At 61.7% G+C, this 113,965-nt stretch carries 98 protein-coding genes, 2 tRNA genes, 3 rRNA genes and 15 pseudogenes (1 of these 118 cut by a window edge); 64 read left to right on the forward strand and 54 right to left on the reverse strand.

Annotated features, from left to right (window positions below):
* Positions 1–207: 207 nt before the first annotated feature.
* The 7 genes and pseudogenes from AC1Z32_RS08130 to AC1Z32_RS08160 form a co-directional block, all read left to right on the forward strand.
* Positions 208–1,739: ribosomal RNA gene (locus AC1Z32_RS08130) — 16S ribosomal RNA — on the forward strand.
* Positions 1,740–1,801: 62 nt separating this feature from the next.
* A tRNA-Ile gene (locus AC1Z32_RS08135) sits at positions 1,802–1,878 on the forward strand.
* Positions 1,879–1,923: 45 nt separating this feature from the next.
* Positions 1,924–1,999 (forward strand) — tRNA-Ala (locus tag AC1Z32_RS08140).
* 283 nt (positions 2,000–2,282) lie between these two features.
* A 23S ribosomal RNA gene (locus AC1Z32_RS08145) occupies positions 2,283–5,169 on the forward strand.
* A gap of 172 nt (positions 5,170–5,341) precedes the next feature.
* Positions 5,342–5,455, forward strand: a 5S ribosomal RNA gene (rrf, locus tag AC1Z32_RS08150).
* The 16S, 23S and 5S rRNA genes sit together here with 2 tRNA genes alongside, the layout of an rRNA operon.
* A 326-nt stretch (positions 5,456–5,781) precedes the next feature.
* Positions 5,782–6,036: pseudogene (locus AC1Z32_RS08155) on the forward strand (IS3 family transposase); the annotation flags it as partial.
* Between the two features lie 257 nt (positions 6,037–6,293).
* Positions 6,294–6,699 (forward strand): annotated as a pseudogene (locus AC1Z32_RS08160) (MFS transporter); the annotation flags it as partial.
* 174 nt (positions 6,700–6,873) lie between these two features.
* Here AC1Z32_RS08160 and AC1Z32_RS08165 read toward each other — a convergent pair.
* From AC1Z32_RS08165 to AC1Z32_RS08185, 5 genes are all read right to left on the reverse strand, one after another.
* Complete coding sequence (locus AC1Z32_RS08165) at positions 6,874–7,599, reverse strand: MFS transporter (protein WP_483478240.1); 726 nt, start codon at positions 7,597–7,599, stop codon at positions 6,874–6,876.
* A gap of 115 nt (positions 7,600–7,714) precedes the next feature.
* Positions 7,715–8,260 carry an enolase C-terminal domain-like protein gene (locus AC1Z32_RS08170; RefSeq protein WP_483478241.1) on the reverse strand — a complete coding sequence of 182 codons (546 nt, stop codon included), beginning with the start codon at positions 8,258–8,260 and terminating at the stop codon, positions 7,715–7,717.
* Positions 8,163–8,375: a hypothetical protein gene (locus AC1Z32_RS08175; protein WP_483478804.1), complete on the reverse strand. Its 213-nt coding sequence runs from the start codon at positions 8,373–8,375 to the stop codon at positions 8,163–8,165. Before AC1Z32_RS08175 ends, AC1Z32_RS08170 begins: the two co-directional genes overlap by 98 nt.
* A gap of 31 nt (positions 8,376–8,406) precedes the next feature.
* Entirely contained in the window at positions 8,407–8,649 is a 243-nt protein-coding gene (locus AC1Z32_RS08180; protein WP_483478242.1) for a hypothetical protein, read from the reverse strand.
* 224 nt (positions 8,650–8,873) lie between these two features.
* Entirely contained in the window at positions 8,874–9,539 is a 666-nt protein-coding gene (locus AC1Z32_RS08185) for a hypothetical protein (protein ID WP_483478243.1), read from the reverse strand.
* A gap of 248 nt (positions 9,540–9,787) precedes the next feature.
* Here AC1Z32_RS08185 and AC1Z32_RS08190 point away from each other — a divergent pair, with 248 nt between their 5' ends.
* The 3 genes and pseudogenes from AC1Z32_RS08190 (at position 9,788) to AC1Z32_RS08200 (ending at position 12,507) form a co-directional block, all read left to right on the forward strand.
* A complete protein-coding gene (locus AC1Z32_RS08190; RefSeq protein WP_483478244.1) occupies positions 9,788–10,807 on the forward strand; it encodes a sensor domain-containing diguanylate cyclase in 1,020 nt (339 codons plus the stop codon).
* 53 nt (positions 10,808–10,860) lie between these two features.
* Positions 10,861–11,067 (forward strand): annotated as a pseudogene (locus AC1Z32_RS08195) (IS110 family transposase); the annotation flags it as partial.
* 408 nt (positions 11,068–11,475) lie between these two features.
* Positions 11,476–12,507 carry a methyl-accepting chemotaxis protein gene (locus tag AC1Z32_RS08200; RefSeq protein WP_483478245.1) on the forward strand — a complete coding sequence of 344 codons (1,032 nt, stop codon included), beginning with the start codon at positions 11,476–11,478 and terminating at the stop codon, positions 12,505–12,507.
* 38 nt (positions 12,508–12,545) lie between these two features.
* Here AC1Z32_RS08200 and AC1Z32_RS08205 read toward each other — a convergent pair whose 3' ends face one another.
* Together AC1Z32_RS08205 and AC1Z32_RS08210 are read right to left on the reverse strand one after the other, a co-directional pair.
* Positions 12,546–12,809, reverse strand: coding sequence for an RES domain-containing protein (locus tag AC1Z32_RS08205; RefSeq protein WP_483478805.1), 264 nt, complete (start codon positions 12,807–12,809; stop codon positions 12,546–12,548).
* Between the two features lie 39 nt (positions 12,810–12,848).
* Entirely contained in the window at positions 12,849–13,196 is a 348-nt protein-coding gene (locus AC1Z32_RS08210; protein ID WP_483478246.1) for a 3-isopropylmalate dehydratase small subunit, read from the reverse strand.
* Between the two features lie 49 nt (positions 13,197–13,245).
* Between AC1Z32_RS08210 and AC1Z32_RS08215 the strand changes: the two genes are divergently transcribed.
* The 3 genes from AC1Z32_RS08215 to AC1Z32_RS08225 all read left to right on the forward strand — a co-directional run bounded on the left by AC1Z32_RS08215 (position 13,246) and on the right by AC1Z32_RS08225 (position 14,148).
* On the forward strand, positions 13,246–13,743 hold the full coding sequence (locus AC1Z32_RS08215) for an ABC transporter permease (RefSeq protein ID WP_483478247.1): 498 nt from the start codon (positions 13,246–13,248) through the stop codon (positions 13,741–13,743).
* Positions 13,740–13,913 (forward strand): hypothetical protein, encoded by a 174-nt coding sequence (locus tag AC1Z32_RS08220; RefSeq protein WP_483478248.1) that lies wholly within the window; start codon positions 13,740–13,742, stop codon positions 13,911–13,913. Before AC1Z32_RS08215 ends, AC1Z32_RS08220 begins: the two co-directional genes overlap by 4 nt.
* Before the next feature lie 112 nt (positions 13,914–14,025).
* Positions 14,026–14,148 carry a hypothetical protein gene (locus AC1Z32_RS08225; RefSeq protein WP_483478249.1) on the forward strand — a complete coding sequence of 41 codons (123 nt, stop codon included), beginning with the start codon at positions 14,026–14,028 and terminating at the stop codon, positions 14,146–14,148.
* A 37-nt stretch (positions 14,149–14,185) separates the two neighbouring features.
* Here the strand turns inward: AC1Z32_RS08225 and AC1Z32_RS08230 are convergent, their stop codons facing one another.
* Positions 14,186–14,590, reverse strand: coding sequence for a hypothetical protein (locus AC1Z32_RS08230; protein WP_483478250.1), 405 nt, complete (start codon positions 14,588–14,590; stop codon positions 14,186–14,188).
* On the opposite strand from AC1Z32_RS08230, the gene AC1Z32_RS08235 reads away from it, so the two are divergent.
* Positions 14,589–14,858 (forward strand): hypothetical protein, encoded by a 270-nt coding sequence (locus AC1Z32_RS08235; RefSeq protein ID WP_483478251.1) that lies wholly within the window; start codon positions 14,589–14,591, stop codon positions 14,856–14,858. The two genes, AC1Z32_RS08230 and AC1Z32_RS08235, sit on opposite strands and share 2 nt — an antisense overlap.
* A gap of 34 nt (positions 14,859–14,892) precedes the next feature.
* Here AC1Z32_RS08235 and AC1Z32_RS08240 read toward each other — a convergent pair whose 3' ends face one another.
* Both AC1Z32_RS08240 and AC1Z32_RS08245 read right to left on the reverse strand, forming a co-directional pair.
* Entirely contained in the window at positions 14,893–15,852 is a 960-nt protein-coding gene (locus tag AC1Z32_RS08240; RefSeq protein ID WP_483478252.1) for a 3-hydroxyacyl-CoA dehydrogenase, read from the reverse strand.
* A gap of 32 nt (positions 15,853–15,884) precedes the next feature.
* Complete coding sequence (locus AC1Z32_RS08245) at positions 15,885–16,646, reverse strand: SDR family NAD(P)-dependent oxidoreductase (RefSeq protein ID WP_483478253.1); 762 nt, start codon at positions 16,644–16,646, stop codon at positions 15,885–15,887.
* A gap of 130 nt (positions 16,647–16,776) precedes the next feature.
* Here AC1Z32_RS08245 and AC1Z32_RS08250 point away from each other — a divergent pair, with 130 nt between their 5' ends.
* The gene (locus AC1Z32_RS08250) at positions 16,777–17,703 is read left to right on the forward strand and encodes a LysR family transcriptional regulator (RefSeq protein WP_483478254.1); all 927 of its coding nucleotides are present in this window, start codon (positions 16,777–16,779) and stop codon (positions 17,701–17,703) included.
* Between the two features lie 7 nt (positions 17,704–17,710).
* Here AC1Z32_RS08250 and AC1Z32_RS08255 read toward each other — a convergent pair whose 3' ends face one another.
* Positions 17,711–19,105: an MFS transporter gene (locus AC1Z32_RS08255; protein WP_483478255.1), complete on the reverse strand. Its 1,395-nt coding sequence runs from the start codon at positions 19,103–19,105 to the stop codon at positions 17,711–17,713.
* A gap of 264 nt (positions 19,106–19,369) precedes the next feature.
* Positions 19,370–20,332 (reverse strand): LysR family transcriptional regulator, encoded by a 963-nt coding sequence (locus AC1Z32_RS08260; RefSeq protein ID WP_483478256.1) that lies wholly within the window; start codon positions 20,330–20,332, stop codon positions 19,370–19,372.
* Positions 20,333–20,505: 173 nt separating this feature from the next.
* Here AC1Z32_RS08260 and AC1Z32_RS08265 point away from each other — a divergent pair, with 173 nt between their 5' ends.
* Genes AC1Z32_RS08265 through AC1Z32_RS08275 form a run of 3 tightly spaced genes read left to right on the forward strand, consistent with a single transcriptional unit; the run spans position 20,506 to position 23,393 of the window.
* Positions 20,506–21,864: an MFS transporter gene (locus tag AC1Z32_RS08265; protein ID WP_483478257.1), complete on the forward strand. Its 1,359-nt coding sequence runs from the start codon at positions 20,506–20,508 to the stop codon at positions 21,862–21,864.
* A complete protein-coding gene (locus AC1Z32_RS08270) occupies positions 21,861–22,739 on the forward strand; it encodes an MBL fold metallo-hydrolase (RefSeq protein WP_483478258.1) in 879 nt (292 codons plus the stop codon). The genes AC1Z32_RS08265 and AC1Z32_RS08270 overlap by 4 nt, the downstream gene beginning before the upstream one ends.
* 60 nt (positions 22,740–22,799) lie before the next feature.
* Positions 22,800–23,393 (forward strand): nitroreductase family protein, encoded by a 594-nt coding sequence (locus AC1Z32_RS08275; protein WP_483478259.1) that lies wholly within the window; start codon positions 22,800–22,802, stop codon positions 23,391–23,393.
* 66 nt (positions 23,394–23,459) lie between these two features.
* On the opposite strand, the gene AC1Z32_RS08280 is transcribed toward AC1Z32_RS08275, so the two are convergent.
* The 4 genes from AC1Z32_RS08280 to AC1Z32_RS08295 form a co-directional block, all read right to left on the reverse strand.
* On the reverse strand, positions 23,460–23,927 hold the full coding sequence (locus AC1Z32_RS08280; protein ID WP_483478260.1) for a 6,7-dimethyl-8-ribityllumazine synthase: 468 nt from the start codon (positions 23,925–23,927) through the stop codon (positions 23,460–23,462).
* Positions 23,924–25,084, reverse strand: coding sequence for an iron-containing alcohol dehydrogenase (locus AC1Z32_RS08285; protein WP_483478261.1), 1,161 nt, complete (start codon positions 25,082–25,084; stop codon positions 23,924–23,926). The genes AC1Z32_RS08280 and AC1Z32_RS08285 overlap by 4 nt, the downstream gene beginning before the upstream one ends.
* Before the next feature lie 9 nt (positions 25,085–25,093).
* Positions 25,094–25,603 (reverse strand): flavin reductase family protein, encoded by a 510-nt coding sequence (locus AC1Z32_RS08290; protein WP_483478262.1) that lies wholly within the window; start codon positions 25,601–25,603, stop codon positions 25,094–25,096.
* Positions 25,604–25,752: 149 nt separating this feature from the next.
* Positions 25,753–26,721, reverse strand: a complete 969-nt coding sequence (locus AC1Z32_RS08295; protein ID WP_483478263.1) for a LysR family transcriptional regulator — start codon at positions 26,719–26,721, stop codon at positions 25,753–25,755.
* 196 nt (positions 26,722–26,917) lie between these two features.
* Between AC1Z32_RS08295 and AC1Z32_RS08300 the strand changes: the two genes are divergently transcribed.
* The 5 genes from AC1Z32_RS08300 (at position 26,918) to AC1Z32_RS08320 (ending at position 32,948) form a co-directional block, all read left to right on the forward strand.
* The gene (locus AC1Z32_RS08300; RefSeq protein ID WP_483478264.1) at positions 26,918–28,279 is read left to right on the forward strand and encodes an acyclic terpene utilization AtuA family protein; all 1,362 of its coding nucleotides are present in this window, start codon (positions 26,918–26,920) and stop codon (positions 28,277–28,279) included.
* Positions 28,280–28,282: 3 nt separating this feature from the next.
* Positions 28,283–28,615, forward strand: coding sequence for a DUF4387 domain-containing protein (locus AC1Z32_RS08305; protein WP_483478265.1), 333 nt, complete (start codon positions 28,283–28,285; stop codon positions 28,613–28,615).
* A 32-nt stretch (positions 28,616–28,647) separates the two neighbouring features.
* Positions 28,648–30,057, forward strand: coding sequence for an LLM class flavin-dependent oxidoreductase (locus AC1Z32_RS08310; protein WP_483478266.1), 1,410 nt, complete (start codon positions 28,648–28,650; stop codon positions 30,055–30,057).
* Between the two features lie 63 nt (positions 30,058–30,120).
* Positions 30,121–31,473 carry an MFS transporter gene (locus AC1Z32_RS08315; protein ID WP_483478267.1) on the forward strand — a complete coding sequence of 451 codons (1,353 nt, stop codon included), beginning with the start codon at positions 30,121–30,123 and terminating at the stop codon, positions 31,471–31,473.
* A gap of 14 nt (positions 31,474–31,487) precedes the next feature.
* Positions 31,488–32,948 (forward strand): NAD-dependent succinate-semialdehyde dehydrogenase, encoded by a 1,461-nt coding sequence (locus tag AC1Z32_RS08320; RefSeq protein WP_483478268.1) that lies wholly within the window; start codon positions 31,488–31,490, stop codon positions 32,946–32,948.
* Positions 32,949–33,023: 75 nt separating this feature from the next.
* Here the strand turns inward: AC1Z32_RS08320 and hisD are convergent, their stop codons facing one another.
* The 3 genes from hisD to AC1Z32_RS08335 form a co-directional block, all read right to left on the reverse strand.
* Complete coding sequence (hisD, locus tag AC1Z32_RS08325) at positions 33,024–34,352, reverse strand: histidinol dehydrogenase (RefSeq protein ID WP_483478269.1); 1,329 nt, start codon at positions 34,350–34,352, stop codon at positions 33,024–33,026.
* A gap of 134 nt (positions 34,353–34,486) precedes the next feature.
* Positions 34,487–35,560: a LacI family DNA-binding transcriptional regulator gene (locus tag AC1Z32_RS08330; RefSeq protein WP_483478270.1), complete on the reverse strand. Its 1,074-nt coding sequence runs from the start codon at positions 35,558–35,560 to the stop codon at positions 34,487–34,489.
* A gap of 63 nt (positions 35,561–35,623) precedes the next feature.
* Complete coding sequence (locus tag AC1Z32_RS08335) at positions 35,624–36,550, reverse strand: LysR family transcriptional regulator (protein ID WP_483478271.1); 927 nt, start codon at positions 36,548–36,550, stop codon at positions 35,624–35,626.
* Between the two features lie 121 nt (positions 36,551–36,671).
* Between AC1Z32_RS08335 and AC1Z32_RS08340 the strand changes: the two genes are divergently transcribed.
* The 12 genes and pseudogenes from AC1Z32_RS08340 (at position 36,672) to AC1Z32_RS08395 (ending at position 47,579) form a co-directional block, all read left to right on the forward strand.
* Complete coding sequence (locus tag AC1Z32_RS08340; RefSeq protein WP_483478272.1) at positions 36,672–38,057, forward strand: acyclic terpene utilization AtuA family protein; 1,386 nt, start codon at positions 36,672–36,674, stop codon at positions 38,055–38,057.
* Positions 38,044–38,373: a DUF4387 domain-containing protein gene (locus AC1Z32_RS08345; protein ID WP_483478273.1), complete on the forward strand. Its 330-nt coding sequence runs from the start codon at positions 38,044–38,046 to the stop codon at positions 38,371–38,373. Before AC1Z32_RS08340 ends, AC1Z32_RS08345 begins: the two co-directional genes overlap by 14 nt.
* Entirely contained in the window at positions 38,370–38,918 is a 549-nt protein-coding gene (locus AC1Z32_RS08350; protein ID WP_483478274.1) for a flavin reductase family protein, read from the forward strand. The genes AC1Z32_RS08345 and AC1Z32_RS08350 overlap by 4 nt, the downstream gene beginning before the upstream one ends.
* A gap of 9 nt (positions 38,919–38,927) precedes the next feature.
* Complete coding sequence (locus AC1Z32_RS08355) at positions 38,928–39,992, forward strand: amidohydrolase family protein (protein ID WP_483478275.1); 1,065 nt, start codon at positions 38,928–38,930, stop codon at positions 39,990–39,992.
* 90 nt (positions 39,993–40,082) lie between these two features.
* On the forward strand, positions 40,083–41,378 hold the full coding sequence (locus tag AC1Z32_RS08360) for an MFS transporter (RefSeq protein ID WP_483478276.1): 1,296 nt from the start codon (positions 40,083–40,085) through the stop codon (positions 41,376–41,378).
* A 24-nt stretch (positions 41,379–41,402) separates the two neighbouring features.
* Positions 41,403–42,794 carry an LLM class flavin-dependent oxidoreductase gene (locus AC1Z32_RS08365; RefSeq protein ID WP_483478277.1) on the forward strand — a complete coding sequence of 464 codons (1,392 nt, stop codon included), beginning with the start codon at positions 41,403–41,405 and terminating at the stop codon, positions 42,792–42,794.
* A gap of 123 nt (positions 42,795–42,917) precedes the next feature.
* Positions 42,918–43,151, forward strand: coding sequence for a hypothetical protein (locus AC1Z32_RS08370; protein WP_483478278.1), 234 nt, complete (start codon positions 42,918–42,920; stop codon positions 43,149–43,151).
* 710 nt (positions 43,152–43,861) lie between these two features.
* On the forward strand, positions 43,862–44,425 hold the full coding sequence (locus AC1Z32_RS08375; protein WP_483478279.1) for a hypothetical protein: 564 nt from the start codon (positions 43,862–43,864) through the stop codon (positions 44,423–44,425).
* 24 nt (positions 44,426–44,449) lie between these two features.
* Entirely contained in the window at positions 44,450–44,869 is a 420-nt protein-coding gene (locus tag AC1Z32_RS08380) for a hypothetical protein (protein ID WP_483478280.1), read from the forward strand.
* Between the two features lie 534 nt (positions 44,870–45,403).
* Positions 45,404–46,049: pseudogene (locus tag AC1Z32_RS08385) on the forward strand (hypothetical protein).
* 497 nt (positions 46,050–46,546) lie between these two features.
* Positions 46,547–46,933 carry a RidA family protein gene (locus AC1Z32_RS08390; RefSeq protein ID WP_483478281.1) on the forward strand — a complete coding sequence of 129 codons (387 nt, stop codon included), beginning with the start codon at positions 46,547–46,549 and terminating at the stop codon, positions 46,931–46,933.
* Between the two features lie 67 nt (positions 46,934–47,000).
* Positions 47,001–47,579, forward strand: a complete 579-nt coding sequence (locus AC1Z32_RS08395) for a pyridoxamine 5'-phosphate oxidase family protein (protein WP_483478282.1) — start codon at positions 47,001–47,003, stop codon at positions 47,577–47,579.
* Here the strand turns inward: AC1Z32_RS08395 and AC1Z32_RS08400 are convergent.
* Positions 47,533–48,000 (reverse strand): annotated as a pseudogene (locus AC1Z32_RS08400) (LysR substrate-binding domain-containing protein); the annotation flags it as partial. The gene AC1Z32_RS08395 and the pseudogene AC1Z32_RS08400 overlap by 47 nt on opposite strands.
* An 11-nt stretch (positions 48,001–48,011) precedes the next feature.
* Here AC1Z32_RS08400 and AC1Z32_RS08405 point away from each other — a divergent pair.
* Positions 48,012–48,186: pseudogene (locus AC1Z32_RS08405) on the forward strand (DUF47 domain-containing protein); the annotation flags it as partial.
* A gap of 375 nt (positions 48,187–48,561) precedes the next feature.
* Here the strand turns inward: AC1Z32_RS08405 and AC1Z32_RS08410 are convergent.
* The gene (locus AC1Z32_RS08410) at positions 48,562–49,392 is read right to left on the reverse strand and encodes a glycoside hydrolase family 18 protein (RefSeq protein WP_483478283.1); all 831 of its coding nucleotides are present in this window, start codon (positions 49,390–49,392) and stop codon (positions 48,562–48,564) included.
* Positions 49,393–49,588: 196 nt separating this feature from the next.
* On the reverse strand, positions 49,589–50,095 hold the full coding sequence (locus AC1Z32_RS08415; protein ID WP_483478284.1) for a hypothetical protein: 507 nt from the start codon (positions 50,093–50,095) through the stop codon (positions 49,589–49,591).
* 239 nt (positions 50,096–50,334) lie between these two features.
* Between AC1Z32_RS08415 and AC1Z32_RS08420 the strand changes: the two genes are divergently transcribed.
* Positions 50,335–50,646: a hypothetical protein gene (locus AC1Z32_RS08420; RefSeq protein WP_483478285.1), complete on the forward strand. Its 312-nt coding sequence runs from the start codon at positions 50,335–50,337 to the stop codon at positions 50,644–50,646.
* Between the two features lie 1,292 nt (positions 50,647–51,938).
* On the opposite strand, the gene AC1Z32_RS08425 is transcribed toward AC1Z32_RS08420, so the two are convergent.
* Positions 51,939–52,637: a GntR family transcriptional regulator gene (locus AC1Z32_RS08425; protein ID WP_483478286.1), complete on the reverse strand. Its 699-nt coding sequence runs from the start codon at positions 52,635–52,637 to the stop codon at positions 51,939–51,941.
* Positions 52,638–52,865: 228 nt separating this feature from the next.
* On the opposite strand from AC1Z32_RS08425, the gene AC1Z32_RS08430 reads away from it, so the two are divergent.
* From AC1Z32_RS08430 to AC1Z32_RS08450, 5 genes are all read left to right on the forward strand, one after another.
* Positions 52,866–54,161 carry an MFS transporter gene (locus AC1Z32_RS08430; RefSeq protein ID WP_483478287.1) on the forward strand — a complete coding sequence of 432 codons (1,296 nt, stop codon included), beginning with the start codon at positions 52,866–52,868 and terminating at the stop codon, positions 54,159–54,161.
* Positions 54,162–54,204: 43 nt separating this feature from the next.
* Positions 54,205–54,933 (forward strand): maleate cis-trans isomerase family protein, encoded by a 729-nt coding sequence (locus AC1Z32_RS08435; protein ID WP_483478288.1) that lies wholly within the window; start codon positions 54,205–54,207, stop codon positions 54,931–54,933.
* Positions 54,934–54,943: 10 nt separating this feature from the next.
* The gene (gene hydA / locus AC1Z32_RS08440) at positions 54,944–56,359 is read left to right on the forward strand and encodes a dihydropyrimidinase (protein WP_483478289.1); all 1,416 of its coding nucleotides are present in this window, start codon (positions 54,944–54,946) and stop codon (positions 56,357–56,359) included.
* Positions 56,360–56,373: 14 nt separating this feature from the next.
* Entirely contained in the window at positions 56,374–57,126 is a 753-nt protein-coding gene (locus AC1Z32_RS08445; protein WP_483478290.1) for an aspartate/glutamate racemase family protein, read from the forward strand.
* A 226-nt stretch (positions 57,127–57,352) separates the two neighbouring features.
* Positions 57,353–57,784: a DUF3830 family protein gene (locus AC1Z32_RS08450; RefSeq protein ID WP_483478291.1), complete on the forward strand. Its 432-nt coding sequence runs from the start codon at positions 57,353–57,355 to the stop codon at positions 57,782–57,784.
* A gap of 638 nt (positions 57,785–58,422) precedes the next feature.
* Here AC1Z32_RS08450 and AC1Z32_RS08455 read toward each other — a convergent pair.
* From AC1Z32_RS08455 to AC1Z32_RS08500, 10 genes and pseudogenes are all read right to left on the reverse strand, one after another.
* Positions 58,423–58,878 (reverse strand): annotated as a pseudogene (locus tag AC1Z32_RS08455) (hypothetical protein); the annotation flags it as partial.
* Positions 58,866–59,444 carry an NADPH-dependent FMN reductase gene (gene ssuE / locus AC1Z32_RS08460; protein WP_483478292.1) on the reverse strand — a complete coding sequence of 193 codons (579 nt, stop codon included), beginning with the start codon at positions 59,442–59,444 and terminating at the stop codon, positions 58,866–58,868. The pseudogene AC1Z32_RS08455 and the gene ssuE, both read right to left, overlap by 13 nt.
* A gap of 15 nt (positions 59,445–59,459) precedes the next feature.
* A complete protein-coding gene (locus AC1Z32_RS08465; RefSeq protein WP_483478293.1) occupies positions 59,460–59,741 on the reverse strand; it encodes a 2Fe-2S iron-sulfur cluster-binding protein in 282 nt (93 codons plus the stop codon).
* A gap of 52 nt (positions 59,742–59,793) precedes the next feature.
* Positions 59,794–60,549, reverse strand: a complete 756-nt coding sequence (locus AC1Z32_RS08470) for an iron-containing redox enzyme family protein (protein ID WP_483478294.1) — start codon at positions 60,547–60,549, stop codon at positions 59,794–59,796.
* 33 nt (positions 60,550–60,582) lie between these two features.
* Complete coding sequence (locus AC1Z32_RS08475) at positions 60,583–61,911, reverse strand: ATP-grasp domain-containing protein (RefSeq protein WP_483478295.1); 1,329 nt, start codon at positions 61,909–61,911, stop codon at positions 60,583–60,585.
* 6 nt (positions 61,912–61,917) lie between these two features.
* Positions 61,918–63,162 (reverse strand): ATP-grasp domain-containing protein, encoded by a 1,245-nt coding sequence (locus tag AC1Z32_RS08480; protein WP_483478296.1) that lies wholly within the window; start codon positions 63,160–63,162, stop codon positions 61,918–61,920.
* Positions 63,159–64,286 carry a histidinol-phosphate transaminase gene (hisC, locus tag AC1Z32_RS08485; protein ID WP_483478297.1) on the reverse strand — a complete coding sequence of 376 codons (1,128 nt, stop codon included), beginning with the start codon at positions 64,284–64,286 and terminating at the stop codon, positions 63,159–63,161. Before hisC ends, AC1Z32_RS08480 begins: the two co-directional genes overlap by 4 nt.
* Positions 64,287–64,294: 8 nt before the next feature.
* A complete protein-coding gene (locus tag AC1Z32_RS08490; RefSeq protein WP_483478298.1) occupies positions 64,295–65,170 on the reverse strand; it encodes a phytanoyl-CoA dioxygenase family protein in 876 nt (291 codons plus the stop codon).
* 19 nt (positions 65,171–65,189) lie between these two features.
* The gene (aroA, locus tag AC1Z32_RS08495; protein ID WP_483478299.1) at positions 65,190–66,578 is read right to left on the reverse strand and encodes a 3-phosphoshikimate 1-carboxyvinyltransferase; all 1,389 of its coding nucleotides are present in this window, start codon (positions 66,576–66,578) and stop codon (positions 65,190–65,192) included.
* The gene (locus AC1Z32_RS08500) at positions 66,575–67,711 is read right to left on the reverse strand and encodes an N-acetyltransferase DgcN family protein (RefSeq protein WP_483478300.1); all 1,137 of its coding nucleotides are present in this window, start codon (positions 67,709–67,711) and stop codon (positions 66,575–66,577) included. The genes aroA and AC1Z32_RS08500 overlap by 4 nt, the downstream gene beginning before the upstream one ends.
* 326 nt (positions 67,712–68,037) lie before the next feature.
* Here AC1Z32_RS08500 and AC1Z32_RS08505 point away from each other — a divergent pair, with 326 nt between their 5' ends.
* Positions 68,038–69,123, forward strand: a complete 1,086-nt coding sequence (locus AC1Z32_RS08505; RefSeq protein ID WP_483478806.1) for an LLM class flavin-dependent oxidoreductase — start codon at positions 68,038–68,040, stop codon at positions 69,121–69,123.
* Positions 69,113–70,399, forward strand: a complete 1,287-nt coding sequence (locus tag AC1Z32_RS08510; RefSeq protein ID WP_483478301.1) for an MFS transporter — start codon at positions 69,113–69,115, stop codon at positions 70,397–70,399. The genes AC1Z32_RS08505 and AC1Z32_RS08510 overlap by 11 nt, the downstream gene beginning before the upstream one ends.
* Before the next feature lie 62 nt (positions 70,400–70,461).
* Here the strand turns inward: AC1Z32_RS08510 and argP are convergent, their stop codons facing one another.
* From argP to AC1Z32_RS08525, 3 genes and pseudogenes are all read right to left on the reverse strand, one after another.
* The gene (gene argP, locus AC1Z32_RS08515) at positions 70,462–71,406 is read right to left on the reverse strand and encodes an HTH-type transcriptional regulator ArgP (protein ID WP_483478302.1); all 945 of its coding nucleotides are present in this window, start codon (positions 71,404–71,406) and stop codon (positions 70,462–70,464) included.
* Between the two features lie 1,069 nt (positions 71,407–72,475).
* Positions 72,476–72,670 (reverse strand): annotated as a pseudogene (locus tag AC1Z32_RS08520) (integrase core domain-containing protein); the annotation flags it as partial.
* Entirely contained in the window at positions 72,618–73,628 is a 1,011-nt protein-coding gene (locus AC1Z32_RS08525) for an NAD(P)-binding domain-containing protein (RefSeq protein WP_483478303.1), read from the reverse strand. The gene AC1Z32_RS08525 and the pseudogene AC1Z32_RS08520, both read right to left, overlap by 53 nt.
* A gap of 1,413 nt (positions 73,629–75,041) precedes the next feature.
* On the opposite strand from AC1Z32_RS08525, the gene AC1Z32_RS08530 reads away from it, so the two are divergent.
* Both AC1Z32_RS08530 and AC1Z32_RS08535 read left to right on the forward strand, forming a co-directional pair.
* Entirely contained in the window at positions 75,042–76,280 is a 1,239-nt protein-coding gene (locus AC1Z32_RS08530; protein ID WP_483478304.1) for an NAD(P)-binding domain-containing protein, read from the forward strand.
* Positions 76,281–76,855: 575 nt separating this feature from the next.
* Positions 76,856–77,077, forward strand: a pseudogene (locus AC1Z32_RS08535) (manganese transporter); the annotation flags it as partial.
* A 106-nt stretch (positions 77,078–77,183) separates the two neighbouring features.
* Here the strand turns inward: AC1Z32_RS08535 and AC1Z32_RS08540 are convergent.
* A pseudogene (locus tag AC1Z32_RS08540) lies at positions 77,184–77,375 on the reverse strand (divalent metal cation transporter); the annotation flags it as partial.
* 1,453 nt (positions 77,376–78,828) lie between these two features.
* Positions 78,829–79,032, reverse strand: a pseudogene (locus AC1Z32_RS08545) (IS91 family transposase); the annotation flags it as partial.
* 266 nt (positions 79,033–79,298) lie between these two features.
* On the opposite strand from AC1Z32_RS08545, the gene AC1Z32_RS08550 reads away from it, so the two are divergent.
* The 3 genes and pseudogenes from AC1Z32_RS08550 to AC1Z32_RS08560 all read left to right on the forward strand — a co-directional run bounded on the left by AC1Z32_RS08550 (position 79,299) and on the right by AC1Z32_RS08560 (position 81,008).
* Positions 79,299–80,003, forward strand: coding sequence for a phosphatase PAP2 family protein (locus AC1Z32_RS08550; protein WP_483478305.1), 705 nt, complete (start codon positions 79,299–79,301; stop codon positions 80,001–80,003).
* Positions 80,004–80,289: 286 nt separating this feature from the next.
* Positions 80,290–80,484: pseudogene (locus AC1Z32_RS08555) on the forward strand (transposase); the annotation flags it as partial.
* 311 nt (positions 80,485–80,795) lie between these two features.
* The gene (locus tag AC1Z32_RS08560) at positions 80,796–81,008 is read left to right on the forward strand and encodes a hypothetical protein (protein ID WP_483478306.1); all 213 of its coding nucleotides are present in this window, start codon (positions 80,796–80,798) and stop codon (positions 81,006–81,008) included.
* Between the two features lie 635 nt (positions 81,009–81,643).
* Here the strand turns inward: AC1Z32_RS08560 and AC1Z32_RS08565 are convergent.
* The 3 genes from AC1Z32_RS08565 to AC1Z32_RS08575 are packed head-to-tail and all read right to left on the reverse strand — an operon-like array spanning position 81,644 to position 83,197.
* The gene (locus AC1Z32_RS08565) at positions 81,644–81,868 is read right to left on the reverse strand and encodes a GDCCVxC domain-containing (seleno)protein (protein ID WP_483478307.1); all 225 of its coding nucleotides are present in this window, start codon (positions 81,866–81,868) and stop codon (positions 81,644–81,646) included.
* Positions 81,869–81,890: 22 nt separating this feature from the next.
* Entirely contained in the window at positions 81,891–82,385 is a 495-nt protein-coding gene (locus AC1Z32_RS08570) for a DoxX family protein (protein WP_483478308.1), read from the reverse strand.
* Positions 82,382–83,197 (reverse strand): HvfC/BufC N-terminal domain-containing protein, encoded by an 816-nt coding sequence (locus AC1Z32_RS08575; protein WP_483478309.1) that lies wholly within the window; start codon positions 83,195–83,197, stop codon positions 82,382–82,384. The genes AC1Z32_RS08570 and AC1Z32_RS08575 overlap by 4 nt, the downstream gene beginning before the upstream one ends.
* A gap of 522 nt (positions 83,198–83,719) precedes the next feature.
* Between AC1Z32_RS08575 and AC1Z32_RS08580 the strand changes: the two are divergent.
* Both AC1Z32_RS08580 and AC1Z32_RS08585 read left to right on the forward strand, forming a co-directional pair.
* A pseudogene (locus AC1Z32_RS08580) lies at positions 83,720–83,833 on the forward strand (IS5-like element ISCARN85 family transposase); the annotation flags it as partial.
* 229 nt (positions 83,834–84,062) lie between these two features.
* Positions 84,063–84,500, forward strand: coding sequence for a J domain-containing protein (locus AC1Z32_RS08585; RefSeq protein WP_483478310.1), 438 nt, complete (start codon positions 84,063–84,065; stop codon positions 84,498–84,500).
* 840 nt (positions 84,501–85,340) lie between these two features.
* Here the strand turns inward: AC1Z32_RS08585 and AC1Z32_RS08590 are convergent.
* Positions 85,341–86,990, reverse strand: coding sequence for a glycoside hydrolase family 32 protein (locus AC1Z32_RS08590; protein ID WP_483478311.1), 1,650 nt, complete (start codon positions 86,988–86,990; stop codon positions 85,341–85,343).
* A 154-nt stretch (positions 86,991–87,144) separates the two neighbouring features.
* Positions 87,145–88,728 (reverse strand): glycoside hydrolase family 68 protein, encoded by a 1,584-nt coding sequence (locus tag AC1Z32_RS08595; protein WP_483478312.1) that lies wholly within the window; start codon positions 88,726–88,728, stop codon positions 87,145–87,147.
* A gap of 170 nt (positions 88,729–88,898) precedes the next feature.
* On the opposite strand from AC1Z32_RS08595, the gene AC1Z32_RS08600 reads away from it, so the two are divergent.
* Positions 88,899–89,927 (forward strand): substrate-binding domain-containing protein, encoded by a 1,029-nt coding sequence (locus AC1Z32_RS08600; RefSeq protein WP_483478313.1) that lies wholly within the window; start codon positions 88,899–88,901, stop codon positions 89,925–89,927.
* A gap of 132 nt (positions 89,928–90,059) precedes the next feature.
* On the opposite strand, the gene AC1Z32_RS08605 is transcribed toward AC1Z32_RS08600, so the two are convergent.
* The 3 genes and pseudogenes from AC1Z32_RS08605 to AC1Z32_RS08615 form a co-directional block, all read right to left on the reverse strand.
* Positions 90,060–91,088 (reverse strand): NADP-dependent oxidoreductase, encoded by a 1,029-nt coding sequence (locus tag AC1Z32_RS08605; RefSeq protein ID WP_483478314.1) that lies wholly within the window; start codon positions 91,086–91,088, stop codon positions 90,060–90,062.
* A gap of 62 nt (positions 91,089–91,150) precedes the next feature.
* The gene (locus AC1Z32_RS08610) at positions 91,151–91,696 is read right to left on the reverse strand and encodes a carboxymuconolactone decarboxylase family protein (RefSeq protein ID WP_483478315.1); all 546 of its coding nucleotides are present in this window, start codon (positions 91,694–91,696) and stop codon (positions 91,151–91,153) included.
* A gap of 182 nt (positions 91,697–91,878) precedes the next feature.
* Positions 91,879–92,031, reverse strand: a pseudogene (locus AC1Z32_RS08615) (nitroreductase family protein); the annotation flags it as partial.
* 398 nt (positions 92,032–92,429) lie between these two features.
* Here AC1Z32_RS08615 and AC1Z32_RS08620 point away from each other — a divergent pair.
* A complete protein-coding gene (locus tag AC1Z32_RS08620) occupies positions 92,430–93,617 on the forward strand; it encodes a porin (protein WP_483478316.1) in 1,188 nt (395 codons plus the stop codon).
* A gap of 105 nt (positions 93,618–93,722) precedes the next feature.
* Here the strand turns inward: AC1Z32_RS08620 and AC1Z32_RS08625 are convergent, their stop codons facing one another.
* Genes AC1Z32_RS08625 through AC1Z32_RS08635 form a run of 3 tightly spaced genes read right to left on the reverse strand, consistent with a single transcriptional unit; the run spans position 93,723 to position 97,372 of the window.
* A complete protein-coding gene (locus tag AC1Z32_RS08625) occupies positions 93,723–94,715 on the reverse strand; it encodes an amidohydrolase family protein (RefSeq protein WP_483478317.1) in 993 nt (330 codons plus the stop codon).
* A gap of 54 nt (positions 94,716–94,769) precedes the next feature.
* Complete coding sequence (locus tag AC1Z32_RS08630; RefSeq protein WP_483478318.1) at positions 94,770–95,957, reverse strand: L-talarate/galactarate dehydratase; 1,188 nt, start codon at positions 95,955–95,957, stop codon at positions 94,770–94,772.
* A 23-nt stretch (positions 95,958–95,980) separates the two neighbouring features.
* Positions 95,981–97,372 carry an MFS transporter gene (locus AC1Z32_RS08635; RefSeq protein WP_483478319.1) on the reverse strand — a complete coding sequence of 464 codons (1,392 nt, stop codon included), beginning with the start codon at positions 97,370–97,372 and terminating at the stop codon, positions 95,981–95,983.
* Between the two features lie 270 nt (positions 97,373–97,642).
* Between AC1Z32_RS08635 and AC1Z32_RS08640 the strand changes: the two genes are divergently transcribed.
* The 4 genes from AC1Z32_RS08640 to AC1Z32_RS08655 all read left to right on the forward strand — a co-directional run bounded on the left by AC1Z32_RS08640 (position 97,643) and on the right by AC1Z32_RS08655 (position 102,467).
* A complete protein-coding gene (locus AC1Z32_RS08640; protein WP_483478320.1) occupies positions 97,643–98,683 on the forward strand; it encodes a LacI family DNA-binding transcriptional regulator in 1,041 nt (346 codons plus the stop codon).
* 105 nt (positions 98,684–98,788) lie between these two features.
* A complete protein-coding gene (locus AC1Z32_RS08645; RefSeq protein WP_483478321.1) occupies positions 98,789–99,943 on the forward strand; it encodes a UxaA family hydrolase in 1,155 nt (384 codons plus the stop codon).
* A 15-nt stretch (positions 99,944–99,958) separates the two neighbouring features.
* Positions 99,959–101,548: a UxaA family hydrolase gene (locus tag AC1Z32_RS08650; protein ID WP_483478322.1), complete on the forward strand. Its 1,590-nt coding sequence runs from the start codon at positions 99,959–99,961 to the stop codon at positions 101,546–101,548.
* Between the two features lie 22 nt (positions 101,549–101,570).
* Positions 101,571–102,467, forward strand: coding sequence for an NAD(P)-dependent oxidoreductase (locus tag AC1Z32_RS08655; protein WP_483478323.1), 897 nt, complete (start codon positions 101,571–101,573; stop codon positions 102,465–102,467).
* Here the strand turns inward: AC1Z32_RS08655 and AC1Z32_RS08660 are convergent.
* Entirely contained in the window at positions 102,462–104,042 is a 1,581-nt protein-coding gene (locus AC1Z32_RS08660) for an IclR family transcriptional regulator domain-containing protein (protein WP_483478324.1), read from the reverse strand. The two genes, AC1Z32_RS08655 and AC1Z32_RS08660, sit on opposite strands and share 6 nt — an antisense overlap.
* 155 nt (positions 104,043–104,197) lie before the next feature.
* Between AC1Z32_RS08660 and AC1Z32_RS08665 the strand changes: the two genes are divergently transcribed.
* The 5 genes from AC1Z32_RS08665 to AC1Z32_RS08685 all read left to right on the forward strand — a co-directional run bounded on the left by AC1Z32_RS08665 (position 104,198) and on the right by AC1Z32_RS08685 (position 108,398).
* Positions 104,198–105,004: an RraA family protein gene (locus AC1Z32_RS08665; protein WP_483478325.1), complete on the forward strand. Its 807-nt coding sequence runs from the start codon at positions 104,198–104,200 to the stop codon at positions 105,002–105,004.
* On the forward strand, positions 105,004–105,456 hold the full coding sequence (locus AC1Z32_RS08670; RefSeq protein WP_483478326.1) for a nuclear transport factor 2 family protein: 453 nt from the start codon (positions 105,004–105,006) through the stop codon (positions 105,454–105,456). Before AC1Z32_RS08665 ends, AC1Z32_RS08670 begins: the two co-directional genes overlap by 1 nt.
* Complete coding sequence (locus tag AC1Z32_RS08675) at positions 105,453–105,767, forward strand: Dabb family protein (RefSeq protein WP_483478327.1); 315 nt, start codon at positions 105,453–105,455, stop codon at positions 105,765–105,767. Before AC1Z32_RS08670 ends, AC1Z32_RS08675 begins: the two co-directional genes overlap by 4 nt.
* 62 nt (positions 105,768–105,829) lie before the next feature.
* Positions 105,830–107,104, forward strand: coding sequence for a lactonase family protein (locus tag AC1Z32_RS08680; protein WP_483478328.1), 1,275 nt, complete (start codon positions 105,830–105,832; stop codon positions 107,102–107,104).
* 112 nt (positions 107,105–107,216) lie between these two features.
* Positions 107,217–108,398 (forward strand): porin, encoded by a 1,182-nt coding sequence (locus AC1Z32_RS08685; protein WP_483478329.1) that lies wholly within the window; start codon positions 107,217–107,219, stop codon positions 108,396–108,398.
* Between the two features lie 109 nt (positions 108,399–108,507).
* Here the strand turns inward: AC1Z32_RS08685 and AC1Z32_RS08690 are convergent.
* The 4 genes and pseudogenes from AC1Z32_RS08690 to AC1Z32_RS08705 form a co-directional block, all read right to left on the reverse strand.
* Positions 108,508–109,089, reverse strand: a pseudogene (locus tag AC1Z32_RS08690) (LLM class flavin-dependent oxidoreductase); the annotation flags it as partial.
* Between the two features lie 393 nt (positions 109,090–109,482).
* On the reverse strand, positions 109,483–109,755 hold the full coding sequence (locus AC1Z32_RS08695; protein ID WP_483478330.1) for a hypothetical protein: 273 nt from the start codon (positions 109,753–109,755) through the stop codon (positions 109,483–109,485).
* A gap of 260 nt (positions 109,756–110,015) precedes the next feature.
* Positions 110,016–110,219, reverse strand: a complete 204-nt coding sequence (locus AC1Z32_RS08700; RefSeq protein ID WP_061169333.1) for a cold-shock protein — start codon at positions 110,217–110,219, stop codon at positions 110,016–110,018.
* Positions 110,220–110,426: 207 nt separating this feature from the next.
* Positions 110,427–111,620, reverse strand: a complete 1,194-nt coding sequence (locus tag AC1Z32_RS08705) for a porin (RefSeq protein ID WP_483478331.1) — start codon at positions 111,618–111,620, stop codon at positions 110,427–110,429.
* Positions 111,621–112,020: 400 nt separating this feature from the next.
* Between AC1Z32_RS08705 and AC1Z32_RS08710 the strand changes: the two genes are divergently transcribed.
* Entirely contained in the window at positions 112,021–112,962 is a 942-nt protein-coding gene (locus AC1Z32_RS08710; RefSeq protein ID WP_483478332.1) for a TauD/TfdA dioxygenase family protein, read from the forward strand.
* 14 nt (positions 112,963–112,976) lie between these two features.
* Positions 112,977–113,965: the 5' portion of an ABC transporter substrate-binding protein gene (locus tag AC1Z32_RS08715; protein ID WP_483478333.1), read on the forward strand. 25 nt of this gene lie beyond the right edge of the window; only the first 989 of its 1,014 coding nucleotides appear in the window; it begins with the start codon at positions 112,977–112,979; its stop codon lies beyond the right edge, outside the window.

Consider the following 113,965-nt stretch of genomic DNA (forward strand, 5'->3'; position numbering starts at 1 on the left):
TGCTCTTTAAAAACTAACAGCCGATAAGTGTGGGCGCTTGATGGCGAGTGCGGCTGAGGTTCTTCGGAATCTCGGCAATAGCAAAAGTAATCAAGAGTCTCACACGAAGTATCAGAGGAAGGTTTTTCTGTCTTTTGACAGATTAATCATCGTCAGTACGTTGAGTGAGCGACCGGGTTCATGGAACCCGAAAACAGTAACAGGTTTGAACTGAAGAGTTTGATCCTGGCTCAGATTGAACGCTGGCGGCATGCCTTACACATGCAAGTCGAACGGCAGCACGGGGGCAACCCTGGTGGCGAGTGGCGAACGGGTGAGTAATACATCGGAACGTGTCCTGTAGTGGGGGATAGCCCGGCGAAAGCCGGATTAATACCGCATACGACCTAAGGGAGAAAGCGGGGGATCTTCGGACCTCGCGCTATAGGGGCGGCCGATGGCAGATTAGCTAGTTGGTGGGGTAAAGGCCTACCAAGGCGACGATCTGTAGCTGGTCTGAGAGGACGACCAGCCACACTGGGACTGAGACACGGCCCAGACTCCTACGGGAGGCAGCAGTGGGGAATTTTGGACAATGGGGGCAACCCTGATCCAGCAATGCCGCGTGTGTGAAGAAGGCCTTCGGGTTGTAAAGCACTTTTGTCCGGAAAGAAAACTTCGCCGCTAATATCGGTGGAGGATGACGGTACCGGAAGAATAAGCACCGGCTAACTACGTGCCAGCAGCCGCGGTAATACGTAGGGTGCGAGCGTTAATCGGAATTACTGGGCGTAAAGCGTGCGCAGGCGGTCTGTTAAGACCGATGTGAAATCCCCGGGCTTAACCTGGGAACTGCATTGGTGACTGGCAGGCTTTGAGTATGGCAGAGGGGGGTAGAATTCCACGTGTAGCAGTGAAATGCGTAGAGATGTGGAGGAATACCGATGGCGAAGGCAGCCCCCTGGGCCAATACTGACGCTCATGCACGAAAGCGTGGGGAGCAAACAGGATTAGATACCCTGGTAGTCCACGCCCTAAACGATGTCAACTAGTTGTTGGGGATTCATTTCCTTAGTAACGTAGCTAACGCGTGAAGTTGACCGCCTGGGGAGTACGGTCGCAAGATTAAAACTCAAAGGAATTGACGGGGACCCGCACAAGCGGTGGATGATGTGGATTAATTCGATGCAACGCGAAAAACCTTACCTACCCTTGACATGGTCGGAAGTCTGCTGAGAGGTGGACGTGCTCGAAAGAGAACCGGCGCACAGGTGCTGCATGGCTGTCGTCAGCTCGTGTCGTGAGATGTTGGGTTAAGTCCCGCAACGAGCGCAACCCTTGTCCTTAGTTGCTACGCAAGAGCACTCTAAGGAGACTGCCGGTGACAAACCGGAGGAAGGTGGGGATGACGTCAAGTCCTCATGGCCCTTATGGGTAGGGCTTCACACGTCATACAATGGTCGGAACAGAGGGTTGCCAAGCCGCGAGGTGGAGCCAATCCCAGAAAACCGATCGTAGTCCGGATCGCAGTCTGCAACTCGACTGCGTGAAGCTGGAATCGCTAGTAATCGCGGATCAGCATGCCGCGGTGAATACGTTCCCGGGTCTTGTACACACCGCCCGTCACACCATGGGAGTGGGTTTCACCAGAAGTAGGTAGCCTAACCGCAAGGAGGGCGCTTACCACGGTGGGATTCATGACTGGGGTGAAGTCGTAACAAGGTAGCCGTATCGGAAGGTGCGGCTGGATCACCTCCTTTCTCGAGCTTCGCACGACACTATCAAGTGCTCACGCTTATCGGCTGTGGTTAAGACAGGCTAAGGGTCTGTAGCTCAGTCGGTTAGAGCACCGTCTTGATAAGGCGGGGGTCGTTGGTTCGAATCCAACCAGACCCACCACCCGGGGCGTGCTGATGAGAGACGGAGTCGAAGTCAGGCATACACGGGGGATTAGCTCAGCTGGGAGAGCACCTGCTTTGCAAGCAGGGGGTCGTCGGTTCGATCCCGTCATCCTCCACCAATCCTCAATGCACAGTGTTTCGTGAAGCACTTTGCATTGGCGATTGAAGCCAGTTGATGCTGTAGGTATAGAAGTGCACCTATCGGCTAAACGTTCTTTAACAATCTGGAAGAAGTAGTAAAGAGAATCGCGAAAGCGCTTAGAGATGGGCGTGATTAACGATTCAGGGTAGTGATTGTATCAAGTATGAAAAGTGATCTTAACGATGACTTGGAATACGGCACAACGCGAATACTCAGCCTATGACGTGGTGAAGACGCGCAAGCAGACACACTCGTTATAGGGTCAAGCGAACAAGTGCATGTGGTGGATGCCTTGGCGATCACAGGCGATGAAGGACGCGGTAGCCTGCGAAAAGTTGTGGGGAGCTGGCAAACGAGCTTTGATCCACAAATGTCCGAATGGGGAAACCCACTCCTAATGGAGTACCCATGACTGAATACATAGGTCATGTGGAGCGAACGCGGTGAACTGAAACATCTAAGTAACCGCAGGAACAGAAATCAACCGAGATTCCCAAAGTAGTGGCGAGCGAAATGGGAGCAGCCTGTACTCTTTATTTGTATTGTTAGCTGAACGCTCTGGAAAGTGCGGCCATAGCAGGTGATAGCCCTGTAAGCGAAAACAGTATGAAAGAACTAGGGGTACGACAAGTAGGGCGGGACACGTGAAATCCTGTCTGAAGATGGGGGGACCATCCTCCAAGGCTAAATACTCGTGATCGACCGATAGTGAACCAGTACCGTGAGGGAAAGGCGAAAAGAACCCCGGGAGGGGAGTGAAATAGATCCTGAAACCGCATGCATACAAACAGTCGGAGCCTCGTAAGGGGTGACGGCGTACCTTTTGTATAATGGGTCAGCGACTTACGTTCAGTAGCGAGCTTAACTGATTAAGGCAGGCGTAGCGAAAGCGAGTCCGAATAGGGCGATCAGTTGCTGGGCGTAGACCCGAAACCAAGTGATCTATCCATGGCCAGGTTGAAGGTGCGGTAACACGTACTGGAGGACCGAACCCACTAACGTTGAAAAGTTAGGGGATGAGCTGTGGATAGGGGTGAAAGGCTAAACAAACTTGGAAATAGCTGGTTCTCTCCGAAAACTATTTAGGTAGTGCCTCGTGTATCACCTTCGGGGGTAGAGCACTGTCATGGTTGTGGGGTCCATTGCGGATTACTACGCCATAGCAAACTCCGAATACCGAAGAGTGCAATCACGGGAGACAGACATCGGGTGCTAACGTCCGGTGTCAAGAGGGAAACAACCCAGACCGCCAGCTAAGGTCCCAAAGATTGGCTAAGTGGGAAACGAAGTGGGAAGGCTAAAACAGTCAGGAGGTTGGCTTAGAAGCAGCCACCCTTTAAAGAAAGCGTAATAGCTCACTGATCGAGTCGTCCTGCGCGGAAGATGTAACGGGGCTCAAGCCAGTCACCGAAGCTGCGGATGCACGTTGAAAGATACGTGTGTGGTAGGAGAGCGTTCCGTAAGCCTGCGAAGGTGTGTCGAAAGGCATGCTGGAGGTATCGGAAGTGCGAATGCTGACATGAGTAGCGATAAAGGGGGTGAAAAGCCCCCTCGCCGTAAGCCCAAGGTTTCCTACGCAACGTTCATCGGCGTAGGGTGAGTCGGCCCCTAAGGCGAGGCAGAAATGCGTAGCTGATGGGAAGCAGGTCAATATTCCTGCACCATTGTTAGATGCGATGGGGGGACGGATCGCGGAAGGTTGTCCGGGTGTTGGAAGTCCCGGTCGCTGCATTGGAGAAGGTGCTTAGGCAAATCCGGGCACGTAATTCAAGGGTGTGGCGCGAGCTTCTTCGGAAGCGAAGCAATTGGAAGTGGTTCCAAGAAAAGCCTCTAAGCTTCAGTCTAATGATGACCGTACCGCAAACCGACACAGGTGGGCGAGATGAGTATTCTAAGGCGCTTGAGAGAACTCGGGAGAAGGAACTCGGCAAATTGGTACCGTAACTTCGGGATAAGGTACGCCCTTGTAGCTTGACTGGCCTGCGCCAGGAGGGTGAAAGGGTTGCAATAAACTGGTGGCTGCGACTGTTTAATAAAAACACAGCACTCTGCAAACACGAAAGTGGACGTATAGGGTGTGACGCCTGCCCGGTGCCGGAAGATTAAATGATGGGGTGCAAGCTCTTGATTGAAGTCCCGGTAAACGGCGGCCGTAACTATAACGGTCCTAAGGTAGCGAAATTCCTTGTCGGGTAAGTTCCGACCTGCACGAATGGCGTAACGATGGCCACACTGTCTCCTCCCGAGACTCAGCGAAGTTGAAGTGTTTGTGATGATGCAATCTCCCCGCGGCTAGACGGAAAGACCCCATGAACCTTTACTGTAGCTTTGCATTGGACTTTGAACCGATCTGTGTAGGATAGGTGGGAGGCTATGAAGCCAGGACGCTAGTCTTGGTGGAGCCGTCCTTGAAATACCACCCTGGTTTGTTTGAGGTTCTAACCTTGGCCCGTGATCCGGGTCGGGGACAGTGCATGGTAGGCAGTTTGACTGGGGCGGTCTCCTCCCAAAGTGTAACGGAGGAGTACGAAGGTACGCTAGGTACGGTCGGAAATCGTGCTGATAGTGCAATGGCATAAGCGTGCTTAACTGCGAGACCGACAAGTCGAGCAGGTGCGAAAGCAGGTCATAGTGATCCGGTGGTTCTGTATGGAAGGGCCATCGCTCAACGGATAAAAGGTACTCTGGGGATAACAGGCTGATACCGCCCAAGAGTTCATATCGACGGCGGTGTTTGGCACCTCGATGTCGGCTCATCTCATCCTGGGGCTGTAGCCGGTCCCAAGGGTATGGCTGTTCGCCATTTAAAGAGGTACGTGAGCTGGGTTTAAAACGTCGTGAGACAGTTTGGTCCCTATCTGCCGTGGGCGTTGGATATTTGAAGGGGGCTGCTCCTAGTACGAGAGGACCGGAGTGGACGAACCTCTGGTGTACCGGTTGTGACGCCAGTCGCATCGCCGGGTAGCTATGTTCGGAAGAGATAACCGCTGAAAGCATCTAAGCGGGAAACTCGCCTTAAGATGAGATATCCCCGGGGCTTCGAGCCCCTTGAAGGGTCGTTCCAGACCAGGACGTTGATAGGTCAGGTGTGTAAGTGCAGTAATGCATTGAGCTAACTGATACTAATTGCCCGTAAGGCTTGATCCTATAACCAGTGTGTTTGCGTCAGTCTCAAGTTAGCGCTTCAGCGTTGACTGGGACAAGTCCCCGTAGGGGAACGCTGGTTGAGTGACGCCTGTGCCCGCAGTCACTGCCCAAACACTTCTACTTCTTCCCAGATTGGCTGTAGCGCGAACCCGCGATACAGCAACAAGTCATGCCTGATGACCATAGCGAGTCGGTACCACCCCTTCCCATCCCGAACAGGACCGTGAAACGACTCCACGCCGATGATAGTGCGGATCACCCGTGTGAAAGTAGGTAATCGTCAGGCTCCTCATGCTGAAACAAAAACCCCACCCCATAAAGGTGGGGTTTTTGCGTTTGGGGGCGCGCCATCGCAACGCGAGAGTCCGTTCTGACACCGCCCCTTCTCCGACTGTGCGGTTTCTGTCGACCATTGAACCCGGCATCGGCGCGCGATCAAGGAGTTGCTGGAGCGTGAGACGGCTCTTCATGCACCTGATCGCCAAGACGCGAATGAAGATCGTGGCTTCGGATATCCGCATGCGCAATCTGCTCTTTCCGACGCGTAGTGTCGACTTGGAGCGGCCCCCTGAATCGCTGGACACAGTCTCCCACTTGAAATAACCGGTAGGCAGCTATGGCTACCGTCGTGTGTGGGGCCTCTTGCGTCGGCAGCGAGAGAATCATGGCGCGGCGCCCGTCATTGCCAAACGGGTGTACCGGGTAATGCGCGTCCACGGTCTGCTGATGGAACGCCGCACGGCACCGCCGCGCCCGCCGCGCCGACACGATGGCAAGGTCGCGGTGGCGAAAAGCAATCAGCGTTGGTGTTCTGATGGCTTCGAGTTTCGTTGCGACAACGGCGAACCGCTGCGTGTCACGTTCGCTCACCGTCCCGAGAGCGTCCTTACCACCGCAGCGGGTGAAATTTTTTGCTCCGACCACGCAACGGGCGTCATGCAACTGGGAAAACCGAAACGCGCGCTGAAAGGTGTTCCCGAGGGCTTTCTTCCCAACGGAATTGCGCTGCTGAAGAATCGCGAGTTCCTGGTCGCCAATCTTGGAGCCGGAGGCGGCGTATGCCGTGTGGACCCCTCTGGGAAATGGGTCTACGTCAATGAAACATTTGACCGGAAGCTGTCGCGATTCCCCTTAGAGGGAAACAGGCTTGGCGGCTCTTGCCAATCCTGATGCTCGGCTTTGTCGCAGCTCAGCTCGACCGGGTCAACGTAGGATTCGCGAAACTGCAGATGCTTTCGGACCTCGGTTTCAGCGATGCAGTGTATGGATTGGGAGCGGGCATCTTCTTCATCGGCTACTTTATTTTTGAAGTGCCCAGCAATATGGTCATGCCCAAGGTCGGCGCCCGCCGATGGATTGCACGCATCATGATTTCGTGGGGCGTGATTTCCGCCTGCACTCTCCTGGTCCAGACGCCGTGGCAGTTCTACCTGGTTCGCTTCCTGCTCGGCGCGGCGGAAGCCGGCTTCGCGCCGGGCATTATCTGGTATCTGGCCAACTGGTTTCCGGCGAAGCAACGCGGTCGTGCAATACCGCTCGCGCAGGACATGGAGCGAGTGGCTGCAGTTCGGCGAGCCATCGGCGACGCACATCGGCTTTGGGTGGATGCTGTGAGTCAGCTGTTGACGTTTGTCTGGCGTTTCTTAGTGACGGGGTCAAAAACCGCGACGCCTCCAAGGACAAGCTTGCTCATGTGTGTTTTCCTCACTTCTGGAAGGGCTTCATCAATCGCGTGCCGAGCAGACTCACGATTGCGGCGAAAATGATGTAGTAGGACGCAGACTCAGCATCCCCGGTGACCTGAGCAAGCCAGGTGATGATGAAAGAGGCGAAGCCGCCGAAAATGGTGACTGCACCGTTGTAGGCCAACGAGAGTCCGGTTGTTCGCACGCGGCTCGGAAACAGCTCGGTGAAAAGCGCCAGAATCGGACCCGTGTAGGCTGCAATCAGAACGCCGAAGGTGACTTGGAACGCCAGCAACGTACCGAGGGTCGGCGACTTGATGAGGTGTGAAAACAGCGGATAACTGGCCACCAGGATGACAAGGGCTGCGACCGTGATGACTCGCCGTTTGCCTACGCGGTCCGAGATGGCGCCAAACACGGGTGCAATCGCCATCAGAACCGCGCCGCTGACAATGCCCGAGATGAAGCCGTCCCGTTGCGCCATGTGCAGGTACTTCACGACGTAGGTCGGGATATAAAACAAAATGACATATGTGCAGACCGTCCAGAGCACGACCATCAGGAGGCTCGCAATAACCCCTCGCGGGTAATCTCGAATGACGTCACGCAACGGGGTGTTCGTGTGTCGCTTCTCCGACGTAAATTCCGGCGTCTCTTCGATTTTCAGGCGGATGTAGTAGCCGACTGGAGCGACGAGCCATAGTGTCCGACAAGAGCTTTGGGGCGACGTCGCAGGATAACGCAACTTAATGCGCTGCCGTTTTCATGGCGGCGACCTTCGGGACCATCGTCTGACAGAGTTCAGTTGAGAGCGTGCCGGCGCCTTCGGCGGCAACCCCGCTGGGCCGGAGAAGCTGCACTTACCGCAACTCGCGCACCGCAACGATTTTGCTGCCGTCTGGCTGAACACCGGGCAATGGGAGCGATACGCCCAGACCCGCCCCATCGCCCGCGCGCCCAGCACCGTCCCGCACATCGCCAGTGCCATCTCGGTAAAGGAACGCGAGGTGGTCATGGAAGCAGTGATATTCGGCCGCCACGACATTCTTTCGCGCCGCGGCGAAGTGCAGCGTTGCGGCTTGCGCAATCGCCGTCGAGAAACACTGGGGCGTCGTAGACACGTCTACGCCGCATGCTAGCTCATCGAGCTCGAGAGCGCCTGTAACACCACCACACAGGGTAAGACAGAACTGCAGATGGGAAACCGCCCTGGCATCCAATAGGCGCCGCAACGCCTCATGACGATGTTCCGCTTCTGCTGCCACGACCGGCAGAAACGTCTGATTGATACGGCGCATCAGCGCCACGTCATCGGATGCGACGGGAGCCTGTATGGCCGCAGGTGCAAACCGCGTCAAAGCGCTGAGCCATAACGGAAAGGAGTCGGATGTCAACGACCCAGGCATAGACCTTTACGTCCCCTGTCAGGCTTGCAGGTCCGTCGACTCGCTGTATGTCCAGCGGGTCAACACGATCACCGAAAAGCAAGACGGCCATTTCCCGGTCGTGTTGGCGCGACACCCAGCACAAACCGTCGAGATCCTGGCACTGTTCATGGATGGCGGTTGCCCAGGTGCGGGTGTACGGATAATGATCTGCTTCCGTGTCGATCAGTTGCGTGCGCTCGACACCCAAGCTTTCGCAGGGGCACGTTGCTAGGATCCGCAAGGATCAAGTCCCGCCATGGCTCAATCACGGAATAGCGCTGCGACTCGAGCTTGCTCCTGTCGTAAGTCTTGAGCCCGGGAGCGCACGGCGCGTCATGGAAGACTGTTTCCAGTGCGGCGCATGCCATGCTGCTCCCACCGTAGAGTGTGGGAATCGACCGGTTGAATCCGCAGACTGAAGGGGGCGTTGCCTTTCACACCAGGATTAAATGCGTCTCCTGCGAACTGCTCGTGATGCATACGATGGATCGGGCGTGAACTGATCCACGGCGCGCGTTTGACAAGAACATTCAATCTATCAGGCGGCGATGGCAGACCTCGCAGTGCCGATGCAACTACAGGGTCAACCGGTTCAGCCATGCATGACGCCCTCGACCTCAGCCTCCGCCGCGTCAATGACCCGCTCTGGCGCTGTACCCAGAAGATCGAGCGGTCGTTTGCCGCCCAAGTAGCTGTTGACGGATGCAAACCAGAACGCCAGCGCCCAACCGTCCTTTGATTTGGCGAAAACCCGGAGGACATCGGCAAGCGCGCGACGTGGCCGGTACTTCCTGTCCGGGTCGAGGCTGTAGGCGGGGAAGTGATCCTTCCCGTTGATATCAATGGCGAAAATCAATCCGTCGTGCTTCCAGCGATTCGGCTGCTGGCTCGGATGGCTGCCGCTCAGTTCCGCCAGTTGAGCGATCTGTGCGGCCGTCAACCAGTCGCTTGCCTCCATCACACCCTTCATCGCGGCTTTGCGCATCGCCGCTTCCTTCAGGGTATGTTCGGGCACAGGTACGATGGGCGTGACGGCCCTCAGCAACAGCCGTCGCTGCTCTTCGTTTTGCTCGTTGAAAAGCGCGTCCGCCAGAGGCCCAAGTCGTTGGATTGCCTCGGCGAGCGGGGCGGCGCGATCGACGGGATCCCGGATGGCCACCGTGACGATCGTCTCGTCATTCATCTTTTTGAGTTCTTTACCAACAGCTGCTGCGGTCCCGGTCAGCGCGAAAAAAACGCATGTTGTTGCCGGCATCATCGAGTCTCATGGCGAACCTTCCGGTCGCTATTCATGATTTGCACTATGTCACAATGCGGATAACTATGATCATGTCAATGCGATCATGAAGGATATCTGGTGTCCAAGGATGTCCAGCCGGTCCGGACGGGGCTGTCGTCTCCGAAGTGGAGACTCCTGAATACGCGTCCTCCGGGCTGGCCGGCGTTTCAGGCATGAACGACTTCCGCGCCGTTACAATCCAGCATCTCAGGTTACGCGAGGTGTCTATGGAATTGATGCTTGAGCGGCTTTCGGAGTCGGTGGCTTCAGCGGAAAGTCTGGAGCAGCTCACGAGACCGCTGCTTGAAATGCTTGAAATCGTCACGGGTCTGGAGTCCGTGTACCTGACGTCCATCGATGAAGCCGCCGGAATCCAGTTCGTTGATTTCGCGCGCAACTCGGGCGAACTCCGCATCGACGAAGGGCTGGAGGTGCCGTGGTCCGACACGCTTTGCAAGCGGTGCATCGAGGAAGGGCGCCGCTTCACCTCAAGCGTCAGCGAAGTGTGGGGCGACTCGCAGGCGGCAAGGGCGCTCGGCATCGAAACCTATGCGAGCGCGCCGATTTGCGCGAGCAACGGCCTGATCATCGGCACGCTCTGCGGCGCGAGCAGAAAAAGCCAGTCGATCGGGCCGCGCGCCCGCAGCGCGCTCAATCTTTTCTCGAAGATCATCGCCCAGCATATCGAGCGGGAACGCTTGCTGGAGGAAGTGCGCCGCTCGAACGAATATCTGACGAAGTTCGCTCTCACGGACACGCTCACCGGGCTGCCCAATCGGCGCGCCTTGCAGGACGAACTGGGCCGGCTGCTGGCGAGGGCTGCGCGAGATGGCTCTTACGTGATCGTCGGCATGATCGATCTCGACGATTTCAAGAAGATCAACGATGAATTCGGACATGCTGCCGGTGACATGCACCTGAAAAACTGCGCGGAACGCATCGCCGGCGTCACGCGGGACACGGATATGCTCGCGCGCATCGGCGGCGACGAATTCGCCTTCGTCGGTCCGGGTTCCGCCGATGCCGCCGAAGCGAACCGGATCGCGGCCGAAATCCGTGCGCGCATGGCGCGAGCGGGAAACGGAATGGTCTTGCCGGGTCATGACCCGGTCCGCGCTTTCGGCTTGAGCATCGGCGCCGTTGCGGTGCGGTTCGTGAGCGCCGATCAGGCGATCGCGCTCGCCGATAACGCGATGTACGAGGACAAGCGCGAAAGAAAGCGCGAGGCTGCGTCGGCGCAAAGGTGATGCTGATTCGCCCGCTGCCTGCGCCTTGTTAATGTCGCGCGTCGGCCTGCTGTGTGGCGGTGAAGACCGAGATGCAGCAGGCAATGCTTGCGCTGCGCCGGATGCGGCAGCAACTGATCAAGTCCCGCACGATGCAGATCAATAACCTGAGCGGGCTGCTCACGGAATACGGCGAAGTGATGAGCAAGAGGCGGAGCAACCGGGACAAGGAAATACCGGCTGTGCTCGAACGGTTCGCTGAGCGTCTGAACGCTTGGCTGGCCACGTATAGGCGTGGGCTCATCGAGTAACGCGCACACGTGACTCGCGAGCGCGGCAAACGTCTGTCCAAAGCGGAAGGATTCAGTGAGTGGTCGCTCCGGCGCGCCGATTCCATAACGTGCGGACAACTCGTGCATTGGCTCTGCGGGAAGGTTCACACGAGAGGTCAGCGACGAGGGCACGCCCGCGTACGCGAGCGGAAGCACGGTGCGCGAACTGACGAGTTGCGCTTCCCAAATGCGTGCGCCTTCGCCCCTCATTGGTGCTTTTCCGACTTTGCTTGCTACCGAACACTGCACAGTCGGCAACTATCAAACGTTTGCGCCGTCCAGTGTTGTAGTTAAGGAATAGGCGCGAAGCTTGCGTTAGATGCCCGCTGAACATTGTCCATCCTACGAGCAAGCCGTATGTCCAATCCGCAAGCCATCGTCGATCTAACGCATGAGGTCAAACGTCTCGCGTCCGGCAAGATCGCCGACATCAACGATATCAACCGCGAGACCACCTTCCTCGCATTAAACGCCTTGATCGAAGCTGCCCGTGCTGGCGACGCAGGCAAGGGCTTCGCAGTCGTGGCCAAACAGGTGAAGCATGTATCGACGCGCATCTCCGATATCACTACCGGGCTAAATAAAGAACTAGCCGTCTCGTTGTCAAAACTTACGGAACTCGGCGACAGCATGATCGAGAGACTGCGTTCGCTGGATGGCCAGCGCTACACAGACCTCGCCTTGAATATGATCGATATCATCGACCGTAACCTGTACGAGCGCTCGTGCGACGTGCGTTGGTGGGCAACGGATTCGGCAGTGGTCGAATGTCTCGTCGCTGGGAGCACAATGGCGCGTGACCATGCGTGCCGTCGCCTTGAAGTCATACTGGGTAGCTATACGGTTTATCGCGACCTCTGGGTCGTTGACGCGGACGGCGTGGTTGTTGCGAACGGCCGTCACTCAACCTACGCGGTACGGGGGCAAAACGTTGCGGGCGCTGAGTGGTACAAGGCGGCAATGAAGACCACCTCAGGCTCGCAGTACGTTGCCTCCGACATCGAGACACTCGCGCCGCTAGGCAACGCACAGGTCGCGACCTATTCGACGGCAATCCGTGAGGGCGGTACGCTTGACGGTCGCATACTCGGCGCACTCGTGATTTTCTTCGACTGGGCGCCGCAAGCCGAGACCGTGGTCAAAAGCGTTCGCCTAACAGAGGAAGAACGGCGACGCTCGCGTTGCATGATCGTAGATTCGTCATTTCGGGTTATTGCTTCTTCGGACGGTAAGGGCATTCTGGACGAGCGCTTTCGCTTGCAGACCGGCGGAAAATCCTCGGGGTTCTACCGGAGCACCCAAGGTGCGATCGTGTCGTTCGCTGCGACGCCAGGATACGAAACCTACCGGGGTCTGGGTTGGTACGGCGTCATCTGTCAGGAGCCCTAGACCCTCAACCCGTTGTCTCGCTTAGGCCTTTAACGACCTCAAACTTTGACCACTCCGATGCGGTACCGAGTTTCGAAGGCGGGCCAGTCGACATCTTGCGCGAGCGGCAAATCGTCGACGACTACGACGTTCGCTCGCGCCCGGTGGAAGAGAGCGATGCATGGCGCCAGGTAATTGTTTCTAGAGGGATAGAGCAGACCGTCGAAAACTGACAAGCCCTTGTTGTCAGTCAATTCGTGGATCTGTTGCGAGATGCGCCGCGTGTGAATGTAACGGCGGCCCGATAGTTGGCGGCCTGTCAGACAAAGCGTGGAAGCCGGGTCCCGGGTTTACACTGTCGCTCAAACGTAGACCCACGGACGTGCCGCGCGATCGGCGCGCCGATAGTCGACGATGCGCATCTCGCGCGCCACGGCCTGATCGACATCATCCTGTCCCTTGAGGAGCGCGATGCGCTGCGACTCCGCCAGACCAAAGCCGATCGCATCGAGACCAGGCACATGCACCGTGCATGTGCGCAGATTGACCATCAATTGCGCACCGCTGGCCGCCACCGGCATGATCGCGGCGATCCGTTCAGTGGCGAGCCGGATCGGCAACACGCCGTTCTGGAAGCAGTTGTTGTAGAAGATGTCCCCGTAGCTTGACGCGATGATGCAGCGAATGCCAAACTCGTCGAGCGCCCACACAGCCGATTCCCGCAACGACGCGCTTCGTGCCCGTCAAGGCAGTGACGCCATGAGGCCCTGGGCGCGACGCCTCACGCAGGCGGCGATCGTCGCGGGCTTCGTGCTCGCGTGGCATGTCGTGGTCGCGAGTCGAATCGTCGATCCGATGCTGCTGCCATCGCCCGGGGATGTTTTCGCTCGCATGATCCATCTGCTCGGTGACGCGCAGTCGCTGCGTCACCTCGGCGTGACGCTCGGCGAAGTGATGCTCGCGGTCGTGCTGATGACGCCGGTGGGCATCGCGCTCGGGCTGTTCCTCGGAGAGAACGCATACTGGGGCGCGGCCTTCCGGCCGATGTTCTATCTCATGTCGAGCGTACCGAAGTCGGTGTTCCTGCCGGACTTCATTCTCGCGCTCGGCATGGGCTTCTCGCAGAAGGTCGTCTTCGGGATGTTCCAGGCGATCTTCGTGCTGGTGGTTGCGGCGATCGCGGCTGCGCAGAGCGTGCCGGTGGACTACGTGCGCACCGCGCGCTCGAAGCCAAGGACTACGGCATCAACGAAGTGATCTTCTCGCATCCGGACAGTAATTCGGTCGGCGCGAATCGTGAGGAAATCCGCGACATTTGCGAGCTCGGCGCGGTGTGCGAGTTCTGCGCGCTGGGTTGCCTGCCGCCGCTCATGCGCATGCGCATGCGGCCCAAGGATTTCGCGGACATCGTCGGCGAGATCGGTTAAGACAAGGTGATCCTCACGACCGACTACTTCTTCAAATGGTCACCGCCCGGCCCGGAGACCATGCGCATGCTGATCGGCACGTTCCTCGCGCTCGGCATGTCGGAGGCGGCGGGTGCGCAAGATGGTGCGCGACAACCCTGCGCGCATGCTCGGCATGGACGCCGATCGCCTCACGAAACTCGACGCGGAACAGGATGCGCAGCGCGCCGCGCAGGCTTCGCGAACCGCCCATTGATCGTTCGGGCGCACGCAGAACCACAACGGAGACGAGCTCAATGATTCAGCAAGTTGCAAGCCGCGACTGCTGGCAAGGCGCGGACCTCGCGCGGACGGGCACCAGGCTCCATCGCCTGTCGGATGAGGCCATCGCCGATTTCGAAACGGCGATGCGCGCGGCGGTCGCATCGGGAAAAGCGATGTTCGACCCGGATGCCTGCGACTTTCCGCTCGGCGAGGCGGGCAGGGCGGCGCTTGCGCGCGTGCACGACGCCACGCAAAGCGGTCCGGGCGTGATGGTGCTGCGCGGCTTCCCCGTGTCCCGTCATGCGGCCGCGCATCTGCGCATCCTGTTCTGGGGGCTCGGCCTGCACATGGGTGTGCCGCGTCCGCAAGGCAAGCAGAGCCAGTTCATGTCGGATGTGATCGATGCGGGCGGCGTTTATCGCAGCACGAGACATGCAGTTCCTCAACAACCACACGCAGTTGCATTCGCGCACGAGCTACGAGGTCTGGCCCGAGCCGGAGCGGCGGCGCCTGCTGTTTCGCATCTGGCTGGCGATTGCCGATGCGCAGCCGCTCGCGCCGGGTCTTTTGCCGACCTATAAGGACGTAGCGAGCCGCGCGGTGCGCGGCGGCTTTCGCGGCGTGAACATCACCGAGGCGGCACGCGCATTCGAAGCGCGCATCGCCGCGCATCACGGCATGGCCGTGCGCATCTACGACTAGGCGTACGGCGGCCGGAGCGCGCCGTCGATTCGCGTTATCTGTCGCCGCTTCTGGCGCGGCCAGCGGCGAACAGCATCAGTTGCTCATCGCGCCAGTCGCGCCGCGCGGCGAGTTCGTCAGCGCGAAGATGCCGTCGCCGGTCCTCTTCGACGCGCGCGATCAGCGCGTCGTCCCACGGACCGTCTTCGGTGCGCGAGCGGGCGATCGAGTAATACAGCGGCCCGAGCCGGTTCGCATAGTCGGCGACGCCCCCGGGCGCGTTCAGATCGATCGTCTCGAACGGCCCCATGAAAGACCAGCGCCAGCCGAGCCCGTCGCGCACGGTCTTGTCGATGTCCTCGCAGCTCGCGATACCGTCGCGCTGCAGCGCCCACGCTTCGCGCAGCAGCGCCGCCTGCAGGCGGTTCAGAACGAAGCCCTCGATCTCCTTGCGCACATGTACGACGCTCTGGCCGATGCCGCGCATGAGCGCGTCGGTGAACGCGATCGTCTCCTGCGATGTCTGCGTCGAGGGCACGAGCTCCACGACCGGCACGAGATAGGGCGGATTGACCGGATGTGCAATCAGCACGCGCGGCGAGATGGCGAGATCGTTGGCGAAGTCGGACGCCTTGATGCCCGAGCTCGAACTGCCGATGATCACGCTTTGATCCGCGACCTTCTCGAGATCCACCATCAGTTGCCGCTTGACTTCGACGCGCTCCAGCACCGACTCCTGCACATAGGCCACGCCGTCGATGGCTTGCGCGAGCGAGTCGGCGAGCGTGAGCCGCGCGGCGATCGTCGCGGGCGCTTCGTCGATAAGTCCTTGGTCGTGAAGCGCCGCCAGCTGATTTGCGGCCCACGGCAGCGCCTGCTCCGCCGTGCGAGGGTTGGCATCGTATACGCGCACCCGCAGACCCGCGCGCGCGAACGCGATCGCCCATCCCGCGCCCACCAGTCCCGCGCCGACCACCGCCACTGGCTTGCTCAGATCCATCTTCGATACGTTCATCGTTCGTCTCGCCTTGAAATGATTGTTGTGCGTCACGCCGCGGTCCAGCCGCCGTCGAGCATGAGCGCGCTGCCGGTCATCAGCGTGGATGCATCGCTCGCAAGAAACACGATCGCACCCGTCACTTCCTCGACGCGCCCCACGCGGCCGAGTGCGATACGTTGCGTGACCCAGTCGCGAAAACCGGGCGCATCGAACATGCTCGCGGTGAACGCGGTCTCGATGAACGTCGGGCAAACGGTATTCACGCGGATGCCATGCGGCCCGAGCTCCCACGCGAGCGCCTTCGTCATGCCTTCGATCGCATGTTTCGACGCGCAATACACCGTGCGCTTCGGGCTGCCCACATGCCCCATCTGCGACGACACGTTGATGATCGAGCCCGCGATGCCGACGCGCAGCATGCCCTTCGCGACCGCGCGCGACACATGGAAGACCGACTTCACATTGAGGTCGATGATCGCGTCGATGTCTTCGTCCGTCACGTCGACGAGCGGCTTGGGACGGTTCGTGCCCGCGCAGTTCACGAGGATGTCGTACGGTCCGCGTTCATCGATCGTCGAGCTGACGGCGCGCGCGTCGGTCACGTCGAGCGCGATGTAATCGCTCGTTCCGCCTTCCTCGCCGATGAGGCCGCAGGCACGCTCCAACTCATCGCCCGAGCGCGCGACGAGCGTGACGCGCGCGCCCGCCTGGGCCAGCGCCGCGGCCGCCGCGAGGCCGATGCCGCGGCCGCCGCCCGTGATCAACGCGGTCTTGCCGTTCAATGAAAAACTGGGCGCCCTTGGCAGCATGCACTCTCCCGACTGTGATCGACTGGAACGAGGCAAGCGTATCCAGACGCGCCGCGTGCCGCTTGCATATCTGTTATGCAAAACGCGAAAGACGCCAGAACCGACAATGACGCGAAGACCGGAGCCGCGATTGGAACTGAAACAGTTGAGATACTTCGAAGTCGTCGCGCGCGAAGGTAGTCTGTCGCGCGCCGCGACGCTGCTCGGCGTGAGCCAGTCGCTCTTGACGCGGCATATCCAGAGCCTGGAGCACGAGTTCGGCCTGCCGCTCTTGTACCGTCACGGTCACGGCATGTCACTGACCGACAACGGCAAGACCTTCCTCGCATCGGCGAGCGACATCCTGATGCGCACCGACAGCACCGTGAGCCAGATGCAGGCGCTGCGCTCGAACCCCGGCGGCACGGTGACGATCGGAATTCCGCCGATGCTGGGTGAGTTCCTGCTCGTGCCGCTCACGAAGCGCTTTCGCGCGGAGTTTCCCGAAGTGCGGCTCAAGCTTCGCGAGGGGGTGAGCGGCTATCTGCTCGAATGGCTGATGACGGGAAAGCTCGACATCGGTGTGCTCTACAACGTGACGTCGATGAACACCATCGGCGTGGAGCCGTTGCTGTCCGATGAGATGTTGCTGATCGGCCCGTCCGATGCCGACGTGCTGAACGCATCGGCGGAATCGATTGCGTTCTCCGAAGCCGCCGGCCTGGAATGGATCCTGCCGCCTCGGCCGCACGGCTTGCGCACACTCGCCGAAGACGCCGCGACCGCGCGTGCCTTGCAGTTGAACATCGTCGTCGAGATCGATGCGATGGCGGGCATCTTCGATCTGGTCGAAGCAGGGCTGGGCTTCAGCATCGCGCCCTTCGCCGCGATCGAAAAGCGCCTCGAGCGCGGCACGCTCAAGGCGCGGCGCATTCGCGAGCCGTCGCTGTCGGGCGTGCTGTCGATCGCGTTCTCGCCGAAGAAGGAAGCCACGCTCGCGATGAAAGCGCTGTATCGCATCGTGCGCCAGGAGACCGAATCGCTGGTGCGAAACGGCGTCTGGCGCGCGATCGATTGATCGCGTATTACGCGGGAGAGTCCGTCAGCGATTCGGCGGGGATATCGGCATCGTGCGTCTTGCCCGCTTCGTTGCCGCGCGCGAAAGTCGCGGCGGGCAACGACAGCACGAGAACGCCGGTGCATATCAAGACGACGCCGAGCGCATAGGTGCCGTTGTTGATGCTGCCGGTCATGTCCTTCACGACGTTGGTGATCCACGAACCCGCGATGCCGGACAAGCTCCCGAATGAATTGATCATCGCGAAGCCCGCGGCGGCGGCCGTTCCCGACAGCAGGCTGCCGGGATAAGTCCAGACTACCGGCGTGAGCCCCAGCACACCCGATGCCGCGATACACAGGCAGATGATCGAAACCGGCACGTTGTGCGCGAAGACGGCGCTCAGGATCAGTCCCGCGCCGCCCATGAACGCCGGAATGGCGGCATGCCAGCGGCGCTCGCCGGTCTTGCTCGAATGCCATGCGTTGAAGAGCATCGTCGCGGCCGCGAAGACGAACGGAATCGCGGTGAGCAGGCCAATATGGAAGGTGTCCTTCACACCCGATTCGCGCACGATCGACGGCAGCCAGAACGACAATCCATACCAGCCCGTCGCGTACGTGAAGATGATCCCCGCGCAGATCCACACGCGATAGTCGCGCAATGCGGCGCCGAAGTGATACTCCTTGTGCGCATTCTCGGTGACGACGTTCTTTTCGAGCAGACGCTTCTGCGCATCGGTGAGCCAGCGCGCATCGCCGATCTTGTCGCTGAGACCGAAGTACACGAGGAACGCGAGCGCCATCGCCGGAACGCCTTCGATCATGAGCATCCATTGCCAGCCGCTATAGCCGAACCAGCCGTGCGAATGCTGCATGAGCCAGCCCGACACCGGTCCGCCGAACACGAGGCTCGTCGGCAACGCGAGCAGCAGGCCGAATGTCACCTTCGTCTGTCGGTCGGAAGGAAACCAGTAGTTAATATAGAGAAGCATGCCGGGATAGAAGCCCGCTTCGCAGCATCCGAGCAGCAGGCGCAGGATGTAGAACATCGTTGCGTTCTGAACGCCGAACAATTGCGCGAGCTCGGCGGTGAACATCGTGCCGGCGGAGATCAGGCCCCACGTCAGCATGATGCGCGCGATCCATCGACGCGCGCCGACCCGATGCAGAATGATGTTGCTCGGAATCTCGAGCGCGATATAGCCGATGAAAAACATGCTCGCGCCGAGCGCGAACGCGGAATCGCCGATCTTCAGGTCGCCGAGCATCTGCAGCTTCGCAAAGCCGATGTTGACGCGATCGAGAAACGAGAAGGTATGGCACAGGAATAGAATCGGCGCGATGCGCCATAAAAGCTTCTTGTACAGCTTTTCTTCGTCGACGGAATGCGCTGCGGCGCGGTCGATCGCATCGATGCTCATGGGGTTGTCTCCTCCCGGTTTCGTCAGTGATTCAAGCGGATGAAATGCGCGGCCCGCTCTGGTTCGTTGGCGGGCTGGTGTTCGAGAAGCGTATTGATTGCGCAGAGCGGACGCACGAATACCTGTTATGCAAGCACCGCATGAGGGAGCGCGGATAAAAAGCGCGATAGCTTTGCGCAGCAAGGATTTCAGCGACTCGTGCGGCACTTCGCCGGCTTCAGGGATGGCGCGTTTACCCCTAAAGCGAAGGCCATCGGCAAATAGTCAGTCCTGTTCCGCATGCAGCATCGCCGCGAAGTTCGCGCGCAGATGGTCCAGAAACAGTGTCGACGCCAGGTTGAGATCGGCTTTCGTGCGGACCAGAACGCCGAAGTTGCGCGAGAGATCGATCTCGGGCACGTTGAGCGTCGCGCGTGATTCGAGCGAGTAGCGCTGCGCCATATAGCGTGGCAGAAATGTCGCGCCGAGTCCCGCATCCACGAGTCCGAGCACCGTGCCGACATTGGTCGAATGCTGGATCGTGCTCAGCGACAAGCCGCGCTTCGCGAGCGCCTTCGATAGCCGTGACTGCAGAAGCGTATAGCGTTCGAGCAGCATCAGCGGCAGGCATGCGAGCTGTTCGAGCGAAATGTGCTTCTGTCCCGCGAGCGGATGCGCCTTCGGCAGCACGACCAGCATCGGCTCGCGCGCGAGCGGCTCGAAGCGGAGCTTGTCCGAATCGTCGTCGAACGCGCTGACGGCGAGATCGGCCTGACCCGATTCGACCGCCGCGAGCACGTCCTCATATTGCAGGTCGCGGACCTGGACCTGCATCGCGGGATACGCCCGACGAAACGACTGGATGAGTTGCGGCAGGACGACGGCGGCGAGCATCGGCGTGGTCGCGATCACGGCGCGCAGTCTCGACGATGCCGCCCGCGACTGAAAATCCAGCAGTAGTTCGCGCAAACCCTGAAGCGCGAGCCTCGCGCGGCTCGCGAGTTCGGCGCCGTCGGGTGTGACTGACACGCGGCGCGTCGTGCGCTCGACGAGCTTCGTCTTCAGCATCGCTTCGAGCCGCTGGACGCGATTGGTCACGGAAGGCTGCGAGACGTGCATCCGCCTGGCGGCCGCGCTAAAGCTGCCGAGCTCCGCCACCGCGAGAAAGGTTTCGAGTTCGACAAGATCGAAACGCAGGCTGAGCGCGTCGATGCCTTCGGCCGCAAAGGAACGGTCATCACGGGACATGCCGCTGCTTCCTCCGCTCCCGTTCATTTATAGCCACATCTTATAAATCGATATTCTAAAGCGAATAGAGTTTCGCCGGCCCGTTCCCGATAATTTCAACATTACATTCCCCGCGTCCGCAGCACCGGGGAGACAGAACATATCAGGCATCAGCAATCAGTTGAGGAGACAAGATGGTCAACGATTCGGATATCCGGCGGGTTTCGTTCGCCAGCGCGATAGGCGCCACCCTTGAGTGGTACGACTTTTTCATCTTCGGATCGGCGGCCGCGCTGGTCTTCAACAAGCTGTTCTTTCCCGCGATCGATCCGGTGGCGGGCACGATCGCGTCGCTCGCCAGCTTCGCGATCGGCTTCATCGCGCGGCCGGTGGGCGGGATCGTGTTCGGTCATTACGGCGACAAGATCGGCCGCAAGGCGATGCTCGTGCTGAGCCTGCTGATGATGGGCGGCGTGACCTTCCTAATCGGCCTTTTGCCGACGTATGAAAGCATCGGCCTCGGCGCGCCGATTCTCCTCACGACGCTGCGCTTCCTGCAAGGCTTCGCGGTCGGCGGAGAATGGGGCGGCGCGACGCTGATGGTGATCGAGCACTCCCCCGCGAAGAAACGCGGTTTCTACGGCGCGTGGCCGCAAATGGGCATCTCCGCCGCGCTGATCCTCTCGACCGGCGTGATGGCGGTGACGACCGCGATTACGACGCCCGAGCAGTTCGCGGCGTGGGGCTGGCGCGTGCCGTTCCTGCTCTCCGGCTTGCTCGTCGTGGTGGGCTTCATCATCCGGCGGCGCGTGTCCGAGTCGCCGAGCTTCCAGAAGCTGCAACGCACCCACACCGCCGAGAAGATGCCGATCGCGACGGTCATCGCCACGCAGAAGAAGCGCACGCTGCAAGTGGTCGCGGCGCAGGCCGCCGAAAACACGAGCTTCTTCGTGATCTCGGTCTATGCGCTCGTCTATCTGACGCAGAACCTGCACATCGAGAAGCCGCTCGCGATTCGCGCGCTGATGATCGGCTCGTTCTTCACGCTGCTGTCCCAGCCGTTCTTCGGCGCGCTGTCGGATCGCATCGGCCGCAAGAAGGTCTATATGGGCGGTATGATTTTTCTCGGCGCGTTCATCTTTCCGTTCTTCAAGATGCTCGATACGGGCAGCTACCCGGTGATCGTCACGGCGATCTCGCTCGCGATGGTCTTCGGTCTCGGCAGCACGCTCTCGGCTCAGCCCGCGCTCATCAGCGAGCAGTATCCGGCTGCGATACGCTATAGCGGTGTGTCGGTGGCATATCAGCTCGCAACCGTGATCTGGAGCGGCCCCACACCGATCCTCGCCGCGCTGTTCGTGATGTGGGCGAGCGGGTACTGGCTGCTGGCCGCGTACATTGTGCTCGCCGCCGTGATCTCCGTGCTCGGCATCATGCCGTTGCGCGAAGCCGCCGGGCTCGAACTGTCCGCGCTGGAGCACGGCACCGAGCGCGCGACGCACGCGGAACGTCAGCCCATCGCAACAGGTTTGTCGGGAGAACAGGCATCGTGATTCGATTCAGGATTGGCAACGTCACGGCGACGCTCGTTCAGGAGACGGTCGACAGGTCCTTCGAGTTTCTCAGGTTCTTTCCGCTGGCGACGCCCGAAGACGTTCAGGACAATCTCTCGTGGATCGCGCCCGGTCATTACGATCCCGCGACGGGCCGCATGCTGCTCAGCATGCACTCGTGGTTGCTGGATACGGGGCGTCACAAGATCCTGATCGATGGCTGCGTCGGCAACGACAAGGATCGGCCCGGCCGTCCCGACTGGTGCAATCTGCAGACGCCGTATCTCGACCGCCTCGCGACGGCCGGCGCGAGGCCCGAAGAGATCGACTATGTACTTTGCACGCATCTGCATGCGGATCATGTGGGCTGGAATACGCGGCTCATTGGCGATCGCTGGGTGCCGACCTTTCCCAACGCGAAGTATGTGTTCTCGAAGACCGAGAACGACTACTGGGAAGCGCGCTATGCGGCGGATTCGAAGGGGCATCACATCCTCGGCTACAAGGACAGCGTGCTGCCTGTGATCGAGGCGGGCCAGGCGATGATCGTCGATGACCACGCCCAGATCGGGGATTGTCTGTTTCTCGAGCCCGCGCCGGGACATACGCCGGGGCATATCGCGATCTGGCTGAAGTCGAACGCTGCCCACGCCGTGATGACCGGCGACATTCTTCATCATCCGATCCAGGTGAAGTATCCGCACTGGAGCTGCTTCGGCTGCATCGACCAGAAACAGTCCGCCGAGACGCGCCTGAAGGTGCTGGAAAAGACCTGCGAGCGGCGCGCGCTGCTCTTGCCGGGACACTTCATGGCGCCGCATGCCGGGTACGTCGACGAGAAGCCGGGCGGTTTCGATTTCCGGCATCCGGACTGATCCGTCATCCGGCCGGGACATGCGTCCCGGCTTTTTGCTATCCATCGCGAACGCAACTTCATGACACATCGTCCCGCCCCGACCGATACAGCAATTCATCCTCTGATCGCAGAGCGCTGGAGCCCGCGCGCGTATGCGGATCATCCCGTCGAACATGAGCAGGTCTTCGCCATGCTTGAAGCGGCGCGTTGGGCGCCGTCGGCGTTCAACGCGCAGCCGTGGCGTTTCGCCGTGTTCGAGAAGGCAGAAGATCCCGCCGCGTTCGAGCGCGCGTTCGGCACGCTCATACCGTTCAATCAGTCGTGGAATGCGAATGCACAGGTGCTGATCGCCGTGCTCGCGGATACGCTCACATCGAAGGGCGCGGCGAATCCGAGCGCGAGCTACGACGCGGGCGCTGCCGCGATGGCACTGCTGCTGCAGGCGCATGCACAAGGTATCGCCGCGCACGCGATGAGCGGCCTCGACGCCGGCGCATTCCGCAAGATCTTCGCGATTCCCGAGCGCTATGACGTGTTGAGCATGATCTCGGTCGCGCATCACGGCGACGCGCAATCGCTTCCCGCCGCGCTCGCCGAGCGCGAACAGGCGCCGCGCGCGCGTCTGCCGCTCGAACAGATCGCCCATTTCGGCGCATGGCCTGAATCGGCCTGAAGTGCGCATCGATAAAAAAGGCATCCGGCGTGAACCGGATGCCTTTTTCGTTTGCGAGGACCGCTTTCAGGCGATGAGCGCGACCCGCTGCAAGGTCTCGATGCACGCGTTCGCTACTTCGCGTCCCTTCACGCTCATGTGGTCATGAAAGAATCTCACGTGTTCTTCGCCTGCATGGAAATGATGCGGCGTGAGCACCGCGGAAAATACGGGCGTGAGCGTGTCGAGCTGCACCTGCATCAATCCGTCGATGATCGCTCGCGCGACGAACTCGTGCCGATAGATCCCGCCGTCGACGATGAGTCCCGCCGCGACGATCGCATCGAATCCGCCGCGCCGCGCGAGCAGCTTCGCATGCAGCGGCAATTCGAATGCGCCGGGCACCTCGAAGCGTTCGACGGCGCTCGCATCGAAGCCCAGATCGACGACGCGCGCGATAAACGCATGACGGCACTGATCCACGATCTCGCGATGCCAGCAAGACTGCACGAACGCGATGCGCAAGGGTTTGACCGGTTGCGATGGAGCGTTCATAGCGCGGCCTTGTAGATATCGAGCGCGGCCGCTTCGGTCATCTCGCGCGGATTGTTGATGAGCAGACGCTGCTGCTTCATCGCGTCGGCGGCGAGCATCGGCAGATGCGATTCGTTGACGCCCACTTCGCGCAGCGTGCGCGGAATGCCGGTTTCGTTCACGAGCGTCTGCATCGCCTGGATGAAGGCTTCCGTCTTCGCTTCGATGCTGTCATCGGCGGCGACGCATCCAAGCGTGTCCGCAAGCTCCGCATAGAGCGCGGCGGCGGCGGCCGCGTTGAAGCGCAGCACGTGCATCAGCACCAGCGCGTTCGAGAGACCGTGCGGCACGTGGAAGTGTCCTCCGAGCGGATACGCGAGCGCGTGAACGGCGGCCACAGGTGCGTTCGAGAACGCCTGACCCGCGAGCGTCGCACCGAGCAGCATGGCTTCGCGGGCGGCGCGGTCGCGGCCTTCGCGGCACGCGGGCAGCAGGTTCGCGTAGAGCAGACGCAGCGCTTCCTTCGCGAGCATGTCGGAGAGCGGATTCTTCAGGCGCGCCGACGTATACGCCTCGATCGCATGCACCATTGCGTCGATGCCCGTCGCGGCGGTTGCCTGCGGCGGCAGGCCGAGCGTGAGTTCGGCGTCGAGCAGCGCGAGATCGGGATAGAGAATCGGCGACACGACGCCGCTCTTCGTGGTCGCGCCCGTCGTCACGATGGAAATGGCCGTGACTTCCGAGCCGGTGCCCGCGGTCGTCGGCATCAGCACGAGCGGCAGGCGCGGGCCTTCGACATTGCCGACGCCGTACATCTTCTCGAGCGGCTGGGCGGATGCGCACAGCACGGCGATGAGCTTCGCGACGTCCATCGACGAGCCGCCGCCGAGACCCAGCACGACTTGCGCGCCGCTCGCTCTCGCGCGCGCGGCGGCATCGAGCACGACGTGATCGGGCGGATCGGCGATCACGTCGTCGATCACGGTCACTTCCCAGCCATGCGCGGCAAGATTGTCGAGCGCGGGCGCGATCAGGCCGCTTTCATTGAGGAAGCGGTCGGTGACGAGCACGAGACGGCGCTCGTCGCGATAGCGCGCGCGCAGCAGCGCGCCGAGACGACGTGCGCTGCCGTAATCGACCACGAGCGAGGGAACAGTGGTGAAGCTGAATGCGTTCATGCGATAGGCTCAGGCGAGAGAGTCTGCGGTTTCGAGTTCGAGATTGCGAAAACCCCGGTTGTAATAGACGAGCGGCGTGGCCTCGCCGAGCTCGACGTCCTGAATCTCGCCGATCAGCACCGTATGGTCGCCCGCTTCGTGCACGTCACGCGCGACACACACGAGCGAGGCCATCGAGCCCGGCAGCATCGGCGGATGCGGGTTGTCTTCGGTGCCGTAGCGAAACGCGTGCGGACCGAACTTGTCGACGCCTTTGCGCGCGAAATGCATCGCGATGTCCTTCTGCTGTTGCGAGAGGATGTTGATCGCGTAGCGCTGTGCCTTGACGAACGCCGTGTGCGAATCCGCCGTGTTGGCGATGCATACGAGCACGAGCGGCGGGTTCATCGACACGGACGAAAACGAGCTCGCGGTAAAGCCCCAGTGACGGCCTTTTTCGTCGGTCGTCGAGACGATGGTGACGCCGCTCGGGAAGGCCGAAAGCGCGTCACGGAAGGTCTGGTTGTTCTTGAGCGTCATGAAAGAGTCTCCGGATGAGATGAGCGCACGGCTTGATGCACTCCATGACTCCAGTCTATGTTCGGGCGCTCCGCAGAACAATTTCGATGTCGCGATCGATTCATCGGCAAAACGGATAGATGCGCGCATTGATAGGCGCATCGTCTGCATCACGGCTGTGGCGGGTCGCTTGTCAGGGTCGCGCCGAAATTCGCCTGCAAATGACGCACGAAACTCAGTGCGGCCGCACTCAGATCCGCGTCGCGCGAGCGCAGGATGCCGAAGCTGCGCATCAGGTTCACGTCGGCCACCTGCAGCGTGGCGCGGGTGTCGCGCGCGTAGCGCTGCGCCATCGAGCGCGGCAGGAAGGTCGCGCCGAGCCCCGCGTCCACCATGCCGAGCAGCGTGCTCAGGTTCGCGGCGTGATGCATCGGCCGAAGCGAAAGGCCGCGCTTCGCGAACTCGTCGGCGAGGGTATCGCGCAGCATCGAATAACGGTCGAGCAGCATCAACGGGATTTGCGCGAGCTGTTCCAGCGTGACTTCGCCGGCTTCCGCGAGCGCATGCGTCTTCGGCACGACGACCAGCATGTCTTCCTCGGAGAGCGCCTCGAAACTGAGCTTGCTCGAATCATTGTCGAACGCGACGACCGCGAGATCCGCTTCGTTGCTCTCGATCTTCGCGACGACATCCTCGTATTGCAGGTCGCGCAGCTGGATCTGCACGTCGGGATAGCGCTGGCAGAACGAATGGATCAGCGAGGGCAGCATGACGGCCGCGATCATCGGCGTCGCGGCGACGACCACGCGAAGGCGCGCGGCCTCGGCGTCGGCCTGGAATTCCTGCAGGAGCTTGCGCAGGTCGCGCAATGCGATCTCGGCGCGCTCGCGCAAACGCTTGCCGGCGGGCGTGGGGTTCACGTGACGCGTCGTGCGCACGAGCAGGCGCGTCTTCAGGGTCGATTCGAGGCGCTGCACGCGTGCCGTGACGGACGGCTGGGAAATGTGCAGGCGTTTGGCGGCGGAACTGAAGCTGCCGAGTTCGACGACCGCGAGAAAGGTCTCCAGCTCGACGAGATCGAAGCGCAGCGTGAGCGGCGCCGTGGCGTGCGCGCCCTCGTCCGGCTTGTCGGGCGCCATGATGGGAAGTCTCCGTTGGTTTTATCAGGAATGTCTATGAGTCTATCTCATAAAGCAAATAGTGTCGCAGCGGCACCGTCGACATAATCGATTGCAGACCGAATGTATCGGCCACGCGCCGCACGCCGCGCCTCTCGCGTCCGTGCCGAAGCATGCGGCGCGTATGCATCGAAAGAAAGACTCGCAAGGAGACTTCATGAAGGATGAAATCAAGATTCTGACGCCGAACGGCATCCTGGGCTACGGCATCCCGGCGGCCGACTTCTGGCGCGGCATCGAACGCGCGCCCGACGCGATGATCGTCGATGGCGGCTCCACCGATCCCGGCCCTTATCTGCTCGGCTTGCCGAAGACACTGGTGACGCGCGAGGCGTATCTGCGCGATCTGTCGCTGATGCTCGAAGCGTGCGCCACGCGCAAGGTTCCCATCTACATCAGTTCAGCGGGCGGGCCGGGGATTCGCGAGCACGTCGATTTCATGGTCGATGTGATCGCGGAGATCGCGAATAGGGAAGGATATCGCTTCAAGGTCGCGAAGATTTATTCGGACGTCGATCCTTCGTACGTTCGCGATGCGTTGAGCGAAGGGCGCATCACGCCCTGTGCGTCGGCGCCCGAGTTGCAGGTGTCGGATGTGGGCGCGTCATCGCACATCGTCGCGCAGATGGGCGCTGAGCCTTTTGCGAAGGCGCTGCGCGAGCATCCGGATCTCGACATCATCGTCGCGGGCCGTGCGTATGATCCTGCGCCGTTCGCGGGCCTGTGCATGCTGCATGGAATCGATCCGGGCATCTACTGGCACATGGGCAAGATCGTCGAGTGCGGCGCGAACTGCGCGGAGCCGAAAGGCAAGGTGATTGTCGCGACGATCCGCCGCGACAGCTTCGACCTCGAACCGATGAGCCCGCGCGAGCGCTGCACGCCTGCGTCGGTGGCGGCGCATACGCTCTATGAAAAGACGCGCCCCGATCTCCTGACCGGCCCCGGCGGCGTGCTCGATCTGCGCGAAGCCACGTATGAACAGATCACCGATCGCGCGGTGCGCGTGCGCGGCAGCCGCTTCATTCCGGCTGACGATTACACGGTGAAGCTCGAAGGCGCGGGCGTGGTGGGCATGCGCACGATTTTCATCGGTGGTATTCGCGATCCGATCCTGATCGAACAGATCGATGATTTTCTCGAACGCATCAAGCAGGAAGCAGAGGAGACCTATCCCGAACTGCGCTCGGGCGAAGCGACGCTCAACTTCCACGTCTACGGAAAGAACGGGGTGATGGGCAGCTTCGAGCCGCTCGTGAACACCGTGCCGCATGAAATCGGCCTGCTCGGCGAAGTGACCGCCGCGAATCAGGACCTGGCGAATGCGATTTGCAGCAGCGTGCGTATCGACGTGCTGCACACGCCGTATCCGGGCCAGGTCGCGACCGCCGGCAACTTCGCGATTCCGTTGAATCCGCCTGAGAACCCCATCGGTCCGGTGTGCAGGTTCACGGTCTATCACGTGATGAAGATCGACTCGGCCGAGTCGCTGTTTCCGATTGAAATCGTGGAGATCTGAGCGATGAGCGCAATGCAAACGAAAACACTGCGCGATCTGGCCAAGGTCGTGCGCAGCAAGAATTCGGGTCCCTTCGAGATCACGTTCGACGTGATCTTCGACGACGTTCCCCTATACGAACGCGTGAAGACAAGCGGTGTATTGACCGAAGCGCTGATCTGCAGGCTCTACAACGTGACGAAGGAAGACATCGTGACATTGATGTTCTTCGACCCGGCGCGCGCATTCAAGCTCACGCTGAAGCGCTCGTGGGCGCAGGGCAGCGTGGGCGAGCGCGACACGTTCGGCGCGCAGCAGCATGCACCGCTGCTGACGATCGAGATTCCCGGCGTCTGAGCGCGCCGAAAGCAAGAGGAGGCATGTACAACATGGCACACGACACTTCGCGTCAGATGACGCTCATCGGTTTCCTGCAGGCGCAGAACTGCTCCACCTATCCCGGCTCGTGGCGTCACAGCGGCGCGATGCAGGACTTCATGTCGCCGGAGTATTACCAGCGCATCGCGCGCACGCTGGAAGAAGGCAAGTTCCATCTCGCATTCTTCGACGATCGCCTCGCGATGCCCGATATCTACGGCGACGATCACGCGCAGACCGTCGAGCATGGCGTGCGCGCCGTGAAGATGGACCCGTCGCCGATTCTCACCGCGATGGCGATGGCCACGACGCACCTCGGTCTCGGCGCGACCTATTCGACGACGTACTACGAGCCGTATCACATCGCGCGCCACTTCGCGACGCTCGATCTGATGACGAAGGGTCGCGTCGCGTGGAATGTCGTGACGTCGCTGAACGATTCGGAAGCGGCGAACTTCGGCCGCGAGATGCATCTGGAACACGACCTGCGCTACGATCGCGCGGACGAGTTTCTCGAAACCGTGATGGGCCACTGGGACTCGTGGGAAGACGACGCGCTGATTCTCGACAAGCAGAGCGGCCGCTTTGCCGATCCGGCCAAAGTGCATCGTCTCGACCATCAAGGCGAGTATTTCAGATCGCGGGGGCCGCTCACGGTGCCGCGTTCGCAGCAGGGCCATCCCGTGCTGATTCAGGCGGGGCAGAGCGGTCGTGGGCGCGCGTTCGCATCGCGCTGGGGCGAGCTGATTTTCGTGGTGTATCCGAATCTCGCGGCAGGCAAGAAGCAGTACGCGGAGATGAAGCAGGCGGTCGTGGCGGCGGGGCGCGATCCCGCGAAGGTCAAGGTCGCGACGGCGTGCTACACGGTCGTCGCCGAATCGGATGAGATCGCGCAGCAGCAGCGCGAATACATCGATTCGCTCGCGAGGCCCATCGACTCGCTCACGCTGCTGTGCGAAGTGCTCAACACGGACTTCTCCAGGCGCGACTACGACGCGCCGTTTACCGATGAAGAGATGAAGGCGATCTCGGGCTGGACCGGCTTTCGCGATCGCGTCGTGATGTTGTCGGGCAAGCAGAACCCGTCAGTGCGCGACTTTGTCGAGTTCTCGAACCGTGCGCGTCTGAATGAGTTCCCTGTGTTTGCTGGCACTGCAAAGACGGTTGCCGATCAGATGGAGCAATGGTTCGTCGAAGGCGGCTGCGACGGCTTCGTGATTTCGCCGACGCACGTGCCGGGCGGATATGAGGACTTCGTGCGCCAGGTCGTGCCGGAGTTGCAGCGGCGTGGCGTGTTTCGGAAGGACTACGATGGCTCGACGCTGCGGGAGAATCTCGGGTTGACCCGTCCGAATGCCGGCGAGTGGCGGGAGCAGGCGTTCGCCGGCGTGAATGGCGAGCCGATGCGTAAGGCAGGCTGAGCAAGACCAGGCTAGAACGAGCGCCCGGCAAAGTGACCGGGCGCAACGCATCTGGAGACAGACATGGCAGAAATCGCCGATATCCGGCGTGTGGCGCTCGCGAGCACCATCGGCACCACGCTTGAGTGGTACGACTTTTTCATCTTTGCGTCGGCAGCGGCGCTCGTGTTCAGCAAACTTTTCTTCCCGACCTTCGATCCGGTCGCGGGCACCATCGCGTCGCTCGCGAGCTTCGCAGTGGGCTTCATCGCGCGGCCGGTGGGCGGCGCGGTGTTCGGGCATTTCGGCGACCGCATCGGCCGCAAGGCGATGCTCGTCCTCAGTCTCACGATGATGGGCGGCGTCACCTTCCTGATCGGCCTGTTGCCGACCTATGCGAGCGCGGGCATCGCCGCGCCGGTGATGCTGACGGCGCTGCGTTTCGTGCAGGGTTTCGCGGTCGGCGGCGAGTGGGGCGGCGCGACGCTGATGGTGATCGAGCACGCGCCCGCGAAGAAACGCGGATTCTATGGGAGCTGGCCGCAGATGGGCATTCCGGGCGCGCTGATTCTCTCGGCCGGCGCAATGGCCGCGACCACCGCGCTCACGACCGCCGAGCAGTTTGCGGCATGGGGCTGGCGCGTGCCGTTCCTGCTTTCGGGGATTCTCGTCGTGGTGGGCATCATCATTCGCCGCAGGCTCGCGGAATCGCCGAGCATCGAGCGTCTGCGCCGCACGCATGAAACGCCGGGCGTGCCGATCGCTACGCTGCTCAGGCGCCACAAGCGTTCGACCTTTTTGCTTGTCGCATCGCAGGCTGTGCAATGCGCCGGATTCTATGTCGTCGCCGTGTATTCGCTCGTGTATCTGACGCAGAACGTGCACCTGCCGAGAAGCGACGCATTGCGTGCGCTGATGATCGCCGCCGCGTGCACGCTCGTCGCGCATCCGACTTTTGGAGCGATCTCCGATCGCATCGGTCGCAAGAAGGTGTTCATGGGCGGAATGATCTTTCTTGGCCTGTTCATCTACCCGTATTTCCTGCTGCTCAACACCGGCAGCTATCCGCTGATCGTGCTCGCGATGAGCGTGGCGATGGCTATCGGTGAAGGCTCCGTGCAGGCCGCGCAGCCGAGCCTCTTCGCGGAGCAGTATGCATCGGGCGTGCGCTATAGCGGGGTGTCGCTTGCGTATCAGCTCGCGACCGTATCGTGGAGCGGCCCGACGCCTGTGATCGCAGCCATGCTGATCGCATGGGCGGGCGGGTACTGGCCGCTCGTCGGCTACATCGTGCTGCTGGCGATCATCTCGGTCGTCGCGATCATTCCGCTGCGCGAAGCGGCCGGAGTGGAACTCACGACGCTCGAAGAGCAGGATGCTGCCGACGCGCGCGCCGATGAAACAACTCGCTATGCGCCTGGCGCCGTCACCAACTAAATCCCCTTAAAACGATGACCCTCGCAACCCGACTCAAAGACCCGGCGCTGCTGCGCCATGCCGCCTACATCGACGGCGAATGGGAGCAGGCCGACAACGGCGAGACTTTCGATGTGTTGAATCCCGCGACGGGCGATTCGGTGGGCGCGGCCCCGAAAATGGGCGCCGCGGAAACGCGCCGCGCGATCGAAGCGGCCAATGCCGCATGGCCCGCATGGCGCAAGAAGACCGCGAAGGAACGCGCGGCGATCCTGCGACGCTGGTACGACCTGATGATAGCCAACGCCGACGATCTCGCGCTCATTCTCACGACGGAGCAAGGCAAGCCGCTCGCGGAAGCGAAAGGCGAGATCGCGTATGCCGCGTCGTTCATCGAATGGTTCGCGGAGGAGGGCAAGCGCGTCGCGGGAGATACGCTCGCGACGCCTGCCGCCGACAAGCGCATCGTCGTGACGAAGGAGCCGATCGGCGTCTGCGCGGCAATCACGCCGTGGAATTTCCCGGCTGCGATGATCACGCGGAAGGTCGGTCCGGCGCTTGCGGCCGGCTGTCCGATCGTCGTGAAGCCGGCCGAAGCAACGCCATTCTCCGCCTTCGCGATGGCCGTGCTGGCAGAACGCGCGGGCGTGCCGAAGGGCGTGCTGTCGATCGTCACGGGCGATCCGAAGGCCATCGGCGAGGAGATGACGGGCAATCCGCTCGTGCGCAAGCTCTCGTTCACCGGTTCAACCGCCGTAGGCCGTTTGCTGATGGCGCAAAGCGCGCCGACGGTCAAGAAGGTGTCGCTGGAGCTTGGCGGCAATGCGCCCTTCATCGTGTTCGACGACGCGGATCTGGATGCTGCGGTGGAAGGTGCAATCACGTCGAAGTATCGCAACAGCGGGCAGACCTGCGTGTGCACGAACCGCTTCTACGTACACGACAACGTCGCCGACGCATTCTTGCAGAAGCTCGCCGCGGCGGTCGGCAAGATGAAGGTGGGGGACGGCACGGAAAGCGGCGTGACGCTCGGACCGCTCATCAGCGAAGCGGCGGTGAAGAAGGTCGAATCACACATCGACGATGCGCTTTCGAAAGGCGCGACGCTCGTCACGGGCGGCAAGCGTCATGCGCTCGGTTACGGCTTCTTCGAGCCGACTGTGCTCGCGAACGTCACGCCGGACATGAAGGTGGCGAAGGAAGAAACCTTCGGCCCGCTCGCGCCGGTGTTCCGATTCTCATCCGACGATGAAGTCGTGCGCATGGCCAACGACACGGAGTTCGGTCTCGCGGCGTACTTTTACAGCCGCGATGTCGGCCGCGTGTGGCGCGTCGCCGAAGCGCTCGAATACGGCATGGTCGGCATCAATACCGGCTTGCTGTCGAACGAAGTCGCGCCGTTCGGCGGCGTGAAGCAGTCGGGCCTCGGGCGGGAAGGCTCGCACTATGGCATCGACGACTACGTCGTCATCAAGTACCTCTGTGTCGCGGTCTGAGCCGTACCCGACCCTGCCATGAGACACCAACCGCACGCCGCGCCGAGACAGAAGCGCGGCGTGCGGCTTATCGCGTCAAAGCGTCGTAGCCACGCTTTCCTGCGCCGCACTCGCGTAAGGCACATCACGCTTGCCATAACGCCGCACGCGCAAATTCGCCTGCTCGCCATGCCCCGCGAAGCCCTCGAGCGCACACAACCGCGAGCAGTACTCGCCGACGAGCGCCGATGCTTCGTCCGTCAGCACCTTCTGATACGTGCAGGTCTTGATGAACTTGCCGACCCACAAGCCGCCCGTATAACGCGCGGCCTTCTTCGTCGGCAGCGTGTGGTTCGTGCCGATCACCTTGTCGCCATACGAGACGTTGGTGCGCGGGCCGAGGAACAGCGCGCCGAAGTTGGTCAGGTTGGCGAGGAAGTAATCGGGGTCGCGCGTCATGATCTGAACGTGTTCGAACGCGATATCGTTGGCGATCTTCACCATCTCCTCGTCCGACTCCGCGACGATCACTTCCCCGAACTGCGCCCACGACTTGCGCGCAATATCCGCGGTTGGCAGGATGCCCAGCAGACGCTCGACCTCGGCCATCGTTTCTTTCGCGAGCTTTTCCGACGTCGTGAGCAGGATGGCGGGGGAGTCCGGGCCGTGCTCGGCTTGTCCGAGCAGATCGGTTGCGCACATTTCGCCGTCGACGGTTTCATCGGCGATCACGAGCGTTTCGGTCGGACCCGCGAACAAATCGATGCCCACGCGCCCGAACAACTGGCGCTTCGCTTCCGCGACGAACGCGTTGCCCGGCCCGACCAGCATGTCGACGGGCGCGATGCTCGCCGTGCCGATCGCCATCGCGCCGACAGCCTGAATGCCGCCGAGACAGTAGATCTCGTGCGCGCCGGCCATGTGCTGCGCGGCGACGATCGCGGGCGCGGGCTTGCCCTGGAACGGCGGCGCGCAAGTGATGATGCGCGGCACGCCGGCCACCTGCGCGGTGATCACCGACATATGCGCCGACGCCAGCAGCGGATACTTCCCGCCTGGCACGTAGCAGCCCGCCGCGTTCACCGGAATGTTGCGATGGCCGAGGATCACGCCCGGCAGCGTTTCGACTTCGATGTCCTTGATCGAATCGCGCTGATGACGCGCGAAGTTGCGCACCTGTGTCTGCGCGAACTCGATGTCCTTGATATCGCGCACGGAGAGTTGCGCGAGACAGTCGTCGATTTCTTTCTGCGTGAGACGATAGTTCTCGCGATCGAGCTTGTCGAAGCGGATCGACAAATCGCGGATGGCGGCGTCGCCGCGCGCTTCGATATCGGCGAGCGTTGCTTCGACGGTTTCGCGCACTTCTTTGGCCGCGGATTTGATCACTTCCGCTGTCGCGCCATGCTTGAGCCATTGGGCCATGAAATCTCCTTGTTGGTGTCCGAAAATTTGCATACGTATGCAAACCACCATATGCATACGTATGCAACAAAAGTGAAGATTAGTCGTTTTCGATGCGGCCGGCAAGCTCTGTCGACGGAACGCGACGCTGCGGTTTACCCGCGCATCGACCAGGTGAGGGCGCCGTCGTCGGCTGTCGCGAGGCCGGTGCGTGGTTTGCGGGCCGAGCCGCGCACGATGAGTCGTCCCGGAGCCTCATCGTGAAGCGCTGTGTCGAGCGTGCCGTTGAGTTGTTCGAGCACCGCGGCGACGGCGCGCCGCACCATATCGTCCAGCGGCTGGCTGAAGGTCGTGAGATCGAAGACCGGCCAGCGTGCCATGTCGATATCGTCGAAGCCGACGATCGACACGTCCTCGCCCACGTTCAGCCCGAAACGCGCGCGCGCGACGCTGATCGCCGCAAGCGCCATGTGATCGTTCGCGCAGAAGATGGCGTCGGGCGGCTTGCTCGCGGTGAGCAGCGACACGACGGCGTCCTCCGCGCCCGCCGCGGTGTATTGCCCGACGCGCCGCTCGATTGCCTTCACGCCTTTCTCGCGCAAGGTTTCGAAGAAGCCTTCCTCGCGGTCGCGGCTCGTCGACGAGCTTTCGAGGCCCGCGATATACGCATAACGCTTGTGCCTGCCGGCGTGCAGAAACGCGGCGATGGTGCGCGCGCCCTCGCGGTTCTGGCCGGTCACGCTGGACGCGGCGTCGCTGTCGGTCTTGCGGTTGAACATGACGACCGGCAGGCCGATGTTCATGCACTCGTCGGCGAAATGCGACGACAGGCTCGTCGAGATGAGCACAAGCGCGTCCACGCGATAGCGCAGCACCTCTTCGAACACGGGATCGGAGCCGCGCAACGGGTCGCTCGTGAACATCAGCACGCCGTAGCCCGCGCGCGCGAAGGCGGCGGTGAGCGCATTGAGCGCGGCATGATAGAAGGGATTCGCGTTCGCCGGCACCGTCACGCCGATGAGATTCGCGCGCCCCGTGATGAGCGAGCGGGCGACGAGATTCGGCCGATAACCCAGCTCGCGCGCCGCCGCGACGATGCGCTCGCGCGTGGCCGGCGACACGCTCGCGCCCGGCGTGAACGCACGCGATACGGCCGATTGCGACACGCCCGCGGCCTTCGCTACGTCATGCGCGGTGGCGGGGCGGCGGTCGGGCGGTGCATCGGACATGATCGACGTTCTCGTGACGGGCTATCGGCAGACGCGCGGGATCACGCGCGCCGACAGTATGCCTCATGCAATCGAGCGCCACACGCCCGCACGCACGAGCGCGTCCGTTTCCTGGCGCACGATTCGATACAGCGCCTTCATCGCGAGAGTCGCTTCCTTCTTCGGCGAGAATGCGATCGACAGCACGCCCGGCAATGTCGGCTCGACGATGGGCCGCGCTTTCAGCGTACCGCTTTCGATGCGGCGCCGCACCGCCGCATACGGCGCGACGGAGAAGCCCTGACCCGCTTCGACGAGTTCGAGGATCGCCATCATCGCGTCGATCTCGAAGGCGATGTTGAGCGCAAGCGAGCGACTCGTCGCGGCATCCTCGGCGAGCGTGCGCATACCGTGCGGGCGCGCCGGCAGAATCCACGGCAGCTCGACGGCTTCAGCGAAGCGGATCGGCTCCATCGCGCGTTCGAGCACGGTCGCGTCGGGCGGTCCGATGAGCAGGAGATCGTCGGACAAGAGCGGCTCGATGCTGATCGTGCTGTGCGGTCCGATGTTGTACAGCACGCCGATATCCAGTTGCCCGCTCAGCAGCCATTCGAGCATGTAACCGCTCAAGCCCTCGCGCATGCGCAGCCGCACATCGGGAAACTCCGCGCGAAAACGCCGCACGAGCGGCACCAGCAGAAGGTCGCCGAGCATCGGCGGAATACCCATCGTCACGGTGCCGCCGGGAACGGCGCGCATCGCCTGCATGTGATTCACGGCTTCGTCGCTGCGTTCGAGGATATCGCTCGCACGCTCGAGGAACTTCTGTCCCGCCTCGGTCAGCGACATGCCGTGTCCGTGCCGATAGAGCAGCGGTGGCCCGAGCTCCTGCTCGAGCATCTGGATGTGCCGCGTGAGCATCGACTGGCTGACGCCGAGTATGGCGGCGGCGCGCGAGACGCTGCCCTCGCGCGCCACCACCATGAAATACCTGAGCTGCTTCAACTCCACTTGCCGTTCTCCTCTCGTATCGGACGATCTCGCCCGATATGCATAACAGGTATGCGAGCAGTTCGCCGCCCATCTCATTACGCTTGATTCCATTCAGGAGCACAACGGAGACAACAGCGCAATGGAAGAACTCAGATTGCTCAGCACTACAGCGATACTTGGCTACGGCTTCGCGCAAAGCGCATTCGAAGCAGGCCTTGAACGCAAGCCGCATCTCATCGGCGCCGATGGCGGCAGTTCCGATCCGGGACCGTACTATCTCGCATCGGGCGAATCGTTCACCTCACGCATGGCGACCAAGCGCGACATGCGCATCATGCTCGCGGCCGCCGTCCCGCGCGGGATTCCCGTGATCGTCAGCACGTGCGGCGGCGCGGGTGGCGATCCGCATCTCCAGATGATGATCGACATCGTCAAGGAGATCGCGCAGGAAGAAAGTCTGTCATTCAAGCTCGCCGTGATCAATTCGGAATTGCCCAAGGAGGTGCTGCTCGAACACGTGAACGCGGGCAAGACGCGGCCGCTGTACGGCCTTCCGCAGATGACGCCCGAACTCATCGAAGAGGCCGTGCGCGTTGTCGGCGCGATGGGGCCGGAGCCATATATCGCCGCGCTCGATGCAGGCGCGCAAGTGATTCTCTCGGGCCGCAGCACCGATCCTGCGCCCTGGGCCGCGATGACGATCCGCGCGGGCTTCCCGCCCGAGCTCGGCTGGTACGCCGGAAAGATGCTCGAATGCGGTGCGGAGCCCGCATTGCCGAAGCGCGAAGGCTGCCTGCTTGCGACGATCCGCAAGGACCATGTCGAACTCGAACCGATGCACCCCGATCAGGCCTGCACACCGCGCTCGGTCGCGTACTTCGCGCTTCATGAGAACAGCAGCCCGATTCATCATCATGAACCCGGCGGCATGCTGGACACTTCCGAATGCGCGTTCGAAGCCGTCACGGAGCGCGCCGTGCGTGTTTCCGGCATGCGCTGGCGTCCCGAGAAGTACACGGTGAAGCTCGAAGGCGTCGAAGCGCGCGGGCATCGCGTGATCACGCTGTGCGCGACACGCGACCCGGTCCTTCAGGCGCAGATGGACCGCTACCTCGCGCGGGCGCGCGAGATCGTCGATGAGAAGGCAACCGCGTTCGGCGCGCCGTCGGACAGCTATACGCTCAATTTCCGCGTCTACGGCCGCAACGGCGTGATGGGCGAACGCGAGCCCTTGCCGGTCGAGGCGCGTCATCCGCATGAAACGGCGATCGTCGCCGAAGTGGTCGCGCAGGACCGCGATACCGCGAAGGCCGTGCTTGCCATCGCGCGCACGACGATCCTGCATTCGGAGTTCCCGGGCCGTCTGTGCAAGGAAGGGAACATGGCGATTCCCTTTTCGCCGTCCGACCTCGATCTCGGTCAGGTCTACCGCTTTTCCATTTGTCATCTGGTCGAGCCCGAGAACGCGCTTTCGTTGTTCCCGATTCGCTACGAAGAAGTCGGAGGTCGTCATGCCAGCCATTAAGGATTTCGCGAGCGTTTGCCGCAGCAAGAACGCGGGGCCATTCATGGTCACGCTCGACATCGTGTTCGAAACCGACGAGATCTACGATCGCGTCGCCGCGACCGGCGTGCTCAATCGCGAGCTCTTCGCGCGCCTCTACGACGTGAGGCCGGAGCAGGTGCAGTTCACGCCATACCGCGCCGCGCGGGCGTTCAAGGCGACGTTGCCGCGTGTCATTTCGTCGGGCGATATCGGCGACACGGACGTGTACGGCGCGCAGCAGCACGCGCCGATGCTCGACATCGACATTCCCATCGAACTGGAGAACACGCGATGAGCGAAGCCGAACTTCAGGTGCGCCCCGGCGCCTCGCGCGTGGACGACGCCGAGACATTGCAGACTTCGTTCCGTCATGCGATGCGGCGGCTCGCGGGCGGCGTCGCGCTGGTCTCGACGATTCACGACGGCGTGCGCCACGGCATGACGGTCACGGCCGTCACCTCATTGACGATGGACCCACCCGCGCTGGTGGTATCGGTGAATCGGCATGCGTCTGCGTTCGACGCGCTCGTGATGAGCGGGCGGTTCTGCGTGAACCTCCTGACGCAGCAGCATGCCGACCTCGCCGTGGCGTTCTCGCGCAAGCCGGACGGCGATGCGCGCTTCGCGAACGGCGCGTGGCGCACGAACGATGCCGGTCTCCCGGCGCTCGATGGCAGCGTCGCAGCGATTTCGTGCCGCCTGCACGATCTGGTCGAGTTCGGCACGCACGCGATCCTGATCGGCGCGGTCGAGCATCTGGCGATCGAGCCGCAGCAGCCGACGGCCCCGCTCATCTATCTGAGCGGACAGTTCGGTGGCTTCTGGCCCCTGACCGCATAAGGAGCGCGCATGTTCGACGCGAAATATGAACGCAGCAATTTCCCGCGCATCCGGCCCGAGTGGCTCGCGCAAGTCGCCGAGCCTGCCGTCGAGCCCGAGTTGCCGGTCATCGACCCGCATCATCATCTGTGGGATGTCGAGAGCGCGTTCTATCACGCGCCTGAGTTCGTGGCGGATACGGGCTCCGGGCATCGCGTGCTCGCGAGCGTGTTCGTCGAATGCAAGGCGCATTTCGATGAACACGCGCCCGCCGGATTCGCACCGGTCGGCGAGACGCGCTTCGCGGTGGCGCAGGCAAACGAGGCCGCGCAACTGCCGCCAGGGCACGCGAACCTCGTGAAGGGCATCGTCGCCTATGGCGATCCGTTCGTCGCGAATCCGCAAGCGGTGCTCGAAGCGCATATCGAGGCGGGACAGGGACGCATGCGCGGCGTGCGCGTGCGTGCGGCGTGGCATGCCGATCCGGCGTTCGCCGCGCCGCACGACGGGCCCGATGAACACACTATCAGCGCGCCCGAACTCGACCGCTACTGCGCGATTCTCGAAGGGATGGGCCTCGTGCTCGATCTCTGGGTCTATCACACGCAGCTCGATCAGGCTGCCGCGCTCGCACGGCGTCATCCGAATCTCTCGATCGTGCTGAACCACTGCGGCGGGCCGCTCGGCATCGGGCCATATGCGAATCAACGCGCCGCCGTGCGCGAAGCATGGGGCAAGTCGCTCGCGCGCGTAGCGTCGAACGATAACGTCATCGTGAAGATCGGCGGCCTTGCGATGCCGCGCACGGGCCTCTCCTTTGCCGATGCCGCGAAGCCTGCGAGCTGCCTCGAGCTGGTCGAGCGCTGGACGCCTTACGTGCGCACCTGCATCGATCTGTTCGGCGCGGAGCGCAGCATGTTCGAGAGCAATTTTCCCGTCGACAAGGGCAGTTGCAACTACGTCTCGGTGTGGAACGCGTTCAAGATCATGTCCGCGGGCTATCCGGCCGCGGCGCGCCGCGCGATGCTCGCGGGCACGGCGAATCGTGTTTATGCGCTCGGCGTCGAGGAACTTGCAGCGGAGGCGATCTCATAACCGCAAGGCACAGGCGTTGCACACACATCCGTAAAGGCAAAGACCGTCCGGCGCACGACAAACGTACGCACGGATTTTCGGAGGAGACGTATGAAAAATCGCCGCATCTTCATTTACCTGTTTCTGTTTTCGCTCACGAGCATCAACTACATCGACCGCGTCGCGCTGTCGGTGGCAGCGCAGCCGATCGCGCGCGAATTCGGCATCAGCCCCATTCAAATGGGCTTTCTGCTGTCTTCGTTCATCTGGACATACTTTGCGAGTCTGATCATCTGGGGTCTTGCGCTCGACCGCTGGGGCACGCGCTACGTCAACGCCGTAGGCATGGCGATCTTTTCGGCCGCGACCGTTGCGACAGGCTTTGCGTGGAGCTATATGTCGATTCTCGTCACGCGCCTCGTGATGGGCGCGGGCGAGGCCTCGTCGTATCCGGCGGGCGGCAAGGTGATTCGCGAATGGATGCCGGCGCGCGAACGCGGTATCGCCGCGGCGGTGCTCAATAGCGGCTCGTATGCCGGGCCCGCGATCGGCGCGCTCGTCGTCGCCTGGGCGGTGCAGATGTTCGGCTGGCGCACGGGCTTTGTGCTCGTCGGCAGCTCCGGCGCGATCTGGCTGTTGTGTTGGCTCAAGTGGTTCAGGAAGCCCGAGTACGCCACTTTCATCGACGAGAACGAGCGCGCGCTGATTCTGCGCGAGCGCAACGGCGGCCTGCCCGATACGCCCACCGGACCGACGCTCTCCATTCCCGATCTGCTCAAGTCGGTGAGCGTGTGGGGCCTGCTCATCACGCAGGGCTTCGGTTCGTACGCGCAGTTTCTGTTTCTCACCTGGCTGCCGAGCTATCTGCAGACGGAGCGGCATCTGGACATCGTGAAGAGCGGCTATTTCACGGCGCTGCCGTACGCGCTCTCGGTGATTCTTGCGCTCGCAATCGGCAAGCTGAGCGACCGTTTGCTGCCCGCGGATGCAATCAACAAGGGTGGACGGCGCAACATGGTGGCGGCATCGATGCTGCTGACATCGGTCGTGCTCGCGACGCCCTTCGTCGATGACATGTGGGTCATGGTCGCCGTCTTCACGCTCTCGCTGACCGGTGCTCAAGCCGCGCTTGCGATGAACATCGCGCTGATAGGCGACCTGTTGCCGTCGTCGGCGGAAGTCGGACGCGGTACGGGCCTGCTGATCACGGGCGGCGCTTCGTTCGCGATGATCGCGCCCATTGCCACCGGCTACGTCGTCGCCATCACGCACAGCTACAACAACGCGTTCTATATCGCGGGTGCGCTCGCTCTGGCCGGTGCGCTCGTGAGCCTCCTGATGACGCGCTCGCCGATTCGCCGACGTGACTGCATCGAGACCGTCAATGAAGTATCGGTCGGCGCATAAAATCATGTTCACAAGGATATCGAAATGACTAAAAAGCAAATGACGTTGATTGGCTTTCTGCAGGCGCAGAACTGCTCGACTTATCCCGGGTCGTGGCGTCACAGCGCGGCGATGCAGGATTTCACGACGCCCGAGTACTACCAGCGGGTCGCGCGCACGCTGGAAGAGGGCAAGTTCCATCTGGCGTTCTTCGACGACCGCCTCGCGATGCCCGACATCTACGGTAACGATCATGCGCAGACTGTCGAGCACGGCGTGCGCGCCGTGAAGATGGACCTCATCTCGATTCTGACCGCGATGGGCATGGCCACGTCGAAACTCGGCCTCGGCGCGACGTACTCGACGACGTACTACGAGCCGTTCCATATCGCGCGCACGTTCGGCACGCTCGATCTGATGACCAAGGGCCGCGCCGCGTGGAACGTGGTCACATCGCTGAACGATTCGGAAGCGGCGAACTTCGGCGAGAGCGCGCATCTCGAGCACGACCTTCGCTATGACCGCGCCGACGAGTTCGTCGAAACCGTGATGGGTCATTGGGACACGTGGGAAGACGGCGCGCTGATTCTCGACAAGGAGAGTGGCCGCTTCGCCGATGCGTCGAAGGTGCATCGTCTGGATCATGAAGGGCGCTTCTTCAAGTCGCGCGGGCCGTTCACGGTGCCGCGCTCGCAGCAGGGGCATCCGGTGCTGATCCAGGCCGGGCAGAGCGGGCGCGGGCGTCTGTTCGCGTCGCGCTGGGCGGATCTCATCTTCGTCGTGTATCCGAATCTCGCGGTGGGCAAGAAGCAATACGCGGAGATGAAACAGGCGCTCGCCGACGCTGGCCGCAACCCCGACGACGTGAAGATCTCTACCGCGTGCTACACGATCGTGGCGGAGTCGGACGAGATCGCGCAGAAAGAACGCGAATACATCGACTCGCTCGCGAAACCGATCGATTCGCTCGCGCTGCTGTGCGAAGTGCTCAACACCGACTTCTCGAAGCGCGGCTACGACGATCCATTCAGCGATGCCGAAATGGCCGCGATCTCCGGCTGGACCGGTTTCCGCGATCGCGTCGTGACGCTCTCGGGCAAGAAGAATCCGTCGGTGCGCGATTTCGTGGATTTCTCAAAGCGTGCGCGCATTGAGGAATTCCCGGTGTTCTGCGGCACGCCGAAGATGGTCGCCGACCAGATGGAGCAATGGTTTGTCGAAGGCGCCGTCGATGGCTTCGTGATCGCGCCGACGCACGTGCCCGGCGCGTACGAGGATTTCGTGCGCATGGTCGTGCCGGAGTTGCAGCGGCGCGGCCTGTTTCGCAAGGAATATACGGGCGGCACGCTGCGCGAGAACCTCGGTTTGCCGGTTCCGAAGTCGGGTGATTGGCGAAAGACGGCATATCCTCGCACGTCGAACATCAAGGTCGCGTAACGCGTTCGTCGCCTGAGGGGCCGCCGCGGATTTCATAAGCGTGTGTTGCTTCGGCTGGCGCGGACAGCGCGGACGTGTCGGGCGTATTGGATCAGCGTTTGCAAGTGCTATGGAATCCGAGAGATGAACGAAACTGATCTGATCGACCCCGTGCCGGAAAGCGAAGCATCCGGCGAGACCGCGCGCATTTTTGCGGATTCGCGGGCCACGCTGAACGTGCCGTTCGTCAATCTGATCTCGCGTCATCTCGCTACGATTCCGCGCATGCTGCCGTGGATCTGGGAATCGGTGAGACCGTTAGCTGCTGATATTTTCGGATGGCCGTGTCGTGGTCCAACGCGAGATAGAGCGTGTTGAGCCCGGTACGGTTCGCTCGACCGCCCGACCTTCAGGGACCATTGCTCGGCGGTCTTGAATTTAAACACGGGCAGAGGTTCGTTTTGATACCAGAAGAGTGCCTTTGTGACGTCCCCGGAGATATCGGTCGCTGCGCGAATGACCCGCAGAGCGTCGCGGAGAAATCGTTGTACGCATCTCGGATGCAGACTGACGGCTGATCGTGTTCCGATGCACGCGGGCTTGCTGAGCCAGCGTTTCCACGTCGATATGCAAGGCCTCGATGCGCCTTCGCCCAACAATGCATTAATCTATCCGCCTACTTAAAATTCGATAATTCAGCTTTTGACATCCGGAAGGAACTCAAGCAAAGGCAACTCTTGATCGAGCGCGGCGCCGAAGGTGTGGAGCTCGTGGGCGGTTTGCATTAGAACGGCGCTGTACGATTTTCTCGACATGCGCGGCGTCCCGTTCGTCAACCCCTACGTCTACGATCCTGCCGGTGGGCGAGCATGTGTTGGCTTTGACAACCTTCGTTCCGCGAGGCAGGCCACCGAGTACCAATTGAGTCTGGGGCATCGTGATTTCGCGATCTTGGCGGGCATCAGCAAGGATAACGACAGAGTCAACGCCCGAATCGCGGGTGTACGCGTGTCGCTGCGGCGCTCGCCGATGGCGAGGAACGATGCTCGAGCCACGTCGGTAGGGATCGGTAGCGACCGCACCCTTAGATGACAGTGGGGACCGCCAACGAAAGCTACGGTGGCAGCTTTCTCGACGCGGTGAAATCGACTAACCCAAACGCTCTTCATAGGCCTTTCCTGAGCGCGATGCTGATGCAGCAGACCATGCAGCAGCTCGATATCTTCGCAGACAGCCGTGACGTGGCATTGCGCAATGACGTGGTGGAGCAGCTGCAGCGTCGCAGCGCGGCGGCGGCGCGAACGGCACTGACGCTGCTTGCCCGCGAGTACGCTGGCGACAGCGCGCTACCCGCGATGACCGTGCTTGTTTGCGAACTAGAGAACGCATCAACGGTTCCGCTGACGGATCATGCCGAGTTGGCCGCGATCTGCTGTCGCTTTGAGAGTGAGGTGGTGCCTGCTGCCCGCCGGGTACTGCCCGAGCACACCGCTCAAGCTTGGCTGACACCGTGCTGGCGCCCGCTCGCCCAGCGCGCCGCACCACCGACGTATTGTGGCATCGACACTGACAGTCACGCGGCACCCCTGTGGCTTCGAGCAGGCGATCGTGCAGCGGCAAGCGATGCGATCGGAACGATTGAGTCCTGGTGACGCATCCCGTCGCGCCTCGCATGGATGACCGAGGCGCGCTATCGGGCGGCCGGAGTAGACGCGGCGTGGCCGCTATCCGCAGAGTTGGCGTGGTTGGCGCCGGCCCAGTTTGCAGCGCTACTCGTCGCGCTGGAGGACGCCTCACTCGATACGCTGCGCCGACGCTTCGATGCTGCGTTGCCCGGCACAAGCGAGGTCGAAGATTATGCGTGGTTCCCGGCGTGGCTGTTGGTCATGAAACCGGCGCTTGCGGGCAGACTCGCAGAGGCGCGTGTGCTGCGCGACCTACCGGCATCGCGTGCGACCGCGTTGCTCGGGGAGATTCTGCGCCGAGAACACGAAGGCGATCAGCATGAACTGATCGTCCTTCGCCAAGCGCTCAGCCGCCTGCATGAGGGCCTATTTGGCGTGTACATGACACCCCGGAAGGAGCAGCATCGATGATTCAGTCCGCGTCATGGCTTCACTTCCGAACGGCTGCTGCGGATTTCTTGTCGGACGGGAACACAAACCCCCGCGGTGACGCTGCCGGAAACGTTGGCGAGGCCTGCTCCATCACTTGCGAATGCAGAGGATCCTTTGTACCGGGTAGATCAGTTGAATTCGGCGTGGCGTATCCCGCAACAGAGCCTCCGTGGCGCTGCTTCAACGACTCGATGAGGTTCGCGAACCCTCGTAGTCCGTGCGATGATGCAAGAGGTTCCAATGCGGTCGTCCCTAGTCGTTGATAGGCTATAGCAACCCGCCAAAGCGATGGTTGCCGTCCCGGCCCGAGAACTTCTTCCCCGAACACGTTGGATCCCGGACGCGCCTGGGTGTGATCCTTCGACGTGTGCAATTTGCGGTATTCGTTGTAAGCGCAATGGGCCCGCACGGCGAGAGGCAGAGGCGCTGCGAGGTGCGTCGGTGAGGCGCTTCTCTCGCTCAGGACGCGATCTGCTCCGCCTTTTGTCGGTCAGCGCGGACCCGCGGGCGCCCGTGTCGACCCGAAGGCGCGCGGTACAGCAGGACGCTGAGAGCCTTTTCGAGGGGTTGCCGCCGGCAAAGGCGAGCGTGTCGAGCGGCCCCGAGAATCCGTTCGGGCCAGACGTGTCCGATATCGTAAAGCGCGTTGAGGACGAAGCCACCCTCTGGAAAGACCACCTGATCACACTGCCAGTGTCGGTCGAACTGCCGCCGGGCTACCAATCGGTGCCTCGCATGCGCGAAGCGATGACGCGCGCCTTACGTGTGAAGTGGGCGGGAGAAGGTAAAGATGAGGTGGTCGCAGAGTTTCCTGAGGGGTTGACAGCGGTTCGCCGCTGAGAGCGGCCCCATCGAATTGCGTGACGCTTTTGGCGTGGCTCGCGGGTTATACGGGTGGGCCAAGATGCTGAACTCAGTCAGGCTCCTGCAACGTTACCTTATCGAATCGCAGGCAAACACTTTGAACGGTCTCGGAAGCGTGCTTGTTCGAGATCGCGGGAATAGTCGAATTCTTGAGCGATCGTCGAACTGGTCGGCGCGAACAGGAACCCACCATCCAGACTGGACGAAGCTCGCAGCGTGGCTTGACTTACGTTATCCGGACCATCGCGACCCACTGCGATACTGGGACGATTGTGAGGAAAATCGTCGAACTTGAGCGGATCTTGGCGGTGCTGTTTTCGCAGTAAATGACGAACTTAGCATCGAGCTCGTCCCTTGATTTGAACTCTCGGGTTCTGCCAGTTTCGCCGCTCGGCCGAGTCAGACGGTGGCCACTCGGACGGCCAGTTCAACTCGGAACCGGCCCGACGCTCGACCCGCGCGTATCGGCCTTATGCGAAGCTTTCCATAAGGCCGAGGCGGCAGCGTTCGTCGTGAGGCAGGGTTCGGCCAGTGGCCGCGGCTCGCCATCGCCTCCACCGGGTCACTCGAGCGGCTGCTCTACGTCGCACAGCGAACCTTCATGCGCGGAGCAGTTGGTTACGCCTGTCGAGGGTACCGAGACCAAGCGATCGGCGTCCGATCCGGTGATGCAGTCTGTTATTCCAAGGCAGTAGAAAATCTCTTCCCAGGCAACAAAAAAGATGATTCGACAGACGATGGGCCGCTGCAATACGCTGCGAGACGTTTGACGACGCCAACAGAAGGCGGATCGTGGACATCGAAAAACGTCTGGCTGAGCTTGGCATTGAGCTACCCGTTGCACCTCTTCCGGCCGCCAACTATGTTCCGTTTGTGCAAACAGGGAATCTGCTGTTTCTTGCGGGAACGCTCCCGTTCGTGAACAATCGGCTGGAGGTGACCGGCTTGCTGGGTCGCGAGCTCGACGTTGCTCGTGGCAAGGAGCTCGCCAGAACCTGCGCAATCAACATGCTTTCGCAAGTGAAGGCAGCGACAGGCGACCTCAACCGCATTTCTCGGGTCGTCAGGCTTTCAGCGTTCGTTGCCTGCGTGCCTGGCTTCGTCGAACAACCCGCGGTGGTCAACGGCGCGTCCGACTTCCTGGTCGAGGTTCTGGGCGACAAAGGGCGACATGCTTGAGCCGCAATGGGCGTCACGGTACTTCCGCTCAATTCGCCGCTCGAGATTGAGGCAATATTCGAACTCCATGCAGAAAATTCTTGATCAAATCTGGGCTCTGTTGACCGCAGGCGCCAATGCTGGGAAGGAGCGCTCGTCTTTCACCATGGTGCAAATTGCAACGTTGGGGCTGGATGGCGCACCGAGGGTTCGCACCGTCGTGCTTCGTCAGGTTAATCGCGATCAACGCACGGTGACCTTTCACACGGACATCCGGTCCGAAAAAGTGAGCGAGCTTAAGAAAGACCCGCGCATCGCGATGGTCGCTTGCGACTTCGATGCGGGCCTGCAGATTCGCCTTGAAGGCATCGCCAGATTCGTCGATAGTGGTGAACGGAGAGACGCGGTCTGGAATGCGAGCAGGCCGCGCACGTTGATACTCTATCGAGCGCCGCTTCCTCCCGGCACGCCGATCGAAGCGCCAGGCGACGCACACGTCCCGCCTGAATCCGGCGATGCCGAGCGAAACGCCGGCATCGAGAACTTCTGCCTGGTCGACATCGAAGTGTCAAAGATCGATTACCTTGATTTATCTCCGGGCGGACATGTTCGCGTCAGGTTCATCCGCGATGCGGATTCCTGGCGGGGTGTTTGGATTGCACCATGAGTTGCCTATCCCTTTCACCCTGCGCGAACAGCCAATCCCGCATCGCCCGCTTTGCATCCGAATCCGGCGACTCTTCCGGATACACGACGTAGTAGCCGAGCGAGAGGGAAAACGAAAAATCAAAAATCCGGCGCAGCCGGCCCGCTGCTATGTCTCGTTCCACCAAGGGTTCGTTGGTCAATGCGATCCCCTGACCGGCCGCGGCCGCGTCAATGGCGAGTGACGACTGATTGAAGCGCGCTCCCTTGATGGGATCGACTCGACTTCCATTTTTCAGTGAAGCGAGATATTCCGGCCACAAGTCATGCGCGTCGTGGAGCAGGACATGCTTGGTGAGATCGGACGGCCCGGTCAATGGCTTCGGGCCGTCGAGCAGCGATGGACTGGCGATCGCAAAAATATCGACGGGGAACAACAGCTCGCCGACCCGCGGAGCGTGTTCAGTTCGCAGTGAGCCTGCTGTCGAACATGAAGCAGATGCCCCAGATTCTGAAGGCATGTGAGGACATTGACCCGACTGGAATGCGACGCGGATCGCGCCGTCCACGCAGCGTTATCCAAGTTTGTCCGCGAGGAAAACGACGTCAAAACGCTGTTCAAACTCAAGGTGCGGCAGGGCCCCTGGCAACCTAACATCGCCCGCCATTGCCTCGGAATTCCATCGACGTCGTTCGGCTGGAAAGTTAGCCACGGTCGTAGAAGTCACCGCGCCACGCGTGACGCCGTTCCAGCATGTCGATACCGTCGCGCAGCGACCGGATCACCGCGGCGGCACTCGGCGCCCGCAACGGCCTCTCGTTTTCAATTTGCCCGAGTGCAGGGTCATGTCGCCAATCACGCCATTTTATGCACCCAAAGGACGATCACCCCTATACTGCCTCGTGAGCGACTAGGCATCGTGAAAGATGATACCGATGATCGAATGCAATCCCGAGCAGGTCTCGTAGCAAGTGCGAGCGCGGTTGAGGTCGCAGCGAACGGCTCAAGTCAAGGAAGCGGAAGCTCCGCGGTTGCCGTAACCCTGGACCGTGTTGTAGATGGTTTGCGCACCGGTGAAGGTCGGATCGACATCTTCTTGCTCGCCCTGCTGACCATGGTCGTTGTCCAGCCGCCAGCTGAACATGCCCCGCAATTGGTTCTGCAGTGCAAACGTGGTCCAGGCAGCCGTGTCCTCGAGCGACGTCTGCACGCCGCTGTTTTCGGTGCAGACGCCGCCCATCAGGATGGCCCTCTGGACCCCCGCATCGATCCAAACCTGAGCATCCGCGGGCGTATTTTCGGACGAGTAATCCTGGAGCTCGACGGCGTCGACGTACTCGTTAAACGCCGCCACGGCATGCTTGCCATAAAGGCCGATTGGGCCGTTGCTCGGCCATGGAACCGAGACCGCGATCCCGAGGCCGGCCTGTTTGAAACTCGGGCCGAGCTGGGACACCAGTTCCGACACGTAGGCCATGCCGTCCTGTTCCGAATCGATCGTGATTCCGTTGAGGCCCTGCTGCTGCAGGTAGGCAACGATGTTCGCCGTCGACCGATTGTTGTTCTTCAGATTGTCCTGCACCGTCGCGGAAAGCCCTGTGTCTCCCACACCCGCGTAGATCAGGACGCCGGGTGCCTGCGTTCGAATTTGCGTCAGAACTTGGCCCGCGAACTGCGCATTGAGGTTCACCGTGTATCCGTTTGAGCCCGCCACGAATTCGCCGAACGCCAGATTGTAGCGGCTAGCATAATTGAGCGGCACTTTCCCTTGCACCAGATTGTTTAGACCGGTGCTGTTCCATGTGTCGTACCAGGTGGCAATTTCGAAACTCATGGTGAAACTCCTGTGGGCGCGCCCCAATTTCTGTAACCCTGGACTTCTAGGGGACTGCCAAGAAGCGCAACCTCACGCCTTTTCCAGTCCGCCTCGAAATGGACGACTTCAGTGCACTTTTTTCGTTTGACACTCGACATCTGATGCTGATGGAGCGGCAGAGACTATCCCGGCGCCCTGCCGCAAGGATCAACGCCTAGACTTCCGCGAGATAACGTTGGAGAGCCCTGATGTTGACATCATAGGCATCAGGGGAGCCCAGATCGACGCCGCTGCTGCGCACGTAATAGGCAAAAGGAATGCTGCGCGTGTCGAAGAATGGCAGGAAGCCGTCCGGCTGCAGCGTGCTGCCGTTCAGACCGATTGCCCAGTTCCTGGCCTTGTAAGTCTCGAGTTCCCTGATCACGCTGTGCACGGCCGTGGTTTCAGCTGCGCGGATGTTGCCAATGTACTGCGTCAGCGTGGCGATGTTGGTCTGATAGGCACTCGGCTCACCGACATTGACGCCCTTGGCCCGCACGTAGTAGCTGAACGGAAGATTGCGTTCGGTGAAGAAGGCCAGAAAGCCATCCGGCGCCAAGGTGTCGCCGTTCAGACCGATCGCCCAGTTCTTGCTCTGGAAGTCCCTGAGCTGCGCGATTGTGTCATTCGCCGAGCGGATCTCTTTTTGTGCAGGAATGCTAACCGATGCAAGGTTACTCATTAGAAACTCCAAGGGTGGTGATACTGCACAGATGCTCCGGATGGAGCAATTGGAAGTTGGTGGGCAGGCTGTGGAGCGCGCATCCACAGTGTTCATATCATAGGAAGAATATCGGAAATTGATAGGTGTTTTTGCCGCGCGCACCGGCAAACCTGACCGCCCAGTCGGTTACAAGTGAAGTGCCTATTGCGCCAAAAGGAGAGGGGCGCCAGGGAAGTCGCTGGGTCCGTGAACGATCGTTGCGCAGCCAGACGAACGCGCGTGCTTTCCTGCAATGCGCTCGGGACCCAGCCGCCGCCGACAAGGTGTCGGTCGACGTCGTGCTGCAGGCGCTGGGTCATGCGTCGCTGCGGGCCATGACGATTTACGTTCAGGCCGAGAAGCAACGCGTGCTCGAAACACTTGCTGCTGTCCATTCGGAGATTGCGGTACCGAAGCGGCGCACCGTGTCGCGCCGCTTTGGCTTCTCGCGGGCGAGTGGCGGATCGCGCGCGAATCGGTTGAAGAAATTGAGTCCTGGTGGCGGATTCCGCCGCCGCTGGCATGGATGACCGAGACGCAGTACCACGCGGACGGGCTGGATGCCGCGTGGCCGTTGCTCGCGGAGCTGGGGTGAACAATTCCTCAAACCGCTGTGGCGCGAGCGTCTGGGCTAGGTGACGCATCACTTGACGCGCTACGTCGGCGCTTCGATGCGGAATTCACCAGCACGGGCGAGGTGGACGATTACGCGTGGCTCCCGACCTGGCGGCTGGTGGTAAAGCCCGCACTGACGGGGCGGCTGGAAACGGCGCGTGTGCGGTGAGATCAACCGGCATCGCGCGTGACGGCTCTGATGAGGGAGATCCTGCCCCGAGATCACGAAGGCGAACAGGACGAACTGATCCGACTGCGTCAGGAATTCAGCCGTCTGCACGCGGCGCTCGTTGAGGCGTACAGAGGAGGGCGACGGCGTCGAAGCCCGCGGTTGCTGCCGGCTTACCTCGGCTTTTCGGTACATCGGCGTCGCTCGCGAATGCGGCCATGCGGAATCGATCGCTTCAGCAGCGAGTTGAGGGAGTGACCCAGTTCGGTTGATGACGAGTCAGCATACCGACGTGGATAGGTCGGTTCAGCCACTTGCGCTAAACGATCACGTGTCGCGCGCAACGGCGCGTAGCGCGATAGCTCACGCCATGTGCTTTCTCATGCAAACTGGCATACGTGCACGCTCTCGCTTCCCGCTTTATCGCAAGAAGCAGAGAGGTGCCGAGACCCGTTGCACGTAGACGCAAAGCGACGGCCAGCGACCTGAGCAACGTATGAGCGCCCAAAGGTTCCAGTCAGACGCCGTCGCTCCCCCTTCGTCGACGGAAACGAGAAATCCCGGTAGCAGTGCAGTCGTGACTTCCTCAGCTGGCAACTCACATGCTGCCAGCAAGCATCTGATCCCGACGAGATCTGTGTCGTCAGGCGGCGGCGCACATTGCGGGCAGACCACCCCTATAGGGGGCCCTTGATTCCGTTTATTTTCCGGGATAGGAACGTCCGGGTGGCATGTCAATGCCGACTTGTTCGTGGAACTTCAGCTTATGCAGCGTGTCGGTTGTTAGCTAGAGCGTGTCGATGAACGCGATGTCATCAGGAAGACACTACTTTGCAAATGCATGAGCACGCGATCACGGCGTCGACATGAAGAGTTGCGCCAATTGATCGTTTCGCTCGCTTGCTCACGCCATGTCGCGCGGCAGTTAATCGTCGCCCCGTCGTGCGGTGCGTAGACGTGTGTGGCCGACGGCTTCAATCTAGCGGTGGACGGTTCGGTCTCCCAGTGCACCGACCAAGCCAGTCTTCCACGCCTTCGCTAATTCCCGCTTGTGGACTCCAACACTTTCATCACTTCCGCTGCAGTGTGCTCGGAGTGTTCACGCAGTAGCCGGGCGAGGCACGCTCCGTCGCGCCTGGACAGCGCATCCAAAATTTCACCGTGCTCGTCGAGGGATTCGGCCCAGCGCAGCACATCGGCATTGGCCGCACCTCTCGCGCGATGGATCTTGCTCATCAACGACGAGTACAGATCGGAGAGCACGAAATTTCCCGCGACATCGACGATCTGCTGATGCACCTTCTGGTTGGCGCGGTAGTAAGCCGTACGTTTCCCCTCGCGGTGAAAGGTCTCCATGGTGCGATGGCGATCCATCAGCACCTTCATCTGCTTGTCGTCGATACGCTGCGCAGCAAGGCGTCCGGCCGTTTCCTCCAGTCCATGCAGCACTTCAAAGATGGCAGCAATCTCGTCCTTGTTGATCGGTGCGACTTGAAAGCCCATGTGCTGCCGGTGGGTGACATGGCCCTCGGTCACCAGCGTTTTGAGCGCCTCGCGCAGAGGCGTTCTCGAAATATCGAATTGTTCGCACAGCGCCTTCTCGTCGATACGCTCGCCCGGAGCCAACTCACCATCGAGAATCATCTCGCGCAATCGCTCCGCGATCGCCGCGTACATGCCCGTGCCGCGCAGGCTGATCCGCTTGCGGGCCTCGGCCGGTAGTGACTTCGTGTCCATCTCGCCCTGTTTTCCTTTGGCAGCTTCCCTCGATGCGTATTGTCTTACAGGCGCGGCTGACTATCTACAGAAATAAAAAAGTACATAAACATCAATGGTCTACGGCGCTTGTAATTCATAATCAACGATCATATACTGCGCAAACGCATGTGACGCACCGCGCCGGGAGCCGTCCCGGTACAAACCCTTAAACCGAAGGCCGAGATCAGGCGAACGGAGGAGACATAGATGCAAACCGCAAAGACGGCCGTGCAGGCCGAGGTCCGAACCGGCGTACGCTGGCGAGTCTTTCTGATCATGTTGATGCTGATTTCGATCAACTATGTGGACCGGGCCTCGCTGTCCGTGGCCATGCCGCTGATCGCGAAGGAATTCAATATCGCCCCGGCAGTGCAGGGACTGATTCTCAGCTCGTTCTTCTGGACCTACGCGCTGATGCAGATTCCGGGAGGCATGCTGGCTGACCGGTTCAAGCCGCGCATCGTGATTGCGTGCGCCACGTTGTTCTGGGGTTTCTTCCAGGGCATTGCCGCTGCCTGTTCGACGGCCACCGCGCTGATTCTCACCCGTCTCGGCCTCGGGGCCGCTGAAGCGCCGATCTACCCGGCTGGCGGCAAACTCAACGCCATGTGGATGACGCGACACGAACGCGGCCGCGGCGCGACGCTGCTCGACGGCGGCGCTCCGCTCGGCGCGGCGCTCGGCGCGGTCATCATCTCCGGGCTCATCAGCGAGTTCGGATCCTGGCGCACGTCCTTCGTGGTGGCGGGTGTCGGCACCATGCTGGCCGGCGTGTTCGCCTGGTACTACATCCGTAATAACCCAAGCGAACATCCGGCGGTCAATCAGGCCGAGGCGGACTATATCGAAACGGCGCTGCAGGAAGAGCACCGCAGCGAGCCGATTCATGCCAGCGGACGCAGCCTGGATTTCTTCCGCTACCGCTCGGTGTGGGGCATGTTCTTCGGCTGGATGTGCTTCAACTCCGTGTTCTACGGCTTGCTCACCTGGATGCCGAACTATCTGAACAAAGTGCACGGCTTCAATATCCAGCAGATGGGCGGCGCGAGTTTCGCGATCTTCTTCAGCGGCTTCGTCGGTGAGCTGGTCGGTGGATGGATCGCCGACAAGTGGAAAGCGGCCGGCGGTTCCCCCAATCGCGTGATGCGCACGCTGTTCGGTATCGCTGCCGTGGCGGCCACGGCGTCGATTTTCTCGGTGGCCTATGTCCGCAACCCGATGACGGTTGTGGTGCTGCTCGCATCCACGTTGTTCTTCCTGCGCTGGTGCGGTCTGTACTGGTGCCTGCCCTCGATCCTCGGCACGCGCAACAAGATCGGCTTTCTCGGGGGCCTGATGAATCTGGGCGGCAACATCGGCGGCGTGCTCGTTCCGATCGTCGTCGGCCTGATCGTACAGACCACCGGCTCTTATTTTCTGGCGCTGATGGCTTTCGCTGCCGCAGGCGTTGGACTCTTCATCTGTTCGACGCTCATCGACTACGAACGCAAGCTGCCGGTTTGATTCCGACCTTCTTCACCTTTAAAAAATCATTGTTGACTTCATCATGAGCAAACGCGTCCGGCTCGGCATGCTTACGCCGTCGTCCAATACCGCGCTCGAACCGATCACGAGCGCGATGGTGGCTCGGCTGCCCGGTGTCAGTGCCCATTTCTCGCGCTTCACGGTCACCGAGATATCTCTGTCCGACAAGGCGCTCGGCCAGTTCGACACAAGCAACATCATTCAGGCCGCCAAGCTGCTCGCCGACGCCAGGGTCGATGTGATCGCATGGAACGGCACGTCATCCGGCTGGCTCGGTTTCGAGACCGACCGCCGTCTGTGCCGCGAAATCGAGGCGGCGACCAACATTCCGGCAACCACATCGGTGCTGGCGCTGAACGAGATTCTGGACAAGACCGGCGCGAAGAAATTCGGTCTGGTCAGTCCGTACCTCGACGACGTTCAGCAGAAAATCGTCGCCAATTACCGCGAGAGCGGAGTCGACTGCACGGCCGAAAGCCATCTGGGCCTGAAGGTGAACTTCCAGTTTTCCGAGGTCAGCGAAGACACGCTGCGCGCGCAGATTCGCGATGTCGCGATGCAAGGCCCGGAGGCGATCGTCACCTTTTGCACGAACCTGCATGCCGCGCATCTGGCGCCGGAAGTGGAGCAGCGCCACGGCATTCCGCTTTACGACACCATCTCGACCGTCGTGTGGAAGTCGCTGAAGCTCGCCGGCTACGATACGACCCGCCTCACGGGCTGGGGCCGCCTGTTTTCCGAAGTTGCATGAGAGGCCTGCGATGACAACCCTCTACGATCTGGTGATCCGTAACGCGGACGTGGTAACCGCGTCCGAGCGCTTCAACTGCGATATTGGCGTGAAGGACGGCATCGTCGTCGCGCTGGGCCGTGATCTCGGCTCAGGCGCGCGCGAGATCGACGCCACCGGCTTGCTGGCCTTGCCCGGCGGTATCGATGCACATTGCCATCTCGACCAGCCGATGCCCGATGGCCTGAAGATGGCCGATGACTTCCTGAGCGGCACGCGCGCGGCCGTGTGCGGCGGCACGACGACGGTGATCCCGTTCGCCGCGCAGGCCAAAGGCCAATCGCTCAAGGCCGCGGTAGACGACTACCATCGCCGCGCCGACGGCCGCGCGGTTACCGATTACGCGTTTCACCTGATCGTCTCCGATCCGACGCCCGAGGTGCTGGAGCGCGAACTGCCGGAACTCATCGCGGCCGGTTACACGTCGTTCAAGATCTACATGACCTACGACGATCTCAAGCTCAGTGACCGCGAGATCCTCGAAGTGATGGATGTCGCACGTCGCAATCAGGCGCTGGTCATGGTGCACGCCGAGAATTCTGACTGCATCGCATGGCTGACTGACAGGCTCACCGAAGCCGGCAAGCACGCGCCAAAATATCACGCGCTGTCGCGCCCCGCGGTGGTCGAGCGAGAGGCGACGCACCGTGCGATTGCCTTCTCCGAACTCGTCGATGTGCCGATCCTGATCGTGCATGTGTCGGGCCAGGACGCGATCGAGCAAATCGAATGGGCGCAACAACGCGGCCTGAACATTTACGCGGAGACGTGCCCGCAGTACCTGTATTTGACCGCCGAGGATCTGGGCCACGAGGACGGTTACCACGGCGCAAAGTGCGTATGCAGTCCGCCGCCGCGCGACTCGTCCAGCCAGAAGGCAGTGTGGAGCGCACTCAAGCGCGGCGTATTCAGCGTGTTCTCGTCCGATCACGCGCCGTTCTCCTACGACGATCCAGAAGGCAAGAAGCCCGGCGGCGAAGAAGTATCGTTCGAGCACATCCCGAACGGCATCCCGGGCATAGAGACTCGACTGGCGTTGCTGTTCGATGGCGTGAGTTCCGGCAAGCTGTCGCTGCACAAGTTCGTCGAACTGACGTCGCTGAATCCCGCGAAGCTGTACGGTCTCTATCCGCGCAAGGGTACGATCGCGATCGGCGCCGACGCCGACATCGTGCTGTGGGACCCGCTCAAGCAAGTCGTTATCGCGAACGACGCGCTGCATCACAACGTCGACTACACGCCGTACGAGGGCCGAACGGTCCAGGGCTGGCCGAAGCACTGCCTGTCACGCGGCGAACTGCTGGTCGAGAGTGGCCGCTATCTCGAGCCGAGAGCGGGCCGAGGGCACTTTCTCGCCGCTGGAAAACCGCAGTACGTCGACCTCTGAGATTGGAGAGCAGCATGAAGATTCTCGTCATCAACCCCAACATCTCTGAAAGCGTGTCGACGTTGATTCAGGCAGAGGCGCAGCGCAGCGCTTCGCCCGGTACTGACATCGAGGTCGCGACGGCGCCATTCGGCGTGGCGTATATCGAGACACGCTTCGAAGCGCTGGTGGGCGCGTATGCGACCGCGTGCGTGGCCGCCGAACGTCATGGCAGCTACGATGGTGTCGTGGTCGCGGCGTTCGGCGATCCCGGCCTGCAGGGCATCAAGGAACTGCTCGACGTGCCGGCAGTCGGGCTGACCGAGTCCTCACTCATGACCGCGGCGACGCTCGGGCAGCGCTTTTCGATCATCGCGATCTCGCCGCGAATCAAGGCGTGGTATCGCGAAACGGTCGAACGCAGTCATCTGGCGAGCCGCCTCGCCAGCATCCGCTCTCTCGAAGAGCCGTTGCGCGATATCGGCAGCGTGCAGCAGGACTACGCAGTAAGACTGAAGACGCTGTGTAACCACGTGGTCGACGAAGACGGCGCCGATGTCATCATCATTGCCGGTGCGCCGCTGGCCGGACTCGCACGCGAGATCCGTGACGAGTTGACGGTCCCGGTGGTCGATGGCGTGTCGACTGCGATTACTCAAATCGAAGGACTCGTCCGGCTCAGCCCGAAAAAGGCGACGAAAGGCAGTTTCACCCAACCGCCAGCCAAGCCGAACCGCGGGCTGCCCCAACCGCTTGAAAGGCTGCTGAACAGCGGGTCGCCGGGCTAACCAAATCCTCAGCGATTGCGGGTGGCACATTAACGTGAGCGGTTGAAATGGCAATCTAGGAACGCGAAGCATCTAGCATAGAACCTTGGCAGAATCGCGACTGTGGACTCGGGTGCTTGCTCATAATGAACACTGCAACGTTTCTTTGGCACGCCCGAGCCGACGGCATTGCGAACCGAGGTGGTCTCGGCAAACACAAAGTGATTAACCATCGTATGGAGACGCCATGAAAAAGATTCTCGTAGACGCCGGCCCGTTCCGCTTTGTCGGGCAACTCGAAGAACAGAAAGCACCCCGCACCTGCCAACGCTTCCTTGAACTGCTACCGTTCAGAAACAAGGTAATTCATTCTCGCTGGAGCGGCGAAGCCGTATGGATTCCGCTGGGCGACTTCGACACCGGCCTTACTTTCGAAAATCACACCAGCCACGCGTCACGTGGCGATATCCTTCTTTATCCGGGAGGCTTCAGCGAAACGGAATTTCTGTTCGTCTATGGCAGCTCCATATTTGCGAGCAAAATGGGTCAGCTGGCCGGCAATCATTTCTTCACGTTGACTGAAGGCCACGAGCACCTGGCAGAATTCGGCAAACTCGTTCTTTGGGAAGGTGCGCAAGACATTACCTTTTCATTGCTGAACTCGGGCGCGGCAGACTGACTGCGCTTTTTGCCGGCTCCATTTTGATTCGGATGCCGAGATTTACGTGAACCGCTCCGATGTGAATCACATCATGGAACAGCCGGGATTCGCGAACTCGTCGCCCGGAACATTGCCGGGTCTGGAACCAATTCAATTATGGCGTCGACGGCAACAAAGTGTCTGTCTTCACGGGTCAGATTCAGCCCGAAAACATCGATCTGTGTCGGTCTGATTGAACAATGCATGGTGCTTGCGTCGGCGTCACGATGCAAGTTCACCCCGCATCGATGGCAAGCGGTTCTCCCAACTGCGCTCCGTGTCGCACATCGCCCGGTCATCCGTCTTTACTATATCGGCTGCGCGGTTACCGGGTTGCAGCACCGCCACGCCGTGACTCGCGCTCACGCTTTAGTCGCCGTTATGCACGTTGAAGAGCGCCTCCAACGCGGAAGTGGTGCAGGCAGCAATCCTTGAAGCGCCTTCGCGCGTGCAATCGTCTTCGACGATGATGTGAGACTCGTCGGCGCCCGAGCGGCGCACGGCCGCACGCCGCATTGGCCGGGGTAATCGTTTGAATCGTGCGAAATCTGGCGTAACGATGTAAGAAGCCGCTTGTAGCAAGGCTATGAGGTCTCGTCGACTTCCGTCACTTGACCGATTTGTAATTCGTTGATCAAAAAGCGTTTTTGCACAAACTGCCAGGAAATGCACGGAACGGGCGCATACCTCATCATGGCGACGGCAGCCGATTCGGCATCAGTGCCGTGCCTGGCGTCAAGCGACAGCAGTTCCGCAGTCGCCTGTTCCGGGGGCGTCTCGCACGGATAGCAAACGATCCGGGCACTGCGAAAGGGCACGGAACCCCGAAGACCGTATTCACCTTGCGGATCCGCCGATCCGTGAGCTCGAGGAATCGGTGACAGCGCGCACAGAAACGTCGCAGCATGCAGGCCTCTTCAGCCTTGCGCTGCCAACACCAGCCTCTGCAGCCTGTGCAGCAAATCTTTCCCTTCAACCAGCCAGAGGCCAACCTTTGCTGGCTCAAGTTCGCGATAAGGACGTTCGAGACGGAAAATTGGAGCGGGCGCCAGCCATGTCGCTAAGCGACCGATTGAACCACGCGCAGCTGGTGTAAGCGTCTCAGCGCCGCCGCATCGTCGAGCGTCCGTACTAGCGACTCCACTGCATCGGCAAGGCGCTGCGCGATGGCGCCGGTGAGCGTGAAAACACCGTCGCCCAGCGAGATCTCACCCTCGGTGGCAAACACATTATCAAGCACATGGCGCGCGCCGAGAGACGCCAGCACCGGCTTCAACGCGTAATCAAGCGCGAGCAGATGAGCAAGACTGCCGCCGGTGGCGAGAGGTAATACCGGCTTGCACTGCAGAGCAGAACGCGGCAGCAGATCGAGGAAGGTCTTCAGCAAACCCGAATAGGAAGCCTGGTAGAGGGGCGTCGCGATGACGACTGCCTGCGCCTCTTCGACGAGCGCGATCGCGGCGCGCACGCCCGGGTCGTTGAAGTCAGCGTGGACCAGCGCCGCCGCCGGCAGATCGCGCACATCGATGCGTCGCACCGGGATGCCATGCGCGCGCAGCGCGATTTCGGCGATATGCAGCAGATACCCGCTGCGAGAACGGGCTGCCGGGCTGCCGGCTAGCGTGACGACATGGTTCAATCTGCGTCTCCCGGCTCAGTATTGCAGGATCGTCACGTCGCCGTGCAACTGGCACTGACACGCGAGACGATGACTTGCATCCGTGTAACCGAGCAAGGCGAGCAAGCGCGTCTCGCCCTCATCCGGCGGTGACAGGTTGGCCGCGCCATCGATCACCTCGATCACGCAGATGCCGCACATGCCGGCCCTGCATCCGAAGGTGAGACCTGCGAGTTCCAGCTCGGCGGCATCGGAGAGATAGGCATCGTGCGGCAGCGTGAAGCTCTCCCCGGTCGTGCTGACGTGTACTTTATGCATGTTCAAGTCCAGATGCGGCGGCTGCCCGGCGCGGCAGCCGCGGATTGCAGACTCAGGCGGTTGCCATCCGCTCCACGGGTGTCAAGACCGTGGTCTCGTAAAGCTCGCGGAAGTACATGGCGAGGATGGTCTGGATGTCGTCGAAATAGCGCAGCACCTTGTCGACGTCTTCTTCCGAGTGAATCAGATAGCGCAGGATGCGCCACATCTCGCCCGCGTGATCCTCGCCGACATCGGTGTTGATGTGCGCAAGCTGGCCCTTGATTTTCTCGTCGCCGAGTGTTGTTCGCAGCGATTCGATCTGGCGAGGCGTGAGCTTCGCCGTCGTGTACTCGATCAGGTAGCTCGATGCGACCACGCCGAGCGGGCTTTCGTGTTCGCAGAGGAAGTAGAAAAAGCCCTGCAGAAGCCGCGTCGCGAGGAACGGCTCGGTGGCGAGGAGTTCTTCCTGCGTGACGCCGAGCGATTTGCAATCCTGCATGAACAACTGGTCGTGGTTCATTTCCTCGGACTGGTATTCCGCGTAAAGCTGCGCGGCTTCAGGCGAGATCTGGGTGATCGCGTGCAGCGCCTTGCAATGCGCGGAACGGCTGAGGCGAATGCGCCAGACATGCTCGATCGTATGGCGGCGATACCATTTGCTGTCGAGCTTCCGGCTTTCCAGATGATTGGCATAGGGAACGGTAGCGGCCCATTCGGCCATCTTCCTGTCGAGATAGCGGTCGAGCCGGGCTCGCACCGCCTGGCCCTCGGCGAGTGAGTAAAACGGCGTGGGGCGTTCAATGCCGCATCGGGTTACGCGATTCATGGTCTTTTCCTCGAGAATGAAAGGGGCGGGGCGTCAGGCCGCATCGGAATAACGCACGACGAGCTTCTGATCGAGCATGGCCGCGAGCGCATTCAACTGGGTCGCGATCTCGTCGATGGGCACCTTCCAGAGCGCGTTCAGAATGAAGATGCCGCGCTCCGAGTCGGGCAGCCTCGTTCCCTCGCGCACCGGGCTTTCGATGATGTCCGGCTGCGGCGCGAGCTCGTGTGTCGACAGCGTCGCCAGTGTGCGATTGCGCTCGCCATAGCGGCTGAAGAACACGGTGCCCTGTTGCATGCTCTTGTCGCGGCGACGTGTACTTTCGCGCAGCGTGGCCAGCTCGTCGCGCAATGCGCGGCGCGCGGCACCGGTAGTGGCGCACAGCATCCGGACCCACAGTTCGAGCATCGAGAGTCCGCCGGTGAAAATGCCGATGCTCTGGTTGATGAGGGCGCCGCCCATGCGGGCGTTGATCTCGATGATGTCCCAGTGCTCGTCGCGCGGATCGTGGCGTGCCTCGATGTGATAGCACCCCTCATGCAATTGCAGCGCGGCGAGGCATTCGTCGACGAAGCGCTCGCCTGCGAGCTGCTGCGCATCGCTCAGGCGCGGAGCGGGAAGCGAGTTGCTGGTTTCGAGCGTCGTGCCGCTCGAATCGTCCAGATACTTCGCGTGCACGCCGATGACATGGCTCGCGCCGCCCATCACCAGCACTTCCAGGCTGTACTCGTCGCCGTGCAGGTAGTCCTCCGCGATGAAGTCGAACTGGCCAGCGAAGATCGCGCGAAAGGCTTGGTCATCGCGCATCTGCTGCTTGAGCGCGTGGAGTCGCTCGGGTGTCAGCGTATCGTCGAGCCGGAAGCAGGCGAACGAACCGGCGCCGCGCCGCGGCTTGACGAAGAGCTTCCTTCCGCTCGCGCGCAGCACGCTCAGCGTCTCCTCATCGAGCACGGTCGCGACCGAGCGGCTCAAACCCACTTCGACGAGCGACTGGCGGCACAGATACTTGTCCATGCAGCGGCGCACCGCAGCCGGCTCGGCGTCGACGGCGCCCAGCCGCTGGTTGGTGAGCGCCATCAGCACCCGGTAGCCCTCGAACGTCGCGAGTGACGCGATAATCGTGAAACCCTCATCGTGCGCTTCTGCCAGCACCATGGACACGTGGGATTCGTCGAGGTGCTCGTCGTCGACATTCCAGAGGCGGGCGGGGCCGAGCGCGGCCAGTTGCTCGAGATCGCGCACATCGCGCGGTTTCGAGCTGAGAATCACCAGGGCGACGTCGAGTCGCTCGACGTACTCCTTGATCATCGCCGCGTAGGAGCGGGCCTGGTGTGCGAACAGAAGCAGTGCGGGTCTCGTCATGATGTGTCAGAGCTCGGTGGTGGTGAGGGAGAACGTATTGAGAACATGCGCGACGTCGCTTTCGACTTCGTTCGCCGACGTCGAGTCGAACAGGAAGCGACCCGACTGCATTGAGCAGTAACCGTCTTCGTGCTCGATGATCTGGCCTTCGTCGGGCACGAGTTGGCGGTAGAGGCTGCGCAGTCGGCCATCGAAGCGCGTGACGGAGCGCACGCGCAGCGGCAGGCCATCGGGACGCGGGAACATCAGCCACGCGCCTATCGAGCGTTGTTGCGCGCGCAGCGTGGCGGCCTGGCCCATGCTCATGTTGACCCATTCGCCGAACAGGTTGATGCCGGTGGCCCGATGAATGACGGAAGGCACGTCCGCGCCGCCAACCCGCGCGCCGACTTCCAGGAACACGAGTTCGTCTTCGGCCGTATGGAACAGCTCAAGGTGGAACGGGCACGCCGTAAGGCCGATGGCCTCGATGCATCGCGCCGAAAACCGGCTCACTTTTGCGTGAAGCGCAGTGCCGGGTTCCAGCGTGATCGCACCGAGCGGCGCGCCGAAGGTGAAATCGAGGCACGTGTTGAAATAGCGCGAGGGCACCACCAGCGTGACTTTTCCCGAAGGATCGACGAGCCCGTCGATGTGCAGCAGCGTGCCGTCGATGAACTCTTCCAGGTCCCAGGTCTCGTGCGCGGGCAGCATCGACACCTGGGCGCGCAACTGCGCCTCGTCGTCGATTTTGCGCACGCCCTGGCTCGACTGGCCGTTGGTCGGCTTCAGGACCACCGGATAGCCCGCGCACGCCGCGAACGCGACGGCGTGATCCGCCTGCTCCGCCGTGACTGCCGTGTAGCGCGGGGTGCGCAGCCCGGCGGCCGACACCTTCGCTTTCATCACGATCTTGTCGCGGCCGAGGCGATTCTCGGCCGTCCATTTCCCGGGGATGCGAAATTCCTCGCGCAACTGCGCGCCGAGATCCTGCAGCGACTCGGAGAACACGATGAGTCGGTCGATCGGCCCGTGCTCGCATGCGATGCGCGATAGGACCGGCCGGTACGCCGCGATGTCGTCGAGGCGGTCCAGTTCGTACACGCTGTGGCTACCCGGCGGCGCCATGATCGCCGAGCGGCCGCGACGGTTGACGATATAGCTGACGTCGTGCGCTTCGTGATCGAGAAATTCGTCGTAGCACACGAGATGGAAGTCCCATCTCGCGGTGCCGGGAAAGCGCGCGAGGTTGTTGATGATGACGACGTTCACGCGTCCTCCTCGGTAGTATGGGGCAGGATCGCCGGCTGCATGAGTTCGCCGATCGCGGCCACGAGCCGTTCGATCTCGTCCGGCGCGCCAATGGAGATGCGCAGATGATCGGGCAGGCGGTACGCGTGCATCGCGCGGGTGATGAAGCCGCGCGCGAGCAGGCCCTCGTATACCGCGCGCGCGGCCGGTCCGAAATCGGCCAGAACGAAGTTCGCACTGCCGTCGGCGACGGGGATATCCATGGCGCCGAGCGCTTCGACGAGCGTGCGCCGGCCCTCGCGGACCCGTGCGACGATACGCTCCATATGCGCGCGATCGTCCAGCGCCGCCGCCGCGCCGGCCAAGCCGACACGGTTCACGGGAAACGGCGGGCGAATACGGTTGAGCCAGTCGATGAGGCCTGCATCGGCGATCGCGTAGCCGATGCGCAGTCCGGCGAGCCCGTAGGCCTTGGAGAACGTGCGAGTGACGACGACCTTCGGATGAATCAGCGGCAACTGCGCGGTCAACGCCGATGCGTCGCTCGATGCGAATTCCGCGTAGGCCTCGTCGAGCACGAGCACGACATGAGCGGGCAGACGCTCGATCAGGTCCATGAGCCGCGCGGCGCCCAGCGCGTGGCCCGAAAGATTGGTCGGCGAGTCGATCAGCATCATGCGCCTGCGTGCATCGACCTGCGCGAGCAACGCATCGACGTCGTGGCCGAAGTGCCGCCGCGACGCGGCGAGCTTCGCCGTCGCGCCCTGTTCCTTCACGAATCCGGGATAGGCGCAGTAGCCGAAATCCGACAGCACCACGTTGTGTTCCGGCGAAACGCATGCGCGAACCAGCGACGCGATCACGTCGATGGAGCCATTGCCGAGCACGATGTGACTCACGGGCACGCCCAGATGGCGCGCGAGCCGGTCGACGAAATCATGCGTGTCCGGATAGCGGTGGCTCTGCCCGAGCGCGTCGCGCATCGCTTTCACAACGCGCGGCGACGGCGGCAGCGGCGCCTCGTTGCTTGAAAACTTGAAGATCTCACTCAGGCCGAAATCCCGCCTGAGCTTCTCCTCGGTGATGCCGGGCCGATACGGCGTGAGCGAACGCAGCGGCGCGGCGATAAAAGGTGACCAGTCCATTGCGCGCCTCACTGTGCCGCGGTGTCGGCGACGGCATAGCCGGCCGTGTTCATGGCCGCCAGTTCCTTGCGCAGATGCGAGCCTTCCTGCACTTCGTACAGCGACCCGAACTCGCGCTCGGCGATCGGCAGCCGATGCAGCCCGGCTTCCACGCGCGCCACTCTCGCGCGCCGGCCGCGCAGCAGTTCTATGCCCGGCTCGTTGTGGGCGGCATGGGGGCCGAAATAGATCGGAAAGGCGTCGGCCGCGCGATAGGCCGGCAGGAACGTGCGGCGGGGCAGGTTCGAATCGTTGCGCGCGGACGCATGGAGCGTGAGACAGTGCAAAAACACGACGCTGCCGGCCGGCACTTCGAGACTGACGGCGCGCGCTTCGTCGATGCCTTCCACCTTGCCGCGAAAGTGGCCATCGATCTCGTGCGACAGCAGCCCGTCGCGATGGGAGCGCGGGATCACGCGCAGGCAGCCGTTGCCGGTACTGGCATCGTCGAGAAAAGTGAGGGCGGTCAGCAGGTCCGCGTTGGTGTGCGGGTAGTACGAGAAGTCCTGATGCCACTCGACGACGCTGCCCACGCGTGGCCCTTTCATGTTGAGCTTGCTGTAGTGGAAGAGAATGTTTCCGCCGATCAGCCGCTCGATGCAGTCCAGCAGCGCGGGCTCCGCGGCCATGCGCCAGAACGTCTCGTGCTTGCGCGTCGGCGACCAGATGCGACGAACGGTGACGCCGTCGCGCGGTTCGAATTCGTAAGGCTTGTCCGCGTTGTCGGGGCTCAGCAGTTCGTCGATGGCCGCGAGCGCGCGGCCGACCTGTTCCCGATCGAACATCCGGTCGATGACCAGATAGCCGTTATCGGCGTAAAAGCGGGCTTGTTGATCCGTGATCATCTTTGTTCTCCCCTATCGTTCATGCCTGAAGCAGAAAGCGCTCGCGGTTGTTGTCGTCGAGTTCCTGGCCGGGGCCGACTTCGCGGCAGCGCACGCCCAGGCTTTCGAATTGCGTGAAGAAGTCGGGGAAAGAGCAGTTCACGTCGCGATAGCCGTCGAGCAGATTCGCGTGCCGGCATCGCAGCGACGCGACGAACAGCGACATGAAGATGCGATGGTCCCCCCAGCTCGACAGCTCGACGCCGCCGGCGTGGTCCTCGCCGTGGCCGTTGATCTCGAAGCCGTCGTACACGCCGTCCTTGAACAGTCCCTTGATGTCGACGCCGAGCTTGCCGAGCTCGTTCACCATCGCCTTGATTCGCGGCGACTTGTGCAGCCGCGTGATCGAACCGCCCACGACGCGGAACCGTCCTTTCACGTAAGCGCCTATCGCGGCGAGCGTCGGCACGATGTTCGGGCAGTCGCTCGCGTCGAACTCGAAGTCGCCGGCGAGCGTCGACAGGCGATTGACGAGCGTGAGCCGGTTGTGCGCCTCGTCGAAATTCACTTCGATGCCGAGCGTGCGCACCACGTCGATGATCGCGTACTCGCCCTGCAGGCTTTGCGCGCTCATGTTCTCGAGGACGGTGACGCCGGGAAAGATAGCGGCGGCGCCGATCAGGTAGGACGACGAGGTGTAGTCGCCGCTCACGCGATATGTCGCGGGCCGATAGTCGCCCGGGTGGACGCGGATGAGCGAGAGGTCGTCGCTCGCTTCGACGCCGATGCCGGCCTGCGTGAGCGTCGCGACGGTCTGGCGAATGTAGGACTTCGACAGTATCTCGCCCTCGATCACGATCTCCGTCGGCTGCGCCGCCATGGGCGCGGCGAACATGATCGCGGTGATGAATTGCGAGCTGACATTGCCCGGCAGTACGCAGCGCCCGCCCTCGAAGCCTCCGCCCCAGTTGACTATGGGCGCCTTGCCCGCGTCGCCGATGCAGTCGATGCGCGCGCCGAGCCGGTGGAGCGCGTCGAACAGCGGCTTCATCACGCGTCCCCTGAGTATGGCGTCGCCGGTGATGACGGCGGGCGACGGCGCGAAGCAGGTCAGCGCGGCGAAGGTGCGGAACACCAGACCGGACCCGAGCGCGTCGATCACGCGGTGCCCCAGGCGCAAGTCCCGACCCACGCCGTGGATATCGAGGTAGCCGTCCCTTTCCTCGATCACCGCGCCCAGCGCACGGCATGCGTTCTTCATCGTCTGTGTCTCGACGCAGCGCAGGTCGTTGACCAGCACCGAGTGGCCGCGTGCGAGCGTCGCGGCCAGGATGGCGCGCTGCGTCTCGGGCTTGGAAGACGGCGTGACCGCGTTGCCGGTCAGCACGCGCGCCGGTTCGACGCGCAACAACATAGATTCAATGTTCATGTCGGACTCCCGTTTTGTGCGTATCGGTGGTTCCGGACCGATGCTTCGGCGCGAAGCGAAGCATCCGTGCGGGCGGCAAGGAGCCCGCGCCGATGTGCGGCGAGCGCATCGACGAGCGTGTCGGCGCCGAAGTGGATGACGTCGGTGGCGGGCAGCCCGGTTTCGTTGCCGATGCGCTCGACCACGCCCGCCGCATCCTCGCGGTTCATGTGTCCGCAATGCACGCTGATGCCGACGACCCTGGCCGGCCGCTGGAACGACGCCAGCTGTTCGTACACGGCGATGAGTTCGGGCAGCGGGCGCAGCGGCGCATTGGGCCAACCCTTGTGATGCGAGAGATTAGCCTCGTGGCACAGCACGAGCGCCTGCGGCATCGCGCCGTGCAGCAGGCCGAGCGTCACGCCGCTGTAGGCGGGATGCGAGATCGAGCCCTGACCTTCGACCACGATCCAGTCGTGACGGGCCGCGGATTCGATCACCATCGATTCGGTTACGCCGGCGATGAAGTCGGCGGGCACGGCGTCGACCGCGACACCGCTGCCGCTGATATAGATGCCGCTCTGTCCGGTGGCGACGAAGCCGGCGTTGAAGCCCTTGCGGCGGGCGGCTTCGGTGATCTCGATGGCGCTCGTCTTCTTGCCGACGCGGCAATCGCTGCCCACCGTATGCACGACGAAGCCGTCGAGCTCGTCGAGCCGGGCTGCGTTGGTGGCGAGCGTCGCGGGCGGTTCCTTGGTGTCCCATACGCGGCTGCCCGATGCCGCGGCGAGCCCGGCGAATTCCGGATCGGTGGCGATGCGAAAGTGCAGGCCGCTCACGACATCGATGCCGCGCCTGAGCGCGAGCGCGATCTGGCCGCGCCATGATTCGGGCAGCTCGTTGGAGAACAGGCCGACCCCGATCAGGAGAATCTGCGGCTCCAAACGCAGCGCGGATTCGAGCGAATCGACCAGCGGAATGCCGTGGCCATAGCCGAGCACGGCGCCGACATCCTGTCCGGCAAGGCGGCTGTCGATGACCGCTACGCAATCCTCGTGGCGGTATCGCAGATAGGAAGTAGCGACCTTGCTAGTCACCGGGCCGAAGCAGCCCTCGGCAAAGACGACTACGCGTTTGTCTTTCAGACACAGCATAAGCTCTTGCTCCTGTCATCGGTCAGTCGACTCGTCCCCGAACGAATCGTGAAACCAATGTAGGTCATGAAATGCCGCTCAGGCGCACATGTCGATTTAATTGACGGCCCGTGAGCAAATGTGTGCGCATCGCGATGCGAGCGGTCAAGTGGATATGCGCGGATGCAAGGCCCGTCATCGACAAGGGCGGATCGTGGTTGACCGCGCGCGTTGAGCGCCGCTATCGGCCCGTCAGAGTTTCTTGCATCGGTGAGTTAGCGCTTGCGATGAGGCTTGCATCGCACCTAAGCTCGTCTCAACTTCAACGAAGCCACGCGGAGCGAGCGATGAGACCACTGCGATTCCACTGGTGCGCGCCTAGGGGAGACGGGAACACTAAGGCATCCGAAAAGGACCTGGCGAACGAATTGAACCTCGAAGGCATGATCGATTTCGTCCAGGAGGCGGAAGACCTGGGCATCGATTCCCTGTTGATGGGGATTGGGTTTCACCTGCCGGACCCGCTGCCGCTCATCGGCGCGCTGGTCCGCGAAACGAGGAAAGTGACTTTCATCCTGGCTTATCGCCCGGGGCTGATGCCGCCGACCTTGTTTGCCCAGGTGGTCAATACGATTTCCTGGATGTCGGACAAGCGGATCGCCCTGAACGTCGTTGCCGGCATTTCGCCCGAAGAGCAGGCGTACTACGGGGACTATCTGCAGCACGACGACCGTTATCGCCGCACCGATGAATATCTCGCCATCCTTCAACGCTTCTGGCGCGGTGAAACGCCGATCACGCACGAGGGGGATCACTACCGGCTGAGCGGCGCGAAGCTCGGGCTGCCGTACAAGGACGGCGATCGTCCGCGCCTCTATCTGAGCGGCGCATCGCGGCAGGCGCAGGAGACCGCGGTGCGCTGGGGCGACTGCTGGCTGCGCTATGGCGACACGCCCGAAGGCATCGCGGCAGCGAGCCGGCTCGTGCTCGATGCGGGGCGGGAGGTCGGCATCCGCATGCATGTCCTCGCCCGCGAGACCCGCGCCGAGGCGCTCGCCGAGATCGAAGCGATGATGGTCAATCCGGACGAGCAGCATCGGCGCAACGTGAGTGATTTCGTCAGGCATTGCGACTCGGAGGCGGTCAAGACTTCGTTTCGCCTCGCGGAGGGCGCGGCCGACGGCTGGTTGTCGCCCGTGCTGTGGTCAGGCGCCGTGGCGTATCGCGGCGGGCCGGCCTTATGCGTCGCGGGCAGCTATGACGAAGTGGCCCAGAACCTCATGCAGTACAAGGAGGCCGGCGTCACTGAGTTCATTTTTTCGGGCTGGCCCACGCGCGGGGAGATGCGGCGTTTCTGTCAGCACGTCGCCCCGCGCGTGCGCAAGCTCGAAGCCAGCGAAGGCGAGCACGAGGAGATAGCCCTTGTCATCTGATGCCATTGACATCCGCAAGGCGTGGCGCTTGCGCTGCTTCGCCGCCGGGCTGATGCTCGGCATCATCGCCGAGCAGACGGTGCTCTTCGCGGTGCCGCTCATCATTTATCAGGAGACGGCGAGCGTGACCTATTCGGGCGTCGCGTTCGCCGTCGAGTGGGTCCCGGCGCTGGTCTGCTATCCGTTTGCGGGTATGCTGGCCGACCGCGTGGGCGGAAGGCGGCTCTTTCTCGCCTCGAATGCGGGACGCGCGATGTGCCTCCTGATTGCGGCTTGTATGTGCTGGTCGATGCCCGAAGCGACCGTCGCCGCGCTCATGATCAATTGCGCGTTGCTCTCCGCGTTCATGGCGCCGATCCGCATGTCCGTGGAGAAGACGGTGCCGGCGCTCGCCGAAGGCGAGACGCTTGCGCGCCTGCAATCGCTGGTGCAGAACGCGGAATTGCTGTCCAGGGCGCTCGGCCCGACGCTTGCCGCCGCACTCGCGCACTGGTTCGGCAAGCTTCCGTTGCTCGTCGTCGCGGCGGCGGCTTTCGCGGTCGCGGCACTGTGCTGGCGCGACATGCCGACAGGGCTATCCGCGAAGGCCGCGCCGAGCCGCGTGGCGCAGGAACTGCTGCTCGGCTGGAAGCTGCTGATCCGAAACAGGCCGGTCGTCATGCTAGCCCTGGTCAACTTCACGATCAACCTGGCCTTCGCCATCGCGATCAGCGCCAATGCCTATCTGATCACCGGGTTCTTTCGTGCGCCGGACAGCGTGTTCGGCCTGATGAACACCGGCGCGGGCCTGCTCGGTTTCATCAATCTGCTGGCGATGCCGCGCTTGCTGAAATCGTGGTCGGTGTATCGCATCGGCGCGGCGGGCTTCGCGGTGATGTGCGTGGGCCTCGCGGCGATGGGCTGCGCGGACACGCTTTGGGTCTATGCCGCGTCGTTTCCCGCTGCGATGGCAGGCGTGGCATGGTTCAACGTCTTCAACCGCACGCAGCGGGCGAGGGCGATCGAGCCCGAGCATCTCGGTAAAGTCATCGGTCCATTCTATCTCGTGAACTCGCTCTCGTATCCCATCGCCGGACTTGTTACGGCGAGCCTTGGTCCGTCGCTCGGTGTGCAGAACATCATTCTCTTCATGGCGCTGCTCCTGTCTCTGCCCGGTGCCGCGTTGCTGTGGCTGACCGCTCGGGGATTCCGCGAAAGGCTGGACGAAAGGCCGCCGGAGGAGCGTGCCCCGGCGGGTCGTGTTGCTGCTGTGCCGAAGTGCCCGGAGCAAGCCTGAATTGCTGATATCGGTGAAGGCCGCTCTGTTCGCATCGTTTTGCGCTGCGCGTAATGGCGCGTTCAGACGCTAGTTCGGGCCGTCCCTGGCGCCGTGAGTTCCGAGCCGCTCATCTGCAGGATCTCCCGTGCACTATTGATGATGTCAGTGGAGATTGCCTCGCAGACAGGCGGTGCTGCTCGCCAATGATGCCAGTACAGTGTGACGTGCAAGGGCATGTGACGCAGCACGTCCACGACCTCGCCGCTGGCAAGTCGCGAGCGCACGGTCTGCTCCGGGAGTAGCCCGTAGCCGACGCCCGCGACTATGGCTTCGAATTGCGAAGCCGCCGAAGGTAGAAAGTTCTTGCGATAGCGTACGACCGACACGCCGAATACCGCATCGAGGTACCGATCCAGCATAGCGGTGCGCTTTCCGAGTAATACCGCAGGCGCCAAAGTGGCCGAATGGAGCGTGAAGCCTTTGGAAAAATAGCGCTGCATGAAAGCGGGGCTCGCAATGCATCGGTAGGGCATGGTGCCGATGGGCGTAGCGGCGCAACCGCGGGCCGGCCTCGACACGGTCGAAACGCACCCGATAACTTCCCCGCGTGTGAGCACGGGGAAGGCGGGGTCCGCATCATCCACGACGATTTCGAGCTCCACCGTGTTGCGTTCGATAAGCCGCTGGGCGACAGTGTTGAACCAGGTGTCGATCGAGTGCGCATCCACGCTGATGGCGAGCGGCATCATGCCTCTCCCTTCGACGCCGTGCGGACGCACCTGACTGTACGTGTCGGCTTCGAGCAGCCGAATGGCAACCACATGCTTAAACAGCACTTCGCCGACTGCCGTCAAGGCGAGTGGCTTGTCACGCACCAGCAGGACGGTGGACAACGCCTCTTCCAGCGCCTTGATGCGCTGCGAGATTGCGCCGCGAGTCACATTGAGCCTTTCTGCCGCGCGTTCGAAGCTGAGGGTTTCGACGACAGCAGCGAAAGCCTCCAACTGATGTCGGTCAAGCATCATCAGTGTTCTCCTCAAAATATCGTCAGTACGCGCATGCTTCATCGCGGCATGCGTCAGGCGGGCGAAAGCACCGCCTCGCCAGGGCGCTCATTGAACGATCAGCATCCGGGGGCTTTCGCGCCGTCCGGTACATCGTCGAGGCCAGAACTATCACTTCCAATAATGCAGGAATAATGCCAACGGCCATCGGCTTCGTGCGCACGGCTGCGGAAAACGTGTCGCGTGCTCAAACAGCCGTCCGGGCAGGTTCATATGTTGCCCTCGTGTCAACTAATAACTTCGTCCTGTTGGACGATTTCCATCCATGTTGCCGGCGTTCATCCTGGCACGGAGCAGGTTGGCAGCGAGTATTGCAGCGCCGCCTCAACAAATGCACGGAACATTCGTTATAACGATATGCAAGCTTTCGATCGAGAGAAACCCTCCACATGGAGGCTGTGATCGGCACGCCACCGTCGGCGATGCGCGAGAGCTTGCATCGGGATTCCGAAGCCATGGCCGGAATGATCTTCTCCGATACTCCTTCGACATGAGGATGTGCCGGCGAGCGTGGAGAAACTCGAGATGACATCAACGATTGGTGCCCAAGATCCAAGAGATCCGGCGCTCAACGGAGGTAGCTGCAGCCCACGAGCACGCCATTACGTGCAGCATCGATGCCTCTCTATCCATTTGAGTATTGCCTCGGACGTCAGCATATGACGTCGGGGTAAGGGGCAAGCGCGGACTGGCCGGTATTGGCACGTGAGCATTGGCGGGTTCGGCGTGTCGATGCGTTCGTGCTCGGCGACGACCGCACCACGTGTGTTTCGGAGCACGAAGCGGATTATCGCGGAGTACTGGGGCTGAAAGACTGCCTACGGCGCACGGTTTCCGTCGCGCACTATCTCCGCTAATGTCAGGGCATCAACGAGGGGTTGACGGCCATTCATAGACCCAAGGTCTGGAGAATAGGAGCAACAAAGAGGCTCCTCTTTGCGCTGATTGCACTCGAGAACGTGAATACGGCGGGCGCTACGGAAAGTGGCGTAGTAACCACCCCGCAATTAACGCGAGTCAGAAGTAGAGACTATGCTGCGGCCGTGAGCCGCTGTTTTGGTGTGACGCCTCCAACCCCCATGTTAGGGCGCTCGTTATTGTATTGCCACATCCATTCAGTCGCGAAGTGCTGCACGTGTGCAAGGTCATCCCAGTAGTATTGCGACAGCCATTCATACCGCACCGTCCGGTTGAACCGCTCCACATAGGCGTTCTGTTGCGGTGAAGTCCCCCCCAAAGCCTGTGCACCAAACAATCGCTGAAATGTTCCGCTCCATCAGATCGAGCAACAGGATAGGTCGCTCGGGTAGGCGTGGAGCAACCGTCTCCGACTCGTCCTCAGCGGCCACTGGCGCAGGAAGGCCGCGAAGCTCGATAAATTCATCGATGCGGATTTTTAATTGCGCGGAAATCTGGTCGCCGAACCGAACATTTTCGACAAGGTCGTCAGCGAAGACGAGACGGCCATCCTCCACGCCGACTAATCGCCCTAGCAGCACGACGCCTTGGGCGTTCAGAGACTGCAGGCTTATTGTGGGTAACGCGCCAAGCATGGGCCGAGCAGCAACGCGGCCAGATGCATTGACGAAATCCTTGCGCGGCACGTCGAACATTCCGGTCTTCACCATCCACACGACAATGTCGCGCCCGCGATATCGTCGCGGCATACGGCCAATATGGCTCGTCGCGAGATAGGTCTCTCTGCCTGCCAGGATCAGATCTTCGGCGATTTGGCAGCCCGACTGTGCACTGCCCACAACGAGGATGGCCCCGGCGGGTAATGCGCTGGCATTGCGGTAGTCCGAGGCATCGATCTGCACCGGGCCGCTCACTAATGCGGAGGCAGCAGCCGGTCGGCACGGCCGGTTTAGGCTGCCGCTGGCGGCGACAACGCTTTTTGCCCACCACGTCTGCTGCGGCGTCACGATGCGAAAGAGGCCGTCTCTTGAATCCAGTTTTGAGACCGCGACACCAGTGTGAACTGGGAGTTGGTGGCGCCGCGCATAGTTCTCAAGCAGCGTCACGAACGCCGTATGCGTCATGAAACCTTCCGGCTCGGCGCCGTTGTAACTGTCGCCAGGCAATGCACTGTAGATATTGGGAAGATTGAAGTGGAAAGAATCCCAACGCTGGGTCCGCCAAGTTTCGCCGATTCTGCCACGCTCCAGAACGCAGTGCCGCATATTAGCCCGAGCGAGTGCATAGCTAACGCCGAGGCCGGCCCATCCTGCACCCACAACACCGTATCCAGAACGCTTTTGTCTTCCATGACCGCCCCCGAAACATTTCTGCCGATTCGATAAATCGCCTCATGCTAGAGCCTGGTCGCTGAAAGCATCCGGCCGAAATCGCGACGAGCGACCACGGTGCTGATCTGTCTTCCCGGACGACGCCGTCCAACGATTCGATGCACGAAGCGCTGACCTTCGTGGTGAAGAAGATAGGTGACCGAGAAGAAACGGGTATTGAGGGCTTTTCAGGATGAATTTCTGGTACAAGATGTACGAAACCGCCTATTAAGATGGTTCTGACGAGGTCCGCTAATTGGACAGCCCTTGGCAGACACGCCAGCGCAGATAGGGAAATACGGCTTCGGCCAACACTCCGCGAGGGACTCCGCCTGAGCGGACGACCGTTCGACGGCGAACCAGTCATCGGCGCAAGGCGGAGTTCTTAGACAGCTTCGGGGTCCCTTGCGGTCTTCGCAACGGGAAAAAGCGGCCATGTCAGCACCGTTTGCGTGATCCGGCAAGGAACACATCATGATCAGAGGTCGACGCGCCCGCAATTACGTCGGGTCACCACACGGTGACCGCCTACAAAGATGGGGTGCGCCGGTAACTGGGGTTTGTCAGTGCGTCCTGCGCGCATGTTGCGTGAGGTGCACGCCGTATGCGCGCTGCACGGATAGAAGTTCGTTTCGGGCTGGAACGCTCCTCATACCCCGACCTTGGATCACGATCGAATGGCTATGTGTTCACAACCACTTCATTTACCTGACTATGGAGAACACCTTGACAAATGAGTCCCCGTAGAAGCCGCTATTCGAACGGCTAGTCGGCGCAGGAATCCGCCGGATTCCCACGCGTGCTTTTCGGCGTTTGCTGACGTTTAAGTGCCACTGGCCCACGCCTGGAAATACGCAGCGAATGCTTCAGTGGAAGAATGCGAGTCCGAATACGCCGCCTTCCAATCGACTCGCAACAGGATAATCAAAGTTTCCGGTGCCGATATTCCGATTCTGAATGTCGTCGCTGCCCAACGGCCGCGGTTGGCGAAATGGGCGGGACACCGCCTCCCTTCGGGATCGATGCCGGCCGGTGCAACCGCCAAACGTCTGAAAGACCTTGGAACAGCCACCAGCGCCCCTCTAGCGCGTAAGGTTGCTCTGGGGCTATTACGGAAATTGCCCGTCGAGTCGTCAGATCAAGACCGGCCACCCACCTCGAGCCCGTCGGTTGTGCGGAATGTCGCTTTCTCGCGAAGGGCTGGCCGAGCACCGACAGCGTTCGATTCTGTCACGACCGGGTTGCCTTTCAGGCGGCTCGGGAGTTTCATTGCCTCGAGGGATCTTCGGACGGCCTGTGAGGACGCCAATGGCGAGTGTCGAGACGGTGATCATCGGCGGCGGCCAGGCCGGCCTCGCAATGAGTCATCACCTCCTGCAGCGAGGTCGCGAGCATCTGGTGCTTGAGCGCGCTCGCGTGGCCGAGCGCTGGCGCTCCGAGCGGTGGGACTCCCTGCACTTCCAATTCCCCAACTGGAGCCTCGCGCTGCCGGGTCAGGTCTACATGGGTGATGACCCCGACGGCTTCGCGCACAAGGACGCGGTGTTGGGCTTCATCGAGCAGTATGCCCTTCACGTTGCACCGGTGATACGCTGCGGCGTCGACGTGACATTGCTGCGCTGCGTGCCGTCGGGAATTGGCTTTGAGCTAACGACCTCGCGGGGACGCATCTTGGCCCGGCACGTCGTTGTCGCGACCGGCCCCTATCAGCGCCCGCGGCTGCCACACTGGTCGCGGGAGCTGCCGTCCGGTGTCGCGCAGCTGCATGCCCGGGACTACCGTCGTCCGCAGGACTTACCTGATGGTGCGGTAGTCGTGATTGGCTCCGGGGCTTCCGGTTGCCAGATCGCCGACGAACTGCTCGAGGCGGGGCGTCGCACGTTCCTCTCAGTCGGGAGGCACCACCGAGTTCCGCGTCATTATCGCGGGCGCGACGTATTCTGGTGGCGGCGGGAGCTGGGCGAGCTCGATCGCACCATCGACGACACGCCACCCGAACTGCGCTCGCCACCTCTCGTCACAGGGGTGAACGGCGGATACGAAGTGAACCTGAGGCAGTCCGCTGCGCGCGGGCTGCGCCTCTGTGGGCATCTGAGCGGTGTAACCGCTGGCACGCTCGCGTGGGCCGATGATTTGCAGGCGACGTTGCGCACCGGTGATGAGCACTATCGAGCCTTCCTAACCCAGGTCGATGCCTATGTTGCGCGAACGGGGCTCGACGTACCAAAGGGGCCGGACACAACCGACATCTTCGGTGAGCGCCCGCGTATCGCATCACCTGTATCGCCGAACATGCTCGACCTCCGCGCGGAGCGGGTGGGTGCAGTGATCTGGGCGACCGGCTACACGCTGGACTTCAGCTGGATCGGGATCCCGGTATTCGATGCGGACGGGAAGCCGCGGCAACGGCGGGGGGCGACCTCGGCACCCGGCCTCTATTTCCTCGGGCTGCACTGGATGCATAACGCCAAGTCGTCGTTCCTTTGCGGCGTGGGCGAGGACGCGGCGCACATCGCGGCCTGCATCTCGGGCGACACGTCGAAGTGACGAGCCGCGGAGCTCTTCGGGTCAGCGGTCAGTTGTTCCAGGCCGATCCGATGCGCCTGTGAACGATTTCTCCTGGGTCACCAACATGCGGGCCGTGGTGCTGTTCAGATTCGACTTCAGCCGACCGCATCAGTCAATCGTAGTGCCAATTACAGCCGTCGGACGAAACCGCTCGCGCGGTATTGGGGGTAATCGTTCGAATCGTGCAAAATCTGGCGCTTTATTCGGAAAAACGCCGATCGTTCAAAGACTTGCGAATCCGTCGACTGCGCAAGAACTTCGAGGTCGCGCTGCCTTGCTACATGCGGTTTTGCAAGCGATGACCGCCAGATTTCGCACGATTCGAACGATTACCCCGGCTCGGCGTTGCTTTGCCTGCTGCGTTTCCGAAGATACATCTGGCCGGGACCAGAGCAGCATGGCGGTGGTGAATGCGATGAGCCTGAGGTTGCATGCGAGCTTGAGGCGAGGTCCAGAGGACGGTCCAGACATCTGACGGTTGCGCATTAAGATACCGGCCTCGCCGAGTGTTGTGAATCGACTCTTGAACGACACCGCTAACGGAATGCGGCGCATCGACTCCATTGGTTAAAAAATCAAAATCCTTTCGAGTAGACGTGGTTGTATCGACCGGAGAGAGCACCCGTGAAAGTGTTCGCACGCCTTCGCTGGACACGCTCGAACCGCAGAAAATGGCACTCGCGACGCGGATCTGGATGGGCGTCTTGCGCGGCTATCTGGTGATCGCGGTCGGACTCGTAATCTTCAAGGTGCTGCAAATGACGCTGTTTAAATAAATCTCGCATTCATGCTGCGCTCGTGCCGGCCCTTCGCGGCCGGTCTCTCGAAGCGTCTTTTGGCGACGGCAGACGCAGCGCAGCGGTACGTCGAAGATAACAAGTCTCATCCCGACACGAACATACCCACCGCCGCGATCGCCATCGCGAAGGTCGCGAGCCATCCACCCCAGGCCAACACGCCACTGACGGCGAACTCTCCCATGACGCACCGGCTTCGTGCCATGAGCATCATGATCGCCATCGTCGGCACGGCGGCTAAGCCATTGATCACTGCGCACCAGTAGAGGGCCCGGATCTGGGTTTGAGTCCCATTCCGGCCGTCGCGCGGGTGCCCGGCGTGACGGTCTGCGTCGACGAGATCGAACGGGGCTGTCCGTGGGTACAGCGACGCTAGAATGCTGAACAGAGTTGACGCAGCGACGTATCCCATTTCGGGGGGGCGCGGCGGAAACTTCAAAGCGTCGCCAGAAAGTTGGCTGATGCGCGCCCTTTCGTCGCCGCACCGTCGCTCCCGCACGAAGGAAAGCGTCGCAACGCGAAGTCAATGCCATGAATACGCCTTATCCGCCGGCGCGCGCGGCAACTTTTCTCTTCGCCTATGACTCAATGGATCACCGTCGTGTTCATGCTGTTGTCGGTGTTCTCTCTGTTCCTCGGCGGTGTATGGCCGGTGAGCCACGGTGGATCGCGGTATTACGTGGTAGCCGGCATCCTGATGAGGATGATCGCCTGGCTCGTCCGGCGAGCCACCGCCCGCGCACTCTGGCTATGTGCGGTGCTGCAGCCTACATCAGCAGGGGCGCATTTGCCATCGCCTGCCGCCCCTGCAAGCTGCCCGTTCTTAGCGACCCCGCGACCTTCCCGCATAAACTTTCCCGCGAACGTGGGCTATCAAACCTTAACAAATGGAGGTTTTATTAAACTAGGTGTACGCCTATCGTTGTCCAGACTATTACGGGCGTCGGTCCTCTTTTAAATGCCGTTTGGCTTTCTTTCCTTGGCTATGAAAAATTTGTACAGGAAGCTGAGTACGGGGCAGAAAACCTTCTTTTTCATGGTCAACGCACTGGTGGCTCTAGGCGGGATAGTCGAGGGGAACAGGTACGGTTTTGTTGGGGCTGCTGCCCTGCTCGTATTGATTTACTTTCAGCTCGGAAGTACTCCCTGAGCGCACCCGACCGCCCCATAGGACCGTAGGTGACATCGCCAACGCTAAAATTAACCGGCCGACGCGGCGATGATCCGGGCGACGAACTTATAAATGCCGTTTATCCTCGACCTTGTCATCAGGCCGGTTCAAGACCATGCCTCAACCCCTTCCGAGCTCATCGTCATATTGAACGAAAACGTTTGTTCCGACTCCGATTTCGGCTGCTACCCGAGAGTGGTCAATCTGGCCGACGGGCCAAAATTCACTGCAGCATATGACAGGCGGCGACTGAACGGACTGTCATCAGCCTGCTGACGAATCACCCACCGCGGCCAACGGAATCGCCGCGAGTAGCCCCAGGCGTGTACGCACTCATAATCCAGCCGAGAAGCGTGGCGAAAGTGGGGAGCGGATCGGCAACGGCCTGAGCGGCGCCATAAGCTGCGAGAAAGTCATCCGACAGAACGCGGCGCTCGCAACGGCTTCGGCTGGACCCGCGGCATGACGACATAGCCCTCGCCAAGGAACAACCCTTCATAACGGGAAAATCGGAGGGAGGCGCGGTAACCGGCGGGGGGGGAGCGGATCGGGATTCATCGGGGATCGCCGGTGGTGTTCGCGGCGGCGCACAGGGTAACAAGCGCTCGATGCAAAGCATGCGCCCGCGCGAACACGCGGGGCAGACATGAAGCGAGCAACCGGTGAGTTTCGCGTAGCGGTCGCGACGTTCGGCTTTGGCCGCGCTGCAAGTCTGGCTGGTTCGCTGCAGGCGGCGGCACGCGCTCAACCGGGACTCGCGCACATCCATCGGTCTGCAGGTCCCAACGACGTAGCTGGGATTCATGCGCTGCGCGGCTCCTCGACCGCACACGACCGTGCAAGAAAACGGTTCTCCTAAAAGCGCTTTGCCGATTTCCACCTAGCTGGCCCCGGTCCGCCGCTCCGCCAATCCCATGAACGTATCGCAAAACAATCGGCGTCGACGTTATGCGAGGTATTGAACAGACGATTGCACTGCCCGCACGTACGCTTCGGACACAATTACATCTACGCACGGAGACACGAGGCATGAACGCTTTTGATACGCCAATCCAAACTTGGCTGGTTCATATCGCCGCATCTTCCTTCGTGTTCACGCACGCGGTTCACGCGGTCGCGGAGTTCTACTTCACCAAAGGTCTCATTCCGCTAGCAATTCTCTGCGCCATGTGGTTCCAGCCGGGAGACGCGCAGCAGTGGCGCCGCGAGACCGTCGTCGCGACGCTGTGCGCCGGGCTCGTGGCTTTTCTGCTCGGCCGCCTGTTCGCGCTGACGCTGCCGTTCCGCCTTCGTCCGATGTATGACCCCGCCGTTCATATGTCGTTTCCCTTAGCCGACCAGACGGGCGCGGGCATGCGCCTGTGGAGCTCGTTCCCCAGCGATCATGCCGCGCTCTGGATGGCGATAGCGGTCGGCATCTTCCTCGTTTGGCGATGGCTCGGCGTGCTCGCGATCGTGCATTGCGTGGTCTTCGTGTGTCTGCCGCGCGTCTATCTGGGGCTGCACTATCCGACCGACGTCATCGGCGGCGCTGTCATCGGGGCGTTCTGCGGATGGTTTCTCACGCGCGGGCCGATACGCACTCGCTTCGCGCCGTTCTTCGTGCGATTCATGGAATGTCGACCGACCGCGGGTTACATGCTTGCCTTCCTTTTTTTGTTCGAACTCGCGACGATGTTCGACGAGCCGCGTTTCCTCGCGACGTTGGTCATAAAGCAACTACACCGAGGATAAGCCACGAGATGCGATCTTAACCTGTCGCGATAACTGGACCTTTCGATTTTCGGGGTCTTGTGGAAAATTCAGCGTCACTACTAGAAATTGAGTCATACATGACTCTCTAGACTAGGACTCGGTACCTTTACCCAAAGCGCAAGCCCCTGACGTTCGCAGGCGGCGTCGTTGACACCACGACACAGTAAATGCGCTCCACGGGTTCAAAGGCGTTCGCGCTGCCGTGTGACGAGCGGAGGGTTCGGACAAACGCAAATCTGGCGCATTCGAGGGCCATATTCAGATCACCTTTCCGCCGCCGTACTGCCCAGAACTCAATCCCGTCGAGTATCTGTGGGCATGGCTCGAACGTCACGCGATTGCCAATTTCTGCCCCGACAACCTCGACGAGTTGCAGACCGTCGCCCGCAACAAGCTGAAAAGCGCGCAGCACCGACCTTCCATCATTGCTGTGTGCTGGATTCAGGCAATCCTGTGGTGACGTCAAGATTTATGGAAAGGTCAATAGAATAACTAAATACCGCGCGGACCTACGCCTACGCCGAGCCGGCAGCGCTACCATGCGTGCCCACACGCATCACGCAGAACAACACGTGGCATTGCAAACGCACCTGCACCGCTTGCAGACCGACTTTCGGCTGCCACCCGGCAGCAGAGATCGAGCACGCCCTAAAGAAGGCTCGAACGAGCAGGAGGTGGTTTGTCGACCGGTTCGGGCGAGAAGGCGAGGCCAGTCGAGTATTCGGTGATTTTCTCAACCCTTGCGAGCAGGTCAGTCACTGCGGAGAACTGGTGGCGCAGAAGGTGACGGTTTCGCAACAGATGCTCGAGGCGCCGGCACCAATAAAGAAGCGGGAGAGCCGAATTTGGCTCGTGAAGGACCGCTTCGATGGCAAGTCGAATGTGGGCAATGTCGGCGTCGATCATACGGACCTCGAACGCGCCGACGAGGTTGTTGTCGCGGGGGGCCATGTCTCGTTAGCGGCACGGACGCTCGATTGCTGAAGTGCAATCAAAATGTTGCAATCTGCCGGAGAGGCTGCTCGGACTGGCAACGAGCGAAACTCATTTTGGTCACATTTCTGGGGCCGTTCTCTGACCGTCTGTTCATCGTCAACCGCGCTGGCACATGTTGACGCTGGCGTAATGATTGTCGTTCCTGGCTCGGTTCATGTCGAGTCAGCGCCAGTCGTCTATGCCGCACCCACTCACTATGGGACGGGTATGCTTACAGCTATCGTTGAACGCTGACCGCTCTTCCTGCTGCACAGGATCGAGGAAGGCATCGATGCAATGGAAGAAATCTGGTTGTGGCTGCTCAGCCCACAGAGCACCACATAGTATCTTTTCGACCTCGATGCAACCGACGCAGTCGCGTAACAGCGACGGTCGCCTGTTTTCACCACCGATCACGAAGATCGCGTTCAATTGCATTGGAGGGGTGAAGGTTCAACGAGCAAGCAGGAACTGATCGACACAGTTGTATCGGACCGCATCTTCGATCAGTGATCCTTATCGTGTTTAATGGCTCATTGGGCTCCTGCGAAAAATGAATTACAAGGACAACATCCAGGCCGGCAGGATTGACGATCGAGAGCTTGACGTGTTCGATCTATCGACCGTTGAGTTCATATCCAGCGTTACTTTGTCTGAGGTTCGCAGCACGCGCGCTTATACTGAACAGGCGGACACGGTACCGAGCCGAATGAACAGAACACGCAGCAGTCGCCCAGCTTCGGCCGCAGCAGCACGTGACATGCAGGACATTCATAGTAGAACTGGCATGCATCCGTGGGCATGGTTTCCCGCGTAGCGACCCCGCATTGCGGGCAGGTCAGGACAGATGCGAGAACGACTTTGTTCACGGTGGTGCCCTCGCTGCCGAATTCAACCGTCGCCGCGTTGAGGTCGGGGGCCTTCCGACGAAGTGTCTCTCCACCGTCGCAGACGTATCAGATGGTCAAGAGACAGCGTTCCGGCGCCCCGGCACACCAGGACGAGCAGCATGGCCGCCCACTGAATATGGGTCGGCCACGCCTGCGGGTAGACAAAGAACTCGATCACGGAGGTCATCCCGAGCAGGACCAATGCGGCGGGCCTGACACCCAGGCCGAGCACCAGCAACACCGGCATACTCAATTCTATCGACACGGTAATGTGTGCCGCTACATCCGGCGGCAACACGGGCAGCCTGTATTCGTCGCGAAACAGTTCGAGCGCAGCGTCCCAGTTCGCGAGCTTGGTCATCGCCGAATTCCAGAATATTGTTGCGACCGCGAGGCGCAGCGGAACGGCCAGAAGCCAGTATGGCACGCGTTCCAGCAACTGAACTGCGCACTGAAAGACGTTGTGGCCGTTTGCGGAGTTGGAGAGGCGAGTCATGTCGATGTTCTCTGGTCGATCCGAAAGCAGCCTGCAGTCTGCGACGTCTGTGCGAAGCATCCGCGCGCCAGGTATGCGCCGACGAGTGCAAAACCATCCGCTTCGGGCGCGCATGCCAGCGCCGCCTCGAGCGACTCACCCGCAAAAAGCGCCTTGCTGATGCGCCACTCTCCAGCGCTCAACCGCAGCGCATCGACGCCTTCGGTCACGCGTTGCACGAGCAGATGAGCCGGGCCGGCTGCAAGCTCGATAGCACGCAGCCCAGCGTCGTCCTGCTGGAGCACGGCACGCCAGATAGCGTCGGCGGGAGCCTCGCAGCGCAGCAGCCGCGTGGCCGGATGAGGCGACAGTCGCAGTGATCCGAGCGCGTGCTCGTCAAGCGGTGCGAGACACGCCGGATCGAGGGGCGTGACATCAGCTGCGTGCAGCACGCCATTCACCAGCCATTCGAGCTGTGCGACCTCGGCCACATACGGTACCGTTGTGAGTTGCGGCATTTGCGCGAGGAAGGCCGGAAACCGTGCGCCATATTCGTCGAGCCATGCGCTGCGAGGCGGCGCAGCGCGCACAAACAGGCGCACCGAGCCCTCAAAGAAGTCCGCGCCGATCAGACGCCGCACGGCGGGAAAGGCAAGCTGCAGCGCGTTGACCAGCACACTTTCTGACGTGTTTCGGTAGATGTTCAGGCGTGCCTGCGGATCGAGGCCATCGGCGAGCACGAGGGCGGTCGCGGCTTCATCGGCACCTGCTTCCTGCAGGCTCCGGCGCATTGCCCGTTGCAGCTCAGCCAGCGATGGCGTGCGCGGGTTCATGTCGGATCGCCTCCATTGCCGATTCGGCCGTTGCGGCCTCCTCGATGAGAACGTCGAGCGGCGGCACTTTCGGCCTGCTCCTCGCTCGGACACTCAGGCGGCGGAAAGACCGCACGAGAGGCAATGTATGCAATCGCTTGCGCGGCACGATTTGCTATGTCACGCGGACTCTCCGCACGCGCAGCCGGCGCAGAGAGAATGGAGTCTCCGCGCATCGAAGGGCACGTAGGGGCTACGACCCTCACCGACGCGAACGCGTGCACTAGCCGTATGGGACATCCAGTACTAGTTGAGGTATGCGTTCAAATGCGGGTGCACCTTCGCGCATCGCGTCGCAATTTACGCGACGTTATCGAGCCGGATTATTTAAGCGCGCACGCTGTCACCGTGACGTTACGCGGCGACTGATTCCGGCAACGAGATCATGTGTAGCATCAAGTCCAAGCCTCAGCGCACTGCGGTCCACAGCAAAGACAGACCCGACGAAACCATCAGCGCATCGACGACGACCCGGAACGTGTTCGCCTGTTTTGTCGCCTTAAAGGCTTCCGTCGTATCTTCTCCCGATTCGACAAACTGGACGTGCTGTTCCTCGCCTTCATCAATTTCGCGCTCGTCGTCGATGGGCTCAGATAGTGTGAACAGGCCCTAGAAAGTTGAATGGCAGGGTTAGGAATTGAGCATCCTCCCATTAGGCACAAAAGGTCCGCTACTATTACGAATTGCATGCCGCCATTGACGGGCAACCTCATCAGCAGTTGCGGCCCCGAAGCGGCATGTTCTCGTGCATGGGCGACAAGGCACAGTTTCCAGACGGGATCGGTGCTTACACTCACGTCATTGACAGTGTGATGTCGCCCTAGTCATGAAAAAAGTGATCCACACTCACTACGACAATTTGCGAATCAAGCGGAACGCAACGCCGGGGATCATCAAAGCCGCCTACCGCGCCTTGAGCCACGAATACCACCCCGACCGCAATCCCGATCGAGACACCACGCGCATCATGCAAATTCTCAATGATGCGTACGCCGTGCTCAGCGATTCAGGCGCGCGAGCGAAGTACGACGCGAAAGTGGCCGCCGAGGAAGCGGCCGCGTTCCACGGCAGTCCGGCCGAAGGCGAAGCAACGCACCCGCGACAGGCATCAGACGCAAAACTTGCTCAACAAGGCGAGGAACGTGAAGGTGCGGCGACACAGGCTAAGAGGGCCAACGCCCGTGCAACGCGCACCGTTTATGTCCTTATCGGAACCCTTTTGCTCCTGTTCTTCGCGATTTTGGTCGCCTTGGCTCTGGCGTAAGGACGAAGCGCCCGCGGCGGCGTTCGGCAGCAACACGTGCGAATGTTGGGCTTCGCAAGCGGGGAGCGGTGCGACGTGCGTCACTCACCACATCCGCGCATCGGGAGTCCATCGCGCCGGATAGTCGCTGTCTCGAAACAGCCGCATAAATCGCGGCCTAAATCTCACTCATGAGTGCGCAAAGACGAATCATTTATACGGAATCTACGGTGTGTTGAGCGAGGACGGCCATGGCGTCGCCCTATCATTGCGCGGCTCGTGCGGGAACGGGCATAGAATCTGCCGCTTTTTGAGATAACCAACCCTTCAGTTGAATCTTTTGCAACCGATCAAGCAACGGACTCGCCGTTTATATCAAGCTCGGAATAGTCGATCAGGTCGAGCACGGCCTTCCAGGCCCATCGCGTACTGCGAATCTACAAGTCGCGAGCGAACGAAAATGACTAATTACCGATTACGCCGAATCTGGAATCTGCTGAAGACGGGGTAATCGTTCGAATCGTGCAAAATTTAACTGTGATCGCTCGCAATACCGCTTGTAGCAAGGCAGCGCGACTTCGCTGTTCTTCCGCAGTCGAGGGATTTGTAAGTCCTTGAATAATCGGCGCTTCTCAGAACAAAGCGCCAGATCTTGCACGATTCGAACGATTACCCGGAGACGAAGAATCCGAGCAACATCTTCGAACAGGATCACCGAGCCGTAAAGTGCATTGCAAGACCGCCGCTCGGGGTTCAGGGATTTTCGCCGCACGCATCGTACTCGCTGCATCTTGCCTTGATTTATCGGCAAAAGGTGAAGTCGACCAGTTGCCGTTGCCGTCGTCGTTAGCGATCGAAGCGTCAACGACCACAGGCCGGTGCCTGATGCGAAGCGCATGCGCGGTCGTCGTCGCTGCCCGCGAGCCGGTTGACCGTCAGCTCGTCAAAGGTTGCGTTGCCGTGTTCGGAAAATACGGCAACGTGGTCCGCATCATGGTGCGGGAAAATCAGGGCCGTGAGCGCGGCACGGCCGCCGTTCGCGAACACTTCAACCGAGCCGCGATCGATGACGATCTCGAGCTTCAGTCGTCCGTGTTCGAGCGGCAGTTTCACGATGTGCTGCTTGCTGAACGCACTGGAAAAATTCACTTCACCCGATCGCGAGCGGTCGAGCGTCAGCGTCTCGGTTGCAGTGTCGTAAATGATCTTCGTGCCGATTGCGCCGTCAGCGGACCGCCGTACGACGAGCCCCGCGCGGGCGGCGCCCCCTGGCGCGAGCGACAACCTGATGCGCTGCACGATGCCGCGTGTCGAGGCAGGCAACTCGGTCAGCGTCGAGTTCACTGTCAGGTCTGCTAGACGCGTCGTGGGCGTGCCACGATTGGCCCACGCGTCGAATGCCGCGGCCGGTGTGACGACGAGCCGCGGCTCGCCGTCGATCGTCTTCAGCGCCAGCTCGCGCGGCAATGTCGTCGCGCCGCGCCATGGCGTCGTCGGCGCCTTCGCCGCGTACTCCCAGTTGTTCATCCATGCAATCATGACTAGACGCGCGCCGGAGAACGTGCCGGCCGCATAGAAGTCGGCACCGTGATCGACCCATCGGAATTGCGCGGGATCGGACCCGGCCGGCGCGACCCGGTCCGGCGTGTACGTGCGGCCGTCGAAATCGCCGACGAAATACATCGCTCCCGATCCGCCCGCGATCGACCACGGATTTACGTTGACGATCATCACCCATTTGATGCGCCGGGGATCGCCGTCGAGCGGCAGAGGCACGAGGTCCGGCATTTCCCAGAGCGCGTCGTCGTGCGGGACGCCCGGCAGCGTGAAATCGCTCAGGAACGTCCAGTGGATCAGATCACCGGACCGGTAGAGCTTCACGACGTGTGCGTCGGCGACGACGGTCGTCATCAGCCAGTATCCGCCGGGCGCGTACCACGATATCTTCGGGTCGCGAAACTGCTTCGATTCCGGATCGAGCGTGAGTACCGGATTGTGCGCGTAGGGCCGCCAGGTCGCGCCGTGATCGAGGCTGTAGGCGAGCGATTGCGCCTGGGTGCCCGGCGCGTGGCCGGAGCCATTCTTGTAGACGCTCGTGTACAGCGCGACGAGCGGTGTGTGGCCGGGCGCGCCGAGCCCCGATGTGTCGTGCGTATCGGCGACGATCGAGCCGGAGAAGATCTCCTCGGTCGCATTCGCGTGCATCGCGACCGGTTGCTCGCACCAGTGGACCAGGTCCGTGCTGGTTGCATGGCCCCACGACATGTTGCCCCATTCGTTGCCGAGCGGATTGTATTGATAGAAAAGGTGATAGCGTCCGTTCTCGTAGACGAGGCCGTTCGGATCGTTCATCCAGTTGCGCTGCGGCGTGAAATGGAGCGCCGGCCGCCATTGCGGCGTGCCGTCTGCGGAAGGCGTGGCGCAGGACGCGGCCGCGATGTGTGCGCCTGACAGGCCCGCGATCAGCAGCGGCGCGAGACGAAGGAAAAAACGGTAAGGCGTCGATCTCATGCGTACTTGGGTGCTTCGGCGGGCGAAGCGGGAAAGGTGGGAGCATGCCGCCGTTACGGCGGCATGCGCGATTGGCAAACGAAGTGAGCAGGGGCGCGCACGATACGAGCCCCCTCGGCGCTCTGGCCGGCCAGCGCTTGCCGTTATCGCTGTTTCAGTTGCCGACGCCCGGATTGCCGGCGTTGTGGCCGGCGCCTTGCGCGGGCAGGTTCGCCGGAATGTCGCCGTAGCCGCCGAGCCCGTCGCGTCCGTAGACGCGGTCGACCGTAGTCGATGCACCATTGATGTTGATCTTCACCGTCGGCGCGAGCGTGCCGCCGCGGCGCGGACCGATCGCGTCGATGAACGATTCGACGAGACCGCCCGGCATCACGTAGTGCGAATACGACTGGAATTCGCGCGGGTTCTGGTTCGGATCCTGGGCGTACGGTGCGCCGGCGGGCGCCGCAAAGTCGGTCGGATTGCCAAGCACGAGGCCGCTGCCGCCGTTCAGGGGCAGGAAATCGCTGCGGATTCCGTTGCCGACGAAGCCGTAGACCCCGTCCGGGCCATCGACGCCTGCCGCCATCGTCGTGCGGTGACTGATCGTGAACAGGTAGTACTTCCCATCCTTCAAATAGATCTGCGGACGCTCGGTTTGATCGTCCACGCAGTTCGCCGACAGGATCGGCGGCAGGAACTTCCATTCGGTCAACTGCGGGTTCGTCGCAACCGCGAGGCCGACGTTGGCCTTTTGATACACTGCGCCCGAATTCATCACGGCGTTGAGATCTTCCTTGTACGGATCGTTGGGCGCGTAGCCGAGGTCGCTTTCCGTACAGGTGCGCGCGCCTCGCGGGCCGCCCGTGTTGCCCTCGAAAACCATGTAGGTTTTGCCGGGATGCGCCGGGTCGGTGAACACGAACGGATCGCGGAATGAGAAATAAGTGTTCTGCTGGCCCGTCTGATAATAGGTGCCGTCCGGCTGCAGCAGCGCCTTGTGATCGTCGAAGCCGCTGAACCACACGTGATCGTTGTCGGCATGGATGTGGCCGTCGGCGCGCGTGATGATCGCGACCGGCGGCGTGATGTCGGCGCCACCCGGAGCCGATCGGTTGAACGACGTCGCGGTGTAATAGAGGCTGACGTTGTCGCCGTTCAGCAGGCGCGCCGAGCCCGACCATTCGGCGTTGTTGGTCATCGGCGTGGTGCCGAACACCTTCACGCTCGCGCCGTCCGGAAATAGGTGGCCGCCCCAGGTCCAGCCTCCGTTGGCCGGGCGCTGCGACGCGGGAATGCCCGCGCGGCGGTAGAAGTAGCCGATCCGCGCATGCACGTGGCGGTCGTCGAACGTATAGCCGGCATGGGGGTCGGCGGTGAGCGAGAAGATCACTTCCCAGCCCTTGTAGCTGAGCTGGTTCGCGCTCAGGTCGGCGAGCGGCCACGTATCCCAGACCCACACGTTCGGGTTGACCAGCGGGAAATCCTGCGGGATGTCCGGCATCGTCAGTGCCTGCGGCAGCGAGTTCTTGTCGACACCGTTGGCGGCATGCGACTGCGCGACGATCTGGCGGATGTCAGCGCGTGTCCAGCGCATCGTGAAGCTGCCTTCCGGGTCATAGGCCTGCTGGGTGTGTGGCGTCGGCGCGGGAGCGCCGGCCGTCTGCGCGTGGGAAGCGCTCGCGAAGGCGGCCAGCACGCCACCAGCGATCAGCAAACGTTTGCTGGAAGTGGTGCGGAAAAGGGGAAAGTATGTCATCTCGGCGTTGTTTCCAAAGTTCGTGAAAGGAACGGCCGGCGGCCATCTGCGTCCAAACCGGTTTGGATCCTAAACCAAACCGGTTTGGACGTCAAAAGACAAAATTTTTTCAGTAATAATGACTGTGCGGAAACAATTGCCGGAAATCGGCTCGCCGCACGAAATTCAAAATGCAAGGAACGACGGTGAAGGTGAATCTGAAGGCGCTATCGGATGCGCTCGGGCTCTCGCGCACGACGGTCAGCCGTGCGTTGAACGGTTACGACGACGTCAGCGAGGCGACGCGCGAACGCGTGGTGAAAGCCGCACAGGAAATGGGATACGTCGCGGATCCGACCGCGCGACGGCTTGCGACCGGGCGTGCCGATGTGATCGGGATCGTCTACCCGTTCGACGCGGGCGACCTAGGCGATCCGCGTTTCGGCGAGGTAGTCGCAGGCATCACCGAGCGGCTCGCCGAGCGCAACCTCGACTTCGTGATCGCGTCCGCGCGCCCGAACGCCGAGCTCGACACGTATCGGCGACTCGTCGACGGAAAGCTTGTCGACGGACTGATCGTTGCCCGCACGCTCGTCGACGATCCGCGCATCGCCTATCTGCAGTCGCGCGGATTTCCGTACGTCGCATATGGCCGCACGCGTGGGGCCGAACCGTATGCTTGGTTTGATTTCGACAACGAGGCCGGCGCGCGGGATGCCGTGCGCCGCCTGATCGGCTTCGGGCACCGGCGCATCGCGATGATCAGCGCGCCGCTTGTGCTGCATTTCGCCGCGCAGCGTCGCGCGGGCTATCTCGCCGCAATGCGCGAGGCCGGCGTCGAACCCGATGCGTCGCTGCTCGTCGAGTGTCCGTTTACGGGCGATGGCGGCCAGCAGGCAACGCGCGCGCTGCTCGCGCACGCCGAACGGCCGACTGCGCTGCTGGTCGACAACAATATTGCGGGAACCGGTGCGTTTCGTGCGTTGGTCGACAGCGGGCTACGCCTGGGACATGACATATCGCTGATCGTCTATGACGGCGTGCCGGCGAACGTCGCGCATCCCCATCGTGTCACGGCCGTCATGCAGCCGACAGGGCACGCCACGGGGCGCGCGCTGGCGGAACTGATGCTCCGGCTAGTCGGCGATGGCGCACGCGGGCAACAGCTCGAGACGCCTGCGATCGAAGCAGGGGATACGGACGGGCCCGTGCGCGCATAGCCACATCTGATCGAACGACGTGACGTCGGAGTGCATCCCTTCAACCGCATTTCATAGTTTAGGGTTACATAATATAAAATTCGCGACGAACAGTCGACCAGCATCGCGGAACTGCTGACGACGACAGCCCCTTCATTGCGTGCCGCCGTCATCCACAGCAGCAATCGCTATGATGCGCTCACGATTCGAGGATTTCGCGTCGAGAACCATGAAGGACAATTCGAAATCCTCGGGTGAGATCTGCGCCTGATCTTCGTAGATCGTCACGTCGAAGGCGATGAGCGGATGCTTCTTGTGGAACTCGGTCAGCAGCTTGGGCAAGTCCGTTACCGCGAACAGGGCGGATACGGCAATCTCCCGCACTCGCTGGACGATCTCACTGAGTTGAGCGCGATCGGACTCGACAACGAAGTCGACCGTCAGGCCGTCGGCAGGCCGTGCCTCGGTCGGCCTGGCGATCGTCACCAGCATTCCTCCCGCTCGAATCAGGCGTGCAGACCGCCTGGCAATGTCGCCGCCGAAGACATCGAACACCAGATTGACGCCGCCGACGTCTTCCAGGGCATCGTTCTCGAGGTCGACGAACTCCTGCACGCCGAAGTCGAGCGCCGTCTGGCGGTGGGCAGCGCGTCCAGTACCGATGACGTAGGCGCCGTGTTCACGGGCAAGCTGTGTCACCATCGACCCGACTACGCCCGCCGCGCCGTGCACGAGGACGCTCTGCCCCGCCCGCAGGCGGCCGTGCTCGAACAGTCCCTGCCACGCAGTCAGGCCGGACATCGGCAGGCTCGCGCCCACCGTGAAGTCGACGTCGCCCGGCAGCGGAGCGAGGTTGCGTGCCTCGACGGCAATGTACTCGGCCAGCGTGCCATCGCGGGTCCAGTCCGTGAGGCCGAAAACCCGCTGTCCCACTGACAGCCCCGTCGTGCCATAGCCAAGAGCGGTCACCACCCCGGCCAACTCGTGACCAGGAATCGACGGTGTCCGGTCACGGTTGAGGCGATCCGTCCAGGTCGGGGGCCATGTCAGCTCATCCCAGGTGAATCCCGAAGCATGAACCTGAACGACAACATCGTTTATCGCGGGCTCCGGCTCGGGCCGCACCGTCAACTGCATTCCAGCCGTTCCCGCGGCCTGGTCTGTCACAATGATCGCCTTCATCGTCAAACTCCTTTCAGTGGTACACGGTCGTCGCCGAATTCCTTTGCAGACGAGCGAGTAGTTCAGATAGAGCCCGCCGGTGCGACTGCAGGGAAGTCCTTGTCGGGATCGAACACGTTATTGAAGAAGTTTGTCAGGGAGTACATGGCCACCAGCGCGACGATCTCCATTACGTTTGCATCCGTGTAGCCCGCATCGCGGACGGCATCCAGATCAGCGTCGCTGACTTGCCCCCGGGTCTCTATGACTTTGCGCGCAAACTGGACGGCGGCGTCCCGTTTCGGGTCGGTTGCATGGCCCCTGCGGGCGAGAATGATTTCATCGGCCGGAAGCTTGGCCATGTGCTCGGCTGTAAAGCTGTGGACCGCCAGGCAGTAGTTGCAGCCGTTCACTTCGGAAACAGCAAGGCCGATGCTGTCACGCGTCTTCACGTCGAGCGCCTTACTCAGGGAGCCGAGCAGGGTGGCCCATGCATTGAATGCGATCGGGCTCTGCGCAAAGCTGGCCATCATGTTCGGAGTGAATCCGATATTTTTCGTGAACGCATCGAGCGTCGGCTTCGAATCGGCCGGCACCTGTTCCGACTTTAAAATAGTAGTCCTTTGCATATTAATCTCCGTGAGTCACTGGTTTCACTGCCGTCGGGAAGTGCATTTGGGAACTATCCCTCGGCTTACTTCGTACCCGGGTCCCGGGCCGATGCGACGTAGGCAGCCGCCTGAAGGCTACCCCGTGTTTGACGCCCATCTAAGCCGCTTGGCCGTTCAGCGTGATCCTTGCGGCGAAGCGCTTACACGAGATCCAACACTTCGTCCGCGGGGCGCCGTGGCTTCTGCGCCCAGTTTCCTGCGCGCTCCGGTCCCACGGACAACAGCAGGACCGGCACTTCGTCCGCGGCGAGTCCGAACTCGCGGTGCACGGCTTCGGCATCGAAACCGATCATCCGCTTACGGATTCTCGGGTCACGGATTCGCGCTTGTTCCGGTAGTGGGAGCAATCATCGCCGAACTCGTCACCAGGGGAGAAACCAGCCGGCAGATCAGCGGATTACATGCGGGACGATTAATGAAGACACCGATATTTGCATAACCATTAATACTCCGCGATCGGCGCGATCGATGCATTTGTCGAAAGCGCCTGTCGCGGCAATCGACCATTGCATCGTCCTTGAAAGAATACCCGGCGTCAGCGCTGAGAATCCCTTGCTTTCCCCGACGACGTTGAACTCCGGATCCTTGACACACTCCTTTGGGCTTGAACAACGCGCAGGATGATGGCGCGTTTGCGGTTCATGTTTTAGTTGTTAATTTAGTTAGTATTACTACACATGCAAAGGAAACCATGAAATACAAAATCAGAACTGGTTTTAGGTATGCCGTCACTTTTGCACTCGCGGGGTCGTCTGTCGTGCATGCGCAAAGCAACGTGACTCTCTACGGTATCGTCGACGAAGGCGTCACGATGATCACGAATAGTGGCGGCCATCACCAATACCTTTTGAATAGCGGCGTCATGCAGGGTAGCCGCTGGGGTCTCAAGGGCTCCGAGGACCTTGGCGGAGGGCTGAAAGCAATCTTCAGAATCGAGAGCGGCTTTGACGCGAGCAATGGACGGCTCGCGCAGGGCGGACTCGGATTCGGACGCCAGGCGTTCGTCGGCCTGGAAAGCAACTACGGGACAGTGACTTTCGGTCGCATGTACGACTCGGTTGTGGACTTCCTTGGCCCGCTCGAAGCGGGCACGCAGTGGGCGACTTCGATGGGCGCCCATCCTGCCGACATCGATAACTTCAACAACTCCTATCGCGTCAACAACGCAATTAAGTATTCGAGTCGGAGCTATGGCGGGTTTACCTTTGATGGCGTGTACAGCCTCGGCGGCGTTGCCGGAGACTACTCGCGCAATCAGGTGTGGTCGGTTGGAGGTCAATATGCAAACGGCCCGCTCGTGCTTGCCGCGGCGTATCTCAACGTCAGAAATCCCAACGTTTCATTCTTCGGTAACTCTACCTCGGGCACGGTCAACGCAGCGACGTCGAACGTCACATCGCCCATCTATAGCGGCTATGGGTCGGCCCACACTTATCAGGTAGCTGCGGCGGGAGGAGCATACACGATTGGCGCTGCGACGATCGGCGCGACCTATTCCAACGTGAAGCTTTATGAACTGGGGTCGTCGTACGCATCGGCATTCGCCGGGCAGACCGGCACGTTCAATAACGTCGAGGTGAACTTCAAATATCAGTTCACGCCGGCACTCGTTGCTGGTATCGCGTACGACTTCTTACGTGGTAATAGCCTGGATGGCTTTTCCGCACCCAAGTATCACCAGGGCATGGCGGGCGTAGACTACTTCCTGTCGAAGCGGACGGATGTGTACGTCGTCGCGGAGTATCAGCATGCAAGCGGCTATACCGCAAACGCAGCGGGCACGAGTATCACTTCGGCCGTTGCAGCGTTGCCGACGCTTACCGCCTCTGCCAACCAGAATCAGTTCGCGGCGCGAGTCGGGATTCGACACAAGTTCTGAGACCGCGAGCGTTGACTGGCGATTCTGCCTTGGGCCGCTATACACTATGCGACTCAAGGCTGCTAGCACTTGTCGGCTTTCCGCTCCTCAACTCATGGCCGACTTTCAATCCCAGCCAAAAAGCCGCGCCGGGTTATCCACCAGAATCAGCTTGCGCTGTCCCGCGTCCGGCACCCATTCGGCGAGCCGGTTGAGGCCGCGCCCGTCGTCGATATCCTGCGGCGGCGCCGGATCAGTCGGCTTGCGTCCGGGGACCGGCGCGCTGCCGGGATGCGGCCAGTCACTGCCCCATAAAATCCGCTCGGGATTCGCGGCCACGAGCGCACGCGCGAACGGCGCGATATCGGCGTAATCGGGAAGATCGCGGGACGAGTAGTACGGACCTGAAATCTTCACGTAGATGCGCCCGGACCGGAGCAACTCGATGACCGTCGCAAAGCCGGGCTGGTCCAGTCCGGCTGCGGCATCGAGCCCCGCGAAATGATCCAGCACGATCGGCACGGGAACCTCCGCCAACTGCTGCTTCAGCGCTTCCAGGACCGGCAATCGCGCGTATGTCTGCAAATGCCACGGCAGCCCGGCTATCTGGCGGGATGTATCGCGAAGCCGGGCGGCAGCGGCTTCGCGATCGACGTCGGCGGTCAAACCGAGAAACACGCGCACGGCGCGTATGCCGCCAGCGTTCAGCGCCTCCAGTTCGCTGCGTGTCGTGTTTGCGTCGATCAACGCTACGCCACGCGTCCGCTCGATGCCGAGTTGCCCGATCGCATCGAGCGTCACGCGGTTGTCAACGCCATAGACCGTCGATGTCACGAGCACCGTCCGCTCGATTCCGAGCGCCGCATGCAGGGCCCGCAACTGTGAAGCCGTCGCGGGTGGCGGCGTGAAGGTGCGCTTGTCGTTGTACGGAAAGCGCGCTGGATCGAAAACGTGGCAATGCGCGTCGGTTGCGTGCGGCGGAAGCGCGAGCGAAACGGGCGTGCGCACGGTCGGAGCCGTCGATGGCACCGCAAAACCGCGCGGTACACCGGCCGCCATCGCGAGCAGGCCTGCGCCGCATTTGAGCATTGCGCGGCGCGTCAGAAGTGTCGAATGCATGAGTGTCGGAAGCGTGAAATTGCCGATAACGAAGGCAGCATCAAAACGGAATCCTTACTTCCGCACGAACTCTTCGCTTGCCACGGTCCACTTCAGCGCCTGCTCGCTCAGGCTGAAACCGAGCCCCGGGCGGTTCGGCACGTGCATGCGTCCACCGCGCAACTCGAGCCGCTCATTGAACATTGGTTCGAGCCATTCGAAATGTTCGAGCCACGGTTCTTCCGGATAAGCCGCCGCGAGATGCAGGTGAATTTCCATCGCGAAGTGCGGCGCGAGCTTCAATCCGCGCAGGCTCGCGTAATTCATAATCTGAAGGAACGGCGTGATGCCGCCCACGCGCGGCGCATCCGGCTGCACGAAATCCGCGCCGTTTTTCTCGATGAGTTGCGCGTGCTCGCCGAAGCTCGTCAGCATTTCGCCGGTCGCAATCGCCGTATCGAGCGATGCCGCCAGCGCCGCGTGACCGTCGAAATCGTAGGCGTCGAGCGGCTCTTCGATCCACGTCAGATCGAGCGGTTCGAACTTGCGGCACGCGCGTTGCGCTTTCAGGCGATCCCATTGCTGGTTCGCATCGACCATCAGCGGAAAGTCCGCGCCGAGAAGTTCGCGCACGGCCGTCACGCGTTCGAGGTCAACGCGCAGATCCGGCTGACCCACTTTGATCTTGATCCCGCCGATGCCGTTCTCGCGCGAAGCCGCAACGTTCTTAAGCACCTGGTCGAGCGGCATCGACAGATAGCCGCCCGAGGTGTTGTAACACTGGACCGAATCGCGATGCGCGCCGAGCAGCTTGGCCAGCGGCAGTCCTGCGCGCTTGGCCTTCAGGTCCCACAGCGCGATATCGAAAGGCGCGATGGCCTGCGTCGTGAGGCCGCTTCGTCCCATCGACGCGCCAGCCCACAGCAGCTTGTTGAAGATCTTCGCGATGTCGTTCGGGTCTTCGCCGAGCAACGCCGGCGCGAGTTCCTTCGCGTGCGCGTACATGCCCTGACCGCCCGCGCGCTTCGAGTAGCCGAAGCCGATGCCTTTCACGCCTTGCTCGCTCTCGATCTCCGCGAAGATGAAGGCGATCTCGGTGAGCGGCTTCTGACGTCCGGTGAGGACCTTGGCATCGCTTATGGGCGCGGCGAGCGGCAGGAAAGTGAGCGAAACCTTGACGCGCGCGATGCGGTCGGTCGTCGCTTCGCCTGCTTCGAGGCTCGCGAGTTTGGGCAACGAGAAGGTTTGTGTGTTCTGGGTCATGCTGATGTCTCCGAATACGTGAGTTACGACGCCATTTCTTCGAGGCTCAGCCTGCGAATCTTGCCGACGATGAACAGATACGAGCAGGCCGCGACAATGCCGTGCGCGCCGACATAGAGAAGGGCGCTGTTGAACGAACCGCTCGAATGCAGCAGATAGCCGATCACGACCGGCGTGATGATCCCCGCGACGTTGCCGAGCGCATTGAAGACGCCGCCCGTCACGCCGACCATTTCGCGCGGCGCGGTATCGGCGACGACGCTGAAGCCGAGATTGCCGAAACCCTTGCCGAAGAACGCGACGCTCATCACGGCGACAACGACCCAGGGCGTGTCCACGTAATTGCAGAGGATCATCGTGGAACTGAGCAGCACGCCGGTCACGATCGGTCCCTTGCGGGCGAAGCTGAGCGAACCGGTGCGCCTGAGCAGCGCGTCGGAGACGAAGCCGGAGAAGACCGCGCCGATGAGACCGCACAGCGCGGGAATCGACGAGACGAAACCCGCTTGCAGAATGTCGAAGCCGCGCTGCTTGACGAGGTAGATGGGGAACCACGTCACGTAGAACCACGTCACGGCGGCGATGCAGTACTGCCCGAGAAACATGCCGAGATACATGCGGCTCTTGAACAGCAGGCCGATTTCCGCGAACGTCGAGCGTTGCGACGTGCCCGGCTCGCGCTTGCGGCTTTGCAAATCGACGAGACCGCCGCCTTCGCGGATATGCGCGAGTTCGGCATCGGTCAGACGCGGATGCTGCGTCGGCAGATAGTAGAAGCGAATCCAGATCGCCGCGATCACGAAACCCACGCAGCCCATGATGATGAACACGTACTCCCAGCCGAACCGGTAGCAGAGCCAGCCCATGAACGGCGTGAAGACCGCGAGCGAGAGGTATTGCGCGCTGTTGAAGATGGCGCCCGCGATGCCGCGCTCCGACGACGGAAACCATGACGCGATGACGCGCGTCGCAGCGGGCCCGACGGGTGACTCCGCCACGCCGAGCAGAAAGCGCAGCGCGAGCAGCAGCGGAAACACCAGCCCGACGAAGTGCACGAGTCCCATGCAGACGGTGAATGCGGACCAGATCGCCACGGCCCAGAACATCGACTTTTTCGAACCGATACGGTCGGCGAGCCATCCCGACGGGATCATGAAGATCACATACGCCCAGCTGAACGCAGAAAAGAGATAACCGATCTCGATGGTCGTGATGCCCAGCTCGCGCCCCATGTCGGTGCCCGCGACGGACAGCGCCGCGCGGTCGCCGCTGCTCAGGGCCAGAACGATCGTGATCAGCGCGAGCATCCCGAAGCGCCAACGTCCCGTGTCGGTGGTCGCCCGGCTCGCCGAAGTTGCGGGCGCCGCGGCGCGTGGCTCGCGTTCGTTCGCCCAGGTTCTCTCATTTCCGCTCATGTCCGTCTCCGTATGCTTTCCGCTCACTGTTCACCATGTCCACGCGCTTCTTCGAGCGCCACGCGACAGCCAGCCGTTATTCGAGTAGGGAACCGATACGCCGTGCTGCGCGTTTCCCCTATGACAGCGTTTACACATGAAAACGCTTACATATACTAAGATGTCGACAGACAATGTCAATGCGGGCTGACCTAACACCGGGCTTCAACGGGTAGCGCAGACCCACATGATGGAAATCGACCCGAAAACCTCAGAAATGACGATGCCCCGATGAACGACTCCACGTCTGTCGACAATTCCGCCGCGAATCCCTTAAGAACCGCCACGCTGCACGACGTAGCGCGACTGGCGCGCGTGTCGTTCGTGACGGTGTCGCGGGTCATCAATCATCCGGAAAAAGTGTCGGAAGACACGGCCCGGCGCGTGCGTGCCGCCATCAAAAAAACGGGCTACGTGCCCAACCTGCTCGCGGGCGGTCTCGCCATGCAGCGCAGCCGCCTCGTGATCGCCGTCATTCCGACCTTCGCGCACCGCGCGTTCATCAACACCATCACACGGCTCGGCGAAGCGCTGGAGGCGGCGGGGTATCAGTTGCTCGTCTGTCAGTCCGGCTATGCGGGCGAGAACGAAGCAGCGCTCATCGAATCGATTCTGAAGCGCCGGCCGGACGGCATCGTGCTGACCACGCCCGTGCGCAACAAGGCCGTGCGCGCGCAGTTGAAGCAGCGCCGCATTCCCGTGGTCGAGACGTGGCAGTTGCATGACGATCCGATCGATGCGCAGGTCGGCTTCGATCACGTGGAAGCCGGCCGCGCGATGGGCGGCTACATGGCAGCGAAAGGGTATCGCTCCATCGGGCTGATCTGGAGCGACGACGCGCGCGCGCAGGCGCGCCGCAAGGGCTGCGTCGCGGCGCTCGCGGACGCGGGCGTGAAAGTGGCGCGGGCCGAACTCGTTCCGGCGCCGGTTAGCATGCGGCAGGGCCGGCAGGCCATGGGTCTGCTGCTCGACGGTCGCAAGAAACTCGACGCGGTGATTTGCAGCATCGATCTGCTGGCGCAAGGCGCGTTGATCGAGGCGCAGCATCGCGGTCTTCACGTGCCCGGTGACCTCGGCCTTATGGGTTTCGGCGATTTCGATTTCGCCGCGGATCTCGAACCGCCGCTTTCGACTGTGCGGATCGACGCGGGTCAAATCGGCCTGCATGCGGCCACGCTTCTGCTCGACCGGTTCAATGCGGCAGATGCAGGTGATTCCGTCGCGCGCAAGGTGGAGATCGGCTTCGAGGTCGTTGCGCGCGGAACCGCGTGAGTTCCATGTCGTGGAACTGGAGGCGCGAAATTAGTCGTCGCGCAATTGTTCGTGCACAGCTCCGGTGACAGAATGCACTGCACGAGAAATCAGGACATTTTCCCCATGAGCATTCGTCAAGACATTCCCACGTTCGACGGCTATCGCCGCGCAGACGGACGGGTCGGCACACGCAATTATCTCGGCGTGGTGATCGTCGGGAACTGCGCCGCGACGGCCGCGCGACAGGTCGCCGCGCACTTTTCCCGCAAGCGCCTCGCGGCGTATCCGAACATCGACGGCGTGGTGCCGTTCATCCACGAACTCGGCTGCGGCATGGAAAAAAGCGGCGAGCCGATGGACCTGCTGCGGCGCACGCTCGGCGGCAGCATCCGCAATCCGAATCTCGCCGGCGCGGTAGTCATGGCGCTCGGCTGTGAGCGCAATAACATTTACGGCTTCCTCGAACAGGAAGGTCTCGAAGCAGGACCGATGCTTCAGACGGTCGTGCTGCAGGAAGTCGGCGGCACGCACGCAGCGATCGAGCAAGGCATCGCCGCGATCGAAAGCATGCTCGACACGGCCAATGAAACGGCACGCACGGCGGTGCCGGTGAGCGAGCTCGTCGTCGGCCTGCAGGCGGACCGCGACGACGGCGAGCGCGCCGTTCACCAGGCCATCGGGTACGCGGTGGACAAGCTCGTGCAAAGCGGCGGCACGGCTATTGTCACGGACACCGCGAACAACGCGCCCGCGCTGATAAGCCGCGCGATTTCGGGCAACGTGCGCGAGCAGCTCGAACAGCGCATTACGTGGTGGAACACGTACACCGCCGGGCGCGATACGCCTCGCGTCCACACGCACGTGCTGTCCTGCAGCGGTTCGACGCCGCTCGAAGCCGTGTTCGGCTACGCGCATCCGCTGCCCGCCAAAGGATTGTTGCTGATGGACGCGCCGCATCACGAAGCGGCCGCGTCGTCGGGTCTGGTTGCATCGGGCGCGACGTTGCTGAGTTTCGCCTCGCGCGATTCGTTTCCGTCCGATTCCACCGCCGCGCCCACCGTCAAGATCGCGATGCACGCCGCGCAGTACGCGCGCTTTGGCGAGGACCTCGATATCGACGCAAGCGCCGCGAACGACGGCGCGGTATCGCCGCAGGAAATGGGCGAACGCATCTTCGCGCGATGGATCGCGCATGCGTCGGGCGAAGAGACGTGCGGCGAGGAACTCGGACTCGGCGAAGGTCAGTTCGTGCCGTGGCACATCGGTGTTCTTGCATAGCGGAGAGATGTTCAAATGGCTGTAACGACGGTAGGACCGAAGGCGCTCAACATCACATCGACGGTGAATCCGTCCGAACGCGTGGTGCGCAACCCGTTCATTCGTCTCGATGCGAACGACAACGTGGTCGTGGCGCGCATGGAAGTGCCGCAGGGTACGGAAGTCGCGGCGGAACATCTGGTGACACTGCAACTCGTGCCCTCGGGGCACAAGGTTGCGAGCCGCGACATTGCACGCGGCGAGCCGATTCTCAAGTACAACACGGTCATCGGTTTCGCGAGCGAAGACGTGCCGGCCGGAACGTGGATGCACAGCCACAACATCAGCTTCGGCGATCTCGTGAAGGATTACCGGTACGCGGAAGACTACGTGCCGCTCGATCCGCTGCCGCCCGAAGCGCGCGCGCGTTTCATGGGCTACGTGCGCGCGGATGGCCGCGTGGCGACACGCAATTACATCGGTGTGTTCGCGCTGAGCCATCGAGGTGCGATGGTCGCGCGCAAGATCGCCGAACATTTCGATGCCGACGAACTGCGCGCGTATCCGCACGTCGATGGCGTCGCGCCGTACACGCACGAGCAGGGCGCGGGCATGGAGCTGAGCGGCGAGCCGATGCAGATGCTGCGCCGAACCATCGGTGGCTACGTGGCGCATCCGAACACGGCGGGCGCGCTGATCGTCACGGCCGAAGGCGATGACAACGATCTCGCCGCGCTCCTCGCCGATCAGCATCTCAGTCCTTCCGACATGCTGCGCACGCTTTCCATCGACGAGGCGGGAGGCAGGCGCGCGGCGATCGCGCGCGGCATCGAGGAAGTGCGCGCGATGCTGCCGGTCGCCGAGCGCGTGGAACGCGAGCCGGTGTCGGTCGAACATATCAAGGTCGGTTTGCAGTGCGGCGGCTCGGACGGTTTCTCGGGGCTGTCGGCCAATCCGGCGCTGGGCGTCGCGATGGAGATTCTGATCCGTAACGGCGGCACAGCGATTCTCTCCGAGACATCGGAAATCTACGGTGTCGAGCAAACGCTGACAGCGCGGGCGCGCTCGGTCGAAGTGGGGCGCAAGCTCGTCGCGCGCATCGACTGGTGGCTGAAGTACAACGAAGGCCGCGACACGCAGATCAACGGACAGGTCAGCCCCGGCAACAACGCGGGCGGCCTTGCCAACGTGCTCGAAAAGTCGCTCGGTGGCGCGAAGAAAGCGGGCAATGCGCCATTGATGGAAGTGTACGAATACGCCGAACGCGTCGAGCAGCCCGGCCTCGTTTTCATGGATACACCCGGCTACGACCCGGTCTCGGCGACGGGGCAGATCGCGGGCGGCGCGAACATGGTCTGCTTCACGACGGGACGCGGATCGTGCTTCGGATCCGTACCCGCGCCGACGATGAAGCTCGCCAGCAATACGCCGATGTACGTGCGCATGGTCGCGGACATGGACATCAACTGCGGCACGGTCATCGACGGCGAGGCGACGCTGGAGGAAATGGGACAGGCCATTTTTGAGCAGATCGTCCGTCACGCGTCGGGCGAGCCGACCAAAAGCGAGGCGCTTGGCGTCGGCGCGAACGAGTTCGTTCCGTGGCCGCTCGGCGTCACCGTCTAACAGATAAGAGCGTCATCGACACATGAAAGAGACCCTCGGCTTCATCGGTCTCGGCATCATGGGAAAGCCCATGGTCGCCAATCTCGTCAAGGCGGGCTATGCCGTGCACGTTTATTCGCGCACGTCGGCCGACGTCGATCAGGCGGCGCGCGCGGGCGCGATTGCACAAGCCTGCGCGCTCGACGTCGCCCGGCAGGCGGACATCGTCATCACCATGCTTCCGGATACGCCGCACGTGCACGAAGTCGTGCTGGGCGAGGCGGGAATCATCCATGCGATGACCGACGGCAAGGTTGTCATCGACATGAGCACGATCTCGTCGGTCGCCACGCGCGAGATCGCGGAGGCGCTCGTGCAGGCCGGCGCGCGCATGCTGGATGCGCCCGTCTCCGGCGGCGAGAAAGGCGCGATCGACGGCACGCTGTCCATCATGGTCGGCGGCGAGGCGCAAACCTTCGAGCGATGCCGCGCGATCTTCGAGACGCTGGGCAAGCGCGTGACGCACGTCGGCGGCAATTCGGCGGGGCAGGTGGTCAAGTCCTGCAATCAGGTGCTCGCGGCGGCGACCGTGCTCGCGATGGGCGAAGCGCTCGCGCTCGGCACCAAGGCTGGTGTCGATCCGCAGAAGATCGTGGATGTGCTGTCGAACGGCGCGGCCCGATGCTGGGCGCTGGAAGTGCGCGCGCCCGAAGTGCTGCGCGGCAATTTCGAGCCGGGCTTCAAGAGCAAGCTGCAGTACAAGGATCTCGGCCTCGCACTGGAACTGAGCCGCGGCATCGATGCGCCGATGCCGCTCGCGGGCATCGTCCACGAGTTCTACAAGAGCGCGATCGCGCAGGGTCTGGGCGATGCGGATCACACGGCGGTGATCCGCATCATCGAACAGATGGCGGCGGTGGAGATTCGCGCGCAGTCATAGCCTCACTTGCAGCAGGTGCCCGGACCACGGTGCGGTGTTGAGCGATTCGAGCGTCTGGAGATGCCGGTCGCTCGTGACATACAGGAACGGCCGCTCGCCGTGTTGCAGGAATGCGAGGCCGGTCGGCACCGCGACCGGAAGACTCACGATCCGGTCCACCGAGCCGTCCTCCGCGAAGCGCACGGCGCTCCAGCCATCGCCGAGCGCGGTCCAGATGCCGCCGGAATCGTCGAGCGCGATGCCGCAAAGCCGGCCCGAACCCTTGGGCATCTGGGCGAATCGGCGCAATTGCGCGGCGTCCTTGCGGATCATGTAGAGGGTGCCCGAATCCGGCGCGATGGCGTAAGCCGTGGTGTCGTTCGCCGACCAGCGCATGGTTTCGATCGGCTCGGACGCGCGCCAGCGCGCGACGAACCGCCCCTTCTCGTTGATGACGCCGATTTCGACCTCCGACGTGTCGCGCGCGAGCGTGGCCCAGTGCTGGCCTTCGGCGTCCACGCAGAGCAATCGCACGGCCGGATCGCACCATGCTGAGCCTGCGGGAAATCCGTGAAGCTGGCCCTCTTTATCCAGCCAGTGATGACGACCGCCGAACGCCACGATCACCTTGTCGTCGGACACATCCATCGCGGTGATCGGAGAATCGACGCGCGCGAAGAGGCTGTCCTTCGCGCCGTCGAAGCAACGCACGGCGGGCGCGAGCGTATCCGCCCAAAAGAGCACGCGCCGCTTCGCGTCCCACACGGGATGCGCGCCGTGAAACGCCCACTGCTCGCTGACGGGTTCGATTTCCTCCGTGCCCGAGACCTGCCGCGAGATGGCGAGTTGCGAGCCGACGCGCCGCGCCGCTTCCGCCACTTCCGGCCCGAGCAGTTCGAGCCGCGCGCGCGTGAGCCGGTACGCCGGCCCGGCGACGCTCAACGCGCCGCGCACCTTGCCCGCCGCATCGACGATGGGCGCGGCCACGCAACGAATGCCGATCACGATTTCCTCGTCGTCGATGGCGTAGCCGCGCGCTGCCGTAATGCCCAGTTCCACTTGCAGGCGGCGACGGTCGGTAATCGTGTGCTCGGTGAGCGGCGCGAGATCGATGGCGCGAATGAGCGCCTCGGCGTCGTCCTTGGGCAGGCGCGAAAGAATCGCCTTGCCTTGGCCGGTGCAGTGCAGCGGCTTGCTTTGCCCGAGCGCCGCCGCCGAGCGATGCGAATGCGCGCCGTCGCAACGTTCGAGCGACAGCACCGAACTGCCGTCGAGAACGGCGAGATACGCGGTTTCGCCGGTCAGATCGCGCAGCGCGCGCAACTCCATGCTCGCGGACGCCACGAGATCGGGCATCAGATAAGCATTGCGTACCAGCTCGAGATACCGAAAGCCGAGCCGATATACGCGATGCAGCTGATCGCGCCGCACGAGTCCACGCTCGACAAGCGTTGCGAGGATGCGATACAGCGTGGTCTTCGGCAGCCCCGTCTCGCGAAGAAGATCGACGTTGTTCATGCCGTGCGTCGCCGCGCCGATCAAATCCAGAACACTCAGCGCCTTGTCGAGCGATGCCGTGCCGTCGCCAATTGCCATTTCCACCCCTTGGAACTTCCGCGATCAAATCGGATTTTCGATGGTTTCATCGAGTGGGAGAAGCTTATAGCATTCTCTTCACGCTGCACAGACGCGAAGGATTCGATTCCCGCCGATTGGAACTGTGCTTATTCAACTTGTTTTCGAGAGACACCGTGAAAGTTCATCACTATTCAGACGCGCTCGATACCGCGACGCTGCGCGACGTCGAGGTCAGCGACGAAGTCCTGGCCAAGCTCGCGAAGGTGAGCAGCGGCTCGCTGACCACCCAGTTGTTCAAGTACGGCTATCGCCAGCCGGCGCTCGTCGGTTTGCGCGCGCTGAACAAGAACGTCGAGCCGTTCGCGGGACGCGCGTTCACGATGCGCTTCATTCCGGCGCGCGAAGGCATCGACACGTACGGCACGATGACCACCAAGCCCAATGAAGACAATCTGCAATGGCAGGGCATCGAGCAGGTGAAGCAGGGCGACGTGCTCGTGATCGACAGCCGTAACGATCCGCGCGCGGCATCGGCGGGCAACATTCTCGTGACGCGGCTGATCGCACGCGGCGCGCGCGCCATCATCACCGACGGCGCGTTGCGCGACGGCAGCGAGATCGCGTCGTTGCCGCTGCCTGCGTATTGCCGCGAAGTGACGGCGACGACGCGCATTTCGTATCACCATGTCGCGGATTTGCAGGTGCCGATCGGCTGCGCGGGCGTGGCGGTTTATCCCGGTGATGTGATCGTCGGCGACGCGGACGGGATCACGGTCGTGCCGCCGCATCTCGCGGCGGAACTCGCGGACTTCTGCACGACGCAGGACGAACTGGAGCGCTATCTCGCCATGCGTATCGCGGCGGGCGAACCGTTGTGGGGCGTGTATCCGCCGAGCCCGCAAACCTACGACGACTATCGCCGCTGGCTCGCCGCTGGCCGTCCGGAAATCAAGCCGGTGTTTGGCAAAGGAGCGCAATGATGGCCGCAGTCGATCAAGCCAAATACGCCGCACTGATTCGCCGTTACTTCGACGCCTGCAACGAAGCCGACTACGACAAGCTGGTCTCGTGCTTCACGCCCGATGCGGTGCATTACTTTCCGTCGGGCTTGCCGGACATTCCGTGGCGCAGCGCGGACACGATCGCGCGCAAGTGGCAATGGTGCGTCGAGCATCTCGGCTCGCAATGGACCATCGAAAAGATTCTCGTGAGCCATGACAGCCACGAAGCCGTGATCGAGTGGACGCACTGGAAATCCAAAGTCGGCACCGCGCTGCGCGGCGACGAATGGTATGTCTTCGATGAATCGAGCGGTCTGATCCGCGAGATTCGCGCGTATTACGCATCGCCGGCGCAGAAGGAAGTCGCGATCAACGAACTCGTCGATTTCGATTACGAGGGACGCGGTTATAACCTGGGCCCGAAATCATGATGCGCCACATCGTGTTGTTCAGGCGGCGCGCGGACGTGGAGCGTCAGCCGGAACTCGAACGCGAGCTCGTCGAACGCATGCGCAACCTGCGCGACGAGATCGATTTCATTCGCGACTGGAAGGTATCGGCGAACGAACTCGATCGGCAGATCTGCTGGGACTACGTGCTGGAGTCCGCATTCGACGATCGCGAAGCGGTCGAGCGTTACTTGCCGCATCCGGCGCACGTGTCGCTCATCACGGCGCTCAAGACGTACTTCGAATGGGTGGCCTGCGATTACACCGAAGCGCCGCTTGCCGTGCAAGCGTGATGCACCCGGCGTGATGCATCGGATGTGATTCCGGCTTCATCGAAAACAAAAGGAGACACGCAGTGAAGAATGAAAAAGGAGCGATCGGGCGGCGCGGCTTTTGCAAGCTCGCAGCGGGCGCGTTGCTTGCGCCCTTGATCAGTCATGCGGCGAAACTCGTATCGAGAGCGCACACGAATGCGGCGTTCTATGTAGCCGTTGGCGATACGCTCACGGTGTATCGGCCGGATACGGCGGCGCAGACGCTCGCCGTCGTCGCCACCTACAAGACGCCGGAAGCGGTGCAATATGCGTGGCCGCATCCTTCGCTGCCGCTTTTGTACGTGGCCTATAGCAACCGCTATTCGACGAAGAAGGACGATCATCACGGCATCGCGGTGCTGAAGATCGAGAAGAACACGGGACGGCTGTCGCCGTTCGGTGCGGATCTGCCGTTAGCGAATCGCCCGGTGAACGTGACGCTCGATTCGACGGGCAAGTTTCTGCTCGTCGCCTATAACGCACCGAGCGATCTCACAGTTCATCCGCTCGGCACGAACGGCGCGGTCGGCGCGGCGATCTCGCAAAATGCGCGTATCGACGCGGGCATCTACGCGCATCAGGTGCGCGTGGCGCCCGATGACCGCACGGTGATTTTGCCGACGCGCGGTAACGACGCCACCGCGACCAAGCCGGAAGATCCCGGCGCGATCAAGGCGTTCAGTCTGCGCGACGGGCAATTGACCGATGAACAGTCCGTCGCGCCGGGCGGCGGTCAGGGTTTCGGTCCGCGCCACGTGGACTTTCATCCGGCGAAGCCGTGGATGTATGTGTCAATGGAGCGCGAGAATCAGCTTCAGGTGTTCGACCTGAAAGATGCACATCTGGCGCAAACGCCGCGCTTCGTCAAGACCACGCTCGCCGATGCCGCGAATCTTCATCCGCAACAGATCGTCGGCCCTATTCATGTGTCGCGTGACGGGCGCTTCGTGTACCTCGCCAATCGCGCCGACGGCACGACGAAGCTCGCGGGCCATGACGTGTTCGTCGGCGGCGAAAACAATATCGCGGTCTTCGAGATCGATCAGAATACAGGCGAGCCGACGCTGATTCAGAACGTCGCGACCGAGCGTTTTCATCCGCGCACGTTCTCGCTGCATCCCGATGGAAAGATGCTGGTCGTCGCCGCCATCGAACCGATGGAAGTGCGCGACGGCGAGACGCTGCGCCGCGTGCCGGCCGCGCTCACGGTGTTTCGCCGTCAGGCCGACGGACGCCTCACGCGCGTGCGCCAATACGACATCGAGACGGGCAGCGACTGGATGTTCTGGTGCGGGATGGTTCCGCTTAACGCCTGAGACAACACGGTCGTCGTCTTTCACACATCGCGTTTCATTTCCTGAAGAGCGCATGGCGAATCCACCGCTCCTGAGCGGAGGCGTCATCGCGTCTCGACCATCAACTACACCCATGAAAAAGAAGCTTTGGCTGGCAATGGCAGGCATGAGCCTGTCCGGTCTGACTCACGCGCAGAGTAGCGTGACGTTGTACGGCGTCGTCGATGAAGGTTTGAACTTTAATACCAACATGAACGGTAGTCGCTCTTACGCGATGCAAAGCGGCGTGCTGTCCGGAAGCCGATGGGGATTCAAAGGCAGCGAGGATCTCGGCGGCGGCCTCAAGGCAATCTTTACGCTGGAGAGCGGTTTCGACCCGAGTACTGGCAAGCTGGGGCAGGGCGGCCTCGAATTCGGTCGTCAGGCATTCGTGGGCTTGTCGGGCGCATGGGGAACCGTGACGCTCGGGCGGCAATACGACCTGAATGTCGATTTCGTCGGACCGCTCTCGGTGGGCGCCCAGTGGGCAGGGAACATCGGCGCGCATCCGGCCGATCTCGACAACCTCAACAACGCGTCTCGGACGAACAATGCGATCAAGTTCAAGAGTGTGTCGTATGGCGGTTTCTCGTTCGGTGGCACGTATAGCCTCGGAGGCGTCGCGGGCGATGTATCGCGCAATCAGATCTGGTCGCTCGGCGCGGGTTATGCGAGCGGTCCGTTGATGCTGGGCGTCGGCTATATCAATGCGCGCAATCCGAACGTGAGCTTCTTCGGTAATTCGACATCGGGCACGCCGTCGACGACAGCGGCGAACTCGGTGTATCCCGTATTCAGCGGCTATCTTTCGGCGCATACGTATCAGGTCATCAGCGCGGGCGCGGCGTACAACTTCGGCGCGCTGACGGTGGGCGGCACGTATTCGAATATCGCATTCAAGGGGCTCGGCGATACGTCGAGCGGACCGAATCCTTCAGGCTACAGCGGCAATGCAACCTTCAACAGCGCTGAGTTCAACCTGAAGTACCAGTTGACGCCCGCGCTGCTGCTCGGCGCCGCGTATATCTACACGGACAGCGGCAGCGTGAGTTCCGCGACCGGAAGCAACGACGGGGCGACTTATCATCAGGGGGAAGTCGGCGTCGATTATTTCCTGTCCAAGCGCACGGATGTGTATTTCATCGGCGTGTATCAGAAGGCGTCGGGGACGGACTCGCGCAATCGCGCGGCGATCGCGTCGATCAATAACCAGAGTTCGCCGTCGAGCAACGATCATCAGGCGCTGGTGCGAGTCGGCTTCCGACACAAGTTCTGAGTGGTTCAATAGATGTGAAGGACTGCTCGTGTGTCGTCAGACGGGCGAACGGCGCGGTGCGGTTGAGGGGCGCATAGCGCCCCGGCGAGTTACCCTTGCCCGGGCGCGTCACGTGCAGCTTGTCAGCGTCGAAATAGATGCCGCTCTCCTTGTCGCGCACGAAGCTGTCGTCTTCCCACGAATCCCACAGGCCCAGTACGACGTCGCGAAACTCGGCGGCGCGCTCATAGCGTTCGGCGTGATCGGGCAACGTTTCGCGGTTGAAGTTCTGCGCTTCGGTCGAGCTGCTCGACGTCACCAGATTCCAACCGGCGCGCCCGCCGGAAATCTGGTCGAGCGTGGCGAAGCGGCGAGCCACATTGTACGGCTCGTGAAACGACGTGGACACGGTCGCAATCAGGCCGATGCGTTCGGTCACTGCGGCGAGCGCAGCAAGCAATGTGACCGGATCGAAAAAATCGCTGCGGGCCGTGCGTGCAAGCGATGGCAGATGCGTGGAGCGTACGCCTGAGGAATCCGCAAGAAAAATTGCGTCGAACTTCGCGGCTTCCGCGAGCCGCGCCAGTTCTACATAGTGGCGGAAGTTGCTCCCTGCGTCGGCCTGGGCATCCGGATGCCGCCAGCCGGCGATATGGTGGCCGGTCTGCATTAGAAATGCACCGAGCGCGAACTGTCGGGTGGATCGTGTCATGTGCGGCTCATTAAATGATACGTTGGAGTTTGGACGTAACGAAGTTGTGTTCGTCCTTGATGAGTGCCTTCACTGAATGGACGCCGCCGCGTGGCACTGCACCGCGTGTCGCAGCACACCTGCCGGCTGATGGTCTGGTCCGTCTGGCGCGCGCCTGAGCAGTGATTCGTACAAGGTGGCGGGATGCATATCCGGTCAACGTCGCGCCGTGGCTTTGCAGCAGCGGCACGGCCATTTAACCCGTAGCGGTACGGACCCGCGACCGCGCCTGGCTGATAACGCTATCGAGCGTTATTGCCCGCTTGATTGCCCTCGCGAGCGTGGCTGTCGCATCGGCTTCGGAAGGATCCTCGCTTCGAAGCGCGTCGGTCCCGGTGCTTTACTCGTTGGGTGTCACCTGTTCAAGCGGGTGGGGCGACGCGGGCGGCTGTCTGTCCAGTCCGCGGTCATTCGGCAGGGAGGAAGCGGCATAAGCTCACCATCGATGAACGCCGCAGCACAGCGGACGGCGAACTGGCACGCGCCCTTCTTGTTCGCGAAGACGCCGAGATCGCCAAGACAAGTCGACTCTCCATCTTCCTCGAGGATGGATGCGCGGGCGATGAAAAGATTGCCCTTGCGGACTGCGGACGCCTGAATCGCAGCTCCGTTGTGATATGAAATCATCTGCGATTCCCTGTATCTTCCATTGCATATGATCACGCGGGGCCCGCTCACACACATCGTGGTCGCTGTCAAATGAAGCGGCTTGCGGTGTTGCTGTATGGTGCGCGAATCGGTGCCCGGACGGGCTCGTTCCAGATGGCACCCGGTAGGCGGTTGCGCATTGATTATCTGCTGATCGCGGCGAACAGCGTGCGAAGGCTTTACGACCAATGCAAAGTTAATTGCCGAATGCGGCCCGTCAAGATAGCCCTCGCATGGTCTCAAAGCGGATCAATTTGCGAGGCTTGCCGTCCTTTCGGTCCCTGCTTGACCTCGTAATTCACCTTCTGATTCTCGCGCAGGGTTTTAAACCCTTCGGCGCGTACCTCGGAGAAGTGTGCGAAGAGATCATCGGTGCCGTCGTCCGGAGTGATAAATCCGTATCCTTTAGCATCGTTGAACCACTTGACCGTACCTGTCGCCATGACTCTATTCCTGATGATTTGAAGGCGGACCTCGACTTAGGCGTTGCGCACCGGGGGTGCTCCGTTGCTGTCAGGTCCGCAAGTACCGCATATTTCCCTTCGCAGCACCGAAAGTACGATACGTCGGCCATTTCAAGGTGCAAACGAATGGATTATTCGATCGTTATCAGCACGGCTGCGTCGAGCTTATGAGAGAAACGGCACCCCTCAGAAGCGCACGCGCACGCCGCCGAACGCCGCCACTTGCCGGTTCGTCGATGAAGGCGTGCCCGCATCGGCGATAGCGGCGATCTTCTGATAGCCATTGCCGACGCGCGTCGAGGCATCGCCCGCCGCGAGCTGATAGACGCCCGATAGATAGAGGTCCGTGCGCTTCGACAACGCGTAATCGACCCCCAGCGTGAATTGGTGCCAACGCGGTTTGAGCGTCGCGCCGCCGGTTCCGGGCAGACTGTTGGCGCGGCCGTCGGTGAAGCTGTAGACACCGATCAGCGTCGTTGCGGGTGTGATGTTGTAGCGCCCATTCACGTCGTAGTTGTTGAATTTGCGCGACGAGCCGTCGTTGTAGTCAAGTTGCGTGTGGCTCCATGCAAACCCGATCGTCGCCAGCGTTCCGAACGCATAGTTGCCGCCTGCGACTGCAACCTGCTGACGCGTGACGCCGCCGTTGACTCCATAGAAGAACGCGCCGCTGTAGTCATCGCCGGAGGTGCTGGATGCACCGCCGATCGCGCCGCTCGTGTTCGAGGCGGCATTCGGATGATTGAGCAGCAGATAGCCCGCGCCGAGTTGCAACGGCCCGTTGGCGTAGCTCGCCGATACGCCCCACGCGCGGTTGTTGCCGAAGCCCGTGCCCCCGCCGCCGTTGGTCTGATTGCTAAACCCATAGAGCGCATCGACCGTGACGCCCGCGATCGTATCGCTCTTGAACTTCACGGCATTGTTGATACGGAAGGTCTGATTCAGATTGTCGTTATCGCCGACGTGTGTGGCGGGCGACCAGAATCCCGGCCCAGCGAACAGCGCGACGAGATCCGTGTTCGGATCGTACTGACGCCCGAGCGTCAGCGTTCCGATGCCCGTCTTCGCCACGCCCACATACGCTTGTCGCCCAAACTCGCGCCCCCCCTGAGCGAGAGTGCCATCGTTGACTCGATAGCCGTTTTCTAGCGTGAACAGCGCCTTGTAACCACCGCCGAGATCTTCGATGCCCTTCAGACCCCAGCGACTGCCGTTGAGCTTGCCGCTCGTCGCCTGCACGTTGGACGCGCCGCGTTGATTGTTCGTATAGGCGATGCCGGCATCGATGAGCCCGTACAAGGTGACGGAACTCTGTGCCTGAACGATGCCGGGAAGGGCAACCAATAAGCCAGCGGCGCCGGCGAGTGCGACTCGTTTCATTCGCTTCCTTTGGATAGGTATTAACCATGAGTTTCGAGGGAAGCCGGATATTACGGTCGCACTTAACGAAGTCGAACGAACGAATTCTTATTTGTAATGTAACAAACGGGTCATTTAGATTCCGAGTCGGTTGATCGAATCCAGTGAATCGAGGACCAGAGGTTGTGGTTCCGCGAATCGTCTTCTGAAGCGGCATGTGGGCGTGCGCCTGCGATAGACGCAACCTAAAAACATAGGACATCCGCTGGCAATCCGTAAATAGCGCATTGCACGAAGCATTGGAGTGCAGACGTGAAGAAGGTCATCGACGATGCGCTCATACGCTTGCTCGTAAAGCTTCGTTGCGAAGTACCGCTACCCGATGGTCTGATTGAACGACTCAACTACCACGGAGAAGCTCATGAGCACGGTGCTGGATCATCGGCAAGCGCAGTCGCAAACGGAAGGCCATCAGGATTTGCGCGTGCGGCGTTACAAGCCGCTCGTCGGCGCGATCATCGATAACGTCGATCTCGCGGCGCCGCTCAGCGAGGACAATCGGCAAACGCTGCGTCAGGCGCTCGTCGATCATGGCGTGATTTTTTTTCGTGAACAGGTGCTCACGTCCGAACAGCACGTGGCGCTCGCGCGCATCTTCGGCAATCCGATCCGCAAGAACGTTTATCTGCCAGCCGTCTCAGGCTTTCCCGAGATCGAGGTCATTGCTCACGGCGGCGACAAGACCCGCTCGGGCGGCACGGATAACTGGCACGTCGATGTTTCGTGGCAGCATCAGCCGCCCAAGGCCACGGTGCTCCATGCGCAAGAGATTCCCGAAGGCGGTGGCGGCGACACGATCTGGGCCTCGTCGTCGGCAGTCTACGACCTGCTGGATCCCGATCTGGCCCACTACTTCGAAAAGCTGACCGCGGTGAACACGTTCGTCGCTTCGCCGAAAAAGGACGCGCTGGCGGATCTGTTGAGCGGCTATGAGATTCCCGAAGGCACGCAAGAAACCAGCGTTGAAGCCGGACTCGCGCGCTTTCGCGATGCCGCGCAAAAGTATCCGCCGATCGAAGTTCCCGTCATCAAGACGCATCCCGAGAACGGGCGCAAGCTCGTGTTCGTCAACGAAGGACACACGAGTCATATTCTCGGCGTCTCGAAGACGCAGAGCCAGAATCTGCTCAACTATCTCTACGATCTGATCAAGACACCGGAAGTGCAGGCGCGCTTCGAATGGAAGCAGGGCGATGTCGCCATCTGGGACAACCGTCAGGTGCAGCACTACGCAGCGCGCGATTACGGCGCGGCGAAGCGGCGGATTCATCGCATCACGCTCGAACACGACGGCGTGTTTTGACCGGAGGCGCGCGCGTGACTGTCATCAAGCAAATCATTCATGCAGTGTTGCCCGTCGTCGCGTTCGCCGCGAGCGCGACGGCGGCATCGGCGCAAACGCCCGAGAAGCTCGAATTGCGCTATCAGGGCTGGGCGAGCAAGGTCCTGTATCCCGAGCTTGCCGAAGACCTGGGCTATCTCGCGCCCATCAAACTGAAGTGGATCGGCAACACGACCAGCGGCCCGCAGGACATTCAGGCGGCCGTGACCGGCGATGTCGATTTCGGCGGCGCGTTCAACGGCTCCATCGTGAAGCTGATCGCGGCGCACGCGCCCGTGAAGGCGGTGATTTCGTATGTCGGCACGGACAAAGAGACCAACGGCGGTCTCTTCGTCTTGCAGGACAGCGCGATCAAGAGGCCGCGCGATCTTGTCGGCAGGAAGATCGGCGTCAATACGCCCGGTGCGTATCAGCAGTATCTCGTGACCGCGTATTTGCAGAAGTCGGGGCTGTCTCAGGCCGATATCGACAAGGTCACGTTCGTGCCCGCGCCTCCGGTGAACCTCGCGCAACTGCTCAAGCAAAAGCAGCTCGATGCCGTGTTCCTCGAAGACATCATCAAGGACAAGCTCATCGCCGATGGCGGCGCGCGTCTGCTCACGACCGACTACGCGCAGTTCGGCTCGTACGGCTACGCGAGCTATCTGTTCACCAACCGCTTCATCGCGCAGAACCCGAACACGGTACGCAAGTTCGTCGACGGCACGGCGCGCGCGATCGAATGGACGCGCACGACGCCGCGCGATGAAGTCGTCGCACGCCTGAAGAAGATCGTCGAGGCGCGGCATCGCAATGAAGATACGTCGATCGTCAACTACTGGAAGTCGCCGGGCGTGGGCAGCAAGGGCGGGGTGATCGCGGCCGAGGACTTCACGACCTATATCGACTGGTATGTGAAGAACGGCGTGCTCAAGCCCGGACAGGTGACGCCGGACGCAGTGTATTCGAACCAGTTCAATCCGTT

The organism is Caballeronia sp. 11_S32, assembly GCF_056930355.1.

Coding starts and splice junctions, on each gene's coding strand:
- AC1Z32_RS08170 (WP_483478241.1), bottom strand. CDS start 8,260: ATGCCTGGGTCGTTGACATCCGACTCCTTTCCGTTATGGCTCAGCGCT.
- AC1Z32_RS08180 (WP_483478242.1), bottom strand. CDS start 8,649: ATGGCATGCGCCGCACTGGAAACAGTCTTCCATGACGCGCCGTGCGCT.
- AC1Z32_RS08185 (WP_483478243.1), bottom strand. CDS start 9,539: ATGATGCCGGCAACAACATGCGTTTTTTTCGCGCTGACCGGGACCGCA.
- AC1Z32_RS08190 (WP_483478244.1), top strand. CDS start 9,788: ATGGAATTGATGCTTGAGCGGCTTTCGGAGTCGGTGGCTTCAGCGGAA.
- AC1Z32_RS08200 (WP_483478245.1), top strand. CDS start 11,476: ATGTCCAATCCGCAAGCCATCGTCGATCTAACGCATGAGGTCAAACGT.
- AC1Z32_RS08215 (WP_483478247.1), top strand. CDS start 13,246: ATGAGGCCCTGGGCGCGACGCCTCACGCAGGCGGCGATCGTCGCGGGC.
- AC1Z32_RS08235 (WP_483478251.1), top strand. CDS start 14,589: ATGCAGTTCCTCAACAACCACACGCAGTTGCATTCGCGCACGAGCTAC.
- AC1Z32_RS08230 (WP_483478250.1), bottom strand. CDS start 14,590: ATGTCTCGTGCTGCGATAAACGCCGCCCGCATCGATCACATCCGACAT.
- AC1Z32_RS08240 (WP_483478252.1), bottom strand. CDS start 15,852: ATGAACGTATCGAAGATGGATCTGAGCAAGCCAGTGGCGGTGGTCGGC.
- AC1Z32_RS08245 (WP_483478253.1), bottom strand. CDS start 16,646: ATGCTGCCAAGGGCGCCCAGTTTTTCATTGAACGGCAAGACCGCGTTG.
- AC1Z32_RS08255 (WP_483478255.1), bottom strand. CDS start 19,105: ATGAGCATCGATGCGATCGACCGCGCCGCAGCGCATTCCGTCGACGAA.
- AC1Z32_RS08260 (WP_483478256.1), bottom strand. CDS start 20,332: ATGTCCCGTGATGACCGTTCCTTTGCGGCCGAAGGCATCGACGCGCTC.
- AC1Z32_RS08265 (WP_483478257.1), top strand. CDS start 20,506: ATGGTCAACGATTCGGATATCCGGCGGGTTTCGTTCGCCAGCGCGATA.
- AC1Z32_RS08275 (WP_483478259.1), top strand. CDS start 22,800: ATGACACATCGTCCCGCCCCGACCGATACAGCAATTCATCCTCTGATC.
- AC1Z32_RS08280 (WP_483478260.1), bottom strand. CDS start 23,927: ATGAACGCTCCATCGCAACCGGTCAAACCCTTGCGCATCGCGTTCGTG.
- AC1Z32_RS08285 (WP_483478261.1), bottom strand. CDS start 25,084: ATGAACGCATTCAGCTTCACCACTGTTCCCTCGCTCGTGGTCGATTAC.
- AC1Z32_RS08290 (WP_483478262.1), bottom strand. CDS start 25,603: ATGACGCTCAAGAACAACCAGACCTTCCGTGACGCGCTTTCGGCCTTC.
- AC1Z32_RS08295 (WP_483478263.1), bottom strand. CDS start 26,721: ATGGCGCCCGACAAGCCGGACGAGGGCGCGCACGCCACGGCGCCGCTC.
- AC1Z32_RS08300 (WP_483478264.1), top strand. CDS start 26,918: ATGAAGGATGAAATCAAGATTCTGACGCCGAACGGCATCCTGGGCTAC.
- AC1Z32_RS08305 (WP_483478265.1), top strand. CDS start 28,283: ATGAGCGCAATGCAAACGAAAACACTGCGCGATCTGGCCAAGGTCGTG.
- AC1Z32_RS08310 (WP_483478266.1), top strand. CDS start 28,648: ATGGCACACGACACTTCGCGTCAGATGACGCTCATCGGTTTCCTGCAG.
- AC1Z32_RS08315 (WP_483478267.1), top strand. CDS start 30,121: ATGGCAGAAATCGCCGATATCCGGCGTGTGGCGCTCGCGAGCACCATC.
- AC1Z32_RS08320 (WP_483478268.1), top strand. CDS start 31,488: ATGACCCTCGCAACCCGACTCAAAGACCCGGCGCTGCTGCGCCATGCC.
- hisD (WP_483478269.1), bottom strand. CDS start 34,352: ATGGCCCAATGGCTCAAGCATGGCGCGACAGCGGAAGTGATCAAATCC.
- AC1Z32_RS08330 (WP_483478270.1), bottom strand. CDS start 35,560: ATGTCCGATGCACCGCCCGACCGCCGCCCCGCCACCGCGCATGACGTA.
- AC1Z32_RS08340 (WP_483478272.1), top strand. CDS start 36,672: ATGGAAGAACTCAGATTGCTCAGCACTACAGCGATACTTGGCTACGGC.
- AC1Z32_RS08345 (WP_483478273.1), top strand. CDS start 38,044: ATGCCAGCCATTAAGGATTTCGCGAGCGTTTGCCGCAGCAAGAACGCG.
- AC1Z32_RS08350 (WP_483478274.1), top strand. CDS start 38,370: ATGAGCGAAGCCGAACTTCAGGTGCGCCCCGGCGCCTCGCGCGTGGAC.
- AC1Z32_RS08355 (WP_483478275.1), top strand. CDS start 38,928: ATGTTCGACGCGAAATATGAACGCAGCAATTTCCCGCGCATCCGGCCC.
- AC1Z32_RS08360 (WP_483478276.1), top strand. CDS start 40,083: ATGAAAAATCGCCGCATCTTCATTTACCTGTTTCTGTTTTCGCTCACG.
- AC1Z32_RS08365 (WP_483478277.1), top strand. CDS start 41,403: ATGACTAAAAAGCAAATGACGTTGATTGGCTTTCTGCAGGCGCAGAAC.
- AC1Z32_RS08370 (WP_483478278.1), top strand. CDS start 42,918: ATGAACGAAACTGATCTGATCGACCCCGTGCCGGAAAGCGAAGCATCC.
- AC1Z32_RS08375 (WP_483478279.1), top strand. CDS start 43,862: ATGACAGTGGGGACCGCCAACGAAAGCTACGGTGGCAGCTTTCTCGAC.
- AC1Z32_RS08380 (WP_483478280.1), top strand. CDS start 44,450: ATGACCGAGGCGCGCTATCGGGCGGCCGGAGTAGACGCGGCGTGGCCG.
- AC1Z32_RS08395 (WP_483478282.1), top strand. CDS start 47,001: ATGCAGAAAATTCTTGATCAAATCTGGGCTCTGTTGACCGCAGGCGCC.
- AC1Z32_RS08410 (WP_483478283.1), bottom strand. CDS start 49,392: ATGAGTTTCGAAATTGCCACCTGGTACGACACATGGAACAGCACCGGT.
- AC1Z32_RS08415 (WP_483478284.1), bottom strand. CDS start 50,095: ATGAGTAACCTTGCATCGGTTAGCATTCCTGCACAAAAAGAGATCCGC.
- AC1Z32_RS08425 (WP_483478286.1), bottom strand. CDS start 52,637: ATGGACACGAAGTCACTACCGGCCGAGGCCCGCAAGCGGATCAGCCTG.
- AC1Z32_RS08430 (WP_483478287.1), top strand. CDS start 52,866: ATGCAAACCGCAAAGACGGCCGTGCAGGCCGAGGTCCGAACCGGCGTA.
- AC1Z32_RS08435 (WP_483478288.1), top strand. CDS start 54,205: ATGAGCAAACGCGTCCGGCTCGGCATGCTTACGCCGTCGTCCAATACC.
- hydA (WP_483478289.1), top strand. CDS start 54,944: ATGACAACCCTCTACGATCTGGTGATCCGTAACGCGGACGTGGTAACC.
- AC1Z32_RS08445 (WP_483478290.1), top strand. CDS start 56,374: ATGAAGATTCTCGTCATCAACCCCAACATCTCTGAAAGCGTGTCGACG.
- AC1Z32_RS08450 (WP_483478291.1), top strand. CDS start 57,353: ATGAAAAAGATTCTCGTAGACGCCGGCCCGTTCCGCTTTGTCGGGCAA.
- AC1Z32_RS08465 (WP_483478293.1), bottom strand. CDS start 59,741: ATGCATAAAGTACACGTCAGCACGACCGGGGAGAGCTTCACGCTGCCG.
- AC1Z32_RS08470 (WP_483478294.1), bottom strand. CDS start 60,549: ATGAATCGCGTAACCCGATGCGGCATTGAACGCCCCACGCCGTTTTAC.
- AC1Z32_RS08475 (WP_483478295.1), bottom strand. CDS start 61,911: ATGACGAGACCCGCACTGCTTCTGTTCGCACACCAGGCCCGCTCCTAC.
- hisC (WP_483478297.1), bottom strand. CDS start 64,286: ATGGACTGGTCACCTTTTATCGCCGCGCCGCTGCGTTCGCTCACGCCG.
- AC1Z32_RS08490 (WP_483478298.1), bottom strand. CDS start 65,170: ATGATCACGGATCAACAAGCCCGCTTTTACGCCGATAACGGCTATCTG.
- aroA (WP_483478299.1), bottom strand. CDS start 66,578: ATGAACATTGAATCTATGTTGTTGCGCGTCGAACCGGCGCGCGTGCTG.
- AC1Z32_RS08500 (WP_483478300.1), bottom strand. CDS start 67,711: ATGCTGTGTCTGAAAGACAAACGCGTAGTCGTCTTTGCCGAGGGCTGC.
- AC1Z32_RS08505 (WP_483478806.1), top strand. CDS start 68,038: ATGAGACCACTGCGATTCCACTGGTGCGCGCCTAGGGGAGACGGGAAC.
- argP (WP_483478302.1), bottom strand. CDS start 71,406: ATGATGCTTGACCGACATCAGTTGGAGGCTTTCGCTGCTGTCGTCGAA.
- AC1Z32_RS08525 (WP_483478303.1), bottom strand. CDS start 73,628: ATGCGGCACTGCGTTCTGGAGCGTGGCAGAATCGGCGAAACTTGGCGG.
- AC1Z32_RS08530 (WP_483478304.1), top strand. CDS start 75,042: ATGGCGAGTGTCGAGACGGTGATCATCGGCGGCGGCCAGGCCGGCCTC.
- AC1Z32_RS08550 (WP_483478305.1), top strand. CDS start 79,299: ATGAACGCTTTTGATACGCCAATCCAAACTTGGCTGGTTCATATCGCC.
- AC1Z32_RS08570 (WP_483478308.1), bottom strand. CDS start 82,385: ATGACTCGCCTCTCCAACTCCGCAAACGGCCACAACGTCTTTCAGTGC.
- AC1Z32_RS08575 (WP_483478309.1), bottom strand. CDS start 83,197: ATGAACCCGCGCACGCCATCGCTGGCTGAGCTGCAACGGGCAATGCGC.
- AC1Z32_RS08585 (WP_483478310.1), top strand. CDS start 84,063: ATGAAAAAAGTGATCCACACTCACTACGACAATTTGCGAATCAAGCGG.
- AC1Z32_RS08590 (WP_483478311.1), bottom strand. CDS start 86,990: ATGAGATCGACGCCTTACCGTTTTTTCCTTCGTCTCGCGCCGCTGCTG.
- AC1Z32_RS08595 (WP_483478312.1), bottom strand. CDS start 88,728: ATGACATACTTTCCCCTTTTCCGCACCACTTCCAGCAAACGTTTGCTG.
- AC1Z32_RS08600 (WP_483478313.1), top strand. CDS start 88,899: ATGCAAGGAACGACGGTGAAGGTGAATCTGAAGGCGCTATCGGATGCG.
- AC1Z32_RS08605 (WP_483478314.1), bottom strand. CDS start 91,088: ATGAAGGCGATCATTGTGACAGACCAGGCCGCGGGAACGGCTGGAATG.
- AC1Z32_RS08610 (WP_483478315.1), bottom strand. CDS start 91,696: ATGCAAAGGACTACTATTTTAAAGTCGGAACAGGTGCCGGCCGATTCG.
- AC1Z32_RS08620 (WP_483478316.1), top strand. CDS start 92,430: ATGAAATACAAAATCAGAACTGGTTTTAGGTATGCCGTCACTTTTGCA.
- AC1Z32_RS08625 (WP_483478317.1), bottom strand. CDS start 94,715: ATGCATTCGACACTTCTGACGCGCCGCGCAATGCTCAAATGCGGCGCA.
- AC1Z32_RS08630 (WP_483478318.1), bottom strand. CDS start 95,957: ATGACCCAGAACACACAAACCTTCTCGTTGCCCAAACTCGCGAGCCTC.
- AC1Z32_RS08635 (WP_483478319.1), bottom strand. CDS start 97,372: ATGAGCGGAAATGAGAGAACCTGGGCGAACGAACGCGAGCCACGCGCC.
- AC1Z32_RS08640 (WP_483478320.1), top strand. CDS start 97,643: ATGAACGACTCCACGTCTGTCGACAATTCCGCCGCGAATCCCTTAAGA.
- AC1Z32_RS08645 (WP_483478321.1), top strand. CDS start 98,789: ATGAGCATTCGTCAAGACATTCCCACGTTCGACGGCTATCGCCGCGCA.
- AC1Z32_RS08650 (WP_483478322.1), top strand. CDS start 99,959: ATGGCTGTAACGACGGTAGGACCGAAGGCGCTCAACATCACATCGACG.
- AC1Z32_RS08655 (WP_483478323.1), top strand. CDS start 101,571: ATGAAAGAGACCCTCGGCTTCATCGGTCTCGGCATCATGGGAAAGCCC.
- AC1Z32_RS08660 (WP_483478324.1), bottom strand. CDS start 104,042: ATGGCAATTGGCGACGGCACGGCATCGCTCGACAAGGCGCTGAGTGTT.
- AC1Z32_RS08670 (WP_483478326.1), top strand. CDS start 105,004: ATGGCCGCAGTCGATCAAGCCAAATACGCCGCACTGATTCGCCGTTAC.
- AC1Z32_RS08675 (WP_483478327.1), top strand. CDS start 105,453: ATGATGCGCCACATCGTGTTGTTCAGGCGGCGCGCGGACGTGGAGCGT.
- AC1Z32_RS08685 (WP_483478329.1), top strand. CDS start 107,217: ATGAAAAAGAAGCTTTGGCTGGCAATGGCAGGCATGAGCCTGTCCGGT.
- AC1Z32_RS08695 (WP_483478330.1), bottom strand. CDS start 109,755: ATGATTTCATATCACAACGGAGCTGCGATTCAGGCGTCCGCAGTCCGC.
- AC1Z32_RS08700 (WP_061169333.1), bottom strand. CDS start 110,219: ATGGCGACAGGTACGGTCAAGTGGTTCAACGATGCTAAAGGATACGGA.
- AC1Z32_RS08705 (WP_483478331.1), bottom strand. CDS start 111,620: ATGAAACGAGTCGCACTCGCCGGCGCCGCTGGCTTATTGGTTGCCCTT.
- AC1Z32_RS08710 (WP_483478332.1), top strand. CDS start 112,021: ATGAGCACGGTGCTGGATCATCGGCAAGCGCAGTCGCAAACGGAAGGC.